The organism is Streptomyces sp. NPDC003027 (genome assembly GCF_053591435.1).
Window position 1 is genome coordinate 1 of record NZ_JBSFTU010000006.1, and the last position, 115343, is coordinate 115343.

The 115343-nt window shown below is 70.8% G+C and carries 102 protein-coding genes, 3 tRNA genes and 1 pseudogene (1 of these 106 running past the window's edge); 59 read left to right on the forward strand and 47 right to left on the reverse strand.

Going from position 1 to position 115343, the window contains the following annotated elements; translation table 11 throughout:
• Positions 1 to 119 precede the first annotated feature (119 nt).
• Positions 120 to 1562: a CCA tRNA nucleotidyltransferase gene (locus ACWDX6_RS06770; RefSeq protein ID WP_451483870.1), complete on the reverse strand. Its 1443-nt coding sequence runs from the start codon at positions 1560 to 1562 to the stop codon at positions 120 to 122.
• A 183-nt stretch (positions 1563 to 1745) separates the two neighbouring features.
• Here ACWDX6_RS06770 and ACWDX6_RS06775 point away from each other — a divergent pair, with 183 nt between their 5' ends.
• From ACWDX6_RS06775 to trxA, 7 genes are all read left to right on the forward strand, one after another.
• Complete coding sequence (locus ACWDX6_RS06775; RefSeq protein WP_451483871.1) at positions 1746 to 4034, forward strand: DUF6049 family protein; 2289 nt, start codon at positions 1746 to 1748, stop codon at positions 4032 to 4034.
• Positions 4035 to 4079: 45 nt separating this feature from the next.
• Complete coding sequence (gene murJ / locus ACWDX6_RS06780; RefSeq protein ID WP_451483872.1) at positions 4080 to 6326, forward strand: murein biosynthesis integral membrane protein MurJ; 2247 nt, start codon at positions 4080 to 4082, stop codon at positions 6324 to 6326.
• A 116-nt stretch (positions 6327 to 6442) separates the two neighbouring features.
• A complete protein-coding gene (locus ACWDX6_RS06785; protein ID WP_451483873.1) occupies positions 6443 to 8152 on the forward strand; it encodes a protein kinase family protein in 1710 nt (569 codons plus the stop codon).
• Between the two features lie 24 nt (positions 8153 to 8176).
• Positions 8177 to 8881 (forward strand): RNA polymerase sigma factor SigM, encoded by a 705-nt coding sequence (gene sigM / locus ACWDX6_RS06790; protein WP_451483874.1) that lies wholly within the window; start codon positions 8177 to 8179, stop codon positions 8879 to 8881.
• A gap of 347 nt (positions 8882 to 9228) precedes the next feature.
• Positions 9229 to 9795 (forward strand): hypothetical protein, encoded by a 567-nt coding sequence (locus ACWDX6_RS06795; RefSeq protein ID WP_451483875.1) that lies wholly within the window; start codon positions 9229 to 9231, stop codon positions 9793 to 9795.
• Positions 9796 to 9922: 127 nt separating this feature from the next.
• Positions 9923 to 10897 (forward strand): thioredoxin-disulfide reductase, encoded by a 975-nt coding sequence (gene trxB / locus ACWDX6_RS06800; RefSeq protein WP_451483876.1) that lies wholly within the window; start codon positions 9923 to 9925, stop codon positions 10895 to 10897.
• Positions 10898 to 10946: 49 nt separating this feature from the next.
• Positions 10947 to 11291 (forward strand): thioredoxin, encoded by a 345-nt coding sequence (trxA, locus tag ACWDX6_RS06805; protein ID WP_356887253.1) that lies wholly within the window; start codon positions 10947 to 10949, stop codon positions 11289 to 11291.
• A gap of 107 nt (positions 11292 to 11398) precedes the next feature.
• Here trxA and ACWDX6_RS06810 read toward each other — a convergent pair whose 3' ends face one another.
• From ACWDX6_RS06810 to rpmH, 9 genes are all read right to left on the reverse strand, one after another.
• Positions 11399 to 12016, reverse strand: a complete 618-nt coding sequence (locus ACWDX6_RS06810) for a GNAT family N-acetyltransferase (protein WP_356887251.1) — start codon at positions 12014 to 12016, stop codon at positions 11399 to 11401.
• A 159-nt stretch (positions 12017 to 12175) separates the two neighbouring features.
• Positions 12176 to 13294, reverse strand: coding sequence for a ParB/RepB/Spo0J family partition protein (locus tag ACWDX6_RS06815; protein WP_451483877.1), 1119 nt, complete (start codon positions 13292 to 13294; stop codon positions 12176 to 12178).
• A complete protein-coding gene (locus ACWDX6_RS06820; RefSeq protein WP_403292738.1) occupies positions 13291 to 14367 on the reverse strand; it encodes an AAA family ATPase in 1077 nt (358 codons plus the stop codon). The genes ACWDX6_RS06815 and ACWDX6_RS06820 overlap by 4 nt, the downstream gene beginning before the upstream one ends.
• Before the next feature lie 267 nt (positions 14368 to 14634).
• Positions 14635 to 15351 carry a 16S rRNA (guanine(527)-N(7))-methyltransferase RsmG gene (gene rsmG / locus ACWDX6_RS06825; RefSeq protein WP_451483878.1) on the reverse strand — a complete coding sequence of 239 codons (717 nt, stop codon included), beginning with the start codon at positions 15349 to 15351 and terminating at the stop codon, positions 14635 to 14637.
• Positions 15352 to 15467: 116 nt separating this feature from the next.
• Positions 15468 to 15980, reverse strand: a complete 513-nt coding sequence (locus tag ACWDX6_RS06830; protein WP_451483879.1) for a Jag family protein — start codon at positions 15978 to 15980, stop codon at positions 15468 to 15470.
• A gap of 14 nt (positions 15981 to 15994) precedes the next feature.
• On the reverse strand, positions 15995 to 17293 hold the full coding sequence (yidC, locus tag ACWDX6_RS06835) for a membrane protein insertase YidC (protein ID WP_451483880.1): 1299 nt from the start codon (positions 17291 to 17293) through the stop codon (positions 15995 to 15997).
• Between the two features lie 3 nt (positions 17294 to 17296).
• Positions 17297 to 17623: a membrane protein insertion efficiency factor YidD gene (gene yidD, locus ACWDX6_RS06840; protein WP_015034858.1), complete on the reverse strand. Its 327-nt coding sequence runs from the start codon at positions 17621 to 17623 to the stop codon at positions 17297 to 17299.
• Positions 17620 to 17991, reverse strand: coding sequence for a ribonuclease P protein component (rnpA, locus tag ACWDX6_RS06845; RefSeq protein WP_451483881.1), 372 nt, complete (start codon positions 17989 to 17991; stop codon positions 17620 to 17622). The genes yidD and rnpA overlap by 4 nt, the downstream gene beginning before the upstream one ends.
• A gap of 25 nt (positions 17992 to 18016) precedes the next feature.
• The gene (gene rpmH / locus ACWDX6_RS06850; RefSeq protein WP_015659252.1) at positions 18017 to 18154 is read right to left on the reverse strand and encodes a 50S ribosomal protein L34; all 138 of its coding nucleotides are present in this window, start codon (positions 18152 to 18154) and stop codon (positions 18017 to 18019) included.
• A 394-nt stretch (positions 18155 to 18548) separates the two neighbouring features.
• On the opposite strand from rpmH, the gene dnaA reads away from it, so the two are divergent.
• The 11 genes from dnaA to ACWDX6_RS06905 all read left to right on the forward strand — a co-directional run bounded on the left by dnaA (position 18549) and on the right by ACWDX6_RS06905 (position 32770).
• Positions 18549 to 20345, forward strand: a complete 1797-nt coding sequence (gene dnaA, locus ACWDX6_RS06855; protein ID WP_451483882.1) for a chromosomal replication initiator protein DnaA — start codon at positions 18549 to 18551, stop codon at positions 20343 to 20345.
• 871 nt (positions 20346 to 21216) lie between these two features.
• Entirely contained in the window at positions 21217 to 22347 is a 1131-nt protein-coding gene (gene dnaN / locus ACWDX6_RS06860; RefSeq protein ID WP_403292747.1) for a DNA polymerase III subunit beta, read from the forward strand.
• Positions 22348 to 22458: 111 nt separating this feature from the next.
• Entirely contained in the window at positions 22459 to 23337 is an 879-nt protein-coding gene (gnd, locus tag ACWDX6_RS06865; RefSeq protein WP_451483883.1) for a phosphogluconate dehydrogenase (NAD(+)-dependent, decarboxylating), read from the forward strand.
• A 56-nt stretch (positions 23338 to 23393) separates the two neighbouring features.
• Entirely contained in the window at positions 23394 to 24515 is a 1122-nt protein-coding gene (gene recF, locus ACWDX6_RS06870; protein WP_451483884.1) for a DNA replication/repair protein RecF, read from the forward strand.
• On the forward strand, positions 24512 to 25075 hold the full coding sequence (locus ACWDX6_RS06875; protein WP_451483885.1) for a DUF721 domain-containing protein: 564 nt from the start codon (positions 24512 to 24514) through the stop codon (positions 25073 to 25075). The genes recF and ACWDX6_RS06875 overlap by 4 nt, the downstream gene beginning before the upstream one ends.
• A gap of 364 nt (positions 25076 to 25439) precedes the next feature.
• Positions 25440 to 27506 (forward strand): DNA topoisomerase (ATP-hydrolyzing) subunit B, encoded by a 2067-nt coding sequence (gene gyrB / locus ACWDX6_RS06880; RefSeq protein WP_451483886.1) that lies wholly within the window; start codon positions 25440 to 25442, stop codon positions 27504 to 27506.
• Positions 27507 to 27547: 41 nt separating this feature from the next.
• Entirely contained in the window at positions 27548 to 30157 is a 2610-nt protein-coding gene (gyrA, locus tag ACWDX6_RS06885; protein ID WP_451483887.1) for a DNA gyrase subunit A, read from the forward strand.
• 105 nt (positions 30158 to 30262) lie between these two features.
• Positions 30263 to 30844: a DUF3566 domain-containing protein gene (locus tag ACWDX6_RS06890; protein WP_451483888.1), complete on the forward strand. Its 582-nt coding sequence runs from the start codon at positions 30263 to 30265 to the stop codon at positions 30842 to 30844.
• Between the two features lie 74 nt (positions 30845 to 30918).
• Positions 30919 to 30992 (forward strand) — tRNA-Ile (locus ACWDX6_RS06895).
• 159 nt (positions 30993 to 31151) lie between these two features.
• Positions 31152 to 31286 carry a DLW-39 family protein gene (locus ACWDX6_RS06900; RefSeq protein ID WP_003958712.1) on the forward strand — a complete coding sequence of 45 codons (135 nt, stop codon included), beginning with the start codon at positions 31152 to 31154 and terminating at the stop codon, positions 31284 to 31286.
• 149 nt (positions 31287 to 31435) lie between these two features.
• Positions 31436 to 32770, forward strand: a complete 1335-nt coding sequence (locus ACWDX6_RS06905; protein WP_451483889.1) for a hypothetical protein — start codon at positions 31436 to 31438, stop codon at positions 32768 to 32770.
• A 42-nt stretch (positions 32771 to 32812) separates the two neighbouring features.
• Here the strand turns inward: ACWDX6_RS06905 and ACWDX6_RS06910 are convergent, their stop codons facing one another.
• Entirely contained in the window at positions 32813 to 34117 is a 1305-nt protein-coding gene (locus tag ACWDX6_RS06910; protein ID WP_451483890.1) for a serine/threonine-protein kinase, read from the reverse strand.
• A 103-nt stretch (positions 34118 to 34220) separates the two neighbouring features.
• Entirely contained in the window at positions 34221 to 34769 is a 549-nt protein-coding gene (locus tag ACWDX6_RS06915; RefSeq protein ID WP_356887217.1) for a helix-turn-helix domain-containing protein, read from the reverse strand.
• A 129-nt stretch (positions 34770 to 34898) separates the two neighbouring features.
• Between ACWDX6_RS06915 and ACWDX6_RS06920 the strand changes: the two genes are divergently transcribed.
• The 3 genes from ACWDX6_RS06920 to ACWDX6_RS06930 all read left to right on the forward strand — a co-directional run bounded on the left by ACWDX6_RS06920 (position 34899) and on the right by ACWDX6_RS06930 (position 36929).
• Positions 34899 to 34971, forward strand: a tRNA-Ala gene (locus ACWDX6_RS06920).
• Positions 34972 to 35149: 178 nt separating this feature from the next.
• A complete protein-coding gene (locus tag ACWDX6_RS06925) occupies positions 35150 to 36409 on the forward strand; it encodes an MFS transporter (RefSeq protein ID WP_451483891.1) in 1260 nt (419 codons plus the stop codon).
• Between the two features lie 145 nt (positions 36410 to 36554).
• Positions 36555 to 36929, forward strand: a complete 375-nt coding sequence (locus tag ACWDX6_RS06930; RefSeq protein WP_451483892.1) for a DUF6344 domain-containing protein — start codon at positions 36555 to 36557, stop codon at positions 36927 to 36929.
• A 45-nt stretch (positions 36930 to 36974) separates the two neighbouring features.
• Here ACWDX6_RS06930 and ACWDX6_RS06935 read toward each other — a convergent pair whose 3' ends face one another.
• On the reverse strand, positions 36975 to 37751 hold the full coding sequence (locus ACWDX6_RS06935) for a DUF5324 family protein (RefSeq protein ID WP_451483893.1): 777 nt from the start codon (positions 37749 to 37751) through the stop codon (positions 36975 to 36977).
• A 212-nt stretch (positions 37752 to 37963) separates the two neighbouring features.
• Between ACWDX6_RS06935 and ACWDX6_RS06940 the strand changes: the two genes are divergently transcribed.
• Together ACWDX6_RS06940 and ACWDX6_RS06945 are read left to right on the forward strand one after the other, a co-directional pair.
• On the forward strand, positions 37964 to 38497 hold the full coding sequence (locus ACWDX6_RS06940; protein WP_451483894.1) for a peptidylprolyl isomerase: 534 nt from the start codon (positions 37964 to 37966) through the stop codon (positions 38495 to 38497).
• Positions 38498 to 38724: 227 nt separating this feature from the next.
• Positions 38725 to 39591 carry a rhomboid family intramembrane serine protease gene (locus ACWDX6_RS06945; RefSeq protein WP_451483895.1) on the forward strand — a complete coding sequence of 289 codons (867 nt, stop codon included), beginning with the start codon at positions 38725 to 38727 and terminating at the stop codon, positions 39589 to 39591.
• 295 nt (positions 39592 to 39886) lie between these two features.
• Here ACWDX6_RS06945 and crgA read toward each other — a convergent pair whose 3' ends face one another.
• Positions 39887 to 40141: a cell division protein CrgA gene (gene crgA, locus ACWDX6_RS06950; RefSeq protein ID WP_451483896.1), complete on the reverse strand. Its 255-nt coding sequence runs from the start codon at positions 40139 to 40141 to the stop codon at positions 39887 to 39889.
• Between the two features lie 140 nt (positions 40142 to 40281).
• Here crgA and ACWDX6_RS06955 point away from each other — a divergent pair, with 140 nt between their 5' ends.
• The 5 genes from ACWDX6_RS06955 to ACWDX6_RS06975 all read left to right on the forward strand — a co-directional run bounded on the left by ACWDX6_RS06955 (position 40282) and on the right by ACWDX6_RS06975 (position 43919).
• Positions 40282 to 41049: a DUF881 domain-containing protein gene (locus ACWDX6_RS06955; protein WP_451483897.1), complete on the forward strand. Its 768-nt coding sequence runs from the start codon at positions 40282 to 40284 to the stop codon at positions 41047 to 41049.
• Positions 41050 to 41251: 202 nt separating this feature from the next.
• Positions 41252 to 41413, forward strand: coding sequence for a hypothetical protein (locus tag ACWDX6_RS06960; RefSeq protein ID WP_451483898.1), 162 nt, complete (start codon positions 41252 to 41254; stop codon positions 41411 to 41413).
• On the forward strand, positions 41410 to 42048 hold the full coding sequence (locus tag ACWDX6_RS06965) for an aminodeoxychorismate/anthranilate synthase component II (RefSeq protein WP_451483899.1): 639 nt from the start codon (positions 41410 to 41412) through the stop codon (positions 42046 to 42048). The genes ACWDX6_RS06960 and ACWDX6_RS06965 overlap by 4 nt, the downstream gene beginning before the upstream one ends.
• Positions 42045 to 43208 carry a class E sortase gene (locus ACWDX6_RS06970; RefSeq protein WP_451483900.1) on the forward strand — a complete coding sequence of 388 codons (1164 nt, stop codon included), beginning with the start codon at positions 42045 to 42047 and terminating at the stop codon, positions 43206 to 43208. Before ACWDX6_RS06965 ends, ACWDX6_RS06970 begins: the two co-directional genes overlap by 4 nt.
• A gap of 30 nt (positions 43209 to 43238) precedes the next feature.
• Positions 43239 to 43919 carry a class E sortase gene (locus ACWDX6_RS06975; protein WP_451483901.1) on the forward strand — a complete coding sequence of 227 codons (681 nt, stop codon included), beginning with the start codon at positions 43239 to 43241 and terminating at the stop codon, positions 43917 to 43919.
• A 123-nt stretch (positions 43920 to 44042) separates the two neighbouring features.
• Here ACWDX6_RS06975 and pknB read toward each other — a convergent pair whose 3' ends face one another.
• From pknB to ACWDX6_RS07005, 6 genes are all read right to left on the reverse strand, one after another.
• Positions 44043 to 46004 carry a Stk1 family PASTA domain-containing Ser/Thr kinase gene (gene pknB / locus ACWDX6_RS06980; protein WP_451483902.1) on the reverse strand — a complete coding sequence of 654 codons (1962 nt, stop codon included), beginning with the start codon at positions 46002 to 46004 and terminating at the stop codon, positions 44043 to 44045.
• Positions 46005 to 46170: 166 nt separating this feature from the next.
• A complete protein-coding gene (locus ACWDX6_RS06985) occupies positions 46171 to 47637 on the reverse strand; it encodes a peptidoglycan D,D-transpeptidase FtsI family protein (protein WP_451483903.1) in 1467 nt (488 codons plus the stop codon).
• Entirely contained in the window at positions 47634 to 49055 is a 1422-nt protein-coding gene (locus tag ACWDX6_RS06990) for an FtsW/RodA/SpoVE family cell cycle protein (protein ID WP_451483904.1), read from the reverse strand. The genes ACWDX6_RS06985 and ACWDX6_RS06990 overlap by 4 nt, the downstream gene beginning before the upstream one ends.
• A 27-nt stretch (positions 49056 to 49082) precedes the next feature.
• Entirely contained in the window at positions 49083 to 50561 is a 1479-nt protein-coding gene (locus ACWDX6_RS06995; protein WP_451483905.1) for a Stp1/IreP family PP2C-type Ser/Thr phosphatase, read from the reverse strand.
• A 176-nt stretch (positions 50562 to 50737) separates the two neighbouring features.
• On the reverse strand, positions 50738 to 51259 hold the full coding sequence (locus tag ACWDX6_RS07000) for an FHA domain-containing protein FhaB/FipA (protein ID WP_451483906.1): 522 nt from the start codon (positions 51257 to 51259) through the stop codon (positions 50738 to 50740).
• A 10-nt stretch (positions 51260 to 51269) separates the two neighbouring features.
• Positions 51270 to 52109 carry an FhaA domain-containing protein gene (locus ACWDX6_RS07005; RefSeq protein WP_451483907.1) on the reverse strand — a complete coding sequence of 280 codons (840 nt, stop codon included), beginning with the start codon at positions 52107 to 52109 and terminating at the stop codon, positions 51270 to 51272.
• A 508-nt stretch (positions 52110 to 52617) separates the two neighbouring features.
• Here ACWDX6_RS07005 and ACWDX6_RS07010 point away from each other — a divergent pair.
• From ACWDX6_RS07010 to ACWDX6_RS07020, 3 genes are all read left to right on the forward strand, one after another.
• Positions 52618 to 52704 (forward strand) — tRNA-Leu (locus ACWDX6_RS07010).
• Between the two features lie 207 nt (positions 52705 to 52911).
• Positions 52912 to 54654 (forward strand): sensor histidine kinase, encoded by a 1743-nt coding sequence (locus tag ACWDX6_RS07015; protein ID WP_451483908.1) that lies wholly within the window; start codon positions 52912 to 52914, stop codon positions 54652 to 54654.
• A gap of 40 nt (positions 54655 to 54694) precedes the next feature.
• Entirely contained in the window at positions 54695 to 55354 is a 660-nt protein-coding gene (locus ACWDX6_RS07020) for a response regulator transcription factor (RefSeq protein WP_451483909.1), read from the forward strand.
• A gap of 113 nt (positions 55355 to 55467) precedes the next feature.
• Here ACWDX6_RS07020 and ACWDX6_RS07025 read toward each other — a convergent pair whose 3' ends face one another.
• Positions 55468 to 55923 (reverse strand): MarR family winged helix-turn-helix transcriptional regulator, encoded by a 456-nt coding sequence (locus tag ACWDX6_RS07025; protein WP_451483910.1) that lies wholly within the window; start codon positions 55921 to 55923, stop codon positions 55468 to 55470.
• Between the two features lie 95 nt (positions 55924 to 56018).
• On the opposite strand from ACWDX6_RS07025, the gene ACWDX6_RS07030 reads away from it, so the two are divergent.
• The 4 genes from ACWDX6_RS07030 (at position 56019) to ACWDX6_RS07045 (ending at position 60138) form a co-directional block, all read left to right on the forward strand.
• On the forward strand, positions 56019 to 57074 hold the full coding sequence (locus ACWDX6_RS07030; RefSeq protein WP_451483911.1) for a hypothetical protein: 1056 nt from the start codon (positions 56019 to 56021) through the stop codon (positions 57072 to 57074).
• Between the two features lie 143 nt (positions 57075 to 57217).
• Positions 57218 to 58666, forward strand: coding sequence for a DUF2252 domain-containing protein (locus tag ACWDX6_RS07035; RefSeq protein WP_451483912.1), 1449 nt, complete (start codon positions 57218 to 57220; stop codon positions 58664 to 58666).
• A 240-nt stretch (positions 58667 to 58906) separates the two neighbouring features.
• The gene (locus ACWDX6_RS07040) at positions 58907 to 59725 is read left to right on the forward strand and encodes a hypothetical protein (RefSeq protein ID WP_451484019.1); all 819 of its coding nucleotides are present in this window, start codon (positions 58907 to 58909) and stop codon (positions 59723 to 59725) included.
• Between the two features lie 68 nt (positions 59726 to 59793).
• Entirely contained in the window at positions 59794 to 60138 is a 345-nt protein-coding gene (locus ACWDX6_RS07045) for a rhodanese-like domain-containing protein (protein ID WP_451483913.1), read from the forward strand.
• Between the two features lie 269 nt (positions 60139 to 60407).
• Here the strand turns inward: ACWDX6_RS07045 and ACWDX6_RS07050 are convergent, their stop codons facing one another.
• The 5 genes from ACWDX6_RS07050 to paaA are packed head-to-tail and all read right to left on the reverse strand — an operon-like array spanning position 60408 to position 64121.
• Complete coding sequence (locus ACWDX6_RS07050) at positions 60408 to 61496, reverse strand: 2Fe-2S iron-sulfur cluster-binding protein (RefSeq protein WP_451483914.1); 1089 nt, start codon at positions 61494 to 61496, stop codon at positions 60408 to 60410.
• Complete coding sequence (gene paaD, locus ACWDX6_RS07055) at positions 61497 to 61994, reverse strand: 1,2-phenylacetyl-CoA epoxidase subunit PaaD (protein ID WP_451483915.1); 498 nt, start codon at positions 61992 to 61994, stop codon at positions 61497 to 61499.
• A complete protein-coding gene (paaC, locus tag ACWDX6_RS07060) occupies positions 61988 to 62710 on the reverse strand; it encodes a 1,2-phenylacetyl-CoA epoxidase subunit PaaC (RefSeq protein ID WP_451483916.1) in 723 nt (240 codons plus the stop codon). Before paaC ends, paaD begins: the two co-directional genes overlap by 7 nt.
• Positions 62707 to 62994 carry a 1,2-phenylacetyl-CoA epoxidase subunit PaaB gene (gene paaB / locus ACWDX6_RS07065; RefSeq protein ID WP_451483917.1) on the reverse strand — a complete coding sequence of 96 codons (288 nt, stop codon included), beginning with the start codon at positions 62992 to 62994 and terminating at the stop codon, positions 62707 to 62709. The genes paaC and paaB overlap by 4 nt, the downstream gene beginning before the upstream one ends.
• Positions 62991 to 64121, reverse strand: coding sequence for a 1,2-phenylacetyl-CoA epoxidase subunit PaaA (paaA, locus tag ACWDX6_RS07070; protein ID WP_451483918.1), 1131 nt, complete (start codon positions 64119 to 64121; stop codon positions 62991 to 62993). The genes paaB and paaA overlap by 4 nt, the downstream gene beginning before the upstream one ends.
• 111 nt (positions 64122 to 64232) lie before the next feature.
• Between paaA and ACWDX6_RS07075 the strand changes: the two genes are divergently transcribed.
• The 3 genes from ACWDX6_RS07075 to ACWDX6_RS07085 are packed head-to-tail and all read left to right on the forward strand — an operon-like array spanning position 64233 to position 66948.
• Positions 64233 to 64940, forward strand: a complete 708-nt coding sequence (locus tag ACWDX6_RS07075) for a DUF5819 family protein (protein WP_451483919.1) — start codon at positions 64233 to 64235, stop codon at positions 64938 to 64940.
• Complete coding sequence (locus tag ACWDX6_RS07080; RefSeq protein ID WP_451483920.1) at positions 64937 to 66247, forward strand: HTTM domain-containing protein; 1311 nt, start codon at positions 64937 to 64939, stop codon at positions 66245 to 66247. Before ACWDX6_RS07075 ends, ACWDX6_RS07080 begins: the two co-directional genes overlap by 4 nt.
• Complete coding sequence (locus tag ACWDX6_RS07085; protein WP_451483921.1) at positions 66244 to 66948, forward strand: TrmH family RNA methyltransferase; 705 nt, start codon at positions 66244 to 66246, stop codon at positions 66946 to 66948. The genes ACWDX6_RS07080 and ACWDX6_RS07085 overlap by 4 nt, the downstream gene beginning before the upstream one ends.
• A gap of 17 nt (positions 66949 to 66965) precedes the next feature.
• Here the strand turns inward: ACWDX6_RS07085 and paaN are convergent, their stop codons facing one another.
• Entirely contained in the window at positions 66966 to 68660 is a 1695-nt protein-coding gene (gene paaN / locus ACWDX6_RS07090) for a phenylacetic acid degradation protein PaaN (protein WP_451483922.1), read from the reverse strand.
• A 235-nt stretch (positions 68661 to 68895) separates the two neighbouring features.
• Between paaN and ACWDX6_RS07095 the strand changes: the two genes are divergently transcribed.
• The gene (locus ACWDX6_RS07095) at positions 68896 to 70455 is read left to right on the forward strand and encodes a 3-hydroxyacyl-CoA dehydrogenase (protein ID WP_451484020.1); all 1560 of its coding nucleotides are present in this window, start codon (positions 68896 to 68898) and stop codon (positions 70453 to 70455) included.
• On the forward strand, positions 70452 to 71045 hold the full coding sequence (locus ACWDX6_RS07100) for a TetR/AcrR family transcriptional regulator (RefSeq protein ID WP_451483923.1): 594 nt from the start codon (positions 70452 to 70454) through the stop codon (positions 71043 to 71045). Before ACWDX6_RS07095 ends, ACWDX6_RS07100 begins: the two co-directional genes overlap by 4 nt.
• Positions 71046 to 71064: 19 nt before the next feature.
• On the opposite strand, the gene ACWDX6_RS07105 is transcribed toward ACWDX6_RS07100, so the two are convergent.
• Positions 71065 to 71562 (reverse strand): Lrp/AsnC family transcriptional regulator, encoded by a 498-nt coding sequence (locus tag ACWDX6_RS07105; RefSeq protein ID WP_451483924.1) that lies wholly within the window; start codon positions 71560 to 71562, stop codon positions 71065 to 71067.
• 177 nt (positions 71563 to 71739) lie between these two features.
• Here ACWDX6_RS07105 and pdhA (ACWDX6_RS07110) point away from each other — a divergent pair, with 177 nt between their 5' ends.
• The 7 genes from pdhA (ACWDX6_RS07110) to ACWDX6_RS07140 all read left to right on the forward strand — a co-directional run bounded on the left by pdhA (ACWDX6_RS07110) (position 71740) and on the right by ACWDX6_RS07140 (position 79943).
• Positions 71740 to 72900, forward strand: a complete 1161-nt coding sequence (gene pdhA, locus ACWDX6_RS07110; protein WP_451484021.1) for a pyruvate dehydrogenase (acetyl-transferring) E1 component subunit alpha — start codon at positions 71740 to 71742, stop codon at positions 72898 to 72900.
• Entirely contained in the window at positions 72900 to 73925 is a 1026-nt protein-coding gene (locus tag ACWDX6_RS07115; RefSeq protein WP_451483925.1) for an alpha-ketoacid dehydrogenase subunit beta, read from the forward strand. The genes pdhA (ACWDX6_RS07110) and ACWDX6_RS07115 overlap by 1 nt, the downstream gene beginning before the upstream one ends.
• Entirely contained in the window at positions 73925 to 75394 is a 1470-nt protein-coding gene (locus tag ACWDX6_RS07120) for a dihydrolipoamide acetyltransferase family protein (RefSeq protein ID WP_451483926.1), read from the forward strand. Before ACWDX6_RS07115 ends, ACWDX6_RS07120 begins: the two co-directional genes overlap by 1 nt.
• Positions 75395 to 75531: 137 nt before the next feature.
• A complete protein-coding gene (locus tag ACWDX6_RS07125; RefSeq protein ID WP_451483927.1) occupies positions 75532 to 76473 on the forward strand; it encodes a DUF6457 domain-containing protein in 942 nt (313 codons plus the stop codon).
• On the forward strand, positions 76470 to 77867 hold the full coding sequence (locus ACWDX6_RS07130) for a molybdopterin molybdotransferase MoeA (RefSeq protein ID WP_451483928.1): 1398 nt from the start codon (positions 76470 to 76472) through the stop codon (positions 77865 to 77867). The genes ACWDX6_RS07125 and ACWDX6_RS07130 overlap by 4 nt, the downstream gene beginning before the upstream one ends.
• Before the next feature lie 20 nt (positions 77868 to 77887).
• Positions 77888 to 78946, forward strand: a complete 1059-nt coding sequence (locus tag ACWDX6_RS07135) for a potassium channel family protein (protein WP_451484022.1) — start codon at positions 77888 to 77890, stop codon at positions 78944 to 78946.
• Between the two features lie 10 nt (positions 78947 to 78956).
• Positions 78957 to 79943, forward strand: a complete 987-nt coding sequence (locus ACWDX6_RS07140; protein ID WP_451483929.1) for an NAD(P)H-quinone oxidoreductase — start codon at positions 78957 to 78959, stop codon at positions 79941 to 79943.
• Between the two features lie 90 nt (positions 79944 to 80033).
• Here ACWDX6_RS07140 and ACWDX6_RS07145 read toward each other — a convergent pair whose 3' ends face one another.
• From ACWDX6_RS07145 to ACWDX6_RS07170, 6 genes are all read right to left on the reverse strand, one after another.
• Positions 80034 to 80576 (reverse strand): bacterial proteasome activator family protein, encoded by a 543-nt coding sequence (locus ACWDX6_RS07145; RefSeq protein WP_403292828.1) that lies wholly within the window; start codon positions 80574 to 80576, stop codon positions 80034 to 80036.
• Positions 80577 to 80672: 96 nt separating this feature from the next.
• Positions 80673 to 83528 carry an ABC transporter permease gene (locus tag ACWDX6_RS07150; protein ID WP_451483930.1) on the reverse strand — a complete coding sequence of 952 codons (2856 nt, stop codon included), beginning with the start codon at positions 83526 to 83528 and terminating at the stop codon, positions 80673 to 80675.
• Complete coding sequence (locus tag ACWDX6_RS07155; RefSeq protein WP_451483931.1) at positions 83525 to 84259, reverse strand: ABC transporter ATP-binding protein; 735 nt, start codon at positions 84257 to 84259, stop codon at positions 83525 to 83527. Before ACWDX6_RS07155 ends, ACWDX6_RS07150 begins: the two co-directional genes overlap by 4 nt.
• A gap of 193 nt (positions 84260 to 84452) precedes the next feature.
• On the reverse strand, positions 84453 to 85100 hold the full coding sequence (locus ACWDX6_RS07160) for a PadR family transcriptional regulator (protein WP_451483932.1): 648 nt from the start codon (positions 85098 to 85100) through the stop codon (positions 84453 to 84455).
• A gap of 84 nt (positions 85101 to 85184) precedes the next feature.
• Positions 85185 to 85583 carry a hypothetical protein gene (locus ACWDX6_RS07165; protein WP_451483933.1) on the reverse strand — a complete coding sequence of 133 codons (399 nt, stop codon included), beginning with the start codon at positions 85581 to 85583 and terminating at the stop codon, positions 85185 to 85187.
• 739 nt (positions 85584 to 86322) lie between these two features.
• Complete coding sequence (locus ACWDX6_RS07170) at positions 86323 to 87951, reverse strand: protein kinase domain-containing protein (protein WP_451483934.1); 1629 nt, start codon at positions 87949 to 87951, stop codon at positions 86323 to 86325.
• A 278-nt stretch (positions 87952 to 88229) separates the two neighbouring features.
• Between ACWDX6_RS07170 and ACWDX6_RS07175 the strand changes: the two genes are divergently transcribed.
• Positions 88230 to 89888 carry a protein kinase domain-containing protein gene (locus tag ACWDX6_RS07175; protein WP_451483935.1) on the forward strand — a complete coding sequence of 553 codons (1659 nt, stop codon included), beginning with the start codon at positions 88230 to 88232 and terminating at the stop codon, positions 89886 to 89888.
• A gap of 9 nt (positions 89889 to 89897) precedes the next feature.
• On the opposite strand, the gene ACWDX6_RS07180 is transcribed toward ACWDX6_RS07175, so the two are convergent.
• The 3 genes from ACWDX6_RS07180 to ACWDX6_RS07190 form a co-directional block, all read right to left on the reverse strand.
• A complete protein-coding gene (locus tag ACWDX6_RS07180; RefSeq protein ID WP_451483936.1) occupies positions 89898 to 90914 on the reverse strand; it encodes a phosphotransferase in 1017 nt (338 codons plus the stop codon).
• A gap of 79 nt (positions 90915 to 90993) precedes the next feature.
• Positions 90994 to 91377 carry a pyridoxamine 5'-phosphate oxidase family protein gene (locus tag ACWDX6_RS07185; protein WP_451483937.1) on the reverse strand — a complete coding sequence of 128 codons (384 nt, stop codon included), beginning with the start codon at positions 91375 to 91377 and terminating at the stop codon, positions 90994 to 90996.
• Positions 91378 to 91458: 81 nt separating this feature from the next.
• A complete protein-coding gene (locus ACWDX6_RS07190) occupies positions 91459 to 92118 on the reverse strand; it encodes a response regulator (protein WP_451483938.1) in 660 nt (219 codons plus the stop codon).
• A 347-nt stretch (positions 92119 to 92465) separates the two neighbouring features.
• On the opposite strand from ACWDX6_RS07190, the gene pdhA (ACWDX6_RS07195) reads away from it, so the two are divergent.
• The 5 genes and pseudogenes from pdhA (ACWDX6_RS07195) (at position 92466) to ACWDX6_RS07215 (ending at position 98146) form a co-directional block, all read left to right on the forward strand.
• A complete protein-coding gene (gene pdhA, locus ACWDX6_RS07195) occupies positions 92466 to 93632 on the forward strand; it encodes a pyruvate dehydrogenase (acetyl-transferring) E1 component subunit alpha (protein WP_356887112.1) in 1167 nt (388 codons plus the stop codon).
• 2 nt (positions 93633 to 93634) lie between these two features.
• Entirely contained in the window at positions 93635 to 94615 is a 981-nt protein-coding gene (locus tag ACWDX6_RS07200; RefSeq protein WP_451483939.1) for an alpha-ketoacid dehydrogenase subunit beta, read from the forward strand.
• Between the two features lie 31 nt (positions 94616 to 94646).
• On the forward strand, positions 94647 to 96044 hold the full coding sequence (locus tag ACWDX6_RS07205) for a dihydrolipoamide acetyltransferase family protein (protein WP_451484023.1): 1398 nt from the start codon (positions 94647 to 94649) through the stop codon (positions 96042 to 96044).
• A 158-nt stretch (positions 96045 to 96202) separates the two neighbouring features.
• Positions 96203 to 96836: pseudogene (locus ACWDX6_RS07210) on the forward strand (GntR family transcriptional regulator).
• Positions 96833 to 98146: an MFS transporter gene (locus tag ACWDX6_RS07215; protein WP_451483940.1), complete on the forward strand. Its 1314-nt coding sequence runs from the start codon at positions 96833 to 96835 to the stop codon at positions 98144 to 98146. Before ACWDX6_RS07210 ends, ACWDX6_RS07215 begins: the two are co-directional and overlap by 4 nt.
• 20 nt (positions 98147 to 98166) lie before the next feature.
• Here ACWDX6_RS07215 and ACWDX6_RS07220 read toward each other — a convergent pair whose 3' ends face one another.
• Complete coding sequence (locus ACWDX6_RS07220) at positions 98167 to 98994, reverse strand: maleylpyruvate isomerase family mycothiol-dependent enzyme (RefSeq protein WP_356887104.1); 828 nt, start codon at positions 98992 to 98994, stop codon at positions 98167 to 98169.
• Positions 98995 to 99149: 155 nt separating this feature from the next.
• On the opposite strand from ACWDX6_RS07220, the gene ACWDX6_RS07225 reads away from it, so the two are divergent.
• Positions 99150 to 99947, forward strand: a complete 798-nt coding sequence (locus ACWDX6_RS07225; RefSeq protein WP_451483941.1) for a carbon-nitrogen family hydrolase — start codon at positions 99150 to 99152, stop codon at positions 99945 to 99947.
• A gap of 194 nt (positions 99948 to 100141) precedes the next feature.
• On the opposite strand, the gene ACWDX6_RS07230 is transcribed toward ACWDX6_RS07225, so the two are convergent.
• Complete coding sequence (locus ACWDX6_RS07230) at positions 100142 to 101599, reverse strand: aminotransferase-like domain-containing protein (RefSeq protein WP_451483942.1); 1458 nt, start codon at positions 101597 to 101599, stop codon at positions 100142 to 100144.
• 64 nt (positions 101600 to 101663) lie between these two features.
• Between ACWDX6_RS07230 and ACWDX6_RS07235 the strand changes: the two genes are divergently transcribed.
• Entirely contained in the window at positions 101664 to 102869 is a 1206-nt protein-coding gene (locus tag ACWDX6_RS07235) for a trans-sulfuration enzyme family protein (RefSeq protein WP_451483943.1), read from the forward strand.
• Between the two features lie 106 nt (positions 102870 to 102975).
• Here the strand turns inward: ACWDX6_RS07235 and ACWDX6_RS07240 are convergent, their stop codons facing one another.
• Genes ACWDX6_RS07240 through ACWDX6_RS07250 form a run of 3 tightly spaced genes read right to left on the reverse strand, consistent with a single transcriptional unit; the run spans position 102976 to position 105873 of the window.
• Positions 102976 to 103467: an LURP-one-related/scramblase family protein gene (locus tag ACWDX6_RS07240; protein ID WP_451483944.1), complete on the reverse strand. Its 492-nt coding sequence runs from the start codon at positions 103465 to 103467 to the stop codon at positions 102976 to 102978.
• Positions 103468 to 103497: 30 nt separating this feature from the next.
• On the reverse strand, positions 103498 to 104253 hold the full coding sequence (locus ACWDX6_RS07245; protein ID WP_451483945.1) for a bestrophin-like domain: 756 nt from the start codon (positions 104251 to 104253) through the stop codon (positions 103498 to 103500).
• A 24-nt stretch (positions 104254 to 104277) separates the two neighbouring features.
• Complete coding sequence (locus ACWDX6_RS07250; RefSeq protein ID WP_451483946.1) at positions 104278 to 105873, reverse strand: hypothetical protein; 1596 nt, start codon at positions 105871 to 105873, stop codon at positions 104278 to 104280.
• A gap of 150 nt (positions 105874 to 106023) precedes the next feature.
• Between ACWDX6_RS07250 and ACWDX6_RS07255 the strand changes: the two genes are divergently transcribed.
• Positions 106024 to 107817, forward strand: a complete 1794-nt coding sequence (locus ACWDX6_RS07255; RefSeq protein WP_451483947.1) for an NHL domain-containing thioredoxin family protein — start codon at positions 106024 to 106026, stop codon at positions 107815 to 107817.
• Positions 107818 to 107837: 20 nt separating this feature from the next.
• Here ACWDX6_RS07255 and ACWDX6_RS07260 read toward each other — a convergent pair whose 3' ends face one another.
• The 4 genes from ACWDX6_RS07260 to ACWDX6_RS07275 form a co-directional block, all read right to left on the reverse strand.
• Positions 107838 to 108182, reverse strand: coding sequence for a hypothetical protein (locus tag ACWDX6_RS07260; protein WP_451483948.1), 345 nt, complete (start codon positions 108180 to 108182; stop codon positions 107838 to 107840).
• A gap of 77 nt (positions 108183 to 108259) precedes the next feature.
• A complete protein-coding gene (locus tag ACWDX6_RS07265; RefSeq protein WP_403292874.1) occupies positions 108260 to 108481 on the reverse strand; it encodes a DUF6458 family protein in 222 nt (73 codons plus the stop codon).
• A 68-nt stretch (positions 108482 to 108549) separates the two neighbouring features.
• The gene (locus ACWDX6_RS07270; RefSeq protein WP_451483949.1) at positions 108550 to 109854 is read right to left on the reverse strand and encodes a M18 family aminopeptidase; all 1305 of its coding nucleotides are present in this window, start codon (positions 109852 to 109854) and stop codon (positions 108550 to 108552) included.
• 197 nt (positions 109855 to 110051) lie between these two features.
• Positions 110052 to 111878 (reverse strand): acyl-CoA dehydrogenase, encoded by a 1827-nt coding sequence (locus ACWDX6_RS07275; protein WP_451483950.1) that lies wholly within the window; start codon positions 111876 to 111878, stop codon positions 110052 to 110054.
• A gap of 475 nt (positions 111879 to 112353) precedes the next feature.
• Here ACWDX6_RS07275 and ACWDX6_RS07280 point away from each other — a divergent pair, with 475 nt between their 5' ends.
• From ACWDX6_RS07280 to ACWDX6_RS07290, 3 genes are all read left to right on the forward strand, one after another.
• Positions 112354 to 112854 (forward strand): SseB family protein, encoded by a 501-nt coding sequence (locus tag ACWDX6_RS07280; RefSeq protein WP_451483951.1) that lies wholly within the window; start codon positions 112354 to 112356, stop codon positions 112852 to 112854.
• 113 nt (positions 112855 to 112967) lie between these two features.
• Positions 112968 to 113930 carry a pirin family protein gene (locus ACWDX6_RS07285; RefSeq protein ID WP_451483952.1) on the forward strand — a complete coding sequence of 321 codons (963 nt, stop codon included), beginning with the start codon at positions 112968 to 112970 and terminating at the stop codon, positions 113928 to 113930.
• A 247-nt stretch (positions 113931 to 114177) separates the two neighbouring features.
• Entirely contained in the window at positions 114178 to 115251 is a 1074-nt protein-coding gene (locus ACWDX6_RS07290; protein ID WP_451483953.1) for an AI-2E family transporter, read from the forward strand.
• Between the two features lie 40 nt (positions 115252 to 115291).
• Here the strand turns inward: ACWDX6_RS07290 and ACWDX6_RS07295 are convergent, their stop codons facing one another.
• A protein-coding gene (locus ACWDX6_RS07295; RefSeq protein WP_451483954.1) for an MBL fold metallo-hydrolase crosses the window boundary here: on the reverse strand, positions 115292 to 115343 show its 3' end. The gene runs 767 nt beyond the window's last position; 52 of the gene's 819 nt are visible here — the last part of the coding sequence; the start codon falls outside the window, past its right edge — the gene reads right to left on this strand; its stop codon occupies positions 115292 to 115294.

The following is a 115343-nucleotide window of genomic DNA, read 5'->3' on the forward strand; positions in this document are numbered from 1 at the left end:
TCCCTCTTGTTGTGGGGGCGCCCCCTCCACTGTGTTGGGGTTTTTTTTTAATTTAAACAAACCCCCCTGGGCGCCCCCCCCCTGTGTTTGTTTCACGTGAAACATCGACTCCTCTCGACTCAGCTCTGAGCCGCCCACCACTCCTTGAGGGCGGCAACGGCCGCCTCATGCTCCATGGGCCCGTTCTCCAGTCGCAGCTCCAGCAGGAACTTGTACGCCTGGCCGACGGCCGGGCCCGGACGAATGCCCAGCAGCTCCTGAATCTGGTTGCCGTCCAGGTCGGGCCTGATGGCCTCCAGCTCCTCCTGCTCCTGGAGCTGCGCGATGCGCTCCTCCAGCCCGTCGTAGGCGCGAGAGAGGGCACCGGCCTTCTTCTTGTTCCGGGTGGTGCAGTCGGAGCGCGTCAGCTTGTGGAGCCGCGAGAGCAGGGGACCCGCATCACGCACATAGCGACGCACCGCCGAGTCGGTCCACTCGCCCATTCCGTAGCCGTGGAAGCGCAGATGCAGCTCCACCAGGCGGGAGACGTCCTTGATCATGTCGTTGGAGTACTTGAGTGCGGTCATGCGCTTCTTGGTCATCTTCGCGCCGACCACCTCGTGGTGGTGGAAGGAGACGCGACCGTCCTTCTCGAAGCGCCGGGTACGCGGCTTGCCGATGTCGTGGAGCAGGGCCGCCAGCCGCAGCACCAGGTCCGGCCCGTCCTCCTCCAGGTCGATCGCCTGGTCGAGAACCGTCAGGGAGTGCTCGTAGACGTCCTTGTGCCGGTGGTGCTCGTCACTCTCCAGCCGCAGCGCCGGAAGCTCGGGCAGCACATGATCGGCGAGACCGGTGTCGACGAGCAGTCCGAGCCCCTTACGGGGGTGGGCGGAGAGCAGCAGCTTGTTGAGCTCGTCACGGACGCGCTCGGCGGAGACGATCTCGATACGGCCGGCCATCTGGGTCATCGCCGTGACGACCTCGGGCGCCACCTCGAAGTCCAGCTGCGCGGCGAAGCGCGCCGCGCGCATCATGCGCAGAGGGTCGTCGGAGAAGGACTCCTCCGGCGTTCCCGGGGTGCGCAGCACTCGCCCGGAGAGGTCCTCGAGCCCACCGTGCGGGTCGATGAAGTCCTTCGCCGGGAGGGCAACGGCCATGGCGTTGACCGTGAAATCGCGCCGGACGAGGTCCTCCTCGATCGAGTCGCCGTAGGAGACCTCGGGCTTGCGCGAGGTGCGGTCGTACGCCTCCGAGCGGTACGTCGTGACCTCGATCTGGTAGCCACTCTTCTGGCAGCCGACCGTTCCGAAGGCGATCCCGACCTCCCAGACCGCGTCGGCCCAGGGGCGGACGATCTTCAGGACCTCCTCCGGGCGGGCGTCGGTCGTGAAGTCGAGGTCATTGCCGAGCCTGCCGAGCAACGCATCCCGTACCGAGCCGCCGACCAGCGCGAGGCTGAACCCGGCCTCCTGGAAACGGAGCGCGAGGTCGTCGGCGACAGGGGACACACGCAGCAGTTCACTGACCGCGCGGCGTTGCACCTGGCTCAGTGCAGTCGGGGTGTCTTCGTTGGCGTTCGGCACAACAGAAAAGGGTACGTGCCCCGGCCCCCGGCAGCGTCCTGGATTTTCCCCCGTCCTCGGCCGCTTCCCTCCGATCAGCTGGAGCAGTCCCCGGCACTTGGCCACAGCGTGCCTCGTTACCATGCGTGGACACAGCAACCGGGAACCACCGACACCACTGATACGACGAGGACGGGCGAACGCGTGGCCGAGGCGGCAGACAACCAGGGGACCCTTCCCTCACCTGCCCGTCGCTGGCTGCGGCGCGCGGCCTCCCTGGTCATCGGAGCGCCGCTTCTGGCCGGACTCCTGCCGGGCCCCGCCGCGCCTCCGGCGACGGCCGCCGACGAGGTGGCCGGGTCCAGGACGGTCAGTGTGTCCCTCGACACGCTCACTCCGACCGCCCCTCTGGAGAGCGACACCCTCACGATCTCCGGCACGGTGACGAACCAGAGCAAGCAAGCCGTCACCGATGCCACGGTGGACCTCCGTGTCGGCCCCCGCATGACGAGCCGAAGCGAGATCGACCAGATTTCCGGTCGGACCGGCTTCCGGCCGGGCAGCGATCCGGCTGCGCTCAGCGGCGCCCATACCGTCAAGATCCCGCTGCTGGCGGCCGGCCTCAGCAAGGAGTTCACCCTCTCCGTCCCGGTCTCCAAGCTGGGACTCGAGGACGCGGGCGTCTACCAGCTGGGCGTCTCCCTCTCGGGGCGGACGGTCACGCAGCCCGGCGGGCGGGTCCTCGGCATCGAGCGGACCTTCCTGCCCTACCAGCCCGAAGCCACGGAGAAGAAGACGCAGCTCACCGCTCTCTGGCCACTCGTCTCCTCGGCCCATGTATCGGCGGAGACCGGATCCGACGATCAGCAGACGCCGGTCTTCGAGAACGACGAGCTGGCGGCCGAGCTCGCCCCGGGCGGACGCCTGGAGCAGATGGTCGCGCTGGGCAAGGACCTTCCGGTCACCTGGGTGATCGATCCGGACCTGCTCGCCACCGTCGATGCCATGACCGGCAGCTACCGCGTCAAGGCGGGCACGGACACCGTGCCGGGGAACAACCAGGCGGTCGCCGAGCGGTGGCTGGACTCGCTGGAGAAGGCGGTGGCGGACAGCAAGGTCGTCGCCCTGCCGTTCGCCGACCCGGACATCGCCTCCCTGGCGCACCGCGGGAAGGACGTCCCCGGATCGCTGAGCCATCTCCAGCTGGCGACGGAGCTGGCCGCGAGGACCGTGGAGACCACGCTCCATGTGACACCGTCCACCGACTTCTCCTGGCCGGTCGACGGAGCCGTCGACCCCTCGATCATGGATGTGGCGACCTCGGCCGGCGCCCACAAGGTGATCGCCCGCAGCGACAGCTTCCAGGACGATCTTCCCTACACCCCCACGGCCGCGCGGCCCATCGGCGGCGGCACCACCGCCATCGTCAGCGACGCCTATCTCTCGACGGCGTTCGAGGGCGACATGGTCCGCACGGGCAGCTCCACGCTCGCCGTCCAGGAGTTCCTGGCCCAGTCGCTGGCCGTCACCCTGGAGCAGCCCGACCAGCAGCGCAGCGTCGTGGTCGCCCCGCAGCGGATGCTGACGACTGCCCAGGCACAGAGCATGGCGACCGCGCTGCACGGGCTGGCCGCCCAACGCTGGACGCAGCCGCTCGATCTGATCGCCGCCGCCGCGGCGAAGCCGGACCCGGACGCCACGACCAAGGTGCCCAGCGCCTCCCGTTATCCGCAGGAGCTGCGCAAGCGGGAACTGCCGGCGGAGGCATTCCGGGACATGAAGGCCACCCGCGAGGAGCTGGACGATTTCAAGGTCATCCTGACCCAGCCGGATCGGGTGGTGACTCCCTTCGGCAACGCGATCAGCCGTGAGATGTCCACGTCCTGGCGAGGCCAGGGCCCCTCGGCCTCGCTGTACCGGATCGGCGTACTGAACTATCTGCGAGGCCTCACCAAAGAGGTCGAACTGATCGACAAGTCCGATCTCATGCTCTCCGGGCGCAGCGCCACCATCCCGGTGACCGTCCAGAACAGGCTGCTCCAGGGCGTGGACCACCTGGTGCTGCGGCTGACCCCCGGTAACAAGACCCGTCTGCAGCTCAACGGCGGTGTCGCCGTCGCCGAACGTCCGGTCAAGATCAACGGCGGGCACAGCCAGTCGGTGAAGTTCACCGCCTCGGCCAACGCCAACGGACCGGTCCCCATGACGGCCCAGCTCTTCACCGAGGACGGCAAGCCTTACGGTGAGCCGATGACCTTCACCGTGAAGGTCTCCGAGATCACGTCGACCGTGATGCTCGTCCTCGCCGGCGGTGTGCTTCTGCTCGTCCTCGCCGGCGTACGGATGTACACCCAGCGCAAGCGCGCGGCGGCCAGAAGCGCCGAAGCGGAGGCCGCGGAGGACGACGATCCCGAGCAGCCGAGTGACCCGACACCGGACACCGGTCCCGAAAGCGGCAACCCGTCGGGCGTGAGTGAGAAAGTGGACCGTTGAGCGATGTCGTGGCCGGTCGGCCGGGGACGATGAGGTGGGGTAACCATGAACGCGCCGTACGACGGTGACCGCGGCCAGGGCGCGGGCGGCACCGAGCCGTCCGGTGGAACGCCCCCGGCGTCCACGGGCCCCGGCCAGGCGCCGGTTCCGCCGCAGGCCGCTCCTGACCCCTACGCGCTGAACCAGCCCGTCCGGGATCAGCAGAGACAGGATCAGCACGGACAGGATCAGCTCCCCCAGGACCCCTATGTCCAGGAGGCCTATGCCCACGATCCCTACCGGGCACAGGACCTGTCCGCGCAGGACCCGGTGACCGAAGCGCTCTACGACCGCGCGGCGCACCCACCGCCGCCGCCGGGGACCTACCAGGAGCCTCAGCCGCTCTACCAGCAGCCGGCCGCACCCCCGCACGCCCCTGACCCGCGGGTCTGGGCGCAGACACCCGCGCCCGAGCCCGACGGCCCATCGCGCCATCTGCCCTACGGCGACGACGCCCGCACGGTCCAGTTCACCGGCGTGGACGACCTGGTAACCAGGGCCGGCGACGAGCAGCCCGAGCCGGACGCCTTCGCTCACCTCTTCCGGGACCAGCAGACCCCCGGACAGGTGCCTCCGCCCGCTCCGGAGCCGAATCCGATGCCCGCCCCCGCCCCGAAGAAGACCGGCCGCGCCTCCGGGCTGCTGAAGTCGAGCGCGGTGATGGCTGCCGGCACCCTGGTGTCCCGTCTCACCGGCTTCGTCCGCAGCCTGGTGATCACCGGCGCCCTCGGTGCCGCCCTGCTCGGTGACACCTTCACCGTCGCGTACACCCTGCCGACGATGATCTACATCCTCACCATCGGCGGCGGCCTCAACTCGGTGTTCGTGCCGCAGCTGGTCCGCTCGATGAAGAACGACGAGGACGGCGGCGAGGCGTACGCCAACCGCCTGCTGACCCTGGTCATGGTGGCCCTGGGCGCGATCGTCGCGATCGCCGTCTTCGCGGCACCCCTGCTGATCCGGCTGATGTCCAACACCATCGCCGACGACGCCGCGGCCAACAGCGTCGCCGTGACCTTCGCCCGCTACTGCCTGCCCACCATCTTCTTCATGGGCGTGCACGTGGTCATGGGTCAGATCCTCAACGCCAGGGGCAGGTTCGGGGCGATGATGTGGACCCCGGTCCTCAACAACATCGTCATGATCGTCACGTTCGGCCTGTTCATCTGGGTCTACGGCACCTCGGCCGAGTCCCAGATGGGGGTGCAGACCATTCCCGACGACGGCGTCCGCCTGCTCGGCATCGGCACCCTGCTCGGCCTGGTCGTCCAGGCCCTGGCGATGATCCCCTACCTCCGGGAAGCGGGCTTCCGATTCCGGCCCCGCTTCGACTGGAAGGGCCACGGCCTCGGCAAGACGGTCAAACTCGCCAAGTGGACCGTGCTGTTCGTCCTCGCCAACCAGGCCGGCGTTCTGGTCGTCACTCAGCTCGCCACCGCGGCCGGTGAGGAGTCCGGCAGGAGCGGCGCGGGCTTCCTCGCGTACTCCAACGCCCAGCTGATCTGGGGCATGCCGCAGGCCATCATCACCGTCTCCGTCATGGCCGCCCTTCTGCCCCGCATCTCCCGCGCGGCCCACGACGACGACCCCGGCGCCGTCCGGGACGACATCTCGCAGGGGCTGCGGAACTCCGCCGTCGCGATCGTCCCGGTCTCCTTCGCCTTCCTGGCCCTCGGCGTCCCGATGTGCACCCTGCTGTACGCCTCCAGCGGCCTCCAGGCCGCCCAGGGCATGGGCTTCATCCTGATGGCCTTCGGCCTCGGACTCATCCCGTACTCGGTCCAGTACGTCGTCCTCCGCGGCTTCTACGCCTACGAGGACACCCGGACGCCGTTCTACAACACGGTCATCGTCGCCGCCGTCAACGCGGCGGCCTCGGCCGCCTGTTACTTCGTACTGCCGGCCCAGTGGGCCGTCGTCGGCATGGCCGCCTCGTACGGTCTCGCCTACGCCGTCGGTGTCGGCGTCGCCTGGCGCCGACTGCGCAACCGGCTGGGCGGTGACCTGGACGGCGCCCATGTGATGCGGACCTACGCTCGGCTCTGTCTGGCCTCGCTGCCCGCGGCGATCGTGGCCGGGGCGGTCGGCTTCGGCCTTCTGAAGGCCCTGGGCGAAGGGGCTCTCGGCTCCCTCGTGGCCCTGACCGTCGGCGGTGTCGTCCTGCTCGGCGTCTTCTTCGTAGCGGCCAAGCGCATGCGGATCGAGGAGCTGAACTCCATGGTCGGTATGGTCCGTGGGCGCCTCGGACGGTAGGACACCGTCCCGCACAACCATCGTCGGCCGCCGTGTGTCGTGCATAGCGGCCGACTGTGGGCACAATTGGCTTGGCTGTTGGATGTGGCGCAACGGATGGGGAGGCAGGAACGACGGTGGCGGAACGTAGCACGGCTGCCGTCGACGTGGCCGACAACAGCGGTGACGACCCGCTGACCGCCAAGGCGGGCAAGGCCGCGACCGACGGGGTGGCGAAAGCGCAGGACAAGGCGGAGAAGTCCGCCGACGACGCGGACAACGAGGCCGACAACCGGCAGAACGGCGAACCCCCCTCCATCGAGACACCCGAGCTGCACAGCGGGCACAAACTGGCCAGGCGCTACCGCCTCGAGGAGTGCGTCACCCGTCTGGACGGTTTCAGCAGTTGGCGAGCCGTCGACGAGAAACTGCGCCGGGCGGTCGGCGTCCATCTCCTGCCCGCGGACCACCCCCGGGCCCGTTCGGTGCTCGCCGCCGCCCGCTCCGCGGCGCTGCTCGGCGACCCCCGCTTCGTCCAGGTCCTCGACGCGGTCGAGGAGAACGACCTCGTGTACGTGGTGCACGAGTGGCTCCCCGACTCCACGGAGCTCACGACGCTGCTCGCGTCGGGGCCGTTGGAACCGCACGACGCCTACCAGCTCGTCAGCCAGGTCTCCCAGGCCATGGCAGCCGCCCACCGCGAGGGACTGGCCCACCTTCGTCTCACCCCGAGCGCCGTACTGCGCAGCTCCACCGGCCAGTACCGGATCCGTGGTCTCGCCGTGAACGCCGCACTCCGCGGCATCAGCGCCGAGCGCCCCCAGCGCACCGACACCGAGGCGATCGGGGCCCTGCTGTACGCGGCCCTGACCCAGCGCTGGCCGTACGACAGTGACGCCTACGGCCTCTCCGGCCTTCCCAAGGGCGTGGGGCTGCTGGCTCCCGACCAGGTACGGGCCGGGGTCCACCGCGGTCTGTCCGAGATCGCCATGCGCGCCCTGGTCAACGACGGCGCCACCGCCTCACGCCAAGAGCCTCCCTGCACCACCCCGGACGAACTCGCCAAGGCCGTGGCGGCGATGCCTCGCATCCGCCCGCCGGAGCCAGAGTTCCCCACACCGCCCGACTACCAGCGCACCACTTATCAGCAGGGCACGTACGGCCGGCCGCAGCAGCGCCCGGGCGCGGCCACCCAGCCCGTGGTCGTCCCGCCGGCGCCCCTGGAGACCCGTACCGGGCGGGCCCTGAAGTGGGCCGTCTCCGCGCTGCTCATCGCCGCCCTGGGACTGGGCAGCTGGCAGATCGCCGACCGGCTGCTGGACCAGCGGAACAAGGACACCGAGACCCCGCAGAACACGCAGCCGCAGAACACCGACGACGAGAAGGAGAAGGTGGCGACGGGCAAGCCGATCGCGATCATCGGTGCCCGCGACTTCGACCCGCTCGGTTCCGGCTCCGAGAAGCCACAAGGCATAAAGAACGCCTACGACGGCGACCCGAGCAGTTTCTGGAACACCGACGGGTACTACAGCGCCGACTTCGGTCGGCTCAAGGAAGGCGTGGGCCTCATCCTCGACCTGGGCAAGGCCCAGCAGGTCGGCTCGGTCGAGATCGCCTTCCTCGGAGACACCTCCGTGCAACTGCGGACCGCCCCGGCGGACGCCTCGGCCGAGCCGACGTCTCCGGGCGGCTTCGCCACCCAGGCGTCCGGCTCCGGCACGAAGGTGTCGCTGAAGCCCACGAAGCCTGTGACGACGCGCTACGTTCTGGTCTGGCTGACCGAGCTGCCCGCCAGTAACGAGGGCGACTTCCGGGGCAAGGTCACGGATATCAAGATCACCAGCTGACGGCCGAAGGGAGGGGGGTCACCGTTGGACGATGCGATACACGGCGACATCAGCGACCAGGAACTCCTGACGCGCCATGTAGCCGGTGACCCGGATGCCTTCGGTGAGCTCGTGCGGCGCCACCGCGATCGGCTGTGGGCAGTGGCGCTGCGGACGCTGGGGGACCGCGAGGAGGCGGCTGACGCCGTCCAGGACGCCCTCGTCTCCGCCTTCCGCGCCGCCCATACCTTCCGCGGCCAGTCGGCCGTCACCACCTGGCTCCACCGCATCACGGTGAACGCCTGCCTCGACCGGGCCCGCAAGACCGCCTCCCGTAAGACGTCCCCCATGGACGACACCGCGCGCTTCGAGCAGCTCCTCGAACCGGTCGAGTCGGCCGAGGCGCCCGCCGAACGCCAAGATCTCCATCGCGAACTGCTGGCCGCGTTGGCCAAGCTCCCCGGGGACCAGCGGGCCGCTCTCGTCCTCGTCGACATGCAGGGCTACCCGGTGGCCGAGGCCGCCCGCATCCTGGATGTGCCCACCGGGACGGTGAAGAGCCGCTGTGCGCGAGGACGTGCCCGATTGCTGCCGATGCTCATCCATCTGCGCGCCGATACGGGGGGTAACGAGGCCTCCGACCGGGGAAGGAACCGGACGCCGGGGACATCCGTCCCACCGGTGTCGGGGCCAACGGATAACGGATCGAATGGTCCGGCTGCTGTGAAGGGCGGAGGTGGGCGCACGTGACTTCCACGACCGGCAGGGCCGACACAACACAGCACCCGGACGTCTCGGAGATCTCCGACCTCACGGAGGGGCTGCTTTCTCCGTCTCGCACCGCAGCCGTACGACGTCATGTCGACGGCTGCTCCTTGTGCGCGGATGTGCGGTCCTCCCTGGAAGAGATCCGGGGGCTGCTGGGGACGTTGCCGGGCCCACCGCGCATGCCCGCCGAGATCGCAGGCCGCATCGACGCCGCTCTGGCAGCGGAAGCGCTGCTCCATGCCACCACGCCTGAGGCGGACGCTCATGTTTCACGTGAAACAGCGACCGCCCATCGAGACACTCGCCCGTCCACCGCTCCCAAGCCCGCCGTGGACCGGCCCGCCGGCCGCTCTCGCGCCGCCACCGGCCCCGGCCGTCCCGCCAAGGCCCACCGGCGCCGCGTCGCGGCCCTCGGCGCCGCCTTCGGGGCCGCCGCTCTGGGGCTCAGCCTGTTCTTCGTCCAAGGCGGCATCCAGACCCTCGGCAGCGACTCGGGGGAGAAGAAGAGCGACACGGCGGTCAGCGGTGCCGCCACGACCCGCTTCGAGGGCGAGACGGTCGAAGCCCGGGTCCAGGCCCTCCTGCACCAGGACGCGCCTCTCAAGGCGCCCAAGGAGAGCAGTCCCGAGTCGATGTCCGCCGAAGGGGGCGACACCCCGAACCGCAGCATCGCCGAGGTGCTGCCCGCATGCGTCAAGGCAGGTACCGACCGCCCCGACGGGGTCATCGCCTTCCAGAGGGGCGACTACGAGGGTCGGCCCGCCTATCTCCTCGTCCTGCCGCATCCCACCGAACGCTCCCAGGTGCAGGCCTATGTAGTGGACGCCTCCTGCGCGGACGGCGGAGGAAAGGGGAAGGCCGAGGTTCTGCTGACGCAGTCCTACCCTCGCTCCTGACCCCGCTGCCGTGCCGCGCGGCGTTCTCGGGAATGCACGCCCCGTAGGATCCGTTGGGTGGGGTGAGAGTCATCGACCCGACCGCACAGTAGGCAGTAGGCAGTCTGCAGAGACGAGGAAGAAACCCGTGAGCGACGTCCGTAACGTGATCATCATCGGCTCCGGGCCCGCGGGTTACACCGCTGCGCTCTACACAGCGCGAGCGTCACTGAAGCCGCTGGTCTTCGAGGGGGCAGTCACCGCTGGTGGCGCCCTGATGAACACGACCGACGTGGAGAACTTCCCCGGCTTCCGTGACGGCATCATGGGCCCTGACCTGATGGACAACATGCGCGCCCAGGCCGAGCGTTTCGGCGCCGAGCTGGTTCCGGACGATGTCGTCGCCGTGGACCTGACGGGTGCCATCAAAACCGTCACGGACACCGCCGGCACCGTGCACCGCGCCAAGGCCGTCATCGTCACGACCGGCTCCCAGCACCGCAAGCTCGGTCTCCCCAACGAGGACACGCTCTCCGGCCGCGGTGTCTCCTGGTGCGCCACCTGCGACGGGTTCTTCTTCAAGGACCAGGACATCGCCGTCGTCGGCGGCGGCGACACGGCGATGGAGGAGGCCACGTTCCTCTCCCGCTTCGCCAAGTCGGTCACCATCGTCCATCGTCGTGACACCCTGCGTGCCTCGAAGGCGATGCAGGAACGCGCCTTCGCCGACCCGAAGATCAAGTTCGCGTGGGACAGCGAGGTCGCCGAGATCCACGGTGACCAGAAGCTCACCGGCCTGACGCTGCGGAACACCAAGACGGGCGAGACCAGCGAGCTCCCCGTCACCGGTCTCTTCATCGCCGTGGGCCACGACCCGCGCACCGAGCTCTTCAAGGGTCAGCTCGAGCTGGATGACGAGGGCTACCTCAAGGTCGACGCTCCCTCGACGCGGACGAACCTTCCCGGCGTCTTCGGCGCCGGCGACGTGGTCGACCACACCTACCGTCAGGCGATCACCGCCGCCGGCACCGGCTGCTCCTCGGCTCTCGATGCCGAGCGGTTCCTGGCTGCTCTCGCCGACAACGACAAGCTCGCCGAGCCGGAGAAGACCCCCGCGGTCTGACCCACCCGGCATTTCTCACCCCACACCCCGCGAAGTTTAGGAGGCCGCCGTGGCCGGCGCCCTGAAGAACGTGACCGACGCTTCCTTCGAGGACGACGTCCTCAAGAGCGACAAGCCCGTCCTGGTGGACTTCTGGGCCGCCTGGTGCGGTCCGTGCCGCCAGATCGCTCCGTCGCTCGAGGCCATCGCCGCCGAGCACGGTGAGATCGAGGTCGTGAAGCTGAACATCGACGAGAACCCGGCCACGGCTGCCAAGTACGGCGTCATGTCGATCCCGACGCTGAACGTGTACCAGAACGGTGAGGTCGTGAAGACCATCGTCGGCGCCAAGCCGAAGGCCGCGATCCTTCGCGACCTCGAGGGCTTCGTCTCCGACGAGGTCGCCAAGGGCTGACCAGCCTGCGCCATGTTTCACGTGAAACAGCGACGGCCCGCCCCTGACGGGGCGGGCCGTCGTCGTACGGGCTCATGCAAGGTCGGCTGCCGGGGCTCGCGTGAGGGTTAGAGAGGCCGAAGGGCCGGCTCCTTCTGCACCGCGCCGAGGAGTCGGTCCAGCGCCAGCTCCACGTCCTCCTTCCAGGAGAGAGTGGTTCTGAGTTCGAGCCTCAGCCGAGGATGGGCGGGGTGAGGCCGGACGGTTTTGAACCCCACCGCCAGCAGATGCTCCGCCGGCAGCACACAGGCGGGTTCCTTCCACCGAGCGTCGCCGAACGCCTCGATCGCCTTGAAGCCACGCCGCAGCAGATCCTTTGCAACGGTCTGCACCATCGTCCGGCCCAGCCCCTGCCCCTGGTACCCCGGCATGATCCAGGCCGTCATCAGCTGCACGGCGTCCGCGGAGACCGGACTGGTGGGGAAGGCCATGGAGCGGGGCACATAGGCCGGGGGCGCATAGAGAACGAAGCCGACGGGCACCTCGTCGACATAGACGACCCGACCGCAGGATCCCCATTCCAGGAGCACGGCGGAGATCCATGCCTCCTTCTCCAGCTCTGGTCGTCCTGCCTTCACCGCGGCCTCGCCACTGACCGGGTCGAGCTCCCAGAAGACACAGGAGCGACACCGTTTGGGGAGGTCCGGAAGGTTGTCCAGCGTGAGCGGTACAAGCCGACGCCCCACGGCTCTTCCTCGCTTCCCTCGGCCTACGCAGCACGGATACGCCCTTCCAGAATCGTATCGATGGGGCGATCAGGGCGATACCGTCCACAGCCAAAGGGCGGGCCGTGTCCCGGTCTTCACCGGATCACGGCCCGCCCTGGGGACAGGCTGCTGGGCGGGTCAGCCCTCGTCGTCGTCCTCACCCTGCTCGGCGTTGCCGAGGTCCATGACGCGCCCCTCTCCGGGCGCCAGCGTCGCGAGGATCCGATCGAGATCCTCCACCGAGGCGAACTCGACGACGATCTTGCCCTTCTTCTGGCCAAGGTCGACCTTCACCCGGGTCTCGAAGCGATCCGAGAGCCGGGAGGCCAGGTCAGTGAGCGCCGGAGAGACACGAGCCCCCGCACGCGGCCCCTTCGGCTTGGTGGTGGAGGTGGGCTCCGAGCCCATCAGCGTGACGATCTCCTCGACCGCACGCACCGAAAGCCCTTCCGCCACGATCCGGTACGCCAGCTTGTCCTGGGTCTCCGGGTCGTCCACGGAGAGCAGGGCGCGGGCATGTCCGGCCGACAGAACACCGGCAGCGACCCGACGCTGCACCGGGGGCGAGAGCCGCAGCAGACGCAGCGTGTTGGAGACCTGGGGGCGTGAACGCCCGATCCGATCGGCCAGCTGGTCATGGGTGCAGTTGAAGTCCTTGAGCAGCTGGTCGTAGGCGGCCGCCTCTTCCAGCGGGTTCAACTGAGCCCGGTGCAGGTTCTCCAGGAGAGCATCCAGCAGAAGCTTCTCGTCGTCCGTGGCGCGAACGATCGCGGGGATACGCTCCAGACCCGCCTCACGACAGGCCCTCCAACGGCGCTCACCCATGATGAGTTCATAACGCTCGGGACCCAACTGCCTTACGACGACGGGCTGCAGCAGGCCGACCTCCTTGATGGAGGTCACCAGCTCCGCCAGCGCGTCCTCGTCGAAGACCTCACGAGGCTGGCGCGGGTTGGGCGTGATGAACTCCAGCGGCAGCTCGGCGAAGTGCGCCCCGGCGGGGGAGTCCAGCTCCGCAACCGGCTCTGCTTCGGCCGCCGGCACGGGGACCGGCACTGCGGCGTCGGGGGACTGCGGGCTCTGCGGAAGGGCTGCCACCTTCGCCGCAGCCACGCCTCGATCCGACGACAGTGCCGGAATGGCACCGGGCGAGGTCGATCCCGACCCCATGCCGACGGCCGGCGCCTGCCGCTCCTGGGGAGCAGCAGGGATCAGCGCACCGAGCCCACGCCCCAATCCCCTACGTCGCTCACTCACTGAATCCCCTCCGACATGCTTCGCTGGCTGTTCTGCTGACCCACATGGGCGTTCTGGGCGTCGTAGTGGATACCGACTCCGCGAAACGCGATCTCGCGGGCCGCCTCGAGATACGACAGTGAACCACTGGAGCCCGGGTCGTACGTCAGTACGGTCTGTCCGTAGCTCGGCGCCTCCGAGATCCGTACGGACCTCGGAATGCTGGTCCGCAGCACCTCTTCGCCGAAGTGACTGCGCACCTCGTCGGCGACCTGGGACGCGAGCCTCGTCCGGCCGTCGTACATGGTGAGCAGAATCGTCGAGACATGGAGCGTGGGGTTGAGGTGCCCCCGCACCAGTTCGACATTCCGCAGGAGCTGGCCCAAGCCCTCCAGCGCGTAGTACTCGCACTGGATCGGGATCAGCACCTCGGCCCCCGCCACCATGGCGTTGACCGTGAGCAGACCAAGGGAGGGCGGGCAGTCGATCAGGATGTAGTCCAGCGGCTGCTCGTACGCCTGGATCGCTCGCTGGAGCCGGCTCTCACGCGCCACCAACGACACCAGCTCGATCTCCGCACCGGCGAGATCGATGGTGGCAGGGGCGCAGAAGAGGCCTTCGACATCCTGGACGGGCTGCACGACGTCGGAGAGCGGCTTGCTCTCCACCAGAACGTCATAGATCGAGGGGACGTCGGCATGGTGGTCGATGCCCAGTGCCGTCGAGGCGTTGCCCTGGGGGTCGAGGTCGATCACCAGGACCCGCGCGCCGTGCAGCGCCAGGGAAGCGGCAAGGTTGACCGTCGTGGTCGTCTTGCCTACTCCGCCCTTCTGGTTGGCGACCACCATCACGCGGGTCTGGGGAGGCCGGGGCAGGCCCTCGCCGGCACGACCCAGCGCCTCTACTGCCAGCTGGGCAGCACGACCAATGGGGGTGTCGTCCATCGGGGGCGGTGTTTCACGTGAAACATCCTCCCCCACCGATTCGGTTCGGGGACCGGGGACCGGATCGGTCATCGGTCCCGCGATGTTGGCGTTGGACCGCAAGGATTCACTCTCCTCGGCTTCAGGCTCGCGATGAACAGAGCGTGCCATGCTTTCGGGGTCGTGAACCAGCGAGGCCCGTGGTTCTGTGGATGAATCCACCTCTGTGGACAATCCCCTCACCCTCGCGGGGGGCTTCACAGGCGGTTTGCGGTCCCCGGGCGTGGCAGCCGCGCGGCCGCGGCTGATGATCCCCTGCAGCAGTGAGCGACGTTTCACGTGAAACACGATGCACTCGCCGCAGACCCAGGACCGCTCGACACTCCGAAATACGTACGTATGGCAGCTTGTACGGCTCAGTGGTGTGACATCGAGGGCTCAGCGGCGTCGGCGGGTGCGGCTCGGGCGGGCAGCCTTGGCCCGCTTGGCGGCGAAACGCACACCGCCCGGGCTCTCCCCCACCTCGACCCGTACGACGGTCGACAGCGGATCCACGATCCCCTCGCCGACCTGGAGCACCGAGGTCTTCACCACACCGAGCTTGGAGAGCGCGGCGCGGGCACCGTTGATCTCCTCTTCGGCGGTGTCCCCCTTCAGGGCCAGCATCTCGCCGTACGGGCGCAGCAGGGGAACGCCCCAGCCGGCCAGCCGATCGAGCGGGGCCACAGCGCGAGCGGTCACCACATGTACGGGTGGCAGCTTGCCGAGCATCTCCTCGGCACGGCCTCGGACCACCGTCACATGGTCGAGCCCCAGCAGCTCCACGACCTCCTGAAGGAAGTTCGTCCGGCGAAGCAGCGGCTCCAGGAGCGTGATCTTGAGATCGGGCCGGACCAGGGCCAGGGGGATTCCGGGCAGCCCGGCACCTGAGCCGACGTCGCAGACGGCGACGCCCTCGGGAACCACCTCCGAGAGCACCGCGCAGTTCAGCAGATGGCGCTCCCACAGGCGGGGAACCTCGCGTGGGCCGATCAGCCCGCGCTTGACTCCCGCGTCCGCGAGGAGCTCCGCGTACCGGACGGCCTCCGGGAAGTACTCACCGAATACCGTCTGGGCCTGCTCAGGCGCAGGGGGGAGCTCCGCTGCCTCCGTCACGGGAACCGTCCTTCCGCACCGCACGCATACCGTGCGAGGCACTGTCGTGGCTGACTATCAGGCTGACAAAGATCGGCCCCGCCTGCGAGCAGACGGGGCCGACACTGCGAGAGGGGTCAGGCAGGGAGGACGACGACGAAGCGCTGCGGCTCCTCGCCCTCGGACTCACTGCGCAGGCCGGCGGCGGCGACCGAGTCGTGCACGACCTTGCGCTCGAACGGGGTCATCGGGTCCAGCTTGACCGGGGCCCCGGTGGACTTCACCTCGTCCGCCGCCTTAGCGCCGATCTCGGCGAGTTCTTCGCGCTTCCTGGCGCGGAACCCGGCGATGTCGAGCATCAGCCGACTGCGGTCACCGGTCTCCCGGTGCACAGCCAGGCGGGTCAGCTCCTGGAGAGCCTCCAGCACCTCGCCGTCGCGGCCCACGAGCTTCTGTAGATCACGGCTGCTCGAGTCGCTGACGATGGAGACCGCGGCCCGGTCGGCCTCGACGTCCATGTCGATATCGCCATCGAGGTCGGCGATGTCGAGGAGACCCTCGAGGTAGTCGGCCGCGATCTCGCCCTCCTGCTCCAGGCGGGTCAGGGTGTCGCCACCCTCTACGGCGGCGGAGGTGGTGCCTTCCGTCACGGGATGGACTCCTTCTACTTCTTGGACGACGGGTGCTTGGGCCGCTGCTGGCCCTTGCGCTGACCGGACTTTGTCTGCCGGGAGGCCCCGGAGTTCGCCCGGCTCGGCCGCCCGGGCTTGTCGCCCTGCGCCGATTCCTTGGCGGAATCCTGAGCCGAGTCCTGCGGCTTCTTCTCCAGCGAGGTGGTGGGCTCCTCGGCGGCGTCCTCGGTGGCCTTCGCCATGGACTGCTGGCTCGTGGAAGCCTGGCGCTTCGCCTTGGTCTGACGCTTGGGCTGCTGCCGCCTGGCAGCGGCGCCGCCCTCGGTCTCGGCCGTGACGATGTCGCTCTTGATCACGGTGCCGTCGGCCTGGGCGGCGAAGCCGGCCTTCGACAGGCCCGCGAAGAAGCGGCGCTCGTTCTCGTTGCGGTCGCTGCCCTTGGCGACGATGGCCTTGACGACGCTCTTCCGGCGACGGCCCCGGACCTCACCGTGGGAGGTGATGCTCTTCAGCAGCCGCTGGAGGTAGGAGTCCTGCGCCTTGCTGCCCGGGGTCGGGTTCTGGCTGATCACGTACATCTGCTGGCCCATGGTCCACACGTTGGTGGTCAGCCAGTAGACGAGAACACCGACGGGGAAGTTGATGCCCATGACGGCGAAGATCACCGGGAAGATGTACATGAGCATCTTCTGCTGCTGCATGTACGGCGTCTTCACGGAGAGGTCGACGTTCTTCATCATCAGCTGGCGCTGCGTGTAGAACTGCGAGGCCGACATCAGGACGATCATGATCGCGGTGACGATGCGGACCGAGGTCAGCGAGGCGTCGAGGGCGGCGACGTGCTGAGCACTGTCGGTGAAGGTCGCGGCCAGCGGGGCACCGAAGATGTGCGCCTCTCGCGCACTCTCGAGCAGCGACCGGTTGATGACACCGACCTCGTCGCCCTCGGCGATGTTGGAGAGCACGTGGTAGAGCGCGAAGAAGAACGGTGACTGCGCCAGGATGGGAAGGCACGAGGAGAGCGGGTTGGTGCCCGTCTCCTTGTACAGCTTCATCATCTCTTCGGACTGACGCTGCTTGTCGCTCTTGTAGCGCTCCTGGATCGCCTTCATCTTCGGCTGGAGCGCCTGCATGTTCCGGGTGGACTTGATCTGCTTGACGAACAGCGGGATCAGGCAGATCCGGATCAGCACCACCAGGGACACGATCGACAGGCCCCAGGCCCAGCCCGTGTCAGGACCGAAGATCGCCCCGTACACCTTGTGGAACTGGACGATGACCCAGGAAACGGGCCAGGTGATGAAGCTGAAAAAACTGGCAATCGTGTCCACTAATCAGGCTCCTTGAGCATTGGGCGAGGTCTCTGCGGCCGGGCTCGTCTCGGCGGTGGACCCGCCCTTGTCGCCGCGCAGCGCGTTCCGCAGCATTTCGTGCCAGCGAGGACGCTTGCGCGGAGGCACGTGGTCCACGCCGCCGGGCGACCACGGATTGCACCGCAGGATGCGCCAGGCGGTCAGGGCTGTGCCCTTGATCGCGCCATGCCGGTCGATGGCCGTGAATCCGTAGTGGGAACACGACGGGTAGTACCGGCAGACGGGCCCGAGAAGCGGGCTGATCGTCCACTGGTACAGCTTGATGAGAGCCAGCAGCGGGTACTTCATCGCGTGCCCCCTCCCAGGAGCCGCTGAAGAGCGGCGTCCAGGTCTCGGGCCAGCTGAGAGTGGTCGGCGTCGCCGGCTCCGGGCAACGCCCGTACGACCACCAGGCTACCGGGGGGCAGCTCGGACAGCCGTTCGCGGACGAGATGGCGCAGGCGTCGCTTCACCTGGTTGCGTACGACCGCACCGCCTACGGCCTTGCTCACGACGAAACCCGCACGCGTCGGGGGAGCGCTCTCCCCAGGCGCGTGCGGGTCCGTTGAACCGCTGCGTAGGTGGACGACGAGGAGCGGGCGACCGGCCCGGCGCCCTCGGCGTACCGCGGTTGCGAAGTCCTCGCGCCGCCTCAGCCGATTCTCGGTAGGCAGCACGTCATGACCTGTTTGTTTAAGCGGATCAGGCGGACAGGCTCGCGCGACCCTTGGCACGGCGGTTCGCCAGGATGGCGCGACCGGCACGCGTGCGCATGCGCAGGCGGAAGCCGTGGGTCTTGGCGCGACGACGGTTGTTCGGCTGGAAGGTGCGCTTGCTCACTCGGGGGCTCCAGAAATGATTCGTGTGGTGGCGGGACATCGCCTGGCTGTCACCGTGCGCCCACGAGTAGCTCGCAATACGCCCGAGTGCACCGCTTCACGATCACAGACCGTGATCTTTGCCCATCGGAGGCAGGCGGCAGCAGCCATCGACAACTCGACCTGGTTACGGTACGCGCGGCTACGCCATCCGGTCAAACCGGCCGATCGCCGGGGCCCATTGTGCACAGGCTGTGGACAACAACTTGAACGAGGTCAGCCGCCGCGACTACCGTGGCTGGACTCCTAAATCTTTTTCCGTTCTGTCCTTACCTGTCCTGTCACCTGTCCTGACGGACTTCGACCAACCGTCCCGAGAACCACACATTCGTGGGACCTGCGAGGAAGCGTGCCCTGTGGCTGACGTACCTGCCGATCTTGCCGCAGTGTGGCCACGCGTGCTGGAGCACCTCCTCGGAGAGGGCCAGCAGGGCATCGAGCCCAAGGACAAGCAGTGGATCGAGCGCTGCCAGCCTCTCGCACTGGTGGCCGACACCGCGCTGCTCGCCGTCCCCAACGAGTGGGGCAAGCGGGTCCTCGAAGGCCGACTGGCGCCGCTGATCAGCGAGACCCTGAGCCGCGAATGCGGCCGGCCGATCCGGATCGCGATCACCGTCGACGACTCGGTCGGTGAGCCCACGCCGCCGGCGCCGCCGATCCACCAGCAGCAGCACCAGCAGTCGCGGTACGACGACCGTCCGTCACCGGAGTCGTACGACAAGTACGACGGCTACGGACATCGGCCGATGCAGGACGACGGGCTACCGACCGCCCGCCCCGCCTATCCGGACTACCAGCAGCAGCGTCCCGACCCGGGCTCCTGGCCGCGCACCCAGGAGGACCTCTCCTGGCAGCAGCCGCGGCTCGGCGGTTTCCAGGAGCGCGACCCCTACGCCGGCCCCCGCAACCAGCAGTCCCCGCAGCAGCGGTACGACGAGCGCCCGCCGTCGTACGAGCAGCAGCCGCAGCGACCGGAGCGCGGCGACCTTCCCGAGCCCCAGGGCCCGGGCGCCGGCCGGGGGCACCGCCCCGGCGGGCCCGCGGGCCAGGGCGGTCCCGGGGTGGGACGTCCCGGCTCGCCCTCCGGGCAGGGCTCGTCATCCGCCGCCCCCGGCGAGCAGCACGCGCGGCTGAACCCCCGCTACCTCTTCGACACCTTCGTCATCGGCTCCTCGAACCGCTTCGCGCACGCAGCCGCCGTGGCGGTGGCCGAGGCACCCGCGAAGGCTTACAACCCCCTCTTCATCTACGGGGAGTCGGGCCTCGGCAAGACGCACCTGCTGCACGCCATCGGGCACTACGCGCGCAATCTCTACCCCGGCACGCGCGTGCGGTACGTGAGCTCGGAGGAGTTCACCAACGAGTTCATCAACTCGATCCGGGACGGCAAGGGCGACACCTTCCGCAAGCGCTACCGGGATGTGGACATCCTGCTGGTCGACGACATCCAGTTCCTCGCGAGCAAGGAGTCGACCCAGGAGGAGTTCTTCCACACCTTCAACACGCTCCATAACGCCAACAAGCAGATCGTGCTCTCCTCGGACCGCCCGCCGAGGCAGCTGGTGACCCTGGAGGACCGGCTCCGCAACCGCTTCGAATGGGGCCTGACCACCGACGTGCAGCCGCCGGAGCTGGAGACGCGTATCGCGATCCTGCGCAAGAAGGCGGTGCAGGAGCAGCTCAACGCCCCGCCGGAGGTGCTGGAGTTCATCGCGTCCCGCATCTCGCGGAACATCCGTGAGCTGGAGGGCGCGCTGATCCGCGTCACCGCGTTCGCGAGCCTCAACCGCCAGCCGGTGGACCTGGGGCTCACGGAGATCGTCCTCAAGGACCTGATCCCGGGCGGAGAGGACTCGGCTCCGGAGATCACCGCCCCGGCGATCATGGCGTCCACGGCCGACTATTTCGGGCTCACCGTGGAGGACCTCTGCGGGTCCTCGCGCAGCCGCGTCCTGGTGACCGCCCGCCAGATCGCCATGTACCTGTGCCGGGAGCTCACGGACCTGTCTCTGCCGAAGATCGGCGCGCAGTTCGGCGGCCGCGACCACACGACGGTGATGCACGCGGACCGGAAGATCCGCGCGCTGATGGCCGAGCGGCGCTCCATCTACAACCAGGTCACCGAACTCACCAACCGCATCAAGAACGGCTGAGAGAGGCTCTCCGCCTCTGCCGGGCCCTCTGTCAGGCGGCTGTGAAGGGCGCTCCGGGGAACCTCCCGGGGCGCCCTTCGGCATGCTCAGGCGCCTTCGAGGGCGGCTCGGGGCGTGCCTCGGGGCCTTTCCACACGGCTGTGCACACGCTCGCTGTTCGAATACAGGGAGCGGTTGGCCACTTCTCCACAGCTTGGGGGATGATCTCCCGTCCACAGGGTGGGGACTGCGGAGTTATCCGGATCATGTCCACAGGCCCTCCGCGCGGAAGATCATCACACCAGGTCAGGGCCGTGTGGATTTGTTGGCAACCGTGATCCACAGCCTGTGGACGAATCCCTCGTCCACAGGACCCCGATCGAGTTGTCCACCGGCGGCCCACAGGCCACAAGGAGTTGCCCACAGCTTCTCCACACCCCTGTCCACTGTTCGGCAACAAAACGCCCGGGCTCCCCGCTCCGAGTGAAAGCGGTCACACCAAGGGAGACGATTGGCCTGTGGGGAACGTGGGTAAAGCTGGGGACGGCACTGGGGAGAACTCCCGGTTGCCTGTGTACCGGGTGTGCAGAACTTTCGGGCGTCCACAGAACGCCCCGGTTGTCCACCGGCTCCACCCACAGGGCCGGTGGACAAAAAACCGGCATTGACCTGCACAGATGGCGTTATCCACGGTTTCCACAGGCCCTACTACTACTCCCACATAGAGTTAGCCCGGAATCTGCTTCGAAGTGGGACCTGTGCACAACTCGAGCCCGGACCGTCGGCGACCTCTTGTCGCGACTTGACCCCGAGCCGCACCGAGTGTCGGTGGCGTGCGTCAGACTGGTTCCCGCAGTCGACGAAGAGCCAGCAACAGCAGGAGGCGGTTCCGGTGAAGATCCGGGTGGAGCGCGATGTACTCGCGGAGGCGGTGGCCTGGGTGGCCCGCAGCCTTCCGGCCCGTCCGCCGGCGCCCGTACTCGCGGGCCTTCTGCTGAAGGCCGAGGACGGCGCGCTGAGCTTCTCCAGCTTCGACTACGAGGTCTCGGCCCGGGTCTCCGTCGAGGCGGAGGTCGAGGAGGACGGCACCGTCCTCGTCTCCGGCCGCCTGCTCGCCGACATCTGCCGCGCCCTGCCGAACCGGCCGGTCGAGATCTCCACAGACGGTGTACGGGCGACCGTGGTCTGCGGCACCTCCCGCTTCACCCTCCACACCCTGCCTGTGGAGGAGTACCCGGCGCTGCCGGAGATGCCCACCGCCACCGGCACGGTGCCCGGTGAGGTCTTCGCCTCCGCCGCCGCCCAGGTCGCCATCGCCGCCGGCCGCGACGACACGCTGCCCGTCCTCACCGGTGTGCGCATCGAGATCGAGGGCGACACGGTCACCCTCGCCTCCACCGACCGCTACCGCTTCGCGGTCCGCGAGTTCCTGTGGAAGCCGGAGTCCCCGGACGCCTCGGCCGTCGCCCTGGTGCCCGCGAAGACGCTGCTGGACACCGCCAAGGCGCTCACCAGCGGCGACACGGTCACTCTGGCGCTCTCCGGCTCCGGCAAGGGCGAGGGCCTGATCGGTTTCGAGGGCGCGGGCCGCCGTACCACCACCCGGCTGCTCGAAGGTGACCTGCCGAAGTACCGGACGCTCTTCCCGACGGAGTTCAACTCCATCGCGGTGATCGAGACCGCTCCGTTCGTCGAGGCCGTCAAGCGTGTGGCCCTGGTGGCCGAGCGCAACACCCCGGTCCGGCTCAGTTTCGAGCAGGGCGTACTGATCCTGGAGGCGGGCTCCAGCGACGACGCACAGGCTGTGGAGCGTGTGGACGCGCAGTTGGACGGCGACGACATCTCGATCGCCTTCAACCCGACGTTCCTGTTGGACGGTCTGAGCGCGATCGACTCCCCGGTCGCCCAGCTCTCCTTCACGACCTCCACCAAGCCCGCGCTGCTGAGCGGCAAGCCTGCGGTCGACGCGGAGGCGGACGAGGCGTACAAGTACCTGATCATGCCGGTCCGCCTCAGCGGCTGAGCCCGGTCGGACAGCCGTCGAGTGAGCGGTTGACCCCACAGGTGTGCACCCGCGTCCGGGCGTAGGCTCGGACGCGGGTACGAACCGCACACGACGCTTAAGGAATCTCTGATGGAGCTCGGTCTCGTCGGTCTCGGCAAGATGGGCGGCAACATGCGTGAGCGCATCCGCCGCGCAGGCCACACCGTCATCGGATACGACCGCAACCCGGACCTCGCCGATGTCCACAGCCTGGAAGAGCTTGTGGGCAAGCTCAAGGGCCCGCGCGTCGTGTGGGTGATGGTCCCGGCCGGTGCCGCGACGCAGTCCACCATCGACGAGCTGGCCGAACTGCTCTCCCCCGGCGACATCGTCGTGGACGGCGGAAACTCCCGCTGGACGGACGACGAGAAGCACGCCGAGGAGCTCTCCGCCAAGGGCATCGGCTTCGTCGACTGCGGCGTCTCCGGCGGCGTCTGGGGCCTGGAGAACGGCTACGCGCTGATGTACGGCGGCGACGCCGAGAACGTGGCGAAGGTGCAGCCGATCTTCGACGCCCTCAAGCCCGAGGGCGAGTTCGGTTCCGTCCACGCGGGCAAGGTCGGCGCCGGCCACTTCGCGAAGATGGTCCACAACGGCATCGAGTACGCGATGATGCAGGCGTACGCCGAGGGCTGGGAGCTCCTGGAGAAGGTCGACTCCGTCACCGACGTGCGCGAGGTCTTCCGCTCCTGGCAGGAGGGCACGGTCATCCGCTCCTGGCTCCTCGACCTGGCGGTCAACGCCCTGGACGAGGACGAGCACCTGGACCAGCTGCGAGGTTTCGCGCAGGACTCCGGCGAGGGCCGGTGGACCGTGGAGGCCGCCATCGACAACGCCGTGCCGCTGCCCGCGATCACCGCGTCGCTGTTCGCGCGGTTCGCGTCCCGCCAGGACGACTCCCCGCAGATGAAGATGATCGCCGCGCTGCGCAACCAGTTCGGTGGCCACGCGGTCGAGTCCAAGAAGTAATCCACAGGCTGTGCACCCCGCGGTGCACAGCAGCCGGGGGAAGGTCGGCGCACACCATGCATGTCACGCATCTGTCGCTGGCCGACTTCCGCTCCTACGCCCGGGTCGAGGTCCCGCTCGATCCGGGCGTCACCGCTTTCGTGGGCCCGAACGGCCAGGGCAAGACGAATCTCGTCGAGGCCGTCGGCTATCTCGCCACCCTCGGCAGCCACCGCGTCGCCTCGGACGCGCCTCTCGTACGGATGGGGGCGGACCGGGCGATCATCCGGGCCGCCGTCACCCAGGGCGAGCGCTCCCAGCTGATCGAGCTGGAACTCAACCCGGGCCGGGCCAACCGCGCCCGTATCAACAGGTCCTCGCAGGTCAGACCCCGTGATGTGCTCGGGATCGTACGGACCGTGCTGTTCGCGCCGGAGGACCTCGCCCTGGTCAAGGGCGATCCCGGCGAGCGCCGGCGCTTCCTGGACGAGCTGATCACGGCGCGCGCGCCGCGGATGGCGGGTGTGCGCGCCGATTACGAGCGGGTGCTCAAGCAGCGCAACACGCTCCTGAAGTCCGCCGCCATGGCCCGACGGCACGGTGGCCGCGGCATGGACCTGTCGACCCTGGACGTGTGGGACCAGCACCTGGCGAGGGCCGGCGCCGAGCTGCTGGCACAGCGGCTGGACCTGATCGCCGTACTCCAGCCGCTGGCCGACAAGGCGTACGAGCAGCTGGCACCGGCGGGCGGACCGATTCTGCTGGAGTACCGGCCGTCGGCGCCGGGCCCCGGGCACACCCGGGAGGAGCTGTACGAGCAGCTGATCGCCGCGCTCGCGGAGGTGCGCAAGCAGGAGATCGAGCGGGGCGTGACGCTGGTCGGGCCGCACCGGGACGAACTCCTGCTCAAACTGGGCGACCTGCCGGCGAAGGGATACGCGAGTCACGGGGAGTCCTGGTCGTACGCGCTGGCGCTGCGGCTCGCCTCGTACGACCTGCTGCGGGCGGAGGGGAACGAGCCGGTGCTCGTCCTCGACGACGTCTTCGCCGAGTTGGACGCGCGGCGCCGGGAGCGGCTCGCGGAGCTGGTGGCGCCGGGCGAGCAGGTCCTGGTGACGGCCGCGGTGGACGACGACGTGCCCGGCGTGCTCGCGGGCGCTCGGTACGGGGTCGCGGAAGGTTCGGTGGAGCGGCTGTGAGCGAGAACGAAGGCGTCGAGGCAGGAGCCCAGGCCGCGGCGAAGGCGCCGGAGCCCTCCGGGGTCGATCTGGCGCGGGTCGCGCTGCGCGCCGCCAAGGAGCAGGCGCGGGCGCGGGGCGCGGCCGCGCAGCAGAAGAAGCAGGCCCGGCGGGGCGGCGGGCTGCGGTCCGGCGCGCACGCCGACGGCCGGGACCCGATGGCGCTCGGCTCCGCGATCAACCGGCTCATCACCGAGCGCGGCTGGGAGACGCCGGCGGCGGTGGGCGGGGTCATGGGGCGCTGGCCGCAGATCGTGGGCGAGGACCTGGCGAAGCACTGTGAGCCGCTGAAGTACGACGAGGACCCGGAGGAGCGGGTGCTCACCGTGCAGTGCGACTCGACGGCCTGGGCGACGCAGCTGCGGCTGCTCGCGCCGAGGCTGGTGGCGCGGCTGAACGAGGACCTGGGCCACGGGACGGTACGGGTGATCAAGGTGCTGGGGCCGTCGGCCGGGCCCCGGCGGGGGTACGGGCCGCTGCGGGCGCCCGGGTCCGTCGGACCGGGAGACACGTACGGCTGAGGTTGCCCGTGGGTGCGGGGCGCGGGGTGCGGTCAGCAGGGGCCCTGATACGGGCGCCCGGGTCCCGCCCTGGCTCGGTCAGCGCGTGCGCGGGGTGTGCCTGGCCGTCCCTCCCTCTAGGGCTCCGCCCGGGGGGACCCCAGGGCGGAACGGTTGCCACAACGCGCTACGAGCCGAAGCGCTGGGTGGCCGTCAGAGCCCTTTGGAGCCCCTCCCTGGATATGGGGAGTCGTCTCGCTCCCGCGCAGGGCGGCACATGCGTACTCAGGTACCGGCAAACCCCCATGACTGTCAGCGCTACCGGTAGACTGGAAGACAATCCCGCCACCCTGCGGAACATGTCGAACGACGCAGCCGCTCCCGTATGCCCGGAGAACGGCCTGTGCTGTGCCAGAAAGGGCGCTTCGTGGCCGATTCCGGCAACCCCAACGAGAACACCCAGTCCGCCAACGCTGCGTCGTACGACGCCAGCGCGATCACCGTGCTCGAGGGTCTGGACGCGGTCCGCAAGCGACCCGGCATGTACATCGGCTCGACCGGTGAGCGTGGTCTGCACCACATGGTGCAGGAGGTCGTCGACAACTCCGTCGACGAAGCCCTCGCCGGTCACGCGGACACCATCGACGTGACGATCCTGGCCGACGGCGGCGTCCGCGTCGTCGACAACGGCCGCGGCATCCCCGTCGGCATCGTCCCGTCCGAGGGCAAGCCGGCCGTCGAGGTCGTGCTGACGGTCCTGCACGCGGGCGGCAAGTTCGGCGGCGGCGGCTACGCGGTCTCCGGCGGTCTGCACGGCGTCGGCGTCTCCGTCGTCAACGCCCTCTCCACCAAGGTCTCGGTGGAGGTCAAGACCGACGGCCACCGCTGGACGCAGGACTACAAGATGGGCGTCCCCACCGCGCCCCTCGCGAAGCACGAGGCGACCGACGAGACCGGCACCTCGGTCACGTTCTGGGCCGACGGCGACATCTTCGAGACGACCGAGTACTCCTTCGAGACGCTCTCGCGCCGCTTCCAGGAGATGGCCTTCCTCAACAAGGGCCTGACGATCACGCTCACCGACGAGCGCGAGTCCGCGAAGGCCACGGTCGGCGCCGACGACCCCGACGCCGAGGCGGCGGAGGAGCAGCCGGCGAGGACGGTGAAGTACCACTACGAGGGCGGCATCGTCGACTTCGTGAAGTACCTCAACTCCCGCAAGGGTGAGCTGATCCACCCCACCGTCATCGACGTCGAGGCCGAGGACAAGGAGCGCATGCTCTCGGTCGAGATCGCGATGCAGTGGAACTCGCAGTACACCGAGGGCGTGTACTCCTTCGCCAACACCATCCACACCCACGAGGGCGGTACGCACGAAGAGGGCTTCCGCGCCGCGCTCACGGGTCTGGTGAACCGGTACGCGCGTGAGAAGAAGCTGCTGCGCGAGAAGGACGACAACCTCACCGGTGAGGACATCCGCGAGGGTCTGACGGCGATCATCTCCATCAAGCTGGGCGAGCCGCAGTTCGAGGGCCAGACGAAGACCAAGCTGGGCAACACCGAGGCGAAGACCTTCGTGCAGAAGGTCGTGCACGAGCACCTCAACGACTGGTTCGACCGCAACCCGGTCGAGGCCACGGACATCATCCGCAAGTCGATCCAGGCGGCCACCGCGCGCGTGGCGGCCCGCAAGGCCCGTGACCTCACGCGTCGCAAGGGACTGCTGGAGTCGGCGTCGCTGCCCGGCAAGCTGAGCGACTGCCAGTCGAACGACCCCGCCATGTGCGAGATCTTCATCGTCGAGGGTGACTCCGCCGGCGGCTCGGCCAAGTCCGGCCGGAACCCGATGTACCAGGCCATCCTGCCGATCCGCGGCAAGATCCTGAACGTCGAGAAGGCCCGGATCGACAAGATCCTCCAGAACACCGAGGTCCAGGCGCTGATCTCGGCCTTCGGCACCGGGGTCCACGAGGACTTCGACATCGAGAAGCTCCGCTATCACAAGATCATTCTGATGGCGGACGCCGACGTCGACGGCCAGCACATCAACACCCTGCTGCTGACCTTCCTCTTCCGCTTCATGCGTCCGCTGGTCGAGGCCGGTCACGTCTACCTCTCCCGCCCGCCGCTCTACAAGATCAAGTGGGGCCGGGACGACTTCGAGTACGCGTACTCGGACCGCGAGCGCGACGCGCTGGTCGAGCTGGGCAAGCAGAACGGCAAGCGGATCAGGGAAGACTCGATCCAGCGCTTCAAGGGTCTGGGCGAGATGAACGCCGAGGAACTGCGCATCACCACCATGGACCAGGACCACCGTGTGCTCGGCCAGGTCACTCTGGACGACGCGGCCCAGGCCGACGACCTGTTCTCGGTGCTGATGGGCGAAGACGTGGAGGCGAGGCGCTCGTTCATCCAGCGCAACGCCAAGGACGTCCGCTTCCTCGACATCTGAGTCGGTCTCAGCTGACCGCACGAAAGGACTGAAGACCAGCAATGGCCGACGAGAACACCCCTGTCACGACCGAAGAAGAAGAGCCGGTCGCCCTCCGTGTCGAGCCCGTCGGGCTCGAGACCGAGATGCAGCGCTCGTACCTCGACTACGCGATGTCCGTCATCGTGTCCCGCGCGCTGCCCGACGTACGGGACGGCCTCAAGCCCGTCCACCGGCGCGTGCTGTACGCGATGTACGACGGCGGCTACCGCCCCGAGAAGGGCTTCTACAAGTGCGCCCGCGTCGTCGGTGACGTCATGGGCACGTACCACCCGCACGGCGACTCCTCCATCTACGACGCCCTGGTCCGCCTGGCCCAGCCGTGGTCGATGCGGATGCCGCTCGTCGACTCCAACGGCAACTTCGGTTCCCCGGGCAACGACCCGGCCGCCGCCATGCGGTACACCGAGTGCAAGATGATGCCGCAGTCGATGGAGATGCTCCGGGACATCGACGAGGAGACCGTCGACTTCCAGGACAACTACGACGGCCGCAACCAGGAGCCGACGGTCCTCCCGGCCCGCTTCCCGAACCTGCTGGTCAACGGCAGCGCCGGTATCGCGGTCGGTATGGCGACCAACATCCCGCCGCACAACCTGCGCGAGGTCGCCGCCGGTGCCCAGTGGGCGCTGGAGCACCCCGAGGCCACCCACGAGGAGCTGCTCGACGCGCTCATCGAGCGGATCAAGGGCCCTGACTTCCCGACCGGTGCGCTGGTCGTGGGCCGCAAGGGCATCGAGGAGGCGTACCGCACCGGTCGTGGCTCGATCACGATGCGCGCGGTCGTCGAGGTCGAGGAGATCCAGAACCGCCAGTGCCTGGTGGTCACGGAGCTGCCCTACCAGACCAACCCCGACAACCTCGCGCAGAAGATCGCCGACCTGGTCAAGGACGGCAAGATCGGCGGCATCGCCGACGTCCGCGACGAGACCTCCTCCCGTACCGGCCAGCGGCTCGTCATCGTGCTCAAGCGCGACGCCGTCGCCAAGGTCGTGCTCAACAACCTGTACAAGCACACCGACCTGCAGACGAACTTCGGCGCGAACATGCTGGCGCTCGTCGACGGTGTGCCGCGCACCCTCTCCCTGGACGCGTTCATCCGCCACTGGGTGACGCACCAGATCGAGGTCATCGTCCGCCGGACGAAGTTCCGTCTGCGCAAGGCGGAGGAGCGCGCCCACATCCTGCGCGGCCTGCTCAAGGCGCTCGACGCGATCGACGAGGTCATCGCGCTCATCCGGCGCAGCGACACCGTCGACGTCGCGCGCGAGGGCCTGATGGGCCTGCTCCAGATCGACGAGATCCAGGCCAACGCCATCCTCGAGATGCAGCTGCGCCGGCTCGCCGCCCTGGAGCGCCAGAAGATCGTCGCCGAGCACGACGAGCTCCAGGCCAAGATCAACGAGTACAACGCGATCCTCGTCTCCGAGGAGCGCCAGCGCGCCATCGTCAGCGAGGAGCTCGCGGTCCTCGTCGAGAAGTTCGGCGACGACCGACGCTCCAAGCTGGTGCCCTTCGACGGTGACATGTCCATCGAGGACCTCATCGCCGAGGAGGACATCGTCGTCACCATCACGCGTGGCGGCTATGTGAAGCGTACGAAGACCGAGGACTACCGCTCGCAGAAGCGCGGCGGCAAGGGTGTGCGCGGTACGAAGCTGAAGCAGGACGACATCGTCGACCACTTCTTCGTGTCCACGACCCACCACTGGCTCCTGTTCTTCACCAACAAGGGCCGGGTCTACCGTGCGAAGGCGTACGAGCTTCCGGACGCCGGCCGGGACGCGCGCGGCCAGCACGTGGCCAACCTCCTGGCCTTCCAGCCGGACGAGCAGATCGCCGAGATCCTGGCGATCCGCGACTACGAGGCCGCGCCGTACCTGGTGCTCGCCACCAAGGGCGGCCTGGTGAAGAAGACCGCGCTGAAGGACTACGACTCGCCGCGTTCGGGCGGTGTCATCGCGATCAACCTCCGGGAGACCGAGGACGGCGGCGACGACGAGCTGATCGGCGCCGAGCTGGTGTCGGCCGAGGACGATCTGCTGCTCATCAGCAAGAAGGCGCAGTCGATCAGGTTCACCGCGACGGACGACGCGCTGCGCCCGATGGGGCGTGCCACATCCGGCGTCAAGGGGATGAGTTTCCGCGAGGGCGACGAGCTGCTCTCGATGAATGTCGTCCGGCCGGGTACTTTCGTCTTCACCGCCACCGACGGTGGGTACGCGAAGCGGACCAACGTCGACGAGTACCGCGTCCAGGGTCGCGGTGGCCTCGGTATCAAGGCCGCCAAGATCGTGGAGGACCGTGGTTCGCTCGTGGGCGCGCTGGTGGTCGAGGAGACGGACGAGATCCTCGCCATCACGCTCTCCGGTGGTGTGATTCGCACGCGAGTCAACGAAGTCAGGGAGACCGGCCGTGACACCATGGGCGTCCAGCTGATCAATCTGGGCAAGCGCGATGCCGTCGTCGGCATCGCACGTAACGCCGAGGCGGGCAGCGAGGCCGAAGAGGTCGTCGAGGCCGAGGACGTCGAAGGCGTCGAGGCCGCGACCGCGGCCGAGGCCGAGGCAGCCGAGGGCATCGAGCCCTCGGCCGGGGAGCACGAGGAGTAGAGCGTGAGTGGAGCCACGGGCGCCGGATCGGCGGCTGCCGGAGCTTCCGCCGGTGCTGGAGCGGACGGTGCCCGTGGTTCCACCACGGACTCCCAGGGGGTTGCGGTGACGGACAGTCGAGGGGCCAAGCCTTCGTACGACACGTACAACGGGCCGCTGCCGGGCGAGCGCGCGGGAGCGCAGCAGCCGGGCGGGCCGTACCACCCACCGCAGGCGTACGGCGCTCAGGCGCCGGCCGTCGGCGGTACGGGTGGCGCGGACGGCCAGAACGCGGCGGCGGTGCGCCGACCGCGTACGGGGGCACGCACCACGCCTCGTACGCGCAAGGCGCGGCTGCGGGTGGCCAAGGCCGATCCGTGGTCGGTGATGAAGGTGAGTTTCCTGCTCTCCATCGCCCTCGGCATCTGCACGGTCGTGGCGGCGGCGGTGCTGTGGATGGTGATGGACGCCATGGGCGTCTTCTCGACCGTCGGCGGCACGATCAGCGAGGCGACGGGCTCGAACGAGTCCAACGGGTTCGATCTGCAGTCGTTCCTCTCGCTGCCGCGGGTACTCACGTTCACGTCGGTGATCGCGGTCATCGACGTGGTCCTGATGACCGCGCTGGCGACGCTGGGCGCGTTCATCTACAACCTGTCGGCCGGTTTCGTCGGCGGTGTGGAGCTCACGCTGGCGGAGGACGAGTAACCGATTTTGGGACTGGCCCCCACGTGCGCTAATCTTCAGGAGTCAGCGCGCGGGACACCCCGCAAGAGCGCGGCGGGGCTATAGCTCAGTTGGTTAGAGCGCATCCCTGATAAGGATGAGGCCACAGGTTCAAATCCTGTTAGCCCCACAGACATGATCGGCCCGGACGGATTATCCGTCCGGGCCGATCGCTTTTGTCGTCGGTACACGGCCCGGAAGACCGGGGAGTAGGTCACCGATCGGTATCGGTCGATGTGTAGAGTGGGCGTCAGAAGTCTCCTACGTCAACGAAAGACGAGGTCGCGCGGTGAAGAAGCTTCTCCTGGTCGCACTGGCCGCCATCGGCGGGCTCCTCGTGTACCGCCAGATCCAGGCGGATCGCGCCGAGCAGGATCTGTGGACGGAGGCGACCGACTCCGTGCCCGCAGGTTCGGGTGTGTGAGACGCAGACTGTCTGTGGGCGAAGCCCCGGCCGCGCTTGAGCGGCCGGGGCTTCGTGCTGTTCGGGGGCCGGACGGAGATCCCCGCAGTTCGCGTACGTGAACGATCGCATTGCGATGGCAAATGTCAGGTGGAGGCGAGGAGAGGCGTGTGAAGACGCGGTGGGGGCGGGGCGTGCTCCGCACAGGACGGACGGCCGGAGCGCTGGTCGCGGCGGTGTGCGCGGCCGCGGCCCTTCCCGGCCAGGCGTGGGCGGCAGGCGAGAGCCCGTACACCTTCGATGGCGCGGCGCAGCGGGTCGAGGGCGCGGCCTCCAGCCTGGACGCCGAGCGGCTGACGGCCGGCGGGACCTACCGGGACACCATCGAGAAGGACGGCAAGCTCTACTACCGCGTCGATCTCGACGCCGAGCGGAACGCGTACGTCTCCGTGGTCGCCGTCCCCAAGCCCGGCGGCAAGCCCGAGTACGGTGACGGCATCAAGGTGAGCATGCGGGACGGCTCCAACTCCCAGTGCGGTCACCAGGACACGGCGTTCGAGTCCGCCGGGTTCACCCGGCCCGTCACCGCCTACGCCCACCGCACGATCGAGGCGGGCAGCTCCACCTGCCAGCAGGCCGGCACGTACTACGTGCTCGTCGAGCGGACCTCCAAGTCCTCCTCCACACCCGAGGACTGGGACCTGGAGATCCGGTACCTCACCGAGCCGGGAGTGAAGCGGACCGGCCCCACCGCGCTGCCGGACGACTGGCCCTCGTCCTCGCCCCCGCCGCCCGCGGGCGGGCCCCGGAAGCGGCAGGGCGGCGCCGGCTTCCATGACGCCACCTCGCTGCGCCAGGGCGAGTGGCGCACCGACATCAAGCCCGGCCAGACGCTCTTCTACCGCGTGCCGGTCGACTGGAACCAGCAGATCTTCGCCACCGCGGAGCTGGGCACCAGCACCTCAGGTGACACGTACATCGGCAACGCGCTCGTGCTGTCGCTCGACAACCCGGCGCGCGGGCACGTCGACCAGGACACCGTCAGCTACGACGGCGATCCCGCGACGCTGGCGCTGGACCCGCACCGGCCGGTGGCCTTCGAGAACCGGTACTCCTCCAACAGCTATACGAACGCCCTCCGGTTCGCCGGCTGGTACTACCTGTCGGCCACCCTCAGCCCGGAGGTCGCCAAGGCGTACGGGGACAAGCCGGTGCCGCTGACGCTCCGGGTGAACATCACCGGGACGCCGAAGGCCGGGCCCGCGTACGCCGGGGACGCCGGGCCCTTCCAGGTCACCGAGGACGACAAGGAAGCGGCGGCCAGCGGTCACAGCGGACCGCAGGCGCAGAAGAGCCACTCGATGCGGCTCGTCGCCGCGGCCGGCATCGGGGCCGGTTCCGTGCTGGTCCTCGCCCTCGGGGTGTGGACGGTCGTGGCGCGACGGCGGGCGGCCCGGGTACCGCAGGACGGTCCGGCGCGGTTCGGACCACCGGCGGCCTGGTAGGGGGCCCTCCGTCACGGCCCGGGAGCCGACGGCCTTCGGCCGTCAGGTCTGGGTGAGCGCCCAGATACCGACCGCGAAGCAGATCAGCGCCACGATCAGCACCGGGACCGCCACCTTCGGGGGCGGTCCCGGCCGCCTCACCGGAGTGGTCACCGGGACATCGGCGGCCTGATGCGGAACCTGCGCGGCCCGAGTGGTGTAGGGCCGGGTAGTGGCATGCTCGTACGACCCCGCGGCCGTCGGGATCTGGGCGACATCCGCCGCGCCGGCGGGATGGGCGGAGACGGCGTGCGCGGAGGGATGCCGGGCGGGGCCGGCGGCGGGCTGCCCCGGGGGCGGGGGCAGATGGAAGCTCCCCGTCTCGGAAGGTTGCGGTACCGGCTGCCGGGACTGCTCGGCGGACAGCCGCTGCTGTACGTGGATGGGGGCGGGAGCGGGCATGGCGGCCGGGGCCGGCGGCGCCGGCTTCTCGGGACCGTTCGGGCCGAAGCCGGGCGGCAGCGGCCCGATCTGGTCGAAGACCTCGACCGGCTCCTCGTCCGGGCCCGCCTCGGGCAGCAACTCGACCGCGGCGGTGAGCGCCTTGCGTACGCCCGTGGCCGTCCGGAACCGTGCCTGCGGATCCGGTTGAAGCAGACCCGCGATCACCTGCCACAGCGGCTCGGGAACGCCGTGCGGGGCGCCGGGGGTGCCGTGCGCCATGAAGTACTCGATCAGCGCCCGGGAATCGGGCTTCTGACCCTGGAGCAGATAGAGCGCGACCAGGCCGACCGCGAACAGATCGGCCGGGAAGTCCGGTTCCGAGCCCATCATTTGCTCGGGTGCGAAGTAACCCGGCGTGCCCACCACGTAGTCGGTCTCGGTCAGACGTGGTTCACCCTTGCGCATGGAGATGCCGAAATCGGACAGCCGCAGATGCGGCCGCCCGGCTCCGGTCACGTCGAGCAGGATGTTCGCCGGTTTGATGTCGCGGTGCACGACCCCCTCGGCATGCACCGCGGCGAGCCCGGACAGCAACTGGTCGAGCAGCGTGCAGACGAAGCGCGGCGGCAGCGGGCCGTAGTCGGCGATGACATGCGCCAGGGAACCGCCGGCCACCAGGTCCATGGTGAACAGCACCTTGTCGTCGTCCGCGGCCCAACTGGCCGGGGCGAGGACATGCGGGTGGTCGATCCTCAGCGCCTGCTCGCGCACGAAGCGGAGCAGCGTGTGGGCGTCGCTCTGCTGGAGGACCTTGGCCGCCACATAGCGGCGGCGCCGGTGGTCCCAGGCGCGCCAGACCGCGCCGACGCCACCACGTCCGATCGGGTCGATCAGCACGTACCGACCGGCGAAGACCTCACCCATTGCGCTGCGCCCGCTCCCCGTCGTGCCGAATCGGTTCCGTCGTGCCGAATCGGTTCCGCCGGGCCCGTTCCGATCGCTGTACGGGCGGGCCGGCGGCTCGGCGTCAGTTCTGGTGCGACTCGTAGTGCGCGACCGCGTCCGCGGTGCGCCCGGCGCCGTACACCCGGAGGAACTCTGCCAGTTCCGGATGGGCCGGGGCGAGGGAGTCGGCCGCGTCGATGATGTCGCCGGCGGCAGCCACGGAGCGCAGCAGCGACTGGATCTCGCGGACCACCCGGCGCACCGTCGGCGCACCGGAGCTGTTGGTCGTCTGGCTGGTGCCGGTCAGCACGGAGCCCCCCTGCGACTTCTTGATCTCGTCCATCCGGTCCGTGGCCTCGGCCGCGCTGACGCTGCCGTCGGCGACCTGGCTCGCCAGCTCCTGCAGCGCCTGCACGCGCTGCACCACCGCGGGGTTGCCGATCTTGGCCCGCTGGCCGCTCATCAGCTGGGAAAGCATGGGTGCCGACAGTCCGAGCACGGCCGCCAGCCTGGCCTGGTTCAGCCCGAGATCGTCGATCAGCCGACGGAAGAGCGCCCCCAGCGGCTCTCCGTACCAACTGCGCTGAAGCTCCCTGGCTCTGGCCGTGGCTTCCTGCTGCGCTGCATCCATTACTTCTCCCCATCCCTGCGGTTCGCCACTGCGAACCTCGGTCAGCATCTTACGGAGCGTGGTCGCCGACCGGGAGTCCCAATCCTTTTGCGAGATCCAGCGGATGACCCGGTACTCTGTTCTCGTTCCGGGGCCTTAGCTCAGTTGGTAGAGCGCTGTCTTTGCATGGCAGATGTCAGGGGTTCGACTCCCCTAGGCTCCACCGGATGAGACCCCTCTGAGCTGCGTAGAAGCGCTCAGGGGGGTCTTTTTTCCGCTCTGCCTGCGCCGTGCTGGGCCGTCCGCTGCCGCGTGCGGCGCTTCAGGAGCAGAAGTGGCCCAGGCTCCCCGGCGGTCAATGGACCTGTCTGGATGGGCCACCCGCTCCTAGCGTCGCTCCTATGGCGAACACCTCCTCCCGGGCTCCCCGAGCCGCCGGAGCGCCGCGAGCGCTCCTCCTCGCGCAGTTGAGCAACGCGATCGGCGACGGGGCCTTCTACGTCTCCTCGGCCCTCTACTTCACCCGGTTCGTCGGGCTCTCCGCGCCCCAGATCGGCCTCGGGCTCACCCTCGCCTGGGCGGTCGGCTCCGTCGCGGGCGTACCGCTCGGGCATCTCGCCAACCGGCGGGGCCCACGCGGCACGGCGGTTCTCCTCGCGCTCACGACCGCGGCCGCCGTCGGCTCGTTCCTCCTCATCCGCTCCTTCGTGCCGTTCCTGATCGCCGCCACCGTCTACGCCACCGCCCAGAGCGGCCTCGCCGCCGCCCGTCAGGCGCTGCTCGCCGGGCTCGTCGCTCCCACGGCCCGTACGGAGGTCCTGGCCAGGCTCCAGGCCACGCTCAACGGCGGACTCGCCGTCGGCGCGGGGATCGGCGGACTCGCCCTGCACGCCGGAACCCCCGTCGCGTACCTCTCGGTGTTCGCCCTGGACGCCCTGAGCTTCCTCGTCTGCGCGCTCGTGCTGCGCCGGCTGCCGCTGGTGCCCGGCACCCCCGCGTCCGGTGGCGGCGAGCCGCGCCTGCGGGTGCTGCGCGACCGTCCGTACGCGCTGCTCACCTTCCTGAACGCGCTGCTGCTCCTGCGGCTGCCGCTGCTCAGCCTCGCCCTGCCGCTGTGGATCGTGGAGCGGACCTCGGCACCGGGGTGGGTGGTCTCCGCGCTCTTCGTCCTCAACACGGGGGCCGTGACGCTCTTCCAGGTCCGTACCGCCAGGGCGGTGACCGGCCTCGCCGAGGCCACGCGCGCGGTGGGCCGCTCCGGCGTCATCATGCTGGCGGCGTGTGCGGTCTTCGCGGTGACGGCGGCCGGACTCGGGCCGTGGACGACGGTCGCCGTCCTCCTCCTCGCCGCCGCCCTCCAGGTCGCCGCGGAGATGCGTCACTCCGCCGGGTCCTGGCAGATCGGCTTCGCCCTGGCGCCGGCCGACCGGGTCGGGCAGTACCAGGGGTTCTTCGGCATCGGGGTCCCGGTCGCGAGGACGCTCGGACCGCTGCTGGTCACGTCGCTGCTGGTCACCTGGGGCGTGCCGGGATGGCTCGTGCTCGGCGGGATCTTCCTGGCCGCCTCGGCGGCGACCGGGCCCGCGGTGCGGTGGGCCGAGCGGTCGGGGGCTCATCCCTCCGGGGAGCCGCGGTACGGCGACCCCGTCGGGGCCCGCTGAGCCGTACGGGTGGTGTTCATCGGAAGAACTGCGCGCCGACGGCGTCGCTCCGTGGAATCCGGAAGTGCGTACACATCATGAGAAAGGTATGTAAAGCGCGCAACCCGAAATGATCCATCCGGGAACGTCACGAAAGCGAGGGGCCATGGCCACCGCCAAGGTCAAGCAGTTCTGGACCGCCTTCATCTCCGTACTCTTCGCCCTGCTCGCCTCCGTCGGCCTGGCGGGCAACGCCACCGCCGCGCAGGCCCCCTCCGTCCAGCGGCCGGAGGAGCCGACCGCCCCCGGCAGCGTCGCCCACCGCGGCACAGCTGCCTTCGCCGCCGTACCGGCACAGCGGACGCATCGGTGGAGCCCGGTGCGGGACCGCTCGCTGCCGCCCACGATCAAGCAGCGCATCAGCGCCGAGGCCCACGGTTCCTCGCCCTCCGTACGCCACCGCCGCGCCGGCTCCCCGACCGAGACGGACACGGCCGACCACTCCGAGCTCTCGGGACTGGCACTTGCCGCCGCGGCGTAGGGCGCGGGGAGTCATCTCGCTCCCCGCGCCCTGCGCCGAGGCCGCTCAGCGACGCTCGTCGCGGTCCGTGGCCTCGGTCCCCTCAGCGGCCGCCGCATCGGCTTCGGCCTGCTTGGCCTCCATCTCGGCGTCGAGAGACCCGCTGCCGTCGACGGACGACAGCGCGACCCCCTCGTCGACCTCGGTGGGAGCGGGCGGTTCGACCAGCCAGTCCGGGTTGGCCTGCTTGTCCCACCACTTCCAGGCGGCGTAGGCGCCGCCGGCCAGCACACCGAGGATCGCGAGTCGCTTTCCGAGACGTCCGGCCCTGGCCCGACGCTCGTGCTTCCTCACGATCTTCTGAATCTCCTTCGGCGTCACCTGACCGCGCAGCGCGGCCCAGGCGGCGGTGGAGCGCGACCCGGCCTCGTCGAGAACCGGACCGGTCGCGGCGACCGCGTGCTCGACACGCGGAACGGTGTAGTCGGCCGCCTGACGGGCGGCCTTGCGGGTCCGTACCGCGGCACGTTGCGCGGCGGCGTCGACCCGCGGCGGTACATGCGGTGCGACACGGGAGTCGTACTGCACACGAGCTTGAGTACGGGCCCGAAGAGCGGCCTTCGAGACTTTCGGCGCGAGCCGGACGCGTGCCGCGTGCGCGTAGAGCGCGGCGTGGTCCTTGGCCGAGCCCGCATACAGCGCGGCGTGGTCCTTGGCCGAGCCCGCATACAGCGCGGCGTGGTCCTTCGCCGTGCCGGCATAGGGCGCCACCACTTCCGCGGCGTGCAGCACGCTGTCCTTGGCCGAATCGGTCGCGGCGCGCACGCTGTCCATCCGGGTCACGGGATCCTCCTACTCGGTGGCGGTGTCGGTTTTTCGCCTTTCCACCCTTTTCGAAATCATGCCTGCCGGATCGTGGTCCGGCATGCGTTGGCGGGCATCCGGGGCATGCGAGGATCGGACCGCCAGGGGAGACCTCGGAGAAGACCTTCGGAGACGATCTTCGGAGCACCTCTCGGAGGAGGCCCCCAGAAGAGATCTATGGAAGGCGGACCGTGGCCGAGCAGCTTTACGCCACTCTGAAGACCAGCCAGGGCGACATCGAGATCCGGCTGCTGCCGAACCACGCCCCCAAGACGGTCCGGAACTTCGTGGAACTCGCCGAGGGCCGGCGCGAGTGGACCCACCCCGCCACCGGCAAGGTCTCCACCGACCGTCTCTACGACGGCACGGTCTTCCACCGCGTCATCAGCGGCTTCATGATCCAGGGCGGCGACCCGCTGGGGAACGGGACGGGCGGGCCGGGCTACGAGTTCCCGGACGAGTTCCACCCCGAGCTGTTCTTCGACCGCCCGTACCTGCTGGCCATGGCCAACGCCGGCCCGGGTACGAACGGCTCGCAGTTCTTCATCACGCTCGGCGCCACGAGCTGGCTCAACCGCAAGCACACCATCTTCGGCGAGGTGGTGGGCGAGGCGAGCAAGAAGGTCGTCGACGCGATCTCCACCACGGAGACCAACCCGCGCACCGAGCGCCCGGTGCGGGACGTGGTCCTGGAGTCGGTCGTGATCGAGAAGCGCCAGAGCTGAGCACGGGAACCGAACGCACGGGAGCCGAACGCACCGGAGCCGCCCGCCCACGTGCCCGGCCGAGCGCTCCCGAATCCGCGATCCCGGTGACCCGGTGAGCCGATGAGCCGGTGACCCGGGAACCTTTTCGCCCCGCTCATCCGTAGGGAGGGCGGGGCGGTGCCGTGCGGCCCTTCCGCCGCCGGTACGCAGACCCCAGCCGCCCCCTGAACCCGGGAGGGACCTCCATGGAGCCGGAGACCGGCCTGCCGCGCTGTTACCGCCACCCGGACGTCGAGACGGGCATCAGCTGCACCCGCTGCGAGAAGCCGATCTGCCCGCAGTGCATGGTCTCCGCGTCCGTCGGTTTCCAGTGTCCCGACTGCGTACGCACCGGCTCCGGCACGGGCCACGCGCCCGACGCCAACCAGCCGCGGACCCTGGCGGGCGGCCGGGTGGCGTCCGACGGGCGCTTCATCACCAAGATCCTCATCGCGATCAACCTCGCCCTGTTCATCGCCGTCCAGGTCGCGGGCGACCGGCTCGTGGACGAGCTGTCGCTGATCGGCTACGCGTACAACCCGGTGCTCGGCGAGGTGGTGGGCGTCGCGGACGGCGAGTGGTACCGGCTGGTGACCTCCACCGTCCTGCACCAGGAGATCCCGCACTTCCTCTTCAACATGCTGGGTCTGTGGATCATCGGCGGAATCGTCGAACCGGAGCTCGGGCGGATCCGCTACACCCTGCTGTGCCTGCTCTCCGGGCTCTCCGGCTCGGTGCTCGCGTTCCTGTTCGCCGCGCCGAACCAGCCCTCGCTGGGCGCCTCGGGCGTCGTCTTCGGCCTGATCGGCTCGTGGGTGGTGCTGGCCCGCCGGAAGCGGTACGACATGCGGCCGGTCGTCCTGTTCACCGCGCTGTCGCTGCTGCTGACCTTCACCCGCCCGGGGATCTCCTGGGAGGCGCACATCGGTGGCCTCGTCGGAGGCGCCCTGGTCACCTACGCCCTGGTGCACGCACCACGGAAACGGCGGGCCCTGGTGCAGTACGCGGCCTGCGGGCTGGTCCTTCTGATCGACCTGGGGACGGTCATCGCCCGCACGGCCGCGCTCACCTGAGCGCGAGGGGCTGTGGACGAGCTCCTGGGGAAGCTTTCCCCAGAGTTATCCACAGCGCGTGGCGGATCGGGCACCCGTCCTGGGGAACAACTGTGCCCCTCGTCCCTGACCTGGGTCTTTCCAGGAGGGACAAGGGGCGTGCGGTGCCCTCGAAGAGGCTGTCGCAGTCACACCGGCGTCAACCGAGCACCGGGTTATCCACAGATCTTCGTAAGTTATCCAGTGCTGTGCACAACGCTGTGGATAACTCGGGCGACCGGCCGGGGGACCAGCCGGGCCGCCGCACGTGGGGAGGCTACTTCCACTGGGTGGAGACGCCGAACCCGGCCGCGATGAAGCCGAAGCCCACGACGATGTTCCAGTTGTTGAGGGACTTCACCGGCAGCGTGCCGTCGGTGACGTAGAAGACGACGATCCACACCAGCCCGATCAGGAACAGCGCCAGCATCACCGGTGCCACCCAGCTGCGGTTGGTCAGCTTGATGTTGGTGGCCTGCTGGGCGGGCGGAGGCGTGAAGTCGGCCTTCTTGCGGATACGTGACTTCGGCACGAGGGACTCTCCTGTCGATGCGCTGCGTGACCGCGCAGGGAACTGTGGCTGGCGCCGGGATGTGACGTAGGAGGACCACTGCGTCCCCCGGGCGTCCGTTAGCGTAGTGCTTCCGTGGCACCGAAGGGGATCAGGGTACGTTGAGCAATTCCGCCGACTCTCCCACCGGGCCGGGCCGAGCCTTCCGATGGCGGCCCGTCCGGCTCCTCACCGCTGCTGTTTTCGCCCTCGCCGGGCTGATCTTCGTCACCAGTTTCAACACCGCCAAGGGCACCAACATCCGTACGGACGCCTCGCTCCTGAGGCTCTCCGACCTGATCGAGGAGCGCAGCCACAAGAACGCGGGCCTGGACGAGTCCACCGCCGCGGTGCGTCGGCAGGTTGACGCACTCGCCGCCCGCGACGACGGCTCCACCAGGGCCGAGGACGAGAGGCTCCGCGCCCTGGAGGCGGCCGCCGGGACCGCGGAGACCTCCGGTTCCGGGCTGACCGTCACCCTCAATGATGCCCCCGCGAACGCCCAGGCGGCCCCCGGCTACCCCGAACCGCAGGCCAACGACCTCGTGATCCACCAGCAGGACCTCCAGGCCGTCGTGAACGCCCTGTGGAAGGGCGGCGCCAAGGGGATCAAGGTCATGGACCAGCGGCTCATCTCGACCAGCGCGGTGCGCTGCGTGGGCAACACCCTGATCCTCCAGGGCCGGGTCTACTCACCGCCGTACAAGATCACCGCCGTGGGTGACCGCGGCAGGCTCGCCAAGGCGCTCGCCGACTCCCCGGCGATCCAGAACTACCAGCTGTACGTGAAGGCGTACGGGCTCGGCTGGAAAGTGGACGAGCACGGGGCGGTGACTCTCCCCGGCTACTCGGGCACGGTGGATCTCCACCACGCGAAGCCTGTGAGCTAGGGTCTTTCGTTTGGATCATGCCCGGCCCGCGGGCCCTGGCGCCTCGGAGTGGGGCGGCAGCCACCGGCTGAGCGTCCGGGCCCGCCTGGACGTCACCCGGAATGTGACGCGGGGCAAGCCGCCGGCTTTGGACAGCTGACCCCTCGCGAGGGCATCGCCCCGTAGTCTGGACCCGTAACGAACGGAAGGGGCGGCGGACGTCATGTACGGCTGGATCTGGCGGCATCTGCCGGGCAACGCGTGGGTGCGAGGCATCCTGTCGCTCGTGCTGGTCCTCGGCGTCGTCTACGCGCTCTTCCAGTATGTGTTCCCCTGGGCGGAGCCTCTGCTTCCGTTCAATGATGTGACGGTGGACGGCCAGTGAGCGCGCGGATTCTCGTCGTCGACAACTACGACAGCTTCGTCTTCAACCTCGTTCAGTACCTCTACCAGCTCGGCGCCGAGTGCGAGGTGGTGCGCAACGACGAGGTCGGACTGAGCCACGCTCAGGACGGCTTCGACGGCGTCCTGCTCTCTCCCGGGCCGGGCGCGCCCGAACAGGCCGGCGTCTGCATCGACATGGTGCGCCACTGCGCGGCCACCGGCGTGCCGGTCTTCGGTGTCTGCCTGGGCATGCAGTCGATGGCCGTGGCGTACGGCGGTGTGGTCGACCGCGCCCCCGAGCTGCTGCACGGCAAGACCTCCCTCGTCCGCCACGAGGGCAAGGGCGTCTTCGCGGGCCTGCCGTCGCCGTTCACCGCGACCCGCTACCACTCGCTGGCCGCCGAGCCCGCGGACCTCCCCGCCGAGCTGGAGGTCACGGCCCGGACCGAGGACGGCATCATCATGGGGCTGCGCCACCGCGAACACGCCGTCGAGGGCGTGCAGTTCCACCCGGAGTCGGTGCTCACCGAGCACGGCCACCTGATGCTCGCCAACTGGCTGGAGCAGTGCGGCGACAAGGGGGCGGTCGGGCGGTCGGCGGGGCTCGCGCCGGTGGTGGGCAAGGCCGTCGCGTGACGGCGGGGTCGCCGTGGTTCCGGGCGACGAACCTGCCGGAGGAACCAGAGCCTGTTCCCGCCTCGGAGTACGGAGCGCCCGTGCCGGAGTCCGCACCCCGATCCGTACCGCACGCCGTGCCGCCGCCCTCCGCTCCGGACCCCATATCCGCGCCGGGATACGAGGAGACGGCCTACCAGCCCCCCTACGGGGCCGCGGCCGGGTACGAGCCGGTAGGGGAGCCGCAGGCGTCCCAGGAGCCCCACAGGCCCCTTGAGACGGCCTACGAGGCGCCGCACGATCCGTACCAGCCGTTCGACGAGACGATGGCCCTGCGTTCCGTGGAGCCCACGCCCGCCCCCACGCCCACGCCCGACCTCGGGCCCGGCCGGGCCGAGCGCCGGCGTGCCGCCAAGGGCAAGGGCCGGCGCGGTGCGGCCCCCCCGGCGGCGGCCGCACCCGCCGCCCCCCTGTCACGCGTCGAGGCCCGCCGGGCGGCACGCGCCCGCAAGGAGAGCGTCGGCGTGGTCGCCAGCCGGGTGGTGGGCGAACTGTTCATCACCTTCGGCGTCGTCATGCTCCTGTTCGTCACCTACCAGCTGTGGTGGACCAACGTCAGGGCCGGGCAGCAGACGGACAAGGCGAAGGAGCAGATCGAGGACGCCTGGTCGAAGGGCCGCGCACCCGAGGCGTTCGAGCCGGGACAGGGCTTCGCGATCATGTACATCCCCAAGCTCGACGTGGTCGTCCCCATCGCCGAGGGCATCAACAAGTCCAAGGTCCTGGACCGGGGCATGGTGGGCCACTACGCCGACGGCACGCTGAAGACGGCGATGCCCTCCGACAAGCAGGGCAACTTCGCCGTGGCCGGCCACCGCAACACGCACGGCGAGCCGTTCAGGTACATCAACCAGCTGCGGCCGGGCGATCCCATCGTCGTCGAGACCCAGGACACGTACTACACCTACGAGATGGCGAGCATCCTGCCGCAGACCGCGCCGTCGAACGTCGCGGTCATCGACCCGGTGCCCAAGGGGTCGGGCTTCACGGGCCCGGGGCGGTACATCACGCTGACCACCTGCACCCCCGAATTCACCAGTACCTACCGCATGATCGTGTGGGGCAAGATGGTCGAGGAACGCCCGCGCAGCAAGGGGAAACCGGACGCGCTCGTAGGCTGAGACCTCCACACCTCCAGACGGGACGACGTAGTGGCACGTGCGCGCAACCGGATCGCCGGAATCATCAGCCTCTTCGGTGAACTCCTCATCACCGCGGGCCTGGTGCTCGGTCTCTTCGTCGTCTACTCCCTGTGGTGGACCAACGTCCTCGCCGACCGCGCCGCCGACCAGGAAGGCGAGCAGGTCCGCGACCGCTGGGCCGGTGGCCCGGGCGCCCTCGACACCAAGGACGGCATCGGCTTCCTGCACGTACCCGCCATGGACAACGGCGAGATACTGGTCAAGAAGGGCACCGACAGCGACACCCTCAACAACGGCGTCGCCGGCTACTACACCGACCCGGTCAAGTCGGCCCTCCCCCAGGACAAGCAGGGCAACTTCACGCTCGCCGCGCACCGGGACGGGCACGGGGCGAAATTCCACAACATCCACAAGTTGAAGAACGGCGACTCGATCGTCTTCGAGTCCAAGGACACCTGGTTCATCTACAAGGTGTACAAGACCCTGCCGGAGACGACGAAGTACAACGTGGACGTCCTCCAGCCGGTTCCGGAGGAGTCGGGCAGGAAGAAGCCCGGCCGCTACATCACGCTGACGACATGCACACCGATGTACACCTCGGACTACCGCTACATCGTCTGGGGCGAACTGGAACGCACGGAGAAGGTCGACCGGGACCGCACGCCGCCGATGGAGCTGCGCGCTCGGTGAGAACGGGCAGGAGAGAGCCCCGGCATCCCTCTGGATGCCGGGGCTCTTCCGGTGGTGTGCGCGGCGGACCGGGGTCCCGGCCCCGCCCGGCGGATCAGCGCCGGACAGGACCTGGCCCAGGACCTAGTCGAAGAATCCGTTGCCGTCCTCGCCGCCCGCCGTGTAGACCGTGATCGTCTGACCCTGGGTGACCGGGCTGCCTTCCGGCGGGTTGGTGCCCAGGACGGTCGCGTTCCTCTTGTCCGAGCCCTGTGCCGCCACGACCAGGCCGAGCGCCTCGAGCTGCTGCTTCACTTCCTCGAACTTCTTCCCGGCGAGGCCGGTCGGGAGCGTGGTCTCCTGCTGCTGCGGGCCCTTGGAGACCTTCAGAGTGATCTGGACGTCCTTGGACTGGTCGGTGTTGGCCTCCGGCGTCTGGCCGATGACCGTGCCGGCGGGCTGGTCCGAGTCCACGTCCTGGCGGGCGATGTTGGTGAAGCCGAGCGTGCTCAGCTGCTGCACCGCCGCGTCGTAGGACTTGTTGGTGACGTCGGGCAGCGGCGTCTGCTTCTTCTTCGACACCGTGATCGTGACCTCGGTGTTCTGCTCCGCCTTCGAGCCGCCGGTCGGGTTCTGACGCAGCACCCGGCCCGGCTCCTCCTCGGACTCCTCCTTCTCGACCTTCACCCGGAAGCCCTTCGCCCGCAGCTGTTCCTCCGCGCGCTCCTGGGACTTCTCGGTGACGTCCGGGACCTCGATCTGCGGCGCGCCCTCCGAGACGACGACCGAGATCGTCTCGTTGACGTTCATCTTCGCCGTGCCGTCCGCCACCGGGTTCTGCCGGCAGATCGTGCCCTTCGGCTGGTCGCAGCGCTCCGAGCCCGACTGCGCGACCTTCACCTGGGCGTTGGTCGCGAGCCCCTCGGCTTCCTGCAGCGTCTTGCCGACGAGCTGCGGCACGGGCACCTGCTCCGCGCCCTTCTTGCCGTCGAAGATCGAGAGGCCGATCAGGACCGCGCCGACGAGCACCAGGATGCCCGCGAGGACGAGCAGGATGGTCGAGGTGTTCGACTTCTTCTGGCGGCGGCGGTCCGGGCGGTCGTCGTAGCCGTAGCCGCCGTCGTCCGGGTTGATCGGAGGCAGCATGGACGTCTGGCCGGCCGGGTCGGCCTGGCGCAGGGCCGTCGTCGGCTGGTCGTCCGGCGGGTAGCCGCCGTAACCGCCGCCGTACGCGGCCGCTCCCATCGCCGCGGCCGCCGCGACCGGCTGACCGTCGAGGCACGCCTCGATGTCGGCGCGCATCTCGTCCGCGGACTGGTAGCGGTAGTCGGGGTCCTTGACCAGTGCCTTCAGGACGATGGCGTCCATCGAGGGCGTGATCTCGGGGTCGAAGTTGCTCGGCGGCTGCGGCTCCTCCCGTACGTGCTGGTAGGCGACCGCGACCGGGGAGTCGCCCACGAACGGCGGCCGGACGGTCAGCAGCTCGTACAGCAGGCAACCGGTGGAGTACAGGTCGGAGCGGGCGTCGACCTGCTCACCCTTGGCCTGCTCCGGGGAGAGGTACTGGGCGGTGCCGATGACCGCGGCGGTCTGCGTCATGGTCATGCCCGCGTCGCCCATGGCGCGGGCGATGCCGAAGTCCATGACCTTGACCTGGCCGGTGCGCGTCAGCATGACGTTCGCCGGCTTGATGTCGCGGTGCACGATGCCGGCCCGGTGCGAGTACTCCAGCGCCTGGAGGATGCCGACCGTCATCTCGAGCGTGCGCTCGGGCAGCAGCTTGCGCCCGGAGTGAAGCAGCTCACGCAGGGTGGAGCCGTCGACGTACTCCATCACGATGTACGGGATGGAGACCCCGTCGACATAGTCCTCGCCGGTGTCGTAGACCGCGACGATCGCCGGGTGGTTGAGCGAGGCGGCGGACTGGGCCTCACGGCGGAACCGGGCCTGGAAGGACGGGTCACGGGCGAGGTCGGCCCGCAGCGTCTTCACGGCGACGGTGCGGCCGAGCCGGGTGTCGTGGGCGAGGTAGACCTCTGCCATGCCACCACGGCCGAGCACCGAGCCCAGCTCGTACCGGCCGCCGAGGCGACGCGGCTCTTCCATAACTGATCCAGCCCTCTCCGTCTGTCCCGACCGCACCCGTGTGTGGTCCGGCGGTGTGCTGTTCGCGCATACGCTACCGGCCTCACGGAAGGCGTTCCGACCGTGACCGGCACCTGATACCTGACCGGTACACGGCCGGTATCCGGCCGGTGCCCGGCCGGCGGGGTCAGCTCTTGTTCTTCAGTACCGCCTTCATCACGGCCTTGGCGATCGGGGCGGCGAGGCCGCCACCGCTGATGTCCTCGCGGGAGGTGCCCTCGGAGTCCTCGACGATGACCGCGACCGCGACAGGGGATCCCTGGTCGGTCTTGGCGTAGGAGATGAACCAGGCGTAGGGGCGCTTGGCGTTCTTCTCGCCGTGCTGGGCCGTACCCGTCTTGCCGCCGACCTTCACGCCGTCCATGTTCAGGGCGGCGTTGCGGCCGGTGCCGTTCTCGACGACGTTCTCCATCATCGTCTGGATCAGCTGGGCGTTCTGCTGCGAGACCGGGCGGCTCATCTCCTCGGGCTCGTTCCGCTTGAGCACGTCGAGGTTGGGAGCGCGCAGCTCCTCGATCATGTACGGCTTCATGAGCTTGCCGTCGTTGGCGATCGCGGCGGTGACCATCGCCATCTGGAGCGGGGTGGTGGCGGTGTTGAACTGGCCGATGGAGGAGAGCGCGTTCCCGCCGCGGTCCATCTTCTTGTCGTAGACGGAGGCGGCCGAGCGGACCGGGGTGAACTGCTCGGCGTTGAAGCCGAACTTCTCCGCCGTCTCGACCATCTTGTCGCGGCTGACCTCGTCACCGAGCTTGGCGAAGACGGAGTTGCAGGAGACTTCCAGCGCCTTGTTCAGGCTGGCGTTCTCGCAGCCCTGGGCGTGGTTGACCATGTTCTTGCTGGAGAGCGGGATCTTGTACGGCTCGGGGGTGTCCGTCGGCGCGTTGATGTCCGTGACCTTGCCGTGCTCCAGCGCCGCGGCCGCCGTGACGACCTTGAAGACGGAGCCGGGCGGGTAGATCTCGCGCAGCGCGCGGTTGAGCTTCGGCTTGTTCTTGTCCTTCTCGAGCGCGACCCACGCCTTCTCGTCCTTGCCGGAGTAGCCGGCGAAGGACGAGGGGTCGTAGGAGGGGGTGGACGCCAGCGCCAGGATCTTGCCCGTACCGGGCTCGATGGCGACGACGGCGCCCGTCTTCTTGCCGAGCCCCTCGAAGGCGGCCTTCTGGGCGGCGCCGCTCAGGGTGGTGACGACGTCGCCGCCCTTCTTCTTGTCGCCGGTGAACATCGCCAGCGTGCGGTCGAAGAAGAGCCGGTCGTCGTTGCCGGTGAGGATGCCGTCCTCGATCTTCTCGATCTGGTTGGCGTCGTACGCCTGGGAGGCGTACCCGGTCACCGGGGCCCACATGGGACCGTCGATGTAGGTCCGCTTGAACCGGTAGTACGGGTCCTGGGAGTCGACCGACCCGGTGATGGGCTTGCCGTCCACGATGATGTTGCCGCGGACGTTGGCGTACCGCTCGATCTGCACGCGCTTGTTGCGGGGGTGCGCGTTCAGTTCGTCGGCGCGGACGTACTGGATCCAGTTGTCGCGGATCAGCAGGGCGAGGACCAGCAGGCCGCAGAAGATCGCGACCCGGCGCAGGGGCTTGTTCACGGACGGACCACCTGGGTCATCTCGGCGTCGGGGGACGGGGCGGGGGCGGGCGCCGGGCGGCGCGCGGTGTCGCTGATCCGGATGAGGATGCCGATCAGGGCCCAGTTGGCGATCACGGAGGAGCCGCCGTACGCGAGGAACGGCATGGTCATACCGGTCAGCGGGATGAGGCCCATCACACCGCCGGCGACGACGAAGATCTGCAGCGCGAACGCGCCGGACAGGCCCATGGCGAGCAGCTTGCCGAACGGGTCGCGGGCCGCGAGGGAGGTGCGGACACCCCGCTCGATGATCAGGCCGTAGAGGAGGAGGAAGGCCATGACGCCGGTCAGTCCGAGCTCCTCGCCGACGGTGGCGAAGATGAAGTCGGAGTTGGCGGCGAAGCCGATCAGGTCGGAGTTGCCCTGGCCGAGGCCGGTGCCGAGGATGCCGCCGGAGCCGAAGGACATCATGACCTGGGTCATCTGGTCACAGGCGGCGACCGTTTCGGCACAGGCGAAGGGGTCCGCCCAGGCGTCGACACGAGCCTGGACGTGACTGGCGAAGGAGGCCACGCCGACGGCGCCCGCGACGGACATCAGCAGACCCATGACGATCCAGCTGGTCCGCTCCGTCGCCACGTACAGCATGATCACGAACATGCCGAAGAACAGCAGCGAGGTGCCGAGGTCGTTCTCGAAGATCAGGATGAGGAGGCTGACGGCCCAGATCGTGATGATCGGGCCGAGGTCGCGGCCGCGCGGCAGATAGAGCCCCATGAAGCGGCGGCTGGCCAGGGCCAGGGCGTCCCTCTTCACCATCAGATAGCCGGAGAAGAACACCGCGAGGACGATCTTGGCGAACTCGCCGGGCTGGATGGAGAAGCCCGCGACGTTGATCCAGATCTTCGCGCCGTAGACGGCCGTACCGAGGCCCGGCACCAGCGGGAGGAGCAGCAGGACGAGCGCCGCCACCATCGAGATGTAGGTGTAGCGCTGCAGGACGCGGTGGTCCTTCAGGATCAGCAGCACACCCACGAACATGGCGATGCCGATCGCCGAGTACAGCATCTGCTGGGGGGCGTCCGGACTGAAGCTGTCGTACAGGCGCTTGGACGTGGCGATCAGCCGCGGCGACTGGTCGAGCCGCCAGATCAGCACCAGACCGAGGCCGTTGAGCAGCGTGGCCAGCGGCAGCAGCAGCGGGTCCGCGTACGGGGCGAACTTCCGCACCACGAGATGCGCGACGCTCGCGAGCAGGCCGAGGCCCAACCCGTAGCCGAGCATCCCGGAGGGCACCTCACCGTCGATCGCGAGGCCGACGTTGAGGTACGCGAACACCGGGATGACGACGGCGAACGCGAGCAGCGCCAGCTCGGTGTTGCGGCGGCTCGGCGCCTCGATCGCGCCGATGGTGGTCGTGTTGGTGACAACGCTCATGGTGGTGAAAGGCCCCCCTACGGGTGCTTACTGCTTGCCGCAGTTCGAGGCCAGCTTCTGCTCGTCCTCCGAGAGGGTGGGGCCCGGGGAGGGAGCGGCTGTGGTGGGCTTGGTGTCGGGCGCGGTCACGCCGGCCGGGGGCTTGCTCGCCTGGTCCGCGGCCTTGTCGGCCGCCGCACGGCGCTGCTCCTGCTTCTTGCAGGCCGAGGCCTGCAGGGCGAGCTCCTGGATCTTGGTCTGCGCCTTGCCGAGGCTGCCCCCGGCGATCGTGTCCTCGACCTGCTTGCGCTGGTACGGCGGGAGGTACTTGAGTTCGATCTCGGGATGGTCCTTCTCGACCTCCGAGAGCGACAGCCAGGCGAGATCCTGGCTGATGCCCCGGTACAGCGCGACGTGCTCGTCCTTGGCACCGACGTAGTACTGGGTCTGCGTCCAGCGGTAGCCGCTGTACGCGCCGCCGCCGAGCACGGCGAGCGCGAGGATCAGGAAGAAGCTTCGCTTCAGCCACTTGCGGCCGGTGCGCGGCTTGTCGAAGTCCTCGTCGGTGTACGCCCCGAACGAGCCCTGCGGAGGCATTCCGCCGTAGCCGTGGTCGTCGCCGCTGCCGGGCGGGCCGAAGCCGCCCGCCGGCGGCTGCTGGGGCGAACCGGTGCGGCCGAGCCCGGAGGCGCGGCCGGCCGGGGTCTGCATCGCTCCGCCGTCGTGGGGCTGTGCCTGGTTCTCGGCGACCGCGCCGACGATGACGGGGGTGTCGTTGAGCTGACCGGCGAGGGTGTCGCCGCCGTCGACGTCGAGGACGTCGGCGACGATCACCGTGATGTTGTCGGGGCCGCCGCCGCGCAGCGCGAGCTGGATCAGCTCCTGCACGGTCTCCTGCGGGCCCTGGTAGCTGGCGAGGGTGTCCTCCATCGTCTGGTGGGAGACGACTCCGGACAGCCCGTCGGAGCAGATGAGGTAGCGGTCACCGGCGCGGACCTCGCGGATCGACAGATCCGGTTCGACATGGTCGCCGCTGCCCAGCGCGCGCATCAGCAGCGAGCGCTGCGGGTGGGTGGTGGCCTCTTCCTCGGTGATCCGGCCCTCGTCGACGAGCCGCTGCACCCAGGTGTGGTCCTGCGTGATCTGGGTCAGGACGCCGTCGCGCAGCAGATAGGCGCGGGAGTCGCCGACGTGGACCAGGCCGAGGCGCTGGCCCGTCCACAGCAGGGCGGTGAGCGTGGTGCCCATGCCCTCGAGCTGCGGGTCCTCCTCGACCATCATCCGCAGCTGGTCGTTGGCGCGCTGCACCGCGGCACCGAGCGAGGTGAGGATGTCCGAACTGGGGACGTCGTCGTCGAGGGTGACCAGGGTGGAGATCACCTCGGAGGAGGCGACCTCACCGGCGGCCTGGCCGCCCATGCCGTCGGCGATCGCGAGCAGCCGCGGTCCGGCGTAGCCGGAGTCCTCGTTGCCCTCGCGGATCATGCCCTTGTGGGACCCGGCGGCGAAGCGCAGTGACAGACTCATGCGCACCTGCCCTGTCGACGCCGCCTCGGGGTACAGCCGGTCTCGAGCCACACTGCCCACCCTCCGGTCGGGAGCCCGTGCCGGTGCGCGGCCCGGACCTGCCGGTCCGCCGCGCGATCCGTCGAGGGGACCGCCTCGGCCCGCTCGCTCCGCTCGCACTCATTCATGACGTAGCACTACTTCCGCAGCTCGATGACGGTCTTGCCGATGCGGATCGGCGCGCCCAGCGGAATCGGCGTGGCGGTGGTGAGGCGGGTCCGGTCGAGATACGTGCCGTTGGTGGACCCGAGATCCTCGACGATCCACTGCCCGTCCCGGTCCGGGTAGATCCTGGCATGCCGGCTGGAGGCGTAGTCGTCGTCCAGCACGATCGTCGAATCGTGGGCCCGGCCGAGCGTGATGGTCTGCCCCTGCAGGGCGACCGTCGTGCCGGTGAGGGTGCCCTCGGAGACGACCAGCTTCGTCGGGGCGCCACGGCGCTGGCGGCCGCCGCCCCCGCTCTGCTGGGCGCGCTGCTGGGGAGGCGCGGCCGCCTGGCGCGCGTTCTGCTGCGGCCTGGCGTCCTGGCGCCGCGAACCGCGCTGTGTGACACGTGTGCCGAACAGATCGCTGCGGATGACCTGAACGGCCACGATGACGAACAGCCACAGAACGGCCAGGAAACCCAACCGCATGACCGTCAGGGTCAGCTCTGACATTGCCCCCGCTTCACCCTTCGGCTTGCCGGTAAACGATGGTGGTGCTGCCCACGACGATCCGCGAGCCGTCGCGGAGCGTAGCGCGGGTGGTGTGCTGCCCGTCCACCACGATGCCGTTGGTGGACCCGAGATCCTGGATCGTCGAGGGCGTTCCGGTCCGGATCTCGCAGTGCCGACGCGAAACGCCGGGATCGTCGATCCTCACGTCCGCGTCGGTGCTGCGGCCAAGGACCAGGGTCGGGCGGGAGATCTGGTGGCGGGTGCCGTTGATCTCGATCCAACGGCGCACCTGGGCGCCGGAGGTGGGCATCGGGCCGGGCGCACCGGCCGCGGGACGGCCGGCGGCCGGAGCCGTGCGCTGGGGGCTGCCCGGCGGCGGGGCCGCGGGCATCGGCGGAGCGCCGACAGGCGGGTAGCCGTAGCCACCGGGGGCGCGGCCCTGCTGGCCGGCGGCGGGCGGCTGCGGCTGTGACGAACTCGACGCGAGGGTGCGGCTGCGCACCCGGTACAGACCGGTGTCGAGGTCGTCGGCCTTCTCCAGATGGACCTTGATGGGGCCCATGAAGGTGTAGCGCTGCTGCTTGGCGTAGTCGCGGACCAGGCCGGACAGCTCGTCGCCGAGCTGGCCCGAGTAAGGGCTGAGACGCTCGTAGTCGGGCGTGCTCAGCTCGACGATGAAGTCGTTGGGTACGACGGTCCGCTCGCGGTTCCAGATCGTCGCGTTGTTGTCGCACTCGCGCTGGAGAGCGCCCGCGATCTCGACGGGCTGGACCTCGGACTTGAAGACCTTGGCGAAGGTGCCGTTGACCAGACCTTCGAGACGCTGCTCGAACCGCTTCAGGACTCCCATGGGGCACCTCCTCCGTCGTTGCCGTCCTGGTACTGCTTACTGATCGTATCCACGCGTCGGGAAATCGGCTGGTTCCCCTTCTCTGCCCTGTGGACGAGTGTCACCTCTCACACGGATCGTAGAGGCGGCCTGTGGACAGTGTCCCGCACCCGGGGAGCGTCCTGGGAGAGCGGGGCGAAGCGGCGGGGCGGCCGGTGGGCGGTCCGTCCTGTTCCTCCCGGTACTCGACCACGTTCCCGCGCGGTCCTCGGTCGCTTTCCCGTCCGTACTCGACCGACTCGGTCCTGGTCCTCGAACGATCCGTCGGGCGCCTCCTTCTTCTTCCGGCTTCTTCTTCCGGCTTCTTCTCGCGGCCGCCGTCTCCTCCCTCGCTCGTGTCTCCTCCCTCCCTGTTCACCGGGCGGGCGGCCGAAACAACGGATGTGAATCCACGGTCTGCGGCGTGCTAATCTTCTGATGTCGCCAGGCGCTCGCACCGAAAGGTGAGGGAGCCCGGAGCACACCCAATGCGCGGGTGGCGGAATAGGCAGACGCGCTGGATTCAGGTTCCAGTGCCCGAAAGGGCGTGGGGGTTCAACTCCCCCCTCGCGCACCAGACGGAAGCCCCGTAGGTCATCGACCTACGGGGCTTCCGCGTTGTCGGTTCTTGTCCGGCTCTTTCTGCCCGGCACTTCGTGTCCGGCTCTTTCGTGCGGTGTCGGTCGCGAGGGGCCGGTCCCGAGGGCGGGGTGCGACGTTCGTCGCAGCGGCGGGCGACAAAAGTCGGACGCGGGCGGGACGGGCCGCTGCCTAGGGTGCGGGCGTGGACGCGTCTTCGAAGATCAGAGCCGGGATCGGTGCCGGGTGGCGGTGGTTCGCGGCGCCCGGCATGTGGTCGCGGCGCAGGGCCGCCGGCGAGGCGGTCCTCGCGGTGGTGATGGCGCTGCTCGCGGCCGGGACCGAGGAGCTGGTCGGCGGCGAGGGGTGGCGGCTCGTATGGGTGGCCCTGACCGCCGCCCTGCTGTCGCTGCTGCGGCGCCGGCTGCCCGCGACGGTACTCATCGCGACCGGGGCGCTCGCGCCGCTCCTGCCGGGGTTCCTGGTGCTGCTGATCCTCGTCGGCTGGTCGGCGGGACGCCATGTGGCCGGTGCGGGACGCGCACTGACGGCGTACACCGTCTCGTACGTACTGAACGTCGGCACGACCCTGCTGGAGTCCTGGGCGCAGCAGCGGATGCTCAGCCTCGTGCTGCTGACGACGCTGTACTACCTGGCGACGACGCTGGCACCCGGGCTCGCCAACCGCTACTGGACCCAGCGGCGGACGCTGCTGCACGCGCTGCAGGAACGCAACGCCCAGTTGCTGCGGGAGCGGGTCATGGTGGCGAGCCAGGCGCGGCTGCGGGAGCGGCAGCGGATCGCCCAGGACATGCACGACAGCCTCGGCCACCAGCTGGCGCTGATATCGGTGCACACCGGCGCCCTGGAGGTGGACAAGGAACTGACCGACCGGCAGCGCGAAGCGGTCGGCGTGCTGCGCGACGCGTCGGTGACCGCGATGCACGAGCTGCGCGAGGTCGTCGGCATTCTCCGGGACGGGATCGAGGCGCCGGACACGGTGCCGACCGTACCGGCGCGGGCCGGTGACGAATCGGGACGGGCGGCACGGGGGGCCGCCGGTATCGAGGGGCTCGTGGAGGCGGCGCGGGCCGCGGGGAACCAGGTGGAGCTGCGCCGGCTCGGGGGCTGTCAGCCGCTGCCGCCCGCCGCCGACCACGCGGCGTACCGGATCGTCCAGGAGGCGCTGACCAACGCCTACAAGCACGCGCCGGGTGCCCCGATCGAGGTCGAGCTGCGCTACGAACCGGACTCGTTCGTGGTGGAGATCGTCAACGAGGCGGCCGCGGAGCCACCGCGTGACGTGGTGAGCGGCGGTCAGGGGCTGACCGGGCTGCACGAGCGGGCCCGGCTGGTCGGCGGCATGGTCCACGCGGGGCCGGTGGACGGCGGGGGCTTCCGCGTCGCCGGGGTCCTGCCCTACGGCGTCGTGGAGGCAGCGCCTTTGGTAGATGTGGCCGACGACTTCCGGCAGCAGTCGACGGCACCCGTGATCGGCGACGGTGGGCGGGTGTCAGTCGGACCGGCCGACTGGACGTTCACGGAGCGGGAGTTGGCGATGGCGCTGAGCGGGGGCAGGAGCAAGGGCGGCGGGTTCGCGCTGGGATGCGGGATCGCGTTCGCGGCACTGGTGCTGCTGATGGTGGCCGTGGGCTTCGGCATCTACTTCCTGATGGGATCGGTGAAGGAGGGGATGATCGACCCGGGCCAGTACGACGCGGTGAAGGTCGGTACGGCCGAGCAGGAGGTCCGCGACCAGCTCCCCTCCGGCGACACGATCGCCACCACGGGACTGCACGGCAGAGGCCCCGCCGAGCCCGAGGGTTCGAAGTGCCTGGTGCTGATGTCGTCGGAGATAGGGGAAGGGATCGAGACGGAGCCCGTTTTCCGGTTCTGCTTCAAGGACGGCAAGCTGATCGAGAAGAAGTCGTACGAGGTCAAGCGGTAGCGCTGGGCCCGCCCGTATCGGTAGCCGTGGGGGAGTAGCTGTGGCAGGGCAGCGCATCAGGGTCGTGATCGCCGACGACGAACCGTTGATCAGGGCCGGGATCCGGATGATCCTCACCTCGGACGCGGAGATCGAGGTCGTCGCGGAGGCCGCGAACGGCCGTGAGGCGGTGGAGGAGGCGCGGGCGCACGCCGCCGACGTGGTGCTGCTCGACATCCAGATGCCGGTGCTCGACGGGCTCTCCGCCCTGCCGGAGCTGCGCAGGGCCGCGCCGGCGGCGCGGGTGATCGTGCTGACGACCTTCGGTGAGCGGGAGAACGTGCTGAGGGCGCTGGAACACGGCGGCGCCGGATTCCTGCTCAAGGACACGGCGCCGGCCGAGCTGATCCGGGCGGTCCGGGCCGCGGCGGCCGGGGACGCGTATCTCTCACCGGCCGCCACCCGGCATGTGGTCGACCGTCTGGCCTCGGGACGGGAGGCGGCCCGCGCGGAAGAGGCCCGGGGGCGGGTGGCGGCGCTGAGTGAACGGGAGCGTGAGGTGCTCGCCCTGCTGGGAGAGGGACTCTCCAACGCGGAGGCGGGGAAGCGGCTCCACATGAGCGAGGCGACGGTGAAGACGTATGTGAGCCGGATCCTGGCCAAGCTGGGCTGCGAGAACCGGGTGCAGGCGGCGCTGCTGGCCCGGGACGCGGGGCTGTAGGGGGGCTGTAGCGGGGGCGCGCGCCGTCGTGGTGGCGGGGCGGTGGTGGGGCGGATCTCGCGGTGTCGTGGCGGGGCCGGTGGCCGCGTGGCGTCGTGGTGGCGGTGCGGTGGTCAGCGGAGGGCGTCGGGGATGCCGGCGGTGCCGGCGGCGTTGTAGCGCAGCAGATACGCGGCGAACTGGGCGAGGTCCTCGGCCGACCAGTCCTTGAGGCGTTCCTGGTAAGCGGCCAGACGGCTCGCCTGGGTGGAGGAGAGGACGGCGGTGCCCGCCTCCGTCGGGTGCAGGACCTGCACGCGGTGGTCGGCCGGATCCGGGCGGCGCTCGACCAGACCCAGCTTCTCCATACCCGCCACCTGTCGGCTGACCGTCGACTTGTCCAGCAGGTAGTGCGCGGCGAGGTCGGTGGCGCGGCAGCCCCGCTGGTCGACGATGTGCGCGAGCAGCGTGTACGAGACGAGCGGCAGCTCGGGATGGAGCCGTGCCGCTGCCGCGCGCGCCCGGCGGGCGAACGCCGTCAGCTCCCGCTGAATGATCTCGACGGATGACTCGCGCGCGCCGTCGGTCATGGTGCGCTCCTTCGCTGTGGGTCGCGGACCGTCCCGCTTCAGTTGTATAGTACAACGGTTGCTTAGTTGTAAAAGCCAACCATGGAGGTCTGTCCGTGTCCGCCCCACCCGCCCCCACCGGAACGAACGCCCCGGGCGCGCTGCGGCACGTCATCGGGCACCTGCTCACCCCGCTCCTGATGTGCGTCGGCATGGGACTCGCCTACCTCGGCGCCTTCCACGCCCCCCAACCCCACGACCTGCGCGTCGACGTTGTCGGCTCCGGACCCACCGCCCAGGTCCTCGCCCAGACCCTCCACGACAAGGGCGACGGCGCCCTCGACGTCCGCACCGTCACCGACCGGGACACCGCCGTCTCCGCCCTGCGCGAGCGGTCCAGCTTCGGCGCCTACATCCCCGGCCCGCGCCCCGAACTGCTCGTGGCCTCCGCATCCTCGGACACCAGCGCCATGGCGGTGGAGAAGGTCTTCACCAAGGTCGCCGCCGCGCAGGGCGCGCCGCTCACGGTGACCGACGTCGCCCCCGTCTCCGACGGAGACCCCACCGGGCAGGGCATCTTCTTCCTGCTCGTCGCCCTCAGCATCGGCTCCTACGCCTCCGTCGCCGTGATCGGCGGCGCCGGCGCGGTCCTGCCCCCGCGGATCCGGACACTGCTCGCCACCGGCATGTCGCTCGTCGTCAGCCTCATCGGCACGCTCTTCGCCGGACCCCTGTTCCACCTCGTCGACCAGGGCCTCGCCGGCGTCTGGGCCATGTCCTGGCTGTACTCGGCCGGCATCCTGCTGATCGGCGTCGGACTCCACACCTTCCTGCGCCGCTGGACCACCCTCGGCGTGATGGTGCTGTTCGTGATGCTCAACTTCACCAGCTCCGGCGGCATCTACCGGCCCGAACTCCAACCCGGCTTCTTCGGCGCCCTCCACGCCTTCTGGAACGGCGCCGGCTTCGTCGAGGGCGTCCGCAGTCACGTGTACTTCGACGGCCACGCCCTCGGCGGACACCTCCTGGTCCTCGCACTGTGGTTCCTCGCCGGAGTCGCCACTACCGCCCTCGCCGGACTGACCGAGACACGCCGCCGATCGCCCGGTGGCGCGTCCACCGACGCCCCCGCGGAGATCGAGGAGGAGATGGAAGAGGCCGTCGGCGTCTAGCCGTACCCCCGCGGGTCAGTGAGTTGTCCACAACGCATGGGTTGTCCACAGGGGAAGACGGCCCGAACAACCCGGCGGTACGGTCAGTTCGGTTGGTGTCGGACACCGCATCGGACAGGCGCGACAACGGGGGAGGACGTCCCATGGACGAGAACCAGGCAGCGGTACCCGGACAGCGGAGCACGGGCAGCGAGCGCATCCCACACGTACCAGGGTTCGCGGCGCGCACCGCCACAGGAGCGACGGACTCCCCCAAGCAACAGGGCAAGCGGCTGCGCGAACGCGTCCCGCGCTCCGCCCACAAGGAACTGTCACTGCCCGCCGGCCGGCCCGACGCCGTCCGCGCCGTCGAGGAGTCGAGCCGTGACCGCGTACCGGACCTCGCACCGATACGCGTCGGCAGAATGGCCGCGAGCCCCTTCGCCTTCCTGCGCGGCTCCGCCGGACTGATGGCCCACGACCTCACCGGCTCACCCGTCACCGGCATCGCCGCCCAGATATGCGGCGACGCCCACGCCGCCAACTTCGGCCTCTACGGCGACGCCCGCGGCGGGCTCGTCATCGACCTCAACGACTTCGACGAGACCGTCGTCGGCCCCTGGGAATGGGACCTCAAACGGCTGGCCACCTCCCTCGTCCTCGCCGGACGCGAGGTGGGCGCCGGCGAGGAGACCTGCCGGGCCGCCGCGTTCGACACCGCCGGCGCCTACCGCCGGACCATGCGACTGCTGGCCCGACTCCCCGCCCTCGACGCCTGGAACGCGATCGCCGACGAGGAACTCGTCTCCCACACCGACGCCCGAGACCTGATCGGCACCCTCGAACGGGTCTCGGAGCAGGCCAGGAACAACACCAGCGCCCGGTTCGCCGCCAAGGCCACCGAGACCGTCGCCCCCGAGGAAGGCGGCGGCCGGCGGTTCGTGGACGCGCCACCGGTACTGCGCCGGGTCCCGGACACGGAAGCGGCCGAGGTCGCCGCCTCCCTCGGCCCCTACCTCGAAACCGTCTCCGAGGACCGGCTGCCGCTCCTCGCGCGCTACGCCGTCCACGACGTCGCCTTCCGGGTCGTCGGCACCGGCAGCGTCGGCACCCGCTCCTACGTGGTGCTGCTGCTCGACCACCGGGGCGAGGCGCTCGTCCTCCAGGTGAAGGAAGCACGGCCCTCCGCCCTGCTCCCCCACCTCCCGGCCGTCGGCTTCACGGTCGACGACCCGGGGCACGAGGGACGGCGCGTGGTGCTCGGACAGAAACGGATGCAGGTCGTCAGCGACATCCTCCTCGGCTGGACCACCGTGCGGGGCCGCCCCTTCCAGGTGCGCCAGTTCCGCAACCGCAAGGGAAGCGTCGACCCGGCCGCCCTCACCCCGGACCAGCTCGACGACTACGGCCGCATGACCGGCGCGCTGCTGGCCCGAGCCCACGCACACAGCGCCGACCCACGGCTGATAGCCGGCTACTGCGGCAAGAACGAGGAGCTGGACGAGGCGATCACGGCGTTCGCCGTGGCGTACGCCGACCGCACCACGGCGGACCACGCCGAACTGGTGACGGCGGTGAACGACGGCCGTATCGCGGCCGAACTCGGCGTGTGACGGCCGCGGGCTCCCGACGGGGGCGCCCGAGGCCGACTGCCGACGGCCGACTGCCGATGGTCGGCTGAGTCCCGCCGACGACCGGCGGTCGGCTGAGTCGACCGCCGACGACCGGCGACGCAGGGCTGGGGGTGGGGAGGGGCGGGGGAGGGAGGGGGGAGGGGCCCCCGGGGACCGTAGGCTGGTGGGGTGACGAGCCGGAACGAGGACGTGGACGTGGACCGACACGCGGACCCAGCCGTGGATCCAGGCGCCGGACAGGGCCCCGATCAGGGGGCGGGTGCCGAGCGGCCCGAGGCGCGGCTGGAGAGGGCCGTGCGGGTGGCCGAGCAGGCGCTGATCGAGTTCGAGATCGCCCTGGAGACGTTCCGGGTGGAGGTGGAGAACTTCTCCCGGCTGCACCATCAGAAGCTCGGCCCGATGTATACGCGGCTCGACGAGCTGGACGCGCGGATCGCCGAGGCGCGGGCGGCCAGGAGCGGTGATCCGGAGGATCTGCGGCGGGCCCAGGAGGCGCGGGCGGCCGTCATGCCGATGCCCGGTGTGGACGAGCTCTTCCACGACTGGATGGACTCCGACGGCCTGTCCGCCGAGGCCGCCGCGATGCTGACCGAGCAGCCGGTGCAGCCGCCGAAGCGGGTCAGGCCGGGCGAGGAGGCCCGCAAGCTGTATCGCGAGCTGGTCCGCAAGGCTCACCCCGACCTGGCACGGGAGGATGACGAGCGCAAGCGGCGCGAGGAGTTCATCACCCGGGTGAACGCGGCGTACGCCCGCGGTGACGCGGCGATGCTCCGCGAGCTGTCCGAGGAGTGGGCGGCCGGTCCGGCGCCCGCCGAGGAGCGGCTCAGCGAGAGCGAGGAGCTGTACGCGCGTCTCGAGTGGCTGTCGCAGCGCAAGGAGCTGTTGAGCGTGGTCGCGCGTGAGCTGGAGGAGAGCGCGATCGGCGCGATGCTGCGGATGGCGCCCGACGACCCGGACCGGCTCCTGGAGGAGATCGCCGAGCAGCTGCTCGCGCAGGTGTCGGAGCGTGAGGCGGAGCTGGCCGGCCTGGTGCAGTAGTTTTTCAAGGAAGTTTTCCAAGGTGCTCGAGGTCGTTCGAGCGGCTGAGACGAGAGAAGGCACGTCCCATGAATTTCGCCCCGCTGCCCTCGGTGGACGCTGCCTCTGTGCCGGCCGATGCCCTGGTGCTGGATGTCCGGGAGGACGACGAGTGGGCGGCCGGTCATGTCGAGGGCGCCCTGCACGTTCCGATGAGCGATTTCGTGGCGCGCTTCGGTGAGGTGACGGAGGCGGTGGCCGATGGGCGCCGCGCGTATGTGATGTGCCGGGTGGGCGGTCGGTCGGCGCAGGTCACGCAGTATCTGGTGCAGCAGGGGATCGACGCGGTGAACGTCGACGGTGGCATGCTCGCCTGGGACGGTGCCGGGCGTCCGATGGTGACGGACAGCGGCAACCCGGCCTTCGTCCTCTGAGCGGTCCGGGGTTTCGCCCCTGAGCGGCCCGCGGGTCGGACTTTTCCGGCTTGCCGGTGTACCGGCTCCCTGCTGGAGACCAGCGCCGTCGCCATAAAGACCGCCCTTGCCGCTTCGGCGGCCGCCTGCTGTTCCTCGGTGAAGGTGAAGTCCACAGCCTTTCCCTTCCGTTGTCGCCCGTTGCGGGTTCATGGCGGCCCGTCGCCTGACGGGCCGCCACATAGAACACGTTCTAGGTGACGAGAAGAGCTGTGCCTGGAAGGGCGGTGTCAGCGGTCGAAGTCCAGCTCCACTTCCGCGGTGGCCGGGTGGGACTGGCACGCCAGGACGTATCCGGCTTCGGTCTCCTCCGGCTCAAGGGCGAAGTTGCGGTCCATCCGAACCTCGCCGTCGACCAGGAAGGCGCGGCAGGTGCCGCACACCCCGCCCTTGCAGGCGTAGGGGGCGTCGGCGCGGGCCCGCAGCACGGTGTCGAGGAGGGTCTCTCCCTCCTGTACGGGCCAGTTGCCGGAGCGGCCGTGCAGGGTGGCCGTCAGCGTGGCGTGGACGGGCGCGTCGGCGGTCGGCGCCGAGGCGGGTGCCGAGCCGTCGTCGACGTGGAAGATCTCCTGGTGGATCCTCCCGCGTTCCACGCCGAGTCCGCGCAGGGCGCGCTCGGCGCCCTGGACGAGGCCGAAGGGACCGCACAGGAACCAGCCGTCGATCTCGTCGACCGGCAGCAGGGCCGGCAGCAGGGCGGTGAGCCGGTCCTTGTCGAGCCGCCCGGACGGCAGGCCCGACTGCTGCTCCTCGCGGGAGAGGACGGTGACGAGCTGGAAGCGGTCGGGGAAGCCGTCCTTGAGGTCGGCGACCTCGTCGAGGAACATCGTGGACGACGCGGTGCGGTCGCTCCGGACGAGGCAGAACCGGGCTTCCGGCTCCTGGGCGAGCAGGGTGGCGGCCATGGAGAGGACCGGGGTGATGCCGCTGCCGCCGACGATGGCCGCGAAGTGCCCGGGCCGGGGCGCGAGGAGGAAGCGGCCCATCGGTTCCATGACCTCGACGGTGTCGCCGACGGCCAGTTCCTTGAGCGCGTACGTGGAGAACTCGCCGCCGTCGACCAGCCGGATGCCCACGCGCAGTACGGGATCCTGTCCGGCCGGGGCGGCCGGTGCGCAGATCGAGTACGTGCGGCGGATCTCCTCGCCGTTCGACGCGGTGCGGCGCAGGGCGAGGTGCTGGCCCGGGATGTGGCGGTAGGTCTCGCGCAGTTCGGGCGGGACCGCGAAGGTGACGGCCACCGAGTCGTCCGTGAGCTGCTCGACGTCGCTCACCCGGAGCGGATGGAACCCAGCCCGTCCGGCGCTTGAGGGCACCATCTACAACTCCTTGAAGTGGTCGAACGGTTCGCGGCAGGCGACGCACCGGCGCAGCGCCTTGCAGGCGGTGGAGGAGAAGCGGCTCAGCAGCTCGGTGTCGGTGGAGCCGCAGTGAGGGCAGCGGATCGCGAGGGTGAGCGGTACCGGTCCTGCGGCGGGGCCCTGGGGGCGGGGCGGCGCGATGCCGAAGTCGGCGAGTTTGCGCCGGCCTTCCTCGCTGATGTCGTCGGTCGACCAGGCGGGGGCCAGGACGGTGACGACGGAGACCTCCGGGATGCCGTGGTCGTGCAGCGCGCGCTCGATGTCCGTGGACATCGTCTCGATGGCGGGGCAGCCGGTGTACGTGGGGGTCAGCGCGATCTCGACCCTGCCGGGGCCGAGGACGCGGGCTCCCCGCAGGACGCCGAGCTCCTCCAGGGTGAGGACGGGCAGCTCCGGGTCGGGAACGGCGCCGGCGATCCGGCTGAGCTCCTCCTCCAGGGCTGTCATGGTCACCATGTCGCCCCCGGGTGGCTGCGGTGCAGGTGCTGCATCTCGGCCAGCATCCTTCCGAAGGACTCGGTGTGGAGTCCTTGCCGGCCGGCGCCCGCGCTCCAGGCGCCGCCGCGCGGCCCGTCGGGGAGGGTGAGGGTGGCGCGGTCGAGGACGGCGGTGACCGAGGCCAGCCAGGCGGTTTCCATGGCCTTGTGGTCGACGTCGAGTCCTTCGACGGGCTGGAACAGTTCGCCGGTGTAGCGCCACAGGGCGTCGCAGGCGCGCTGCATCCGGTCGTGGCTCTCGGCGGTGCCGTCGCCGAGGCGCAGGGTCCAGTGCTCGGCGTGGTCCTGGTGGTAGGCGACTTCCTTGACGGCCTTGCCGGCGAGGCCGGCCAGGGGGCTGTCGCCGGTCGCAAGCTGGGCGTAGAGGAGCCGCTGGTAGGTGGAGAAGTAGAGCTGGCGGGCGATGGTGTGGGCGAAGTCGCCGTTGGGCTGCTCGACGAGCTGGACGTTGCGGAAGGCTCGTTCCTCGCGGAGGTAGGCCAGTTCGTCCTCGTCTCCGACGAGGGAGAGCAGGACCCGGGCCTGGCCGAGGAGGTCGAGGGCGATGTTGGCGAGGGCGACGTCCTCTTCCAGGACGGGGGCGTTTCCCGCCCATTCCCCCAGGCGCTGGGAGAGCACCAGGGCGTCGTCGCCGAGGGCGAGGGCGGCCTGCGTGACCAGTGCGGTGTCGCTCACAGGTGCTTCACCCCCTCCGGGATGTCGTAGAACGTCGGGTGCCGGTAGGGCTTGTCCGCCGACGGCTCGAAGAAGGGGTCCTTCTCGTCCGGGGAGGAGGCGGTGATCTCGGTGGAGGGGACCACCCAGATCGACACGCCTTCGTTGCGGCGGGTGTAGAGGTCGCGGGCGTTGCGCAGGGCCATCTCCGCGTCCGGCGCGTGCAGGCTGCCCGCGTGGGTGTGGGACAGTCCGCGGCGCGATCGCACGAACACCTCCCACAGGGGCCATCCGTCGGTGGTCATGCCCGTGCCTCCCCGTCCTGCCGGTCCGTGCGCGTGCCGTGCTCGGCGTGCTCGGTGTTCTTGTCGTGCGCGGTGTGGCTTCCGTGCCTGTCGTGCCTGTCGTGCCTGTCGTGCTTCTCGTGCTTCTCGGCGTAGGCCGCGGCGGCCTGCCTGACCCAGGCGCCGTCCTCGTGGGCCTGGCGCCGCTTGTCGAGCCGCTGTTCGTTGCAGGGGCCGTTGCCCTTGAGGACTTCCCAGAACTCGGTCCAGTCGATCGGCCCGAAGTCGTAGTGGCCGCGCTCTTCGTTCCACCGCAGGTCCGGGTCGGGGAGGGTGAGTCCGAGGGCCTCGGCCTGGGGGACGGCGATGTCGACGAACCGCTGGCGCAGCTCGTCGTTGGAGTGCCGCTTGATCTTCCAGGCCATCGACTGGGCGGAGTGGGCCGACTCGTCGTCGGGCGGGCCGAACATCATCAGGGAGGGCCACCACCAGCGGTTGACGGCGTCCTGCGCCATCGCGTGCTGGGCCTCGGTGCCCTGGGAGAGGGCGAGCAGCGCTTCGTACCCCTGCCGCTGGTGGAAGGACTCCTCCTTGCAGATCCGGACCATCGCGCGGGCGTACGGGCCGTAGGAGCAGCGGCAGAGCGGGACCTGGTTGGTGATGGCCGCGCCGTCGACCAGCCAGCCGATGGCGCCGACGTCGGCCCAGGTCAGCGTGGGGTAGTTGAAGATCGAGGAGTACTTCTGGCGGCCGGAGTGGAGCTTGTCGAGGAGCTCGTCGCGGCTGGTGCCGAGCGTTTCGGCGGCGCTGTACAGATACAGGCCGTGGCCGGCCTCGTCCTGGACCTTCGCCATGAGGATCGCCTTGCGCCGCAGTGAGGGCGCGCGGGTGATCCAGTTGGCTTCCGGCTGCATGCCGATGATCTCGGAGTGGGCGTGCTGGGCGATCTGCCGGACGAGGGAGGCGCGGTAGGCGTCGGGCATCCAGTCGCGCGGCTCGATGCGCTCGTCGGCGGCTACGGCGGCGTCGAACACCGCTTCGTAGGCGGCCTGGGTCGCCTGCGTGGCCGCGGTGGTGGCCGGGCCCTGTCCGGCCCGCGCGTCCTGTGCGTCCGCGGTCGCTGTTGTCGCTGCCGTCCCTGCCGTCATCAGATCCCCTACCGACCGATCGTTCGGTTGAATGACTTCAATGGTGGGTCGACGGCCCGTATGGTGTCAACCCTGTGGATAAGGCGGTGGGCCGATCGGGATCGGGGCGGGATGGACGCGTACGACGACGGGGATGTGCGTGAGGGGCCCCGCGCGGGCGCCGGCATCGCCTCCCTGTCGCTGCCGTACCAGGTCATCGCCGCCGTCGCCCTGGCCGTGATCGGGGTCTTCGCCTGCGCCCACCTCGCGATGGTGTTCCTGCACGTCGCGCCCTCGAACACGCTGACCAAGCAGCACGGCGAGGCGGTCGACGGCTGGGTCTACCCCGAGTTCGAGCAGAACTGGAAGCTGTTCGCGCCCAACCCGCTCCAGCAGAACGTCGCCGTACAGGTCCGCGCCGAGGTCGTCGGCGACGACAGTGGCCGGCGCACCACCGGCTGGATCGATCTGTCCGCGCAGGACGCGGAGGCGATCCGCGGCAGCCTGCTGCCGAGCCACGTCGACCAGAACGAGCTCCGCCGGGCCTGGGACTTCTACCTCAACTCCCACACCGACGACCACCGGCCCAACGGTCTGCGCGGCCGGCTCTCCGAGAGCTACATGCGCCGGATCGTGATGCTCCGGCTCGATGAGCGGGATCTCGGCGGCACGGTGGAGCGGATACAGCTCCGCTCCTCGGTCCGCCCGATCCCGGCCCCGGTGTGGAGCACCGAGAAGATCGACACCGAACCGGTGTACCGGGAGGTCCCCTGGTGGACGGTGAGCGCGGCCGACCTGCCCGGCAGGACGCCGGCCGAGCGTACGGAGGCCGGCCGGTGAACCGACCAGCAGGAGGCGCGGCACGCGCCCGTGACGCCCGTGAGCCGTTCGACCGCCGGCTCGCCCGGGCCGTGCAGCGCGTCACCGCCTCGGCCCTCGGCCCGTACCAGACCGCCATCGTCCGGATCGGCTTCGCGCTCACCTGGCTGCTCTTCCTGCTGCGCGAGCTGCCCCACCGCCACGAGCTCTACGGGCCGGACGGCCCCTGGTCGTGGGAGATGGGACGGCAGCTGATCGCCGATAACAGTGCCTTCACGGCGCTGATGTGGTCGGACGGCCGGCTCTGGTTCGAGATCGTCTACGGACTCGCCGTCCTCTCCGCCGTCCTGCTGCTCCTGGGCTGGCACACCCGCGCCGTGTCCGTGGTCTTCATGGCCGGGGTGCTGTCCCTGCAGAATCGCTCCATCTTCGTGGGGGACGGCGGCGACAACGTCGTGCACCTCGCCGCGATCTATCTCGTCCTGACCCGCTGCGGCCAGGTCTGGTCCCTGGACGCCCGCCGAGCCGCACGGCACGAGCGCGAGGCCCGACAGGTCCGCAACACGCGAGTGGCCCCTGAGGCGCCTGAGGCCGGCGACCAACCGGCCCCGCCGACATCGCCACGGCGGCGCGATGTCGTGGGACCGCTGCTGTGGACCGTGCTCGGCGGCTTTCTGCTCGCCGCCACCGCCTTCTCCGACGTCACGGGCGAGCCCTGGCTGCTGGTGCTGCTGTGGGTGCTGTGGCTGGGCCATGGGCTGTGGTGGCTGGTGTGCCGCCTCGCGCCCGGTGAACCGCGCACGCTCCTCGATGTGCTGGCCAACCTCGCCCACAACGCCACGCTCGTCGTGATCATGGCCGAGGTCTGTCTGATCTACGCCACGGCCGGCTGGTACAAGATCCAGGGCTCGCGCTGGCAGGACGGCACCGCGCTGTACTACCCGCTCGAGCTGGACTACTTCACCCCCTGGCCGGCCCTCTCCGACCTGCTGGGCTCCAGCGGGGTGATGGTGATGGTGCTGACCTACGGCACCGTGCTCGTCCAGGTCGCCTTCCCCTTCACGCTCTTCAACCGCAAGGTCAAGAACGTCCTTCTGGTCGCGATGATGCTGGAGCACGCGGGGATCGCCGTGCTCCTGGGGCTCCCCGTCTTCTCGCTGGCGATGATCTCCGCGGACGCGGTGTTCCTGCCGACGGCGTTCCTGGTGGGGCTCGGCGCGGCGGTGGGCCGCGGCCGGGACCGGCTGCTGTCGCGGCTGCCCGGCGGTGCGGTGCCGAAGCAGCGCCGTACGGGTGAGGAGCCGGCCCGCCGTACCCTCGTCGGGTGAGCACCACCCACGAGAACCCCGAGGCCGGCGGGTCGACCGAGCCGATCCAGTACGACGACGGGTACGCGCCCGAGGTCGGTGTCGGTCCGCACCCTCGGCCCTGGCCCCAGGGTGAGCGCTACGACCCGGAGCTGCTGGCCGGTGGGGACCGGCGCAATGTCGTCGACCGCTACCGCTACTGGACGCGCGAGGCGATCGTCGCCGACCTGGACACCCGGCGGCACGACTTCCATGTGGCGGTGGAGAACTGGGGCCACGACTTCAACATCGGTTCGGTGGTGCGGACCGCCAACGCCTTTCTGGCCAAGGAGATCCACATCGTGGGGCGGCGGCGCTGGAACCGGCGCGGCGCGATGGTGACCGACCGCTACCAGCATGTGCGCCACCACCCGGACACCGAGTCGCTGACGGCCTGGGCGGCGGCCGAGGACCTGCCGATCATCGGGATCGACAACCTGCCGGGAGCGGTGCCCCTGGAGCGGACGGTGCTGCCGCGCCGCTGTGTGCTGCTCTTCGGCCAGGAGGGGCCCGGGCTCACGGAGGAGGCCCGCAAGCACGCGCTGATGGTGTGCTCGATCGCCCAGTTCGGCTCGACCCGGTCGATCAACGCGGGGGCGGCGGCCGCGATCGCCATGCACGCGTGGGTGCAGCGGTACGCCGAGATCACCGGCGGCCAGGGGGGTGGCACGGAGGCCCCGTAGGGCCCCCGCGCGCTGCCTCAGGCCTGGCGGCGGACCTCCACCACGCGGAAGCGGTTGGAGACGAACGCTCCGTCGCACAGGGCCGCGTTCGCGGCCGGGTTGCCGCCGGAGCCGTGGAAGTCGGAGAACGCGGCGGTCTGGTTGACGTAGACCCCGCCCGTCAGATTCAGCGAGAGCTGGGCCGACTCCTCCAGGCAGACCTCCTCGACCGCGCGCTCGGTGTCGGCGGAGGTGGTGTACGCGCCGACCGTCATCGCGCCCTTCTCGCGGACCGTGCGGCGCAGCAGTTCCAGGGCGTCGGCGGTCGAGTCGACCGAGACGGCGAAGGAGACCGGGCCGAAGCACTCGGAGAAGTACGCCGCCTCCGCGTCCGGCTTGGAGCCGTCCAGCTTCACGATGACGGGCGTACGGACGACGGCGTCCGGGAAGTCGGGGTTGGGCACCTCGCGGGAGGCGAGCGCGACCTCGCCGAGGTCGGCCGCGGCCTCCAGGCGCGCCTTCACATCGGGGTTGACCAGGGCGCCGAGCAGGGCGTTCGCCCGGGCGTCGTCGCCGAGGAGGCCGCCGACCGCCGCCGCGAGGTCGGCGACGACCTCGTCGTACGACTTGGGGCCCGCGTCGGTGGTGATGCCGTCCCGGGGGATCAGCAGGTTCTGCGGGGTGGTGCACATCTGGCCGCTGTACAGCGAGAGGGAGAACGCCAGGTTGGACAGCATGCCCTTGTAGTCGTCGGTGGAGTCGACGACGACGGTGTTGACGCCCGCCTTCTCGGTGTAGACCTGCGCCTGGCGGGCGTGGGTCTCCAGCCACTCGCCGAAGGCGGTGGAGCCGGTGTAGTCGATGATCCGGATCTCGGGGCGGACTGCCAGGGTCTTGGCGATGCCCTCGCCGGGCCGCTCCACGGCCAGTGCGACCAGGTTCGGGTCGAAGCCGGCCTCGGCGAGGACCTCACGCGCCACCCGGACCGTGAGGGCCAGCGGGAGGACGGCGCGCGGGTGCGGCTTGACCAGGACGGGGTTGCCGGTCGCGAGGGAGGCGAACAGGCCGGGGTAGCCGTTCCAGGTCGGGAAGGTGTTGCAGCCGATCATCAGCGCGATGCCGCGGGGAACGGGGGTGAACTCCTTGGTCAGCTCCAGCGGGTCCCGCTTGCCCTGCGGCTTGGACCAGTCGGCGGTGCCGGGGGTGCGGGTCTGCTCCGCGTACGCGTAGGCGACCGCTTCGAGGCCGCGGTCCTGGGCGTGCGGGCCGCCGGCCTGGAACGCCATCATGAACGCCTGGCCGCTGCTGTGCATGACGGCGTGCGCGAACTCATGGGTGCGAGCGGAGATCCGGGCGAGGATCTCCAGGCAGACCAGGGCGCGGGCCTCGGGCCCGGCGTCGCGCCAGGCGGCCATGCCGGCGCGCATGGCGGGCAGCAGGACGTCGATGTCGGCGTGCGGGTACTCCACACCGAGCGCGGGGCCGTACGGCGAGATCTCGCCGCCGGTCCAGCCGTCCGTGCCGGGCTGGTCCAGCTCGAAGCGGCTGTTCAGCAGCGCCTGGTACGCGGCGAGGCCGGCGGCCGCGTCCAGCGAGCCGTTCTCGCCGTACGCCTTGGGGTGCTCGGGGTGCGGCGACCAGTAGGCGCGGGTGCGGATGGTGTCGAGAGCCTGGTCCAGTGTGGACCGGTGCGTCGCGGCCAGGTGGTCGGTGGTCAGCTGAGCGGCGGCCATGGGCGCAACTCCTCGTCGAGCTGTGCAGGGGCAGGCGGACAGAGTTAGAGTAACCGAACGATCGGTCGGGACAAGGGGGTCTGTCGAAGCTGTGGACAACCCATCGGGGAGGATCAGTCGTATGACCGCCAATGTGAGCGACGCCGGGCCGGACACCTTCCCGGACAGCGTGCCGGACACCCGGACCGACGCCCTCGACCGGAGCCGTACCGTCGCCGTCGTCGGCACGGGCACGATGGGCCAGGGAATCGCCCAGGTCGCCCTGGTCGCCGGCCATCCCGTACGGCTCTACGACAGCGCTCCCGGCCGGGCCGAAGCGGCCGTGACGGCCCTCGCCGCCCGCCTGGACCGGCTGGTCGAGAAGGGCCGGCTGGACCCGGCCGAGCGGGACGGCGCGATCTCCCGGCTGCACGCCGCGGCCGATCTGACGGAGCTGGCCGACGCCGCGCTCGTCGTCGAGGCGATCGTCGAGGAACTCGCGGTCAAGCAGGGACTCTTCACCGAGCTGGAGAAGATCGTCGGCGATGACGCGCTGCTCGCCACCAACACCTCCTCCCTCTCGGTCACGGCCATCGCTGGAGTGCTGCGACTGCCGGGCCGGTTCGTCGGTCTGCACTTCTTCAACCCGGCCCCGCTGCTCCCGCTGGTCGAGGTCGTCAGCGGCTTCGCCACCGACCCGGCCGCTGCCACGCGCGCGTACGCCACGGCGAAGAGCTGGGGCAAGACGCCGGTGCGCTGCGCCGACACCCCCGGCTTCATCGTCAACCGCATAGCCCGGCCCTTCTACGCCGAGGCGCTGCGGGTGTACGAGGAGGGCGCGGCCGACCCGGCCACCATCGACGCCGCCCTGCGCGAGTGCGGCGGCTTCCGGATGGGGCCCTTCGAGCTGACCGACCTCATCGGCCAGGACGTGAACGAGGCCGTCACCCGGTCCGTGTGGGACTCCTTCCACCAGGACCCCAAGTTCACCCCGTCGCTCGCCCAGCGCCGACTGGTCGAGTCGGCGCGGCTCGGCCGCAAGTCGGGGCACGGCTGGTTCCCGTACGGGGAGGGCGCCTCGGCCCCCGAGCCGCATACGGCGCCGCCGGCCGAACCACCCGCCTCGGTGGTGGTGCAGGGCGAGATGTACCAGGCCGAACCGCTGGTCCGCGTGCTGCGGGAGACGGCCGTCGCGGTCGAGTTCCGGCAGGACGCGGTGCCCGGTTACCCGGGCTGGATCGAGCTCCCGAGCGGCACCCGGCTCTTCCTCGCCGACGGGACCGCCGCCGACGACGCGGCGATGCCGGTCATCCACTTCGATCTCGCGCTGGACTTCTCCACGTGCGAGCGGATCGTCCTCGCGCCCGCCGCCACCGTCGACGAGCGATCCCTCCAAGAGGCGATCGGGCTGTTCCAGGCGGCCGGCAAGAAGGTCAGCGTCATCAAGGACGTCCCCGGCATGATCGTCGCCCGTACGGTCGCGATGCTCGCGGACTTCGCCCTGGACGCCGCCACGCGCGCGGTGGCGGACGCGGACGACATCGACACCGCGATGCGACTCGGCGTGAACTATCCGCGCGGGCCCCTCGCCTGGGCCGCCGAGCTGGGCGCGGACTGGGTCCTGGAGACGCTGTCGAACCTCCACGAGGAGTACCCGACGGGCCGTTACGCCCCTTCCCAGGCGCTGCGGCGCCTGGTCGCCGCCGAGTCCGCCTCGGCGGAAGCGGCGGAATCGGCCGGCGGGGTGGAGCCGGTCGCGGCGAGCTCGGCCGATGGCGTGGCGCCGGTCGCGGCGGGCGGGGAGGGCTCGTCATGACCACCGTGAAGCGTGACACGTACACGCCCGAGACGCTGCTCTCCGTCGCCGTGCGGGTCTTCAACGAGCGCGGTTACGACGGCACGTCCATGGAGCACCTGTCCAAGGCCGCCGGCATCTCCAAGTCCTCGATCTACCACCATGTCGCCGGGAAGGAGGAGCTGCTGCGGCGGGCGGTCAGCCGGGCGCTGGACGGGCTCTTCGCCGTCCTCGACGAGCCCGGTGCCGGACAGGGCCGGGCCATCGAGCGGGTCGAGTACGTCACCCGGCGCACCGTCGAGGTGCTGACGGCGGAGCTGCCGTACGTCACGCTGCTGCTGCGGGTCCGCGGCAACACCAGGACCGAGCGGTGGGCGCTGGAGCGGCGCCGCGAGTTCGACCACAAGGTGGCCGAGCTGCTCAAGGCGGCGGTGGCCGACGGCGATCTGCGGGCCGACGTGGACATCAAGCTCGCCACCCGGCTCCTCTTCGGCATGATCAACTCGCTGGTGGAGTGGTACCGGCCGCACCCGGGTGCCGACGCGGAGCGCGAGCAGCTGGCCGACACCGTCGTCCACCTCGCCTTCGACGGGCTGCGCACGGCGCGCTGAGCGGTCCTCCAGCCCTTGCTCAGCGCGGGTGGTCGGGATCGAGGTCCGTCTCCTCGAAGACCAGCAGCGTGCGGGTGGAGAGCACTTCCGGGATCGACTGGATCCTGGTGAGGACGAGCTCCCGCAGAGTCCGGTTGTCCGGTGTGTGCACCAGCAGCAGGACGTCGAAATCACCGCTGACCAGAGCGATGTGGGCGGCTCCCGGCAGCGCCTGGAGCTGTTCGCGGACCGTGCGCCAGGAGTTCTGGACGATTTTCAGCGTGATGTAGGCGGAGGCGCCGTGGCCCGCCCGCTCGTGGTTCAGCCGGGCGCTGAAGCCGCGGATCACCCCATCGTCGATCAGCCGGTTGATCCGGGCGTAGGCGTTGGCCCGGGAGACATGGACCCGTTCGGCGACGGAGCGTATCGACGCGCGACCGTCCGTCTGCAGGATGCGCAGGATGGACCGGTCGATGGCGTCCAGCGGCCGCGTGGTCGGCCCCCGCTCCCCGTCGTCGGCCATTTGTTCATCCGCCATGTCCCCCCGCCTCTCTCCCATGGACGACCTGCCTCTATCCCAGGCTGTGGAGAACCGATTGTCCACAGGCTGAGGGCGCCTGTAGCCAAAATGCCTCCACGACCGAACAATCGGTAGGTGAGGCGCGCCACACTCGCGCCACCCGCCTTCGGGTCTTATGCCCGCTCCCACGAGGAGGTGGACTCGTTGCAACAGCGCAGTTCGACAGTCCAAGAGCCGCCCGCCGCCGCCCCCGCCTACCGGCCCACCCCGCCTCCGGCGTGGAAGCCGCGCACGGACCCCGCTCCGCTGCTGCCGGACGCCGAGCCGTTCCGGATCCTCGGCACGGACGCGGTGGCCGACGCCGACCCCGAGCTGCTGCGGCGGCTCTACGCGGAGCTGGTGCGCGGACGGCGGTACAACGCGCAGGCCACGGCCCTGACCAAGCAGGGCCGGCTCGCCGTCTACCCGTCGACCACCGGCCAGGAGGCGAGCGAGGTGGCCGCCGCCCTGGCGCTGGAGGACCGCGACTGGCTCTTCCCCTCGTACCGCGACACCCTGGCGGCCGTCGCCCGCGGCCTCGACCCCGTGGAGGCGCTGACTCTGCTGCGCGGGGACTGGCACACCGGGTACGACCCGCGTGAGCGCCGGATCGCCCCGCTCGCCACCCCGCTCGCCACCCAGCTTCCGCACGCGGTGGGCCTGGCCCACGCGGCCCGGCTCAAGGGCGACGACGTGGTCGCGCTCGCCATGGTCGGCGACGGCGGCACCAGCGAGGGCGACTTCCACGAGGCGCTGAACTTCGCGGCCGTCTGGCAGGCACCCGTGGTGTTCCTGGTGCAGAACAACGGCTTCGCGATCTCCGTACCGCTCGCCAAGCAGACGGCCGCGCCGTCCCTGGCCCACAAGGCCGTCGGTTACGGCATGCCGGGCCGGCTCGTCGACGGCAACGACGCCGTCGCCGTCCACCAGGTGCTGGCCGAGGCCGTGGCACGCGCGCGGCGGGGCGGTGGACCGACGCTGGTCGAGGCCATCACGTACCGCATCGACGCCCACACCAACGCCGACGACGCCACCCGCTACCGCGGTGACAGCGAGGTCGAGGCCTGGCGGGCCCACGACCCGATCCTGATCCTGGAACGGGAACTGACGGAGCGCGGGATCCTCGACGAGGACGGGAAGCGGGCCGCGGCCGACGCCGCCGAGACGATGGCGGCGGCGCTGCGCGAGCGGATGAACGCCGACCCGGTGCTGGACCCGATGGACCTGTTCGCGCACGTGTACGCCGAGCAGACGACACAGCTGCGCGAGCAGGCGGCGCAGCTGCGGGCCGAACTCGACGCCGAGAGCGAGGCGTGATGACCACCGCGCAGAAGACGGCGGGCCGGGCCGCGACCAAGCCCGCCACCATGGCTCAGGCGCTGCAGCGGGCCATGCGCGACGCGATGGCCGAGGACCCGGCGGTCCACGTCCTCGGAGAGGACGTCGGCACGCTCGGCGGGGTCTTCCGGGTCACCGACGGCCTCGCCAAGGAGTTCGGCGAGGACCGGTGCACGGACACCCCGCTGGCCGAGGCGGGCATCCTCGGCACGGCGGTCGGCATGGCGATGTACGGGCTGCGGCCGGTCGTCGAGATGCAGTTCGACGCCTTCGCCTACCCGGCGTTCGAGCAGCTGATCAGCCATGTCTCGCGCATGCGGAACCGTACCCGCGGTGCGATGCCGATGCCGCTGGTGGTCCGGGTGCCGTACGGCGGCGGTATCGGCGGCGTCGAGCACCACAGCGACTCCTCCGAGGCGTACTACATGGCGACTCCGGGGCTCCATGTCGTCACGCCGGCCACCGTGGAGGACGCCTACGGGCTGCTGCGGGCGGCCATCGCCTCCGACGACCCGGTGGTCTTCCTGGAGCCCAAGCGGCTCTACTGGTCCAAGTCCGACTGGTCGCCCGAGGCGCCGGCGGCGGTGGAGCCGATCGGCCGGGCGGTGGTGCGGCGCAGTGGCCGCAGCGCCACGCTGATCACGTACGGGCCGTCCGTGCCGGTCTGTCTCGAGGCGGCGGAGGCCGCGCGGGCGGAGGGATGGGACCTGGAAGTGGTCGATCTGCGTTCGCTGGTGCCCTTCGACGACGAGACGGTCTGCGCGTCGGTGCGGCGCACGGGGCGGGCGGTCGTGGTGCACGAGTCGGCCGGATTCGGCGGGCCCGGCGGCGAGATCGCGGCCCGCGTGACCGAGCGGTGCTTCCACCACCTGGAGGCGCCGGTGCTGCGAGTCGCCGGATTCGACATCCCGTACCCGCCGCCGATGCTGGAGCGGCACCATCTGCCGGGTGTGGACCGGGTCCTCGACGCGGTGGCGCGGTTGCAGTGGGAGGCGGCGAGCTGATGGCCCAGGTGCTCGAATTCAAGCTGCCGGACCTCGGTGAGGGGCTGACCGAGGCGGAGATCGTGCGCTGGCTGGTGAACGTCGGTGACGTCGTCGCCATCGACCAGCCGGTCGTCGAGGTGGAGACCGCCAAGGCGATGGTGGAGGTGCCGTGCCCCTACGGCGGTGTGGTGACGGCCCGGTTCGGTGACGAGGGCACGGAACTGCCGGTCGGGGCGCCGCTGCTGACGGTCGCGGTGGGGGGCACGGAGGGCTCGGGCGCCCCGGGTCCGACCGCGACGTCCACCGGCTCGCCCGCCTCCGGCGACGCGCCCGCTCCTGCCGGCTCGGCCGCCGACGCCGAGTCGTCGGAGTACTCCGGCAACGTCCTGGTCGGCTACGGGACGGCAGGCCCCACGGCCCGGCGCCGCCGGGTCCGCCGCGACGACCCCGCCGTGGCGACGACGGCACCGGCCGGAGCGGAGCCCGTACGGACCGGCGGCGCACAGCCGGGCACCTCGGCCTCCCCTGCGCCCCTCGCCTCCCCCGCCGGTTCGGCGCGCGGGAACGGCGCCTCCCCCGTGGCCGGTGGCCACGACGGGCCCGTGCCGGTGATCTCGCCCCTCGTGCGCAAGCTGGCCCGGGAGCGCGGGCTCGACCTGCGGAAGGTGCGTGGGTCGGGGCCGGAAGGACTGATCCTGCGGGTGGACGTGGAGAGCGCCCTGGCGGCCGCCACGACCGGGGCGAGCGCTGACGCGGCCCCGGCCGCCCCGGTCGCCGCGCCGTCCGTCGCAGCCGTCGGCGGTGAGCGGATCCCGCTGCGCGGGGTCAGGGGCGCCGTCGCCGACAAGCTCAGCCGAAGCCGTACGGAGATCCCCGACGCGACCTGCTGGGTCGACGCCGACGCGACCGAGCTCATGGCGGCCCGGGCGGCGATGAACGCGGCGGGGGGCCCCAAGATCTCGCTGCTCGCGCTCCTCGCCCGGATCTGCGCGCACGCGCTCGCCCGCTACCCCGAGCTCAACTCCACCGTGGACACGGCGGCTCGGGAGATCGTGCGGCTGCCGTCCGTGCACCTCGGCTTCGCGGCCCAGACCCCCCGCGGTCTGGTCGTCCCCGTGGTCAGGGACGCGGGCACGCGCACGGCGGAGTCGCTGACGGCGGAGTTCGCGCGGCTGACCGAGTCGGCTCGGCAGGGGACGCTGACGCCGGCGGACCTGACCGGCGGGACGTTCACGCTGAACAACTACGGGGTGTTCGGGGTCGACGGTTCCACGCCGATCATCAACCACCCCGAGGCGGCGATGCTCGGGGTGGGCCGGATCATCCCGAAGCCGTGGGTGCACCAGGGCGAACTGGCCGTCCGCCAGGTCGTCCAGTTGTCGCTCACGTTCGACCACCGGGTCTGCGACGGCGGCACGGCGGGCGGCTTCCTCCGCTACGTCGCGGACTGCGTGGAACAGCCCGCGGTCCTGCTCCGCACCGTCTGACCCCCTGCGGGCGGGGGCGGGTCCCACGGCCCGTCCCGCCCGCACGACGCCTCATCGGCCGGCCCCGGACGTCTCCGTCCTTGAGACGTCGATGATCATCGGGCTCCAAGCGGGCGGGCGCGGCTCATACTGCTGGGATGACGACCGCGTATGACGCCATCGTGCTGGCCGGAGGGGCGGCCAGACGGCTCGGCGGGGTGGACAAGCCCCAGGTGCGGGTCGGCGGCCGGGCGCTGCTCGACCGGGTGCTCGCCGGCTGCCGGGGAGCCGGGCGGACGGTCGTCGTCGGCAGCCGACGGGAGACCGTACGGCCCGTGGAGTGGACCAGGGAGGAACCGCCCGGCGGCGGGCCGCTGGCCGCGCTGGACGCCGGGGTACGAGGGGTGACGGCGGGTACGGTGCTCGTCCTCTCGGCCGATCTGCCCTTCCTGGACGAGAAGACCGGCCACCGTCTCCTGGACGCCTTGGCCGAGGACCAGGCCCCGCGGACTCCCGAACCCGAGCCCGAACCCGAGCCCGAGCCCGAAGCCGAACCCGAGCACGAGCACGAGCTCGAACCCGAAGCCGCCGTGCTGGTCGACAGCGAAGGGCGGGACCAGCCGTTGGTCGCCGCCTATCGCACCGAGCCGCTCCGGCGTGAGCTCGCTCTCATCGCCGCCGAGCACGGCACCCTCACCGGCCTCCCGCTGCGTCTGCTCACGCGAAGGCTCCGTACCGTCCGGGTCACCGCGGAGCCCCTGGCCTCCTTCGACTGCGACACCTGGGAGGACATTGCCACGGCCCGGGCCCGGATCAGGGAGCATGGGAACGTGCTGGACGAATGGATCACCGCAGTCAAGGACGAGCTGGGTCTCGAGATCGACGTCGACACCGGCGTCCTGCTCGACCTGGCCCGTGACGCCGCCCATGGGGTCGCCCGCCCCGCCGCGCCGCTGACCACGTTCCTGGTCGGGTACGCGGCGGCCCAGGCCGCCGCCGGTGGCGAAGGGGGATCCCAGGCCGTCGCCGAGGCGGCCCGCAAGGCCGCCGCGCTCGCCCGCCGCTGGGCCGCCGAGGCGGAGCAGGACTCGGCCGGATGACCCCGCAGGAGCGCACCACACCCGTCTCCCAGGACGCCACCCAGCCCGCCGCGGACACCGAGCCCCAGCGGCGCCCCGAGTCCGACGGCGACGGCGTCGACGAGGCGCTCGCCCTCGTCGCCCGGCCCCGGCCCGCGGAGTCCCACCGCGCCACCCCGTGGTCCGACGCGCGGGCCGTCGCCGCCCGCGCCGGAGCGGCGGCCGGGGCCGGTCGCGCGGCGCGAAGCGTCCCCCTCGGGCAGGCGCTCGGGCAGGTGCTCGCCGAGCCGCTGCGCGCCCTCACCGATCTGCCGTCCTTCGACACCTCCGCCATGGACGGCTGGGCGGTCGCGGGCCCCGGCCCCTGGGAGATCCACGAGACGGAAGCGGTACTCGCCGGCCGGACGCCCACCGCCGCGCTCGCCGACGGCACGGCGGTGCGGATCGCCACCGGCGCCCGGATCCCGGCCGAGACGACGGCGGTCCTGCGCAGCGAGCACTCCCGTACCGACTCCGGCGGCCATCTGCACGCCCTGCGTCCGGTCGTCCAGGGCCAGGACATCCGTCCCCGGGGCCAGGAGTGCCGTTCCGGCGACCAGTTGCTGCCCGCCGGCGCGACGGTCTCTCCGGCGGTCCTCGGCCTCGCCGCCGCCGCCGGATACGACGAGCTGCGCACACGGCTCCGGCCTCGCGTGGAGATCCTGGTCCTGGGCGACGAGCTGCTCACCGCCGGACGCCCCCACGACGGCCTGATCCGTGACGCGCTCGGCCCCATGCTCGGCCCGTGGCTGAGCGCGCTGGGCGCCGAGGTCCTCGCCACCCGCCGGATCGGCGATGACGCCGACGCCCTCCACGCGGCCGTCACCGGCTCCGAGGCCGACCTGGTCATCACCACCGGAGGCACGGCCGCCGGCCCCGTCGACCATGTCCATCCCGTCCTGGCCAAGGCGGGAGCCGCCCTGCTCGTGGACGGCGTGAAGGTCCGCCCCGGTCACCCCATGCTCCTCGCCCGCCTCGATCCCGGCCCCTCGGACAGGCAGGGCGGGCCGGTCAGGCATCTGGTCGGGCTGCCCGGGAATCCGCTGGCCGCCGTCTCCGGCCTCCTCACGCTCGCCGAGCCCTTGCTCCGCGCGCTGGCGGGAGTCCCGGTCCCCCCGCCGTACCGCGTACCCGTACGCGACGAGGTGCACGGCCACCCCCATGACACCCGGCTCGTCCCGGTCGTCCACCACGGAGACCGGGCGGTGCCGCTTCACTACAACGGTCCGGCGATGCTTCGAGGCATCGCGGCGGCGGACGGCATGGCCGTCGTGCCTCCCCGCGGTGCGCGGCCCGGTGACGCCCTGGAGATCCTCGACCTCCCCTGGACGGTGGCCCCCGCCCAGGACGCGTCACAAGGAGTGTGTTTCACGTGAAACTTCCCAGTCGGGACATCATGGCTCGCCATGTCGACGAGAAGGTGGCCCCGTCCCGTATCCGGATGCCCCGGCAGATCGTCGAGCGGCCCCTGCGCCAGGTGGGCAAGCGGCTGCTGATGGCGCTGGCGGTGCTGGTCGTGACGGTCGCCATCGTCTACATAGACCGGGATGGGTATCACGACAACGCCAACGAGACCGTCGACTTCCTCGACGCCGTCTACTACGCGACCGTCACGCTCTCGACCACGGGATACGGCGACATCGTCCCGCACAGCGACTCGGCGCGGCTCGTCAACGTCCTGCTGGTCACGCCCCTGCGCGTGCTTTTCCTGATCATTCTGGTCGGCACCACTCTCGAGGTCCTCACCGAACGGACCCGGGAGGAGTGGCGGCTGAACCGCTGGAGGTCCACCTTGCGCGACCACACCGTCATCGTCGGCTTCGGGACCAAGGGACGCTCGGCGATCCAGACCCTCTGCGCGACAGGACTGCGCAAGGACCAGATCGTCATCGTCGACCCGTCGGACAAGGTGATCGAGACGGCGAACTCCGACGGCTTCGTCGGCGTGATCGGCGACGCGACCCGCAGCGATGTGCTGCTCCGTGCCGAGGTGCAGAAGGCCCGTCAGATCGTCATCGCCACCCAGCGCGACGACACCGCGGTGCTGGTCGCCCTGACGGCCCGGCAGCTCAACCGGGGAGCGAAGATTGTCGCCGCGGTACGGGAGGAGGAGAACGCGCCGCTGCTGCGCCAGTCCGGCGCCGATGCCGTGATCACCAGCGCCAGCGCGGCCGGACGGCTCCTCGGTCTCTCGGTGCTCAGCCCCAGCGCCGGCACGGTGATGGAGGATCTGATCCAGCAGGGCTCGGGGCTCGACCTGATCGAACGGCCGGTCATAAAGGCCGAGGTGGGCAAGAGCGTTCGCGAGACGGAGGACCTGGTGGTCAGCGTGTTGCGAGGCCACCGGCTGCTCAGCTACGACGATCCGGCCGCCAGCCCGCTGCAGTTGACGGACCGTGTGATCACGATCGTGCGTGCGGCGCCCGTCACTCCCCTGTCCACTCCCCCCGAGTAGCCTCGCCACCATGCATGCGATCACGATTCCGGAACCCGGTGGTCCCGAGGCGCTGGTCTGGGCCGAGGTGCCCGATCCCGTGCCCGCCGAGGGCGAGGTCCTCGTCGAGGTGGTGGCGAGCGCCGTCAACCGTGCCGATCTGCTTCAGCGCCAGGGCTTCTACGACCCGCCGCCCGGCACCTCTCCGTACCCCGGTCTGGAGTGCTCGGGCCGGATCGCCGCGCTCGGCCCCGGGGTGTCCGGCTGGTCGGTCGGCGACGAGGTGTGCGCCCTGCTCGTGGGCGGCGGTTACGCGGAGAAGGTGGCCGTCCCCGCCGGCCAGCTGCTGCCGGTCCCCGACGGCGTGGACCTGGTCACGGCGGCCGCCCTGCCCGAGGTCACCAGCACGGTCTGGTCGAACGTCTTCATGATCGCCCATCTGCGGCCGGGTGAGACGCTCCTCGTGCACGGCGGCGCCAGCGGCATCGGCACGATGGCGATCCAGCTGGCCAAGGCGGTCGGGGCCCGGGTCGCGGTGACCGCCGGGGGCCCGGAGAAGCTGGCGCGCTGCGCCGAGCTGGGCGCGGACGTCCTGATCGACTACCGCGAACAGGACTTCGTGGAGGAGCTGCGCAAGGCAACGGACGGGGCAGGCGCGGACGTCATCCTCGACATCGTCGGAGCGAAGTACCTCGACCGGAACGTGAAAGCGCTCGCGGTCAACGGGCGCCTTGCGATCATCGGTATGCAGGGCGGGGTGAAGGGCGAGTTGAACCTGGCCGCCCTGATGGCCAAACGTGCCGCGATCACGGCGACCACGCTGCGCGCCCGCCCGCTGGAGGAGAAGGCGGCCATCGTCGCCGCGGTCCGCGAGCATGTCTGGCCTCTGATCGGCGCCGGCACGATCCGTCCGGTCGTCGACCGGACGCTGCCGATGCCGGATGCCGCCGAGGCCCACCGTGCCCTGGACTCCGGCACCCACGTGGGCAAGGTCCTGCTGCTCGCGCCCCAGGCCTGACGTACGAGCAACACCCGTACAAAGACCGTACGTACAGAAGCGAGGGGCCCGGTGCACGCGCGTGCACCGGGCCCCTCGCCTGGTTCGTGCCTAGAGGTACGGACCCGAGCGGACCGGGTGGCCCGGTCCCTGGTCCTCGTCATCGTGCCCGGCGCCCGGCGGCAGGGCCCGGCGCATCTGCTCCAACTGGGCGCGGGCGGCCATCTGCTGGGCGAACAGCGCCGTCTGGATGCCGTGGAAGAGGCCCTCCAGCCAGCCCACCAACTGCGCCTGCGCGATCCGCAGTTCCGCCTCGGAGGGAATGGCCTCGTCCGTGAACGGAAGGGAAAGACGCTCCAGTTCCTCGACCAGCTCGGGCGCGAGCCCGTCCTCCAGCTCCTTGACCGAGCTGGCGTGGATCTCCTTGAGCCTGACCCGGCTGGCCTCGTCGAGAGGCGCCGCGCGTACTTCCTCCAGAAGCTGCTTGATCATGCTGCCGATGCGCATGACCTTCGCAGGCTGCTCGACCATTTCCGTCACCGGGACCTCGCGGGATTCGTCGTCACCCTGGGTGCCGCCGAGCGCCATTCCGTCCTGTCCCACGATGAGGACCTGGGGGCTCTCCTGCGACCGTTCATTCCTCGGCATCTCCATGCCGCCATTCTCTCGTACGCATGCCTCACCACACGGTGTGCCCCTGTACGAGGGTGATCCACCCTCGTACAGGGGCACAGGAAGGCAACGAACCGGTCAGGTCGCGGCGCGGCGGGCCAGTGCTCCGCGCGAGCGCGTCACCAGCGCGGCCAGGAGGGCGGCGCCGAGGGGCACGAGGACCAGCAGTGCGAGAAGCGTCTCCCAGGGGACGACCACGGGGACGTAGGGAGGCGTGGTGCTGCCGCCCCAGCCCTGCGCGAGGGCCTCCTCGTAGAACCGCGTCTGCGCGCGCTCCTCGGTGAGCCGGAGCCCGATCGCCGGCAGGACACCGGCCACCGACCCGAGGATCACGCCCATCGCGGCGACCACCCCGCACTGGAATCCGCTCAGCGTGCGGCGGACCCGGGGCGGCGCCCCGACCGCGGAGAGCGTCTTGAGGTCGGCCTCGGCGTCGGCCTGGGCCAAGCCGGTGGCGATACCGGCCGCACCGATGGTGACCAGGCCGGCGAAGACGGTCAGCGCCAGGAGGACGATGCTGCTGTCGCCGACGAACCCCTCCTCCAGATGCAGGTCGACATCGCTGCCGATCTTGGCGAGCTCGCCGTCGAGCTTCTGCCGCGCTTCGGTGGTCGGCATCCGGTCGGTGGTGAAGAACGAGCCGAGCGGCACCGTGGACAGTCCGGCCTTCTTGGCCGCGGCCGGGGTGATGAGCCCCTGGACGCCGTACGCGTTCTGTCCCTCGGGCATCAGGTAGGCGGGGAGGCTCTTGACCTCGCCCGGTACCGGCTTGCCGGCCTCCTCGGCCTGGTCGGCCTTCGCCTGGTCGGCGATCAGCTTGATGTCGACCGTGCCGTCCCGGTCGACCTGCGGCTTGGCGAAGGAGACGATCTTTCCTTCGGCGAGGGCCTTCTCCGCACCGGCGTCCTTGATGCCGAGCACCTTCAGAAGCGTGGCGTCACCGATCAGCAGGCCGCCCTCGACATAGACACCGCCCTCGTCGCCCTGCGCGCAGCGCCAGTCCCTGGCCAGCTTCTCCCGCTCCTGCCGGGAGAACTTCGCCGCCGGGTCCTCGCCGTCGACGGAAGGGGCCCACAGCGGGCACTCGTTGGCCTTCGGGATGACGATCTCGTAGCGCCCGCAGCCCGGTCCGCCGTACGGCGAGCAGTTGGCCTTGCCGACCTGGACCCGTTCGACGTCCGCGCGGGTGTCGACGGGCAGCAGGCGCTGCACGGCGTCACGGACCGCCGGCACGTCCCGGCCCCCCTCCTCCGCGACGAGCGCGGAGACCGCTCCGTACGGGAGCCTGGCCTGGTACTCGGCCTCGGCCTGGGCGTCCCGGCTCGCCGCGTACGTGGAGACGGCGACGGTCCCGGCGACGGCGGCGAGCACGGCGGCGACGGCGGGGGCCGTACGGCCCCGGTTGCGCACGGCGTCCCGCAGGGCGAGGCGCGGGGAGAGCGGCAGCCAGCGGCCGGTCCGGCCGAAGAGGCCCACCAGCGCGGGGGTCAGCGCGACCACGCCCAGTTCGGCGATGGCGCTGCCGCCCGCGACGATGACGAACTGGTCGGAGACGACCGATCCGTACAGGGCGATCGCCCCGCCGAGGAGCAGGGCGGCCAGGCCGATCAGGGGCAGCACCCGGCTGCTGCGGCGGACCCCGCGACGGCCGGTGAGCGAGGCGAGCACGGTCTGCCGCGACGAGGTGATGGCCGGGACGATCGCGGCCATCAGGCCGGTCAGCACGGCGATCAGAGCGATGCCGAGCAGTTCCAGCGGGCGGATGTCGAAGCTCCCGAACCGCTGCCCCATGTACTCCTCCAGGAGCGGCTGGAGCGCGAAGGTCAGGATCAGGGCGAGGATCGTGCCGACGACGGCGGCGGCGACACCGATCACCAGGCCACCGCTCAGCACGAGGGCCCGGATGTGGCTGCGGTCGCCGCCGTTGGCCCCGACGAGACCCAACTGGCGGCGCGAGCGGCGCGCTCCGACGGCGAAGGCGGGACCGGCGAGAAGGCAGATCTCCAGCATCGTGAGGCCGACGACGGTGCCGAGCGCGGCGAGCTCGGCGGCTGGGACGTCGTTGCCCATCCGGAAGTTGGCCCAGTTCTCCTTCTGGTACAGCGGCACCTCGGAGTCGGCGGGCGGGTCCATCAGAACGGCGCGTGAGACGACCACGACGCCCTTGGTGTTGATCTGCTGGACCATGTTCCACGTGAAACCACCGGACAGCTTCACCAGATACCTGGTGGAGTGCTCGGGCTTCGTCAGTCCGGCGCGCTCGGCGGCCTTCGCGTACGGGGCGAGGAAGGCGCCGGGCAGGGCGTTGACCTGGTCGGCCTTCAGCTCGTTGGGGAGCTCGTAGGCGCCGACGATCCGGTACGGGCGGTCGTAGCCGCGCGCGGAGAGGGTGGAGCCGATCTTCAGGCCGCTGGCCTCCAGGAAGTGCGTGGTCGCGGCGACCTCGTCCGCCTTCTCCGGGAAGCGGCCCTCCTGGAGGGTCATGATGCCCCGGGCCATGGGATCGGTGGCCTTGAGCTCACGGATCTCCGTCTGGAGCAGTCCGTGGACGGTCGTCAGCTTGCCGCTTCCGGAGGTGTCGGTGAGTACGGTCGAGCCGGCCGGGAAGGTCTTGGTGACATCGGTCGGGCCGCTCGGCCAGGAGTGGTCGCCGTAGTCCTTGGCCGGCGTGTTCATCTCGCCGTCCGGGGACTGGAGGATCGGGACACCGCCGTAGTCGCTGTCGTCGAACCAGGCGTCGGCGGCGCCTATGGTCCGGTTCAGCCGTTCCTCGGTGGAGAGTTCGGAGCTGCGCAGGGTCAGGTCGGCGGCGCTCACACCCAGGATGGGCAGGGCGATCATCGCGAGGACCAGGAAGCTGCGGCCCTTGTAGCGCCAGGCGTCACGGCGGGCTATACGGATCGCGGCGCGCCAGGAGTGGAACCACTTGTTCACCGTTCGGCCGCCTGGCCGGACAGGAGCGAGTCGGCCTCGCTGCGCACGGTCTGGTCGACGACGGCGCCGTCCCGCAGGAAGACGACGCGGTCGGCCCAGGCGGCGAACCGCGGCTCGTGGGTGACCAGGACGCCCGCCGCACCGGCGTCGCAGCGGGTGCGCAGCAGGGCGAGGACGGACTCGCCGGTCTCGGAGTCGAGGGCTCCGGTCGGCTCGTCGGCGAGGACGAGGCGCCGGTCGCCGACCAGGGCGCGGGCGATGGCGACGCGCTGCTGCTGGCCGCCGGACATCTCGTCGGGGAAGCGGTCGGCGAGGTGGCCGAGCTCCATCTCCTCCAGGGCGGCGACGGCTTCGACGCGGGCCTTGCGGGCGGAGACGCCGTCCAGTTCGCGGGGGAGGGCCACGTTCTCGGCGGCGGTGAGTGCCGGGATGAGGTTGTAGTCCTGGAAGACGTAGCCGATGCTCCGGCGGCGCAGGGCGGCGAGCGCCTTGCGGTCGGCGGTGGTGATGTCGGTGTCCTCGACGATCACCTGGCCGGAGGTCGGGGTGTCGAGGCCGCCGGCGATGGTGAGCAGAGTGGACTTGCCCGAGCCGGACGGGCCCATGACGGCGACGAGTTCACCGGGGTGGACGGCGAGGTCGATGCCGCGCAGGGCGTGCACCTCGGTGGCGCCCGAGCCGTGGACACGGGTCAGGTTCTTCAGTTGCAGCACGGGCTGCTGTGTGGACATGGGGTCCCCCTTGGACGTACGCGGCGGGAGGTCCGGGTGACGGACGGTCGTGGTCGCGCACGGAGCGGTTGATGAGGTGGTACGGGTCATGGGGCCGCGAGACGGGCGCGGCGGCGGAGCGGTGATCCGGGGGTCCGGTCCCGGCCGGTCTCGTACGGCCTGGTCCGGTCCGGTCGGCGCGGTGGTGCCGGCGTCAGCGCAGCGGTGCCGGGCGCACGGCCTCGGTGGATCGGGGCGCGGTCTCGGGTGGCCGGGCCGGCTTCTCGCCGGCGGTGGTGCCGGTGGTGGCGCCGGCCGCGGCCGAGAGGCGGATGAGCCGGGACTCGCAGTGGTCGAGCCAGCGGGCCTCGGCCTCGGTCTGGAAGATGAGCTGCTCCAGGACGAGCAGCCAGGCCACGTCGTCGCGCTCCTGGGTCCCACCGCTTTCGAGGGCGGTGAGAGCCTGGGCCTTCAGCCGGGTGTAGTCCTGCATCGCCTTCACGGTGTGGTGGCGCTGCGCCTGGATGACGGCCCGGATGTCGACCCCGGGCGCTCCGACGGCCATGGCGAGTTTGATGGAGAGCTCGTCACGGGCGGGGCTGGTGCGGTCGACGGGCCGTTCGAACCAGGTCATGAGCTCGGCACGACCGCGGTCGGTGATCGTGTAGAGCGCGTGACCGGCTTCGTCCTCGCCGCCCTGGGCGACCATGCCGTCGCGTTCGAGACGGCTGAGGGTCGTGTAGACCTGGCCCACGTTGAGCGGCCAGGTCGAGCCGGTGCGGGACTCGAACTCCGTGCGGAGCTGCGAGCCGTACCGAGGACCCTGTTCGAGGAGGGCGAGAAGCCCGTGGCGGATCGACATACTCAGTATGTATACCGAGTATGTCGGCGCCGACAACCGACCTGAGGCGGAAGCGCGGCGTCCGTCTCAAGGGGGACGCGCGGGTCAGCGGCGTCGCATCCGGATGCCGAGGAAGCCGATCCCGAGGCCCACGAGTGCGAGGCCGGCGCCCAGGGTGAGGACGGGAACCTGCTGGTCAGCGCTGGTGGGACCGGCTTCGGCGCCCGCCCGGTGGGCCGCGGCGGGCCGGCTCGCCGACGGCGCGGAGGGGGGCGCCGCGTCCCCCGGGGGTACCGCCTGGAGGTCCTCGTCCGGCTCGTCCCGCGCGTCAGGACGCTCATCGCTTGTTGCCGTACTGGTACGGGAGGGGTCGTCCGGCTCGTGGGGCGAGACCGGCGCCACGGACGAGGCCGGCCGGCCCGGGCGCTCGCGGCCCTCTCCGGCGGGGCGCCCGGCGAGGGAGGCGGAGCGGCTGGGGCCGACGGGTTCCGAGGGCCCCGGCACCATCGAGGGTGCGGCGGGGGCGGCCGGGGCTCCGGAGGCGCCGGGGGTGGGGCGGGCGGTGGTGCTCGCGGCAGCGGTCGGGCGGGGGTCCGTGACCTTCCCTGACGGCGTGACCTTCCCCGGGGGCGTGCCCGTCGCCCTGCCGGAGCCCTTCGCGGGCGCCGCCGTTCCCGGAAGGCTCCCCGGCTTCGTCCCGGACCCCTGGCCCGGCTCCTTCGCGGGGGCCGTCCCGGGAACCTTCCCAGGGTCTTTCCCGGGGCCGTTCCCCGGGGCCTTCTCGGGGTTTCTCCCGGATGTCCTCCCCGGGGCGGTGCCGGCGCCGGCACTGGATGGCGGGCCGGGTGCCGGTGCCGGGTCCGCCACGGAACGCACGATCGCCCCCGCCGTCGCGGCCGCCGGAGCGCCCGCCCCCCGGCCGGTCGCCGCACCCGCCGCCGAACCGGCCATCGAAGCGCCCACCGCACCCACCGCCGACCCCGCCGAGGTGCTCGGAGGCCGAGGAGAGGACGTGCCGTGCGCTCCGTACGCGACCGGCACGGCGCCCGCCGCGAGCCAGCACGCGAACACCGGACCGAGGGCCCGTGTCCCTGCCCTGCGGAGTCCTGGAGTCACCGCGTGACCCCCCTCCCGTACCGAGCCGCCGAGGTTTCGACTCAGCGTCACATGACGGGACACATCCGGCATCCCGGACATGTGAGGGGGGTGAGACCGGCCGCGCGCCCGGTGTGGGCGGCGGCCGCTACTGCGGCGGGTTGCCCGTCGAGACCTTCAGCGTGAACTCCGCGTTCTCCTTGGTCGCGTCCTCGCCCGCGGGCGGGTACTGCTCCAGGACGGTGCCTTCGCCGTAGGTGGCCTCGTCGACCGGCGTCTGCGTGATGATCTTCCAGCCGGCGGCCTGGACGCACGCCTTCACGGACTGGATGTTCTTGTAGGTGAAGTTCGGGATCTCGAACTTCGCCGGGTCCTCGCGCGACTCGGTCGGCTCCGTGCACTTCTTCGGGTCGATGGTCTTGGTGAGGTCCGGGCCCTTGTGCCCGGGCGCGGCCGTCTGGCCCTGGCTCGGGTCGTCACCGCCCGCGTTGGTGTTCGGGTCGTCCTCCTTGAGGGAGAGCGCCGTGATCACCCCGCCGACGGCGATCAGCGCCACGACGATCGCGCCGACGATCATCGGCATGTTCCGCCGGGACCCGCCGGACCCTCCGCTCACCGGCGACGGCGAGGGCTGGGGCGACATCGTGTACGGCCCCGGGGTGGGCGTCTGGTAGGCCGGGGCGGGCGTCGGGGCATGCTGCGGGTAGCCGTAGGAAGGCGTGGGGGCCGGCGTCGGAGCACCGTACGGGCCCGGCTGCGGTGTCGGGGCCTGGTACGGCTGCTGGACACCGTGCGTGGACGGCGGCGGGGCCTGGCCGACCGGCGGGAAGACCGCCGAGCCCACGCCCGCACCGCTGCTCACCGGACCGCCCGCGACGATCACCGGCGCGCTCGGCTGCCCCGCCGACAGCACCCGCAGGCACTCGTCCTGCATCGCCGCCGCGCTCGGGAAACGCTCGTTCGGGTTCTTCTTCAGAGCGCGCGCGACGAGCGCGTCCATCGCCGGCGTCACCGAGCGGTTGATGGAGGAGGGAGCGACCGGCTCCTCCTGCACGTGCGCGTAGGCGATGGCCAGCGGCGAGTCCGCGTCGAACGGAAGGCGGCCGGTGAGCAGCTGGAACAGCATGATGCCGACCGAGTACAGGTCGGAGCGGGCGTCCACCGCGCGGCCGAGGGCCTGCTCGGGGGAGAGGTACTGGGGGGTGCCGACGACCATGCCGGTCTGCGTCATCGAGGTGACGCCGGACTGCATGGCGCGCGCGATGCCGAAGTCCATCACCTTGACGACGCCGCGCTTGGTCATCATCACGTTGCCCGGCTTGATGTCGCGGTGGACCAGGCCCATCTCGTGGCTGGTCTCCAGCGCGGCGAGCACGTCGGCCGTCACCTTCAGCGCCTTGTCGGCCGGCATCGCGCCGTGCTGCCGCACGTCGGAGGCGAGCACCGAGCCGAGCGGCTGGCCCTCGACGTACTCCATGACGATGTACGGCATGACGGCGCCGTCGAGGGTGTCCTCGCCGGTGTCGAAGACCGAGACGATGTTGGTGTGCGACAGCTTGGCGACCGCCTGCGCCTCACGCCGGAAGCGCTCGCGGAACGACTGTTCCCGGCCGAGTTCGGTGTGCAGGGTCTTGATGGCGACCTGGCGGTCGAGGGCGCTGTCGTAGGCCAGGTACACCGACGCCATGCCGCCCTCGCCGAGCAGGTCGCGAAGCTGGTAGCGGCCGCCCGCGACCGAACCGCCCGCGTAGCGGCCTTGTGCGCCGTCCTGGCTCATTCGTGCTTCCCCCTACGCGCGCGCGGCGGCGCTGATCCGGAATTTCCTGGCCAAGTCTGCCCGAGGGCACCGACACGTCAAGCCAGGTGCCCGTTCCGTGACCCTCGGCACAAGAAGCGTCTCGGAAGCGTTACAGGAACCGCATGTAATTTGCGCCCGTGTACACGGAAGGGGTTGGATGGCCGGTCCATCTCGGACCGCGCTGTCCGACGAAGCCTGTAGCGTGACGGGAAAGACGTGACGGCAAGGCACGGCAAGAGATATGACGGCGAGGACTGATGGCACCCGAATCCGAAGCAGGCGGTGGCGGTGTGTCGGACGCCGGTGCGGAGTCCTGGGGCGTCGGCGGAGTGGTCGGTGACGGGCGCTACCGCCTGACCCACCGTCTGGGCCGCGGTGGCATGGCCGAGGTGTTCGCCGCCGAGGACGTCCGCCTGGGCCGTACGGTCGCCGTCAAGCTGCTCCGCGCCGACCTCGCCGAGGACCCGGTCTCCAAGGCCCGCTTCACGCGCGAGGCGCAGTCGGTCGCCGGACTCAACCACCATGCCATCGTCGCGGTCTACGACTCCGGCGAGGACGTCGTCGGCGGCCAGTCCGTCCCGTACATCGTGATGGAGCTGGTCGAGGGCCGCACCATCCGGGACCTGCTGCTCAGCGCCGAGGCGCCGGGCCCCGAGCAGGCCCTGATCATCGTCTCGGGCGTGCTCGAAGCGCTCGCCTACTCCCATCAGCACGGCATCGTGCACCGGGACATCAAGCCCGCCAACGTCATCATCACGCACAGCGGCGCCGTCAAGGTCATGGACTTCGGCATCGCGCGCGCCCTGCACGGCGCGCAGTCGACGATGACCCAGACCGGCATGGTCATGGGCACGCCGCAGTACCTCTCCCCCGAACAGGCGCTCGGCAAGGCCGTGGACCACCGTTCGGACCTGTACGCCACGGGCTGTCTGCTCTACGAACTGCTCGCGCTGCGGCCTCCGTTCACCGGCGAGACACCGCTCTCGGTGGTGTACCAGCATGTTCAGGACATGCCGGTGCCGCCGTCGGACGTGACCCAGGCGTCGCCGCCGGAGCTCGACGGTCTGGTGATGCGTTCGCTGGCGAAGGACCCGGACGACCGGTTCCAGAGCGCCGAGGAGATGCGCGCCCTCATCCAGTACGGCCTGCAGATGCTCCAGCAGCAGGGCGGTCACACCGGCACGTGGAGCACGGGCCCGGTGGAGGTGCACGAGGGCGGTCACACGCCCGTCGGCGGCGTCGCGGCGACGGCCGTGCTCGGCCACCCGATGCACCACGAGACCGCGCAGGGGCCGATCCTGCCGCCGATGAACCCGGACGACGGCGGGTACGACGGTGGCCATGGCGGGGCCTACGCCCAGGGGGCCGGCGGCAGGCCCGGTCGCGGCAAGATGTGGCTGTTCGTCGCGCTCGCGCTGATCGCGATCGTGGCCGGTGTCGCCTACGCCGTGGACAAGGCGGGCGGCAACGGCGGCGGTACGACCAACAAGCCGACCGTCACCAACTCCCCGTCCACGGTCTCGGACGCGCCGACCCCGTCGCAGGAGCCCACGCCGGAGACGCGGGAACCGGACACCTCCACGGGCGGCGGCCAGGACACCTGGGCGCCCCCGACCAAGCCTTCGTACCGGCCGTCGACGCCGAGCACCCCTTCGGGCGATCCGTCGACGCCGCCGACCGATCCGACCGACGGTGGCACCGACGACGGCGGGACGACGGAGGGCAACACCGACGAGGGCACCACGGAGGGCAACACCGACCAGGGCACGTCGACGGGCACGTCGTCCGGCACGACCACGGGCAACACCAACACCGGTACGTCCACGGGCACGTCGTCCGGCACGACGACGGGCAACACCAACACCGGTACCACCACGGGCACGTCGTCCGGCACGACGGCGGGCACCACGCCCTGACGGAGCACGTCAGCCCGTGAACGCGTCGCGCACCGCCTCGTATTCACGGGTCCACCACACCACCAGGGCCGACGCCGCGGGAAACTGCGGATCGGCCCTTCGGTCGTGGAGCTGGTAGCGCCAGCGCAGTATCCAGAAGTCGTTGAGCCGCTCCCACCACACCCGGTGCACCGCGGCCGCCAGTTCGGCACCGTCCGCACCCGCCGCCCGCCGGTAGGCCCGCGCGTACGCCCGTACCTTGCCCAGCGCCAGCTCGCCCGCCGGCCGGACGAAGAAGATGGCGGCGGCCCGCACCGCCTCCTCGGCCCGCGGCTGGACGCCGAGGCGGTCCCAGTCGACGATCGCGGCCGGCTCCGCGCCCCGGTAGAGCAGGTTCAGGGGGTGGAAGTCGCCGTGCACCCAGCCGGCCGCGGCGGCGGGCGGGGGGCGGCGGTGGGCGTGCTCGGCGAGGAGGACGCGGCGCTCGAGCAGCCGGTGCTCGGCGAGTTCGTCGAAGCCGTCGCGGGGGCGCCGGGCGCGGGCGAGGCGGAGCAGCTCGTCGATGACCCGGAAGGTGTCGGCGGGACGGGCGCTCTCGTACTCCTCCCCCGGCGGCGGGGACTCCATCACCTGCTCCAGGCAGGTGTGGACGTGTCCGAGGAGGGCGCCGAGGCGGCGGGAGCCGGCGGCGGAGAGCTGCGCGCCGTCGCGGTGACGGCCTTCGACCCAGGGGTGCAGGGCGTAGCAGCGTCCGCCGATCACGGCGACCGTTCGGCCCGCGGAGTCGGCGAGCGGCGGGGCGACGGGCAGGCCCAGGGCGTGCAGGCGCTGCGTGGCCCGGTGCTGGCGGCTGATCGTGTCCCGGTCGGCGGTCGGGGCGTCGAGATGCTGCTTCAGGAAGTAGGCGCCCCGGGTGGTGGCGAGGCGGTAGCCGCGGTTGAGGAGGCCCTGGGAGACGGGTTCGCAGGAGAGCGGCTCACCGGCGTCGCGGTAGCGACGCAGCAGGGCGCCCAGGGGTGGAGCGAGGGTTTCAGATGAGCGCGGCACTCACCAAATGTTAGATCACGCTGCGTGGTGGCCCGGTCGCGCTACGGAAGGCCCGGCGGTCGATGCGGTGCCTCGGGCGTCAGTCGATCGCGTGCACGGTCACGAACCGCGGCTCGACGCGCAGGTAGACCGGCTCGAAGGGTGCGCCGTCCACGGTCATCGGCGCCGGACCGAAGGCCGCCAGCTGCTCCTCGGTCGGCTCGACGACCTCGGCGGTGCCGGTGAACTGCACGGACCAGAGGTGGTCGGCCCCGGAGCCGAGGTTGTCCGCGCCGTAGGCCACGACGCCGCCGTGGCAGGCCCGGTGGTAGCCGAGCCCCCGGTGCAGCCGGAGCAGCACGCGGCCGTCGGCCACGATGTGCCGGGCCGGCGCGACGAACGGCATCGCCCGCATGTTCGTCGCCACGCTCCCGTACGACACGCGCCGCAGCAGCTCGATGGCGCGGATCTCCTCGGTGGGCATGGGCACCACTCTCCGCCACCGGCGCCGCGCCGCGAAAGGGGCTCCGTGCCCCACCGGTCCGGGCCCTTGGTCCCGAACCGGTCAGTGGCGTTCGGCCTGCATGCGGGCCACGTACGCCGCGGCCTGCGAACGCCGCGCCATGCCCAGCTTGGACAGCAGGCTGGAGACGTAGTTCTTGATCGTCTTCTCCGCGAGGTGGAGCCGCTCGCCGATGGCCCGGTTGGTCATGCCCTCGCCGATCAGATCCAGGATCCTGCGCTCCTGTTCCGTCAGGTTGGCGAGCCGGTCGTCACCCTTGGGGCTGTTTCCGTCGCGCAGCCGTTCCAGCACGCGGGCGGTCGCCACCGGGTCGAGCAGGGACTTGCCGGCCGCCACGTCCCGCACCGCCGAGATGAGTTCGTTGCCACGGATCGCCTTGAGGACATAACCCGAGGCACCGGCCATGATCGCGTCGAAGAGCGCCTCGTCGTCGGCGTACGAGGTGAGCATGAGGCACGTGATGCCGTCGTTCCGCGACCGGACCTCGCGGCAGACCTCGACCCCGCTGCCGTCCGGCAGCCTGACGTCGAGCACGGCCACGTCGGGGCGGGTCGCGGGGATCCTGACCAGGGCGTCCGCCGCCGTACCCGCCTCGCCGACGACCTCGATGTCGTCCTCCACCGAGAGCAGCTCATGGACCCCGCGCCGGACCACTTCATGGTCGTCCAGCAGAAATACCCGGATTTTTCCGTCTTCGCGCACGGGGTCAGTCTCACATATTGGCTCTTCCCGTGCCCGGGGTGCCCGGGATAACGTGCCGGTGTTCCGGCGGCCCTCAAGGCTGTTGCCAACGCGCTGACCAGCTACTGCTCCCCTTTTTCGCGACCATTTCGAGATTTACTTGGAAATCCAAGCAAAATCGCAGGTCAAATGGGGTTTCGCAGGAATGCGGCGCACTGGGTAACGTGCCTATGACAGGGCGCTCGCCGGGGCACCTGTCACGCCCGACCCCGGCCGAGTCGCACCCACCCCGTGCGCGGGCACGGAGAAGGCGAGCCGCACTGGCTGCCCGGCGAACCCGGGGGCCGGACCGACGGAGGAGCACGCACGTGACCGTGGAGAGCACTGCCGCGCGCAAGACGACGCGCCGCAGCAGCGGCACCAAGCGCACTGCCAGCGCGAGCGTCAAGAAGGGGCAGGGCGCCGAGCCCGAGCTCGTTCAGCTGCTGACGCCCGAAGGGGAGCGCGTCCAGCACCCCGAGTACGACATCGACCTGAGCGCCGACGAGCTGCGCGGCCTCTACCGGGACATGGTCCTCACCCGCCGCTTCGACGCGGAGGCCACGGCCCTGCAGCGTCAGGGCGAGCTGGGCCTGTGGGCGTCGCTGCTCGGCCAGGAGGCCGCGCAGATCGGCTCCGGGCGCGCGCTGCGCGACGACGACTATGTCTTCCCGACCTATCGCGAGCACGGTGTCGCCTGGTGCCGCGGGGTCGACCCGACCAACCTGCTGGGCATGTTCCGCGGTGTGAACCACGGAGGGTGGGACCCGAACAGCAACAACTTCCACCTGTACACGATCGTCATCGGCTCGCAGACCCTGCACGCCACCGGCTACGCCATGGGCGTCGCCAAGGACGGCGCCGACTCCGCCGTGATCGCGTACTTCGGCGACGGAGCGTCCAGCCAGGGCGACGTGGCCGAGTCCTTCACCTTCTCGGCCGTCTACAACGCCCCGGTCGTCTTCTTCTGCCAGAACAACCAGTGGGCGATCTCCGAGCCCACCGAGCGGCAGACCAGGGTTCCGCTCTACCAGCGCGCGCAGGGCTACGGCTTCCCCGGCGTCCGCGTCGACGGCAACGACGTCCTCGCCTGCCTGGCCGTGACCCGCTCCGCCCTGGAGCGCGCCCGCCGCGGCGAGGGCCCGACCCTGGTCGAGGCGTTCACCTACCGCATGGGCGCGCACACCACCTCCGACGACCCGACCAAGTACCGGGCCGACGAGGAGCGCGAGGCCTGGGAGGCGAAGGACCCGATCCTGCGGCTCAAGGCGTACCTGGAGAAGGCCGGCCACGCCGACGCCGCCTTCTTCGAGGAGCTGGAGACGGAGAGCGAGGCGCTCGGCAAGCGCGTCCGCGAGGCCGTCCGTGCCATGCCGGACCCGGACCACATGGCGATCTTCGAGAATGTCTACGCCGACGGGCACGCGCTCGTCGACGAGGAGCGCGCGCAGTTCGCCGCCTACCAGGCGTCCTTCGCGGACGGAGGGGCCGAGTAATCATGGCTGTACAGAAGCTTCCCCTGGCCAAGGCGCTCAACGAGTCGCTCCGCACGGCCCTGGAGACCGACCCCAAGGTCCTCATCATGGGTGAGGACGTCGGAAAGCTCGGCGGTGTCTTCCGGGTCACCGACGGGCTGCAGAAGGACTTCGGCGAGGACCGGGTCATCGACACCCCGCTCGCCGAGTCCGGCATCGTCGGCACCGCGATCGGCCTGGCCCTGCGCGGCTACCGGCCCGTCGTCGAGATCCAGTTCGACGGATTCGTCTTCCCCGCGTACGACCAGATCGTCACGCAGCTCGCCAAGATGCACGCCCGCGCCCTCGGCAAGATCAAGCTGCCGGTCGTCATCCGCATCCCGTACGGCGGCGGCATCGGCGCGGTCGAGCACCACTCCGAGTCGCCCGAGGCGCTCTTCGCGCACGTGCCCGGCCTGAAGGTCGTCTCGCCGTCGAACTCCTCCGACGCGTACTGGATGCTCCAGCAGGCCATCCAGAGCGACGACCCGGTGATCTTCTTCGAGCCGAAGCGCCGCTACTGGGACAAGGGCGAGGTCGACACCGAAGCCATCCCCGGTGAGCTGCACAAGGCCCGGGTGGCCCGCCAGGGCACCGACCTCACGCTCGCCGCGTACGGTCCGATGGTGAAGGTCTGCCTGGAGGCCGCCGCGGCCGCCCAGGAGGAGGGCAAGTCGGTGGAGGTCCTGGACCTGCGCTCGATGTCCCCGATCGACTTCGACGCCATCCAGGCCTCGGTCGAGAAGACCCGCCGCCTGGTCGTGGTCCACGAGGCCCCGGTCTTCTACGGCTCCGGCGCGGAGATCGCCGCCCGGATCACCGAGCGCTGCTTCTACCACCTGGAGGCCCCCGTCCTGCGGGTCGGCGGCTACCACGCGCCGTATCCGCCGGCGCGCCTGGAGGAGGAGTACCTGCCGGGCCTGGACCGCGTGCTCGACGCCGTCGACCGCTCGCTGGCGTACTGAGGAGAGCATCGTGACGATCCGCGAATTCAAGATGCCCGACGTGGGCGAGGGCCTCACCGAGGCCGAGATCCTCAAGTGGTACGTCCAGCCCGGTGACACGGTCACCGACGGCCAGGTCGTCTGCGAGGTCGAGACGGCCAAGGCGGCGGTCGAGCTGCCGTGCCCCTTCGACGGTGTGGTGCACGAGCTGCGCTTCCCCGAGGGGACGACGGTCGACGTCGGCGAGGTGATCATCTCGGTGAACGTCGGCGGCGGTACGGCGGAGGCCGAGGCCCCCGCCCAGGCGCCGGTCGAGGCACCCGCCGCCGAGGAGCCGGCCGAGGACGAGCCCCAGGGCCGTCAGCCGGTCCTGGTCGGCTACGGCGTGGCCGCGACCTCCACCAAGCGCCGCGCCCGCAAGGGTGCGCCCACGGCACCGGCCGCGTCCGAACCGGCCGCGTCCGCACCGGCTGCTATCACCGCGCCCGTCTCCGTACCGGAGCAGCTCAACGGCCACGGGGGCCCGGCCGCCTCCCGCCCGCTGGCGAAGCCGCCGGTGCGCAAGCTGGCCAAGGACCTCGGGGTCGACCTGGCGACGGTCACGCCCACCGGTCCGGACGGGATCATCACCCGCGAGGACGTCCACGCGGCCGCCGCCCCGGCACCGGCCGCCGCGGCACCCGCCGTCGAAGCCCCGGCAGCGGCTCCGGCCCCCGCGCCCGCCGCCGCCTCCGCGGTGTCGACGGATGCGCGGGAGACCCGTGTGCCCATCAAGGGCGTACGGAAGGCCACGGCGGCGGCGATGGTCGGCTCGGCCTTCACCGCGCCGCACGTCACCGAGTTCGTGACCTTCGACATCACGCGCACGATGAAGCTGGTCGAGGAGCTCAAGTCCGACAAGGACATGGCGGGCCTGCGGGTCAACCCGCTGCTCCTCGTCGCCAAGGCCGTCCTGGTCGCCGTCAAGCGCAACCCGGAGATCAACGCGGCCTGGGACGAGGCGAACCAGGAGATCGTGCTCAAGCACTACGTCAACCTGGGTATCGCCGCGGCCACCCCGCGCGGTCTCATCGTGCCGAACATCAAGGACGCGCACGCCCAGACCCTGCCGGAGCTGTCCCGCTCCCTCAGCGAGCTGGTCGCCACCGCCCGCGAGGGCAAAACGACCCCGGCGGCCATGCAGGGCGGCACGTTCACCATCACCAACGTCGGCGTCTTCGGCGTCGACACCGGTACGCCCATCCTCAACCCGGGCGAGTCCGCGATCCTCGCGGTCGGTGCGATCAAGCTCCAGCCGTGGGTCCACAAGGGCAAGGTGAAGCCGCGTCAGGTCACCACGCTCGCGCTCTCCTTCGACCACCGGCTGGTCGACGGCGAGCTGGGCTCCAAGTTCCTGGCGGATGTCGCCGCGATTCTGGAGCAGCCGAAGCGATTGATCACCTGGGCGTGATCACCACCCCGGCCTGTTTCACGTGAAACGTCCGGCTGGGAGCGAAGTAAAGGGCCCGGGCACCTGAGGTGTCCGGGCTCTTCGTCGTGTCGTAGGCACGGCGTCCGGATGGCGGACTCGGCTGTCTGTTGTACCCCTGTTGTATCTAAGCTGTGCGCATGCCTTCCGCTCCCGCAGCAGCCGACCGTGTCTACACGCACGTCAAGCAGGCCGTCCTCGACCGCCGTTACGAGGGCGGGACCCTGCTCACCGAGGGGGAGCTGGCCCTCGCCGTCGGGGTGTCCCGGACCCCCGTGCGGGAGGCGCTGCTCAAACTGGAGATGGAAGGGCTGCTCAAGCTCTACCCCAAGAAGGGCGCCCTGGTTCTCCGCCCAGGAGATCGCCGATGTCGTGGAGACCCGGCTGCTGGTCGAGGAGTTCGCCGTGCGGCGGGCCGTGCCCGCCTCGCCGGCGCTGATCGCGCGGCTCGAAGAGCTCCTGGAGGAGCAGAAGCGGCGGGCCGGGGCCGGGGACCTCGCCGAGGTCGCCGTCACCGACCGCTGCTTCCACGCCGAGATCGTCCAGCACGCCGGGAACCAGATCCTCGCCCGCCTCTACGACCAGCTGCGCGACCGCCAGCTCCGCATGGGCGTCGCCGTGATGCAGTCGCACCCGGACCGTATCGCCAAGAACATCACCGAGCACGCCGAGATCCTGGAGCGGATCCGGGCGGGCGACGTCGAGGGTGCCGCCGCCTGCGTCCGGCAGCACCTGAGCTGGGTCAAGGTCCTGGTCCGGGGTGAGGCGCGGTGAGCGGACGTGGATTCGGATCCGCCGTCACCCTCCCCGGCGACCCGCCCGGCGGCAGGCGCGCCGCCCTCGTCTGGGGCGTCGGCGTCGCCGTCTACTTCGTCGCCGTCATCTTCCGTACGTCGCTGGGCGTCGCCGGCCTCGACGCCGCCGACCGCTTCGACGTCAACGCCTCCGCCCTCTCCACCTTCTCGATCCTCCAGCTCCTCGTCTACGCGGGCATGCAGATACCCGTCGGCCTGATGGTCGACCGGCTCGGCACCAAGAAAGTGCTGACGCTCGGCGTCGTCCTCTTCACCGTCGGGCAGCTGGGCTTCGCGCTCTCCCCCTCGTACGGCATGGCGCTGGCCTCCCGCGCGCTGCTCGGCTGCGGCGACGCGATGACGTTCATCAGCGTGCTGCGGCTCGGCGGCCGCTGGTTCCCCGCCCGGCGCGGACCGCTGATCGCCCAGCTCGCCGGTCTCGTCGGGATGGCCGGCAATCTCGTCTCCACCCTCGTCATCGCCCGGCTCCTGCACGGCGTCGGCTGGACCGCCGCCTTCGCGGGCAGCGCCGTCGCTGGCGTCGCGGTCCTCGTCCTGCTGCTGGTCTTCCTCAAGGACCACCCCGAGGGCCACGAACCCGCGCCGGTCGCGCACGCCGGTGCCACGTACGTCCGCCGGCAGATCGCCGAGTCCTGGCGGGAGCCCGGCACCCGGCTCGGCCTGTGGGTGCACTTCACGACCCAGTTCCCGGCCATGGTGTTCCTGCTGCTGTGGGGGCTCCCGTTCCTCGTCGAGGCGCAGGGGCTCTCCCCGGAGACGGCCGGCGGGCTGCTCACCCTGGTGGTGGCCTCGAACATGGTCGTGGGGCTGGTCTACGGCCAGATCATCGCCCGCCACCACGCCGCCCGCGCCCCGCTGGCCCTCGGCACCATCGCCGTGACCGCCGCCCTGTGGGGGACCACCCTCGCCTTCCCCGGCGACCGCGCCCCCATGTGGCTGCTGATCACCCTCTGCGCGGTCCTCGGCGCCTGCGGACCCGCCTCCATGATCGGCTTCGACTTCGCCCGTCCGGCCAACCCGCCGGAGCGTCAGGGCACGGCCTCGGGAATCGTCAACATGGGTGGTTTCGTCGCCTCGATGACGACGCTGCTGGCGGTCGGCGTCCTTCTCGACGCCACCGGCGGCAACTACCGGATCGCCTTCTCCTCCGTCTTCGTCCTGGAGGCCCTGGGCTTCGTGCAGATCCTGCGCCTGAAGGCCCGTACGGCGAAGCGCGAGCGCGAACGGCTGGTCGCCAGCCGGGTGGAGGCCGTGCACGTCCCCGTCTGAACAGCCCCTTCCGGGGGTGGCTACCGGGGCGTCACCGTGAAGTGGTCCAGGATCGCCGCCGCGAGGTCCAGGTCGCCCTCGGTCTTGACCCGGTCGGCCACGTCGGCCGGCCGGACCCGGCCGCACGCCAGACGGACGTACGTCTCCCAGTCCATCGCCAGCGTCGCCGCGGGCCCCAGGGACGGCGCGCCGTCGACCGAACCCCGGCCCTCCGCGTCCACCCGTACGGTCCGCAGGAACTCCACGGGTCCGTGCACGTCGAGGACGACCGCCGAGTTCGTGGGCGCGCCCGCGTCCTTGGCGACCACCTTCGGCAGCGCTTCGAGCAGGACGTCACGGGTGACCAGGGCGGCGGGGGAGTCGAGGTTGCCGGGCCGGCCCAGCGCGGTGCGCAGATCCTGCTCGTGCACCCAGACGTCGAAGGCGCGCATGCGGTAGGCCAGTTCTAGGGTCTGCTCGGCGCCCAGGGGGGCGCGGACGAGCTGGTCCGGCTTCCGGTTCTCGTTGCGGAGCATCCGCGCCCGGCGGATCAGGACGTATTCGAGCTCCGAGGTCATCTCGGGCGCGGTGTGGTGCCGGCGCACATCGACCTGCATCTCCATGTAGCGCGCGAAGTCGCTGCGTACGTGGTAGAGGTCGCGGGGCAGGGAGTGGATGGGGCGCGGGTCGCCGAGCATCTCGCACTCCATGCCGATGACATGGGACACGATGTCCCGCACCGACCAGCCCGGGCACGGTGTGGCGCGGTTCCATTCGCCTTCCACGAGCGGCTGCACCAGCTCGGATATCGCTTCGATGGAGTGGGTCCAGGCGTCGGCGTAGGTCTGAAGGCTGGGATGGACGGTCACGGGACCCCTCGGCGGTTCTGCGGTGCGCGGGCTGAAAACAAGACTGCTTGGGAGGCTCGGACGCTAAGTTACGCTGCCCGAAGGCACCCCGGCAGTGCTTTCGTGTGACGATCGTAGGCCCGTGTTGACGACTCGAATGCCAGGACGGTGGTAGTGTGCGCGCCTCGCTGATCCAGATCGCAGTAAACCCGTATGAATCGGTCGAATCCCGCCGTGCGCGGGTGGCCGGACTGGTACGGGCGGAGCGCGGTGCCGCCGATCTCGTCGTGCTGCCGGAGCTCTGGCCCACGGGGGCGTTCGCGTACGAGTCCTTCGCGGCGGAATCGGAGCCGCTGAAGGGGCCGACGTACGAGGCGATGGCCGCCGCCGCCCGGGACGCGGGGGTCTGGCTGCACGCCGGGTCGGTCGTCGAGGCGGTGGGCGGCGCGCTCTACAACACCTCGCTCGTCCTCACACCGGCGGGCGAACTCGCCGCGAGCTATCGCAAGATCCACCGTTTCGGCTTCGACAAGGGGGAGGCCGTGCTGATGGCGGCGGGCGAGGAGCCGGTGACGGTCGCCCTGCCCGGCCTGACGGCCGGCGTCGCCACCTGTTACGACCTGCGCTTCCCCGAGCTCTTCCGGGCCCTGGTCGACGCGGGCGCGCAGGCGTTCGTCGTCCCGGCAGGCTGGCCGGCCCGCCGCCGCGAGCACTGGACCGTGCTCGCACGGGCGCGTGCCGTGGAGAACCAGGCGTACATGCTGGCCTGCGGCACGGCCGGCACGCACGCGGGCGTGGAGCAGGCCGGCCACTCGATCGTGGTCGACCCCTGGGGCGAGGTCCTGGCGGAGGCGGGCCCGGACGAGGAGATCCTTCGGGTGGAGCTGGACCCGGTGAAGGTGACGACGACCCGGGATCAGTTCCCGGCTTTGAAGGACCGCGTCCTGGGCGTGGCGAAGCCGACGCGGCCGTGAGCCGCTGAGGGGAGTGCGGGCCGCGGGGGCGGGAGCCCGAGCCCTGATCCGGCCTGATCCAAACGGAAGACCCTAGGAGCGCCCGTCGCCGGGACCCCCCGCCTCCTCGACCTTCCGGCCCAGGACACCGAGGACCTCCTGGAGGCCCTGGTGGACACCTCGCTCCTGGAGTGGCGGCCCCGGGCCGCTACCGCTCAGACCACGATCGCGTTCAGGGTCGCCGGGGACGGTTCCGCCGTGGCGGCCCCCGGGGCGTACTCGCGCCAGGCCGACGCCAGTCTGCGGACCGCCTCCGCCAGGACGTCCGGGGGCAGCAGGAAGTGCAGGCGCAGACGGCCGGTGCTGCCGCCCAGCGCGTCCATCGTGGCGCCCGGCAGGACGGCCACCCCGTGGCGCAGCGCGACCTGGGCGAAGGCCACGCCGTCGCCGTACGGGAGGCGCACCCACACCGTCTGGCCGCCGGCGGCCGGAGCGCAGGTCCACGACGGCAGCCGCCGCGCCAGCTCCGCCCGCAGCCGATCGTGGCCCACGCGCAGGGTCCGCACCCGGTCGGCCACGATCACGTCGAAGTCGTCGAACAGCCGTGTGGCGACCAGTTGCGCCGGGACGTCGGACCCCAGGTCGTGGATGGCCTTGAGCCGGGCCAGCCGGGCGATCAACCCCGCCGACCCCCGTACCCAGCCGATCCGCAGCCCGGCCCACACCACCTTGCTCAGCGAGCCGACCCCCACGACCTCACCGAACGACGACAACGGCAGCGGCGCCCGTCCGGGCTCGAACGCGAGATCGGCGAGCACCTCGTCGTCGACCAGTGGCACCCCGAGCGCGTTCGCCGCCTCGACGAGACGACGGCCCGGCAGCTGCGGAAGAACGGACCCGGTCGGATTCTGGAAACGCGGCACCACATACGCGAGGGCCGGACGGTGACGCTCCATCAGCCGGATCGCCTCCGCCACGTCCACCCCGTCCGGCCCCACCGCCACCGGGTACGGCACCGCCGCCGCCTCCCGGAACAGGTCGAGCGCCCCCGGATACGTCGGCGCCTCGACGAGGACCCCGTCGCCGGGCGCCACGAGCAGCCGGGTCAGCAGCGAAAGCGCCTGCTGGGCCCCCGTGGTGACCAGGATCTGCTCCGGCTCGGTCGGCACGCCCCGTTCCGCGTACCGCCGTGCGATCGCCGCCCGCAGCCCGGGCAGGCCCGCCGGGTGATAGCCGAGGTCGTCGTCCGGCAGGGCGAGCGAGGCGTACGCCCGCGCCAACTCCGGCGGCGGACCCACCGGCGCCGCGCAGCTCAACAGGATCACGTCGTCCGGCGTCTCCAGCAGGTGCAGGAAGAGCGGGTTCGACGTCTCCCGGACCCGCGGGCCGGGAGCGAGAGCGGCGGACGCCACCCGTGTGCCACTGCCCTGCCGCCGCACGAGCCGCCCCTCCTGCCGCAACGTGTCGTACGCGGCGACGACCGTCGTACGGCCCACCGCGAGCGCGGTCGCGAGCCGCCGGTCCGGCGGCAGCGGCGCACCCGCCGGAAGCAGCCCCTCGTCGATCAACTGCCGGAAACGGGCCGCGAGGAGGAGATACAGCGGCCCCCGTCCGGCGGACCAGCGGCCGAGCCGGGCGACGAGGTCGTCCACGGAGAGAGAGATTGGTTCCATCGACGGACCAATCTGCCGTGATTGGCCCTGTGGCGGCAAGGGGGCTGTCCACAGACTGGCGATCATGATCGACGACACCGCGGCACTCCGCCCCGAAACCCTCGCTGTCCACCCGCCGCAGCCGCTCATCAGCGGCAGCACACCACTCGGAGTCCCCCTCCACCAGGGGCACGTCTTCGCCTTCGACAGCGCCGAGGCGATGGCCGACGCCATCCACACCCCCGGCACCTTCCTCTACAGCCGCCTCGGCAACCCCACCGTCCGCGCCCTGGAGGACGCCGTCGCCCGCCTGGAGGGCGGCGTCGCCGGCCTCTCCTTCGCCTCCGGCATGGGCGCCATCAACGCGGTCCTGCTCGGACTGCTCTCCGCCGGCGGCCATGTCGTCGCGCAGAGCTGCCTGTACGGCGGTACGTACGCGGTCCTCAGCGACCTCGCCGAGCGCTGGGGCGTCGAGGTCAGCTACGTCTCCGGCACGGACCCGGACGAGGTCCGCCGCGTCCTGCGGCCCGAGACTCGGCTGCTCTACCTGGAGACCATCGCCAACCCGACGACCCGGGTCGCCGACCTTCCCGCCCTGATCGCCGTCGCGGCGGAGGCGGGCGTCCCGACCGCCGTCGACAACACCTTCGCCTCGCCGCTGCTCTGCCGGCCCGTCGAGTTCGGCGCGGACGTCGTCATCCACTCCGCGACCAAGTACCTCGCCGGGCACGCGGACGTCCTCGGCGGCATGGCCGTCTTCCGGGACGCCGAGCTGTACGGCCGTATCCGCCGCTACGCGATCGAGCAGGGCGCCTCCACCGACCCGTTCGCCGCCTGGCTGACGCTGCGCGGCATGCAGACGCTGCCGCTGCGCATCGAGAGGCAGTGCGCCACGGCCCTGGACCTGGCGGAGCGGCTCGCGGACCACCCGGCGGTCGCCGCCGTACGCCACCCGGCGCTGGCCGGGCACCCTGACGGGACCGTCGCCCGCCGCCTGCTGCCGAACGGTGGCGGCGGGGTGATCTCCTTCGACCTCGCGGGCGGCCGCGAGGCGGGCGGTGCGTTCGTCGGGGCGGTACGAGTGGCTTCGCTGAGCCTGTCCCTGGGCGACGTGAAGACCCTCGTGATGCACCCCGCCTCCACCTCCCACCGCCAACTGGACGCGGCCGCCCTCGACGCGGCGGGCATCGGGCCGGGGACGGTACGGGTGTCCGTCGGAATCGAGCACGTCGAGGACCTGTGGGCGGATCTGGACCAGGCGCTGGAGCGGGCGGCGAACGCGACGGCCTGAGCGGCACCGGGGCGATCCGCTGCCGGCCGATCCGCTGCCGGGCGTCCCGGTCTCGGGCGTCCCGGTCTCGGTGTCCTGCTCCCGGGCGTCCTGCTCGGTGAGGTCCCTACCCCTCCCGCTCGCGTTCGGACATCCGGATCACGCACACCGCCACCGCGATCAGCAGCGCCGGGTCGGCGTCCTCGCGGACCACGTTCACGGCGTACGTGTCCCGGACGTGGAACCACTGACGGGAGATGTGGGCGAGGAGTTCACCGTCGTGCTCGACGGTGAACTCCCGGTCCAGGATCCTGCCGCTGACGTCCAGCTCCGTGCCGTCGGCCAGCGTGACGCGGTAGTGGTTGCGGAGCAGGGAGAGACGCTTCCTGCGGATGGTGGCGAGCGGCCGGCCGTCCCTCTCGAGCGTCATCGCGTCCCGCAGGCTGAACACCTTCTGCCGCAGCGTGGCCAGGACCCGCCCGTGAGGGTCCTTCAACTCGAGGGTGTCGCGCAGCCGCAGGGCCTTGCCGTCGACGAGGAAGGCGTGGTGGCCGTTCTCGTCCTCGATCCAGTAGTCGTCGCCGATGGCGAAGATTTTGTCCCGTACGAGATATTTCATGCCGTCAGGGGTTCCCCGTCCGCGTCCGCTTCACGCAGGACCGAAGTAGCGGGTGAAGGGATCGGCGGTGGCGCCGAGCACCGCGCCGAAGGGCGCGTTCAGCTGGTGGATCAGGAGCACCGTGAAGGCGATGAAGCCGGCCAGGCCCATCACCATCACCACGTGGGTGACACTGCGCTGGACGCCGAACAGGAACATGAAGGCCAGCGTCAGCGCACCGCCGATGAGCAGGCCCGTCCACAGGACCGGTGGCAGCCGCTCCTGGGCCGACGCCTCCCGGCCGCGCCGGGCGTCGTCGACTGAGCTGAGCTGGGCGACCAACTCCTGGGCGGCGATCTGCTCGGACGTCGAGGCCGTCCTGTCCACCTCGCCGGCGGCGCGGAGCCGGTCGAGCAGGTTCCAGCCCGTCGAGCCGAGGGGGCGGCCCTCGGCCATCAGCGGCCACTCGACGCCGACGACGTGGGAGGCGTACGAGCGGGCCGCGGCGCGGACGGGGCCGCGCCGGTCCTCCGGGAGCGAACCGGCCAGCAGATAGGTCTGGTGCAGGGCGCTCGCCTCGACCTGGACGTGGTCGGCGGCGGCGGACCGGTTGTCCCAGACGGAGACGAGGCACAGGCCGAGCACGACGGCGTAGAGCACCGAGACCATCATCGCGATGTACTCGGCCACGTCCTCGCGGGGCTCCTCGTCGTCCGCGACCGGGAACAGCTTCGTCTTGACGACCACGGCGAGAGCGGCGAGCAGCGCCACGCCGAGCACGATGGCGATCGTTTCCAGCAGGACCATGGTGTTCTCCCGGGGGCGGCGAGGTCAGCGGGGGCGGGAGCCGAACAGGGCGGCCGCGACCGCGGCGGGGATCAGGAGCAGCACGAGGAACAGCACGATCCCCATCTCGGGCAGCTCACGGGACCGGCGGCGGAGCCGGGGGAGGAGCCCCTCGTCGTCGGCGGGAACGGGGACCCGGGTGTCGGGGACGGGGATCTGCCCCGGGATCTCACCGATCCGCCCGGGAATCCGGGCCGGCACCTCGCCCGGGGGGCGGACGCCCGGTACGTCCCCGGGGGCGCGGACGAGCCCTGGGACCGCTGGCACCGCCGGGCCTGCTGGTGCGGCCGCGGCGTGGGCGGCGGCCGGTGCTCCCGGGACTGCCCCGGGCCCCGCGACGCCGCCCGCGGCGGCCCCTGCACCGGCGGCCCCCGCCCCCGCCCCCGCTCCCGCAGCCGCCCCGGCTCCCGCAGCCGCCCCGGCCCCCGCAGCCGCGCCGGCCCCCGCAGCCGCACCGGCAGCAGCGGCGGCGCCTGCGGCGCCTGGCACACCGGCAGCACCGGCAGCACCGGCAGCACCGGCAGCACCCGCGGCACCCGCGGCACCCGCTGTCCCAGCAGCAGCACCCGCTGCACCGACCGCACCCGCCGCACCCGCCGCGCCCGTGCCTGCCGCAGCCGCTCCCGCCGCCCCCGGCACCCCACTCCCGACCACCCCAGGTGCGACCGGTGCCCCCGGCTGCGCCACCCCGCCAGGCGGAACCGCACCGCCAGGCGGAACCGCACCGCCAGGCGGAACCGCCACGCCAGGCGGAGCCACCCCGCGCCCCGTACTCCGCTCCGCCGCCCGCAGGGTGAAGACGGCCGAGGCGCGGGCGGTCAGCAGTGGTGGGGCCACCGGGCTCCCGTCCGGGCCCACCGTCGTGACCCGGTCGCTGCCGGAGACCAGGCCCGTACTGCGGTGCGTTCCCGGTGGCCGGCGGACGGTCACGGAGCAGCGGGCCGACGCCCCGGGAGCGAGCACCGGCACGGTGCCGGGCCTGCCCGCGCAGCCGATGCGTCCGGCGTCCCGCCCCAGGGCGGGGTCGGTGAGCCGGATCCCGTGCACCGGCCGGTTGCCCGGATTGGTGACGGTGTACTCGACGTCCGCCGCGAGCTGCGGCGGACGTCGAGTGCGGGCCGTCTCCGTCAGCGTCAGGGCCCCGGTGACACCCGTGTAACCGGAACGGGCGGTGGCCGTGAGCCGCTTCCGTAGCGAGGGAACGGAGCCCACCGCCTTCGCCGTACCGCCGTGGTGGCCCACCACGGCCGGAAATCTGGCCGTGCACACCAGGGTCCGCAGGGCCGCCAGGGTGTCGCTCGGGCAGTGGACGGACCCGGCAGGCGCGCCGGGGTCGGTGATCCGGACGCGGTGGAGATCGGCCTCGCCGCGGTTGGCCAGGTGGTACCGCTTCACCACCACGCCCCCGGCCCGGACGGCCGGTGGCCGCGCCCACGTGTCGTGCCAGGTGTTGACCGTGATGGTCAGGCGCAGCGCGGCGTCGCCCACCCCGCCGGCGCGCGCCGCCGGGAGCGAAAGGAACGGGAGCGGAACGAGGAGGACCACCGCCAGGAGCGACAGCCCGGCACGCCGACGCCGCATGACACCTCACCCACCGCTCTCAGCCGGGAGGACGAAAAATCGGATGATCTTCCCGCCATGGTGGCCAGTGCCATGGCACATGCCATAGGCAAGACACGCCACACGCTCCCCACCCGGCCCTCTGTTTCACCCGTACGGCACCCTGGAGCCATGAACGACTCCGCGTCTGCTCCCCACCGCGCCCGCGCCCGTGTCCGCGCCCCCGAGCTCGTCGGCAAGGGCGGCTGGCTGAACACCGGCGGAGACGATCTCACCCTCGCCGACCTGCGCGGGAAGATCGTTCTTCTCGATTTCTGGACCTTTTGCTGCATCAACTGCCTCCACGTCCTCGACGAGCTGCGCGAGCTGGAGGAGCGGCACCGGGACACCCTCGTGATCGTCGGCGTCCACTCGCCCAAGTTCGTGCACGAGGCCGACCACCAGGCCGTCGTCGACGCCGTCGAGCGCTACGAGGTGCACCACCCGGTGCTCGACGACCCGGAGCTCGCGACCTGGAAGCAGTACGCCGTACGCGCCTGGCCGACGCTCGTCGTCATCGACCCCGAGGGGTATGTCGTCGCCCAGCACGCCGGCGAGGGGCACGCCAACGCGATCCGCACCCTCGTCGAGGAGCTGGAGGCCGAGCACGGCGCCAAGGGGACGCTGCGGCGCGGGGACGGGCCGTACGTGCCGCCGGAGCCGGTCGCCACCGATCTGCGGTTCCCCGGCAAGGCGGTCGTCCTGCCCTCCGGCAACCTGCTCGTCTCCGACACCACCCGCCACCAGCTCGTCGAGCTGGAGCCGGACGGCGAGAGCGTCGTGCGGCGGATCGGGGGCAAGGAGTTCCGTGAACCGCAGGGTCTCGCCCTCCTCCCCGACGGCAAGGTCGTCGTCGCCGACACCGTCAACCACGCGCTGCGCACCTTCGACCCGCAGACCGGTGCGATCGAGCTGATCGCCGGAACCGGCCGCCAGTGGTGGCAGGGCTCCCCTACCTCGGGACCGGCGCTCGACGTCGACCTGTCCTCGCCGTGGGACGTGGCCTGGTGGCGGGGCAAGGTGTGGATCGCCATGGCCGGGGTCCACCAGCTGTGGACGTACGACCCCGAGACGGGGACGGTCGAGGTCGCGGCGGGTACGACCAACGAGGGTCTGGTCGACGGACCGGCCGCCGAGGCGTGGTTCGCCCAGCCGTCCGGTCTTGCCGCCACCGAGGAGCGGCTGTGGATCGCCGACTCCGAGACCAGCGCCCTGCGCTGGATCGACACCGAGGACGTCGTGCACACGGCCGTCGGCACCGGGCTCTTCGACTTCGGCCACCGTGACGGCGCCGCCGAGCAGGCCCTCTTCCAGCACCCGCTGGGTGTGACCGCCCTGCCCGACGGGTCCGTCGCCGTGAGCGACACGTACAACCACGCGCTGCGCCGCTACGACCCGGCGACCGGCGAGGTCACCACCCTCGCCACCGATCTGCGCGAGCCGAGCGACGCCGTGCTGGTCGGGGACGACATCGTCGTCGTCGAGTCGGCCCGGCACCGGGTGACGCGGCTGCGGCTGCCGGAGGAGGCCGTGCGGGTGGAGTCGGTCGCCCACCGCACCCGGCGCGAGGCCGCCGAGATCGCTCCCGGCCGGCTCCGCCTCGACGTCGTCTTCCAGGCGCCGACGGGGCAGAAGCTGGACGAGCGGTACGGCCCCTCGACCCGGCTCCTCGTCTCCTCGACCCCGCCCGAGCTGCTGCTCGCCGGCGAGGGCACGGGCACGGACCTCTTCCGGGAGCTGGACCTCAATCCGGAGATCGGTGAGGGCGTCCTGCACGTCTCGGCGATGGCGGCGTCCTGCGACGACGACCCGGCCAACGAGTACCCGGCCTGCCATGTCCACCAGCAGGACTGGGGTGTGCCGGTGACGGTGACGGAGAACGGCGTCACCCGGCTGCCGTTGATCCTCGCGGGCATGGACGCCTGACGCCCCACGCGCGTGGGGCCCTAGTGCAGCATGCCCTGGTTCGTGGACGGGCGGCCCGCCGCGCCGTCCAGGCAGCCGGCCACCCACGCCTCCGGGGCGTGGACGGCCCGGTCGCCGCCCATGCCGCGGCGTTCCATGGCCGCGCATTCGCCGGCCAGCAGGGCGCGGGTGCGCTCCCCCGTCATGTCGTGCTTCCGGATGCGGACGGCCTGGAGATAGCCGCCCTCGTACGCGATGTCCGTGGCCCACGCGGGCCGTTCGCCGTACTCCGTGATGACGTACGCCGCCACCCCCGTGCCGAGCAGCACGGCGGTGGCGGCGCAGGCGATGAACTTCCGCAGGGGTGGGCCCTCGTGACGAACCATGAGTACGACGGTGTCAGTAGGGGCCTTTCCCGGATGTTTCGCGGACGGATGGCGGACGCCAGGTTATTGACCCGCCGTCAGTAGCGGCGCGTGTCGTCGTCCACCACCGTCGGGGCGACCGGTGGTACGACGGCCCGCCGGCGCCGCGCGATGCTGGTGAAGGTCGCCGTGCCGATGAGACCGACCGCCATCATGATCAGTCCCACCAGGTCGAGGTTGACGCCGTCGAGTTCCCAGTCCGTGGCGAACGTGAGAATCGCGCCCACGGCGATGAGGATGATGCAGCCTCCAAGGCCCATGGATCCCGCCTCCTAGTGGGGTTGTCGGAATCGGGTACCCGGGTCTGCCGCCTCTATCCCTCCTCGGCCTATCCCTCCAGGAAGGCCACCAGCGCGTTCGCGAGGAGGAACGGGTCGTCGGCGCCGCACAGTTCACGCGCGCTGTGCATGGAGAGGATGGCGACGCCGATGTCGACGGTCGTGATGCCGTGGCGGGCGGCGGTGATCGGACCGATCGTCGTGCCGCAGGGCATGTCGTTGCTGGAGACGAACGTCTGGGACGGCACGCCGGCCTTCTCGCAGGCCGCGGTGAACACGGCGCGGCCGCTGCCGTCGGTGGCGTACCGCTGGTTGACGTTCACCTTCAGGATCGGGCCGCCGTTGGCGCGTGGGTGGTGCGTCGGGTCGTGGCGCTCGGCGTAGTTGGGGTGGACGGCGTGGCCGGTGTCGGAGGAGAGGCAGACCGTGCCGGCGAAGGCGCGTGCCTTGTCCTCGTACGCGCCGCCGCGGGCGAAGACCGAGCGTTCGAGGACGGAGCCGAGCAGCGGGCCCTGGGCGCCGGTGTCCGACTCGGAGCCGTTCTCCTCGTGGTCGAAGGCGGCGAGGACCGGGATGTACGGGAGGTCGCTCCGGCCCGCCACGGCCGTCAGCGCGGCGACGCCGGCGTGGACCGAGATGAGGTTGTCCATGCGGGGGCCGGCGACGAGTTCGCGGTCGCGGCCGAGGTAGGAGGGGGGCTCGATGGAGTGGACCATCAGGTCCCAGCCGGTGACGTCCTCGGCGTCGACGCCCGCCTCGTCGGCGACGAAGGAGATCAGGTCGCCCTCGTGGACGTCGCCGAGGCCCCAGATCGGCTGCATGTGCCGCTGCCGGTCGAGCTTCAGGCCCTCGTTGGCCTGGCGGTCGAGGTGGATCGCGAGCTGCGGGACGCGCAGCACGGCGCGGTCGATGTTCACGAGGTGGTTGCTGCCGTCGCGCAGGGTGATCCGGCCGGCGAGGCCGAGGTCGCGGTCGAGCCAGGTGTTGAGCAGCGTGCCGCCGTAGATCTCGACCGCGACCTGGCGCCAGCCCTGTGTGCCCATGTCGGGCCGCGGCTTGACGCGCAGGTTGGGGGAGTCGGTGTGGGCGCCGATGATGCGGTACGGGGTGTGGGGGGCGGCGCCCTCCGGTACGTACCAGGCGATGATCGCGCCGCCGCGGATGACGTACTTCCCGCCCGACGTACCGTCCCAGGCAGCGGTCTCCTCGACCTGCCGGAAGCCGGCCTTCTCCAGGCGCTCGGCGGCGTTCGCCACGGCGTGGTACGGCGACGGGGAGGCCGCCAGGAAGGTCATGAGGTCATCGGTGTGGCCACGGTCGAACGGCTGCGACGGGCGGGAGGGTGCGCTACTCATGCGCTCACCTTACGCACGGTCCGAAAGCCGTCGAGGGGACCCCGGAAATCGGGCGGGCGCGGAAAACGGAACCATGGGGGAGGGCCGGCGGCCTGGAAGGCGGAGCGCGACCGGAAGGCGGGAACGGGCCCCGGAAAGGCGGAACGGCCCGCCCCCCTCCCCGGGGACGAGCCGTTCCTGTATGGACGAGGTGCGTACTAGAACGCGGCCTCGTCCAGGTCCATCAGCGAGCCGTCGACGGCCTCGGCCAGCGCGCGCTCGGTGGAGACGCCCGGCAGGACGTTGGCGGCGAAGAACTTCGCGGCCGCGATCTTGCCGGTGTAGAACGCCTTGTCCTTGGCGGAGGCGGTCTCCAGCTTCTCGGCGGCGACGGCCGCGCCCTTCAGCAGGAGGTAGCCGACGACGACGTCGCCGGAGGCCATCAGCAGGCGGGTGGTGTTGAGGCCGACCTTGTAGATGTTCTTGACGTCCTCGCCGGTCGCGGTGAGGTCGGTGAGCATCGTGCCGACGATGCCCTCCAGGTCCACGGCGGCCTTGGCGAGCGCGTCGCGGGCGTCGGCCAGCTCCTCGCCGCCGGTGCCGACCGCGAGGAACTTCTTGATCTCCTCGGCCAGCGCGTTCAGGGAGGCGCCCTGGTCGCGGACGATCTTGCGGAAGAAGAAGTCCTGGCCCTGGATGGCCGTGGTGCCCTCGTAGAGGGTGTCGATCTTGGCGTCCCGGATGTACTGCTCGATCGGGTACTCCTGCAGGAAGCCGGAGCCGCCGAAGGTCTGGAGCGACTGCGCGAGCTGCTCGTAGCCCTTCTCGGAGCCGTAGCCCTTCACGATCGGCAGGAGCAGGTCGTTCAGGCCGTGCAGGGCCTTGGCGTCCTCGCCGGCCGCTTCCTTGAGCTGGATCGCGTCCTGCACGGAGGCCGTGTAGAGGACGAGGGAGCGCATGCCCTCGGCGTACGCCTTCTGCGTCATCAGCGAGCGGCGGACGTCGGGGTGGTGCGTGATGGTGACCTTGGGCGCGGCCTTGTCCATGAAGTTCGCCAGGTCGGTGCCCTGGACGCGCTCCTTGGCGTACTCGAGGGCGTTGAGGTAGCCCGTCGAGAGGGTGGAGATCGCCTTCGTGCCGACCATCATGCGGGCGAACTCGATGATGAGGAACATCTGGCGGATGCCGTCGTGCTTGTCGCCGATCAGCCAGCCCTTGGCGGGGTGCTGGTCGCCGAAGGTCATCTCGCAGGTGTTGGAGGCCTTGAGGCCCATCTTGTGCTCGACGTTGGTGGCGTAGACGCCGTTGCGCTCGCCCAGCTCGCCGGTCTCCCAGTCGAAGTGGTACTTCGGCACGAGGAAGAGGGAGAGGCCCTTGGTGCCGGGGCCGGCGCCCTCGGGGCGGGCGAGGACGTAATGGAGGATGTTCTCCGACATGTCGTGCTCGCCGGACGTGATGAAGCGCTTCACGCCCTCGATGTGCCAGGAGCCGTCCTCCTGCTGGACGGCCTTGGTGCGGCCGGCGCCGACGTCCGAGCCCGCGTCGGGCTCGGTGAGGACCATGGTGGAGCCCCACTGCTTCTCGACGGCGATCTGGGCGATCTTCTTCTGCGCCTCGTTGCCCTCCTCGAAGAGGACGCCGGCGAACGCGGGGCCGGAGGAGTACATCCAGACGGCCGGGTTCGAGCCGAGCAGCAGCTCCGCGTAGGCCCAGATCAGGGAGCGCGGGGAGGTGGTGCCGCCGATCTCCTCGGGCAGGCCGAGGCGCCAGTACTCGGAGTCCATGAAGGCCTGGTACGACTTCTTGAAGCTCGCGGGGACCGGGGCGGTGTTGGTGGCGGGGTCGAAGACCGGCGGGTTGCGGTCGGCGTCGGCGAAGGACTCGGCGATCTCGTTCTCCGCGAGGCGCTGGATCTCCTCCAGGACGCTCTTGGCGGTCTCGACGTCCATCTCCTCGAACGGACCGGTGCCGTAGACCTTGTCGCGCCCGAGGACCTCGAAGAGGTTGAACTCGATGTCGCGGAGATTCGACTTGTAGTGCCCCATGGCGACGGCTCCGTAAAGGCTCGGGGAGGCGGATGTCCTGGTGGGCGTGCTCGTGGCATGACGTACTACCGGTGAGTAGCCCACGTTCTCTACGATGATGCTACCCACCGGTAATAAGAGCAACCCCTGTCCGGACATCTGTGACGTCTATCGCGTACGTCAGGGGGCGCGGGCGCCGTTCTTCGGTCCGGGGGCGCCGCCTCGACGGTCCGCCTACTGATCGCCGGTCTTGTACTGCGGGTCCAGGAGGGCTGCGTCAGCAATCAGGGTGCGCCGGCGGGCCGAGGGCTGTTGATCGGAATGAATCACTTGACCGTACTTGCCCCACGTCACGCGGGCCCGATTCAGCCGGCGCTCGGACCGTGGCGGCAGAGGAGTCCATTCCGGCCATTGCGTCGGGGCGGGCGGTGTCCGGGGGTCGTCCCGGGCTGCCGTATCCGATCGGGGCGCGTGGTCCGCTCGATAGGCTGGGGCCATGTACGGATACGGCCAGCACGCAGACGGTAGTGCCGCCCAGCAGCAGTACGCCCCGCCGCAGCAGCAGCCGATGCAGGGCATGCCCGGCGGGATGCAGGGGGGCGGGTACGGGCACCAGACGCCGCTGTACCCCGAGCCGTCGCCGCCCTCGCTCGCCGACGCCGTACGGGCCTTCACGACCGGGTCGCTGGCGGCCGAGGACTTCCAGCAGATCTTCGCCACCTCGAAGGTCTACTGCCCCCGTGGCGACAATCCCGGCTTCCTCGCCCTGCACAACACCCAGCAGCCGGTCATCCCGATGTTCACCTCGCTGAAGGAGCTGCGGCGGTACGCGGGCAAGGAGTCGAAGTACTTCGTGATCACCGGCGCCGAGGTGATCGACCTGCTGCCGACGGGCTACGGCTTCGTCCTCGACATGGAGGGCGACCACCGCATGGTCTTCGACGCGAAGGCCGTGGAGCAGATGGTCGACTTCGCGATGCGGCGGATGTACGGCTGACCGACGCCGGCAGGCGGGAGAGCGCCCGGGGGGAATTCCCCCCGGGCGTTCCGCGTTCCGGGTGGCAGGAAGTTCAGTATTCAACTAAACTGGTCGCACAAGGAGGTCCCGCCATGCCCGCCGTGACTGTCGAGAACCCGCTCACTCTGCCGCGCGTCGCCGCCCCGGCCGACGCCACCCCCCGCCCCGTGCTCGCCGTGACCACGGCACCCTCGGGCTTCGAGGGCGAGGGTTTCCCGGTGCGCCGCGCGTTCGCCGGGATCAACTACCAGTACCTCGACCCGTTCATCATGATGGACCAGATGGGAGAGGTGGAGTACGCCCCCGGCGAGCCCAAGGGAACGCCCTGGCATCCCCACCGCGGCTTCGAGACCGTCACGTACATCATCGACGGGATCTTCGACCACCAGGACTCCAACGGTGGTGGCGGCACCATCACCAACGGCGACACCCAGTGGATGACCGCGGGCTCCGGGCTCCTCCACATCGAGGCCCCGCCGGAGTCCCTCGTCGTCAGCGGCGGGGTCTTCCACGGGCTCCAGCTCTGGGTGAACCTGCCCGCGAGCGACAAGATGATGGCCCCCCGCTACCAGGACATCCGCGGTGGCCAGGTGCAGCTGCTGGCCTCGCCCGACGGCGGCGCGCTGCTCCGCGTCATCGCCGGCGAGCTGGACGGCCACGCCGGCCCCGGCATCACGCACACCCCGATCACGATGATCCACGCGACGGTCCGGCCGGGTGCGGAGATGACCCTGCCCTGGCGCGAGGACTTCAACGGACTCGTGTACGTACTGGCCGGGCGCGGGTCCGTCGGTACGGAGCGGCGGCCGGTCCACATGGGCCAGACCGCGGTCTTCGGCAAGGGCGGCGCGCTCACCGTCCGCGCGGACGACAAGCAGGACGGCCACACGCCGGATCTGGAGGTCGTCGTCCTCGGCGGCCGGCCGATCCGCGAACCGATGGCGCACTACGGCCCGTTCGTCATGAACAGCCAGGCGGAGCTGCGCCAGGCCTTCGAGGACTTCCAGGCTGGCCGGCTCGGCAGGATCCCGGCGGTCCACGGCATGGGCGAGTAGGACGGTCGCCTCGGGTAGGCGGCCGCCTCAGGTGCCTGGTCGCCTCGGGTACGCGGCCGCCTCCGGTACTTCCGGCGCCTGGTCGCCTCCGGTACGCGGTCGCTTCCGTATGCGGTCGCCTTCCGTGCGAGCCGGGTACCGCGCCGGGTGAGGGTCCTCCTCGCCCGGCGCCGCTGTGTGACGGGGCGTCACCCGTGCGGACCCGTACCGCAGGACGGCACGCGGAGGCCGTGGTCGGCTGGGGCTCGTGCAGACGCAGCAGCCGGAGCCGGGACCGCGACCTCTCCTTCCCGACGCCGCCCGACGGGTCGGCGCCTGGTGCGTCGTCGCGCTGCTGGTGACCGGCGTCGCCGCCGTCGGCGTATGGCTGTGCGTCGTGTTGAAGACGGCCGTGACGCCCGTCCTGCTCGCCCTCCTCGGTACGGCGCTCCTCGGCCCGCTCCACCGGCGACTGCTGCGCATGAAGGTGCGGCGGTCGCTCGCCGCCGCGATCACCTGTGTCGCCGTGGTCGCCGTCGTCGGCGGCGCCACCTACATCGTCGTCAGCGCGCTCATCGAGACCGGCGACCAGATCATCACCTCCCTGCGCCAGGCCGCCGCGGACCTGGCCGAGCACCTCGGCGCCGCCGGGACCTCCCTCGACGACCTCGCCGCGAACTCCAGGGAGCTGCTGCGGAGGTTCGGCGGCACCGCCGCCTCCGGGGTGATCAGCGGCCTCAGCGTCGTCGGCGAGATGATCGCCGTCGCCGTCCTCGCCCTGTTCCTCGTCTTCTTCTTCCTCCGCGACTCCGACAAGGCGGTGGGCACCCTGCGGTCCCTCGCCCCGCGCGCCACCGGCGACACGGTCGAGGCGATCGGCCGCCGCGCGTTCGAGGCGGTCGAGGGGTTCATGCGCGGAACCACCGTCATCGCCCTGATCGACGCCCTCCTCATCACCGTCGGACTGCTGATCCTGCGGGTGCCCGGCGCCGTCGGGCTGGGCGCGCTGGTCTTCGTCGGCGCCTACATCCCGTACCTCGGCGCCTTCATCTCCGGCGCCGTCGCCATCCTCGTGGCCCTGGCCGACCGGGGCTTCGTCATCGCGCTGTGGGCGCTCGGCGTCGTCCTGGCCGTACAGGTCCTGGAAGGCCACGTCCTCCAGCCCGTGATCCAGAGCCGGACCGTCCAGATGCACCCGGCCGTGGTCATGCTCACGATCACGGCGGGGGCGTCGGTCGCCGGAATCCTGGGCATGCTCCTCGCCGTACCGCTGACCGCCGCCGCGTTCGGGGTGATCGGCGAGCTGCGCGGCCGGTACGGGGACGAGGGGCGCGAGGTCTGACCACCGGGTCCGGCCGGGTCGCGCCGATCGCTTCGGCCGGTCAGGTCGCCGCGGGGATGCCGCCCGGCTCGAAGCCGGCCAGCATCTGTTCG

Bases quoted from the DNA above. Each gene is read 5' to 3' on its own strand.
- murJ (WP_451483872.1), top strand. From the start codon at position 4,080: ATGAACGCGCCGTACGACGGTGACCGCGGCCAGGGCGCGGGCGGCACC.
- ACWDX6_RS07105 (WP_451483924.1), bottom strand. From the start codon at position 71,562: ATGGCGGATGAACAAATGGCCGACGACGGGGAGCGGGGGCCGACCACG.
- paaA (WP_451483918.1), bottom strand. From the start codon at position 64,121: ATGACGGCAGGGACGGCAGCGACAACAGCGACCGCGGACGCACAGGAC.
- ACWDX6_RS07260 (WP_451483948.1), bottom strand. From the start codon at position 108,182: ATGGTTCGTCACGAGGGCCCACCCCTGCGGAAGTTCATCGCCTGCGCC.
- ACWDX6_RS07170 (WP_451483934.1), bottom strand. From the start codon at position 87,951: ATGAGCCAGGACGGCGCACAAGGCCGCTACGCGGGCGGTTCGGTCGCG.
- gyrA (WP_451483887.1), top strand. From the start codon at position 27,548: ATGGCCGACGAGAACACCCCTGTCACGACCGAAGAAGAAGAGCCGGTC.
- ACWDX6_RS06925 (WP_451483891.1), top strand. From the start codon at position 35,150: ATGGCGAACACCTCCTCCCGGGCTCCCCGAGCCGCCGGAGCGCCGCGA.
- ACWDX6_RS07285 (WP_451483952.1), top strand. From the start codon at position 112,968: ATGCCCGCCGTGACTGTCGAGAACCCGCTCACTCTGCCGCGCGTCGCC.
- ACWDX6_RS07035 (WP_451483912.1), top strand. From the start codon at position 57,218: ATGGACGAGAACCAGGCAGCGGTACCCGGACAGCGGAGCACGGGCAGC.
- pknB (WP_451483902.1), bottom strand. From the start codon at position 46,004: ATGGAAGAGCCGCGTCGCCTCGGCGGCCGGTACGAGCTGGGCTCGGTG.
- ACWDX6_RS07025 (WP_451483910.1), bottom strand. From the start codon at position 55,923: ATGACCGACGGCGCGCGCGAGTCATCCGTCGAGATCATTCAGCGGGAG.
- ACWDX6_RS06915 (WP_356887217.1), bottom strand. From the start codon at position 34,769: ATGGATGCAGCGCAGCAGGAAGCCACGGCCAGAGCCAGGGAGCTTCAG.
- ACWDX6_RS07205 (WP_451484023.1), top strand. From the start codon at position 94,647: ATGCCCGACGTGGGCGAGGGCCTCACCGAGGCCGAGATCCTCAAGTGG.
- ACWDX6_RS07160 (WP_451483932.1), bottom strand. From the start codon at position 85,100: ATGTCGATCCGCCACGGGCTTCTCGCCCTCCTCGAACAGGGTCCTCGG.
- ACWDX6_RS07115 (WP_451483925.1), top strand. From the start codon at position 72,900: ATGACCACCGCGCAGAAGACGGCGGGCCGGGCCGCGACCAAGCCCGCC.
- ACWDX6_RS07250 (WP_451483946.1), bottom strand. From the start codon at position 105,873: ATGCGGCGTCGGCGTGCCGGGCTGTCGCTCCTGGCGGTGGTCCTCCTC.
- paaD (WP_451483915.1), bottom strand. From the start codon at position 61,994: ATGGTGACCATGACAGCCCTGGAGGAGGAGCTCAGCCGGATCGCCGGC.
- ACWDX6_RS06960 (WP_451483898.1), top strand. From the start codon at position 41,252: ATGTACGGCTGGATCTGGCGGCATCTGCCGGGCAACGCGTGGGTGCGA.
- ACWDX6_RS07235 (WP_451483943.1), top strand. From the start codon at position 101,664: ATGATCGACGACACCGCGGCACTCCGCCCCGAAACCCTCGCTGTCCAC.
- ACWDX6_RS07240 (WP_451483944.1), bottom strand. From the start codon at position 103,467: ATGAAATATCTCGTACGGGACAAAATCTTCGCCATCGGCGACGACTAC.
- ACWDX6_RS06990 (WP_451483904.1), bottom strand. From the start codon at position 49,055: ATGAGCGTTGTCACCAACACGACCACCATCGGCGCGATCGAGGCGCCG.
- ACWDX6_RS06995 (WP_451483905.1), bottom strand. From the start codon at position 50,561: ATGAGTCTGTCACTGCGCTTCGCCGCCGGGTCCCACAAGGGCATGATC.
- ACWDX6_RS07050 (WP_451483914.1), bottom strand. From the start codon at position 61,496: ATGGTGCCCTCAAGCGCCGGACGGGCTGGGTTCCATCCGCTCCGGGTG.
- ACWDX6_RS07275 (WP_451483950.1), bottom strand. From the start codon at position 111,878: ATGGGGCACTACAAGTCGAATCTCCGCGACATCGAGTTCAACCTCTTC.
- ACWDX6_RS07255 (WP_451483947.1), top strand. From the start codon at position 106,024: ATGAACGACTCCGCGTCTGCTCCCCACCGCGCCCGCGCCCGTGTCCGC.
- ACWDX6_RS07045 (WP_451483913.1), top strand. From the start codon at position 59,794: ATGAATTTCGCCCCGCTGCCCTCGGTGGACGCTGCCTCTGTGCCGGCC.
- ACWDX6_RS07145 (WP_403292828.1), bottom strand. From the start codon at position 80,576: ATGGAGATGCCGAGGAATGAACGGTCGCAGGAGAGCCCCCAGGTCCTC.
- paaB (WP_451483917.1), bottom strand. From the start codon at position 62,994: ATGACCACCGACGGATGGCCCCTGTGGGAGGTGTTCGTGCGATCGCGC.
- ACWDX6_RS07265 (WP_403292874.1), bottom strand. From the start codon at position 108,481: ATGGGCCTTGGAGGCTGCATCATCCTCATCGCCGTGGGCGCGATTCTC.
- ACWDX6_RS06945 (WP_451483895.1), top strand. From the start codon at position 38,725: ATGGAGCCGGAGACCGGCCTGCCGCGCTGTTACCGCCACCCGGACGTC.
- ACWDX6_RS07175 (WP_451483935.1), top strand. From the start codon at position 88,230: ATGGCACCCGAATCCGAAGCAGGCGGTGGCGGTGTGTCGGACGCCGGT.
- paaN (WP_451483922.1), bottom strand. From the start codon at position 68,660: ATGGCCGCCGCTCAGCTGACCACCGACCACCTGGCCGCGACGCACCGG.
- ACWDX6_RS07005 (WP_451483907.1), bottom strand. From the start codon at position 52,109: ATGGGAGTCCTGAAGCGGTTCGAGCAGCGTCTCGAAGGTCTGGTCAAC.
- ACWDX6_RS06910 (WP_451483890.1), bottom strand. From the start codon at position 34,117: ATGGGTGAGGTCTTCGCCGGTCGGTACGTGCTGATCGACCCGATCGGA.
- ACWDX6_RS06820 (WP_403292738.1), bottom strand. From the start codon at position 14,367: ATGGCACGCTCTGTTCATCGCGAGCCTGAAGCCGAGGAGAGTGAATCC.
- ACWDX6_RS06930 (WP_451483892.1), top strand. From the start codon at position 36,555: ATGGCCACCGCCAAGGTCAAGCAGTTCTGGACCGCCTTCATCTCCGTA.
- ACWDX6_RS07270 (WP_451483949.1), bottom strand. From the start codon at position 109,854: ATGAGTAGCGCACCCTCCCGCCCGTCGCAGCCGTTCGACCGTGGCCAC.
- ACWDX6_RS07000 (WP_451483906.1), bottom strand. From the start codon at position 51,259: ATGTCAGAGCTGACCCTGACGGTCATGCGGTTGGGTTTCCTGGCCGTT.
- ACWDX6_RS07200 (WP_451483939.1), top strand. From the start codon at position 93,635: ATGGCTGTACAGAAGCTTCCCCTGGCCAAGGCGCTCAACGAGTCGCTC.
- ACWDX6_RS07230 (WP_451483942.1), bottom strand. From the start codon at position 101,599: ATGGAACCAATCTCTCTCTCCGTGGACGACCTCGTCGCCCGGCTCGGC.
- ACWDX6_RS07245 (WP_451483945.1), bottom strand. From the start codon at position 104,253: ATGGTCCTGCTGGAAACGATCGCCATCGTGCTCGGCGTGGCGCTGCTC.
- ACWDX6_RS07075 (WP_451483919.1), top strand. From the start codon at position 64,233: ATGGACGCGTACGACGACGGGGATGTGCGTGAGGGGCCCCGCGCGGGC.
- gnd (WP_451483883.1), top strand. From the start codon at position 22,459: ATGGAGCTCGGTCTCGTCGGTCTCGGCAAGATGGGCGGCAACATGCGT.
- ACWDX6_RS07155 (WP_451483931.1), bottom strand. From the start codon at position 84,259: ATGTCCACACAGCAGCCCGTGCTGCAACTGAAGAACCTGACCCGTGTC.
- ACWDX6_RS07185 (WP_451483937.1), bottom strand. From the start codon at position 91,377: ATGCCCACCGAGGAGATCCGCGCCATCGAGCTGCTGCGGCGCGTGTCG.
- gyrB (WP_451483886.1), top strand. From the start codon at position 25,440: ATGCCCGGAGAACGGCCTGTGCTGTGCCAGAAAGGGCGCTTCGTGGCC.
- recF (WP_451483884.1), top strand. From the start codon at position 23,394: ATGCATGTCACGCATCTGTCGCTGGCCGACTTCCGCTCCTACGCCCGG.
- ACWDX6_RS07140 (WP_451483929.1), top strand. From the start codon at position 78,957: ATGCATGCGATCACGATTCCGGAACCCGGTGGTCCCGAGGCGCTGGTC.
- ACWDX6_RS07125 (WP_451483927.1), top strand. From the start codon at position 75,532: ATGACGACCGCGTATGACGCCATCGTGCTGGCCGGAGGGGCGGCCAGA.
- ACWDX6_RS07135 (WP_451484022.1), top strand. From the start codon at position 77,888: ATGGCTCGCCATGTCGACGAGAAGGTGGCCCCGTCCCGTATCCGGATG.
- ACWDX6_RS07130 (WP_451483928.1), top strand. From the start codon at position 76,470: ATGACCCCGCAGGAGCGCACCACACCCGTCTCCCAGGACGCCACCCAG.
- yidD (WP_015034858.1), bottom strand. From the start codon at position 17,623: ATGAAGTACCCGCTGCTGGCTCTCATCAAGCTGTACCAGTGGACGATC.
- ACWDX6_RS07280 (WP_451483951.1), top strand. From the start codon at position 112,354: ATGTACGGATACGGCCAGCACGCAGACGGTAGTGCCGCCCAGCAGCAG.
- ACWDX6_RS07120 (WP_451483926.1), top strand. From the start codon at position 73,925: ATGGCCCAGGTGCTCGAATTCAAGCTGCCGGACCTCGGTGAGGGGCTG.
- ACWDX6_RS07095 (WP_451484020.1), top strand. From the start codon at position 68,896: ATGGGCCAGGGAATCGCCCAGGTCGCCCTGGTCGCCGGCCATCCCGTA.
- ACWDX6_RS07100 (WP_451483923.1), top strand. From the start codon at position 70,452: ATGACCACCGTGAAGCGTGACACGTACACGCCCGAGACGCTGCTCTCC.